Source organism: Actinomadura sp. NPDC048955, from assembly GCF_040649435.1.
In the GTDB taxonomy this organism is placed as follows: domain Bacteria; phylum Actinomycetota; class Actinomycetes; order Streptosporangiales; family Streptosporangiaceae; genus Spirillospora; species Spirillospora luteofluorescens.
On sequence record NZ_JBEZJI010000022.1, the window covers coordinates 1 to 115343 of the forward strand.

Sequence of the window (115343 nt, forward strand, 5' to 3'; positions counted from 1 at the left end):
CCCACGCCGGGGGCTCCTCCGGGGGGGTGGGCGTTTGTTTCTGCCCGCGCCCGCGCGGGGGGGCGGGGCACCCCCGCCCCCCCCGGCGGGCGGTTCTGCTGTGTGAACGATGAGGATCAGGCGGTCTCGATGCGCTGGGCGAGCCAGTTCTCCAGGACCTCCAGCGCGGGGCGTCCGCTGCCGTCCACGGGGGCGGAGCCGTACATCACGTGCCGCTGCGTGCCGTAGAACACCGCCGCGTCCACGCCCTCCTTGACCAGGTTGCTCGGGTTGAGCCGGGTCTTCAGCAGCCGGTTGAGCGTGCCCTTGGGCAGCGGCACGCCGGCGACGTCCAGACCGTGCTCGGTCAGGTCGGTGATCTGGGGGACCAGGGAGAGCAGGTCGACGCCGTAGAAGGCGTTGAGCGACTTGACCGGATTGGCCGGGTCGATGTTCGGAGGGTGCTTCGGGTCGAAATCGTCCAGCTTGCCCTGGATGGCGCGCAGGTCGCGGGTCAGCCGGACCCAGTCGACGCGGTCGAGGATCGCCAGGGCCTCACCGACGGCGCGCTCGGGGGAGCCGGGCGGCCACATCGCCAGCAGCGCGGCGAGCGGGGTGAGGTCGACCCGGTTGGCCGTCTCGGCCAGCGGCATCAGCCGGTCCTCGATCGCGACCAGGGAACGGTAGAGCCCCCGCGTGTCGCCCCGCTGGGCGTACACGGGGACGGCCCGCGCGGCGCGCTGGATGCCGCGGTAGTCGATCCGGCTGATCCCGCCGATGACGTTGCTCGCCTGGGCCAGCAAAGCGACCGGCTGCAGCCCCTGGACGACCTTGGTGACCTTGGCCACCTGGTCGGCGGGCAGTCCGGTCAGCGGCGCGGCCTTGGCGGCGGCGGCGAGGGCCGCCCGCGCCAGCGCGGCCGTGTCCCCCGCCTTCGCCGCGGCCTGCACCGCGTCGAGGTCGGTGGCGAGCCCCACCAGGTCGGTGTTGGACAGCGCCTGGAGCACCTGGCCCGCGATCTGGTTCTGCGAGCCGGGCGGGGAGTTCAGCAGCGTGTTCACCAGGACGGGGTTGGCGACCGCCCGGGTGAGCGCCTGCAGCGGGCCGACGAGCCTCGCCAGGTCGCCCGCGGTGCGGGCCGCCCCGGCGGTGTCCTTGCCGCGCGCCTGGCCGGTCAGCGTCTTCACACCGTTCGGGACGGCGGTGAGGTCGGCCGGCTTGCCGTTGACGGTGCCGAGGTCGGTGGACAGTTCGCGCTCCGCCGAGCCCTGCATGTTGGCGATGCCGACACGGCTCAGCACGGTGCCGAGGGTGGCGGTGAGCTCGTTCTCCTCCGGCAGGGCGCAGTAGAGGTCGCCCTTGAGGCACACGTTCGCGACCCGTCCGGACACGGCGCCGAAGCCCCCCGGCCGCGGCCCGGCGAGACCCCGGGTGCCGGGGAGCGGGTCACCCAGGTTCACCTCGCCCTTCGTCCCCCGGCCGGGGTCGGCCGCGGCTCCGCCCGCGAGGTAGGAGGCCGCCGGGATCGGTCCCTTCCCGGCCCCGATCTGGGCGGCGATGTCGCCGGCGACGTCCGCGCCCTGGCTGTAGCCGATCCCGACGAAGCGGGTGCCGGGGCAGTCCCGGGAGATCTCCGTCATCGCCTTGCGGGCGGCGTCGATCCCGGTCTGCTTGGAGTCGTTGTAGGTCTTGCCCTGGTCGAACGCGGTCGCGTTGTAGCCGACCCAGTACGAGGAGATCCGGTCACCGAAACGCCGTTCCAGCGGTTCGGTGACCCCGCGGAGCATGCCGACCGGCGTGTTGGGGTCGGCGGCCGACGTGGTCTCCCAGGTCCCGGGCACGACGATCAGCTTGATCGGGGTGCAGGACATGGCCTCGGACGTCCGCGCCGCGTTGACCGGCCCGCCCGTGTTCAGCAGCGGCACCGCGGCGGCGGCCGCGACCGCTCCGGCCACGGCGACCGCGATCGCCGGCCTGCGGTAGCGCCGCCACATCGGCTCTCTGGCGTGCAGTCCGGAGCTCATCACTTCCCCTTCAGCGCGCAGTAGGCGTCCTGGGCCGCCGTCATGACCGCGGCGTCGACCTTGGTGGGGATCATGTTGTAGCGGTTGGTGGCCACGACGACCTGGTCCTTGCCGTCCGGGCTCGTGTACCACTGGCTGAAGTAGCCGAGCACGGCGCCGTTGTGCATCCACGCGTTGCCGCACGGGGTCTTCGCCATGACCACGCCGAGGCCGTAGGGGCGCTCGGGGGACGCGGCCTGCTCCAGCTCACGCTGCTGCGCGGGAGGAAGCAGGCGGCCGGACGCGAGCGCGCGGGTGAAGTCGGCGAGGTTCCCCTGGGTGGACACGATGGCGCCCGCCGCGCCCAGCACCTGGACGTTGGAGAACGAGATGTCCCGGATGGTGAAGTAGCCGTGCAGCCACTTCCCGTACAGCTTGGGGTCGGACTCGGGGTAGGCGGTGTCGGTGAGGCCGAGCGGCTTGATGATCCGGTTGGTCACCTCGACGGCCGGGTGGTGCCCGGTCGCGGCCTGGATGATCAACCCGCCGAGGATGTAGTTGGTGTTGGCGTAGTGGTACTCGGCGCCGGGCGCCGACAGCGCCTTGTTGGACGTGGCCGTCTTCACCAGGTCGCGCGGGTCCCACTTCCTGTAGGGGTTGATGTCGGCGACGTAGGACCCCGAGATCCGCAGGTCGTTGATGTAGTCGGGGAGCCCGCTGGTGTGGTTGAGCAGCTGCCGGATCGTGATCTTGCGGCCGTCGTTGCCGTTCGCCGCGACCAGGCCGGGCAGCCACCGGTCCACCGTGTCGTTCAGGGACAGCTTGCCCTCGGCCTCCAGCTGGAGCAGGACCGTGGCCACGAACGCCTTGGAGTTGCTGGCGATGCGGAACTTCGCCTTGGGGTCGGCCGGCACGCGCATGAACATGTCGCCGTAACCGGAGGCGGCGTACTGGGTGTTGTTTCCGCTGCGGGCCATTCCGATCACGCCGGGCAGTTTCTGCTCCGCCCGGAGCTTGGCCACCCGGTCCTGGAGGACGGCGCCCGCCCGCACACCGTTGTCCGCCTCGGTCCTGGCGCCCGCCGAGGCGACCGTGGCCTTCTGGTCCTGAACGCCCAACGTCACCGCCGTCACGGTGGCGGCCGCCGCCACCACCGTCGCGCCGGCGCGGACGAGGAACTTCCGACTTCGCATTCGGTCTCCCAGACAATTCGACGATCTTGTCTGCGACGCTAGTGAGACCCGTTGAAATTACGATGACACGCGAATATCGGGAGCCGGTTCGCCCGGCCTGGCGCATGACATTTCATGGACATGCCGAAAACGCGCCGCACGGTTCTGGAGGCTGTTCGGCGCACACTCTCGGATAAATGTAAAGTGAACGGCGGCTAAAAACGTACGGGCGCGCTTGCGACGGCGACCAGGTTCGCCCTGCCCGGGGCCTGCGCCTCCTCTGCGGCGAGTTCTCGCGCGAACAGCGCGAGCAGTCCGTTCAACCGGTACTGGTGGACGGCCGGCTGCTGCACGAGGTTCGCGTCCACCAGGTTCTCCAGCGCCCGCTCGGCGCCCTGCGCGGCCCAGCCGAGGGCGGCCGCCAGCGCCCGATGACCGGATCGCCCGTCGGGTGCCGTCCCCAGCGCGCGGAACGCCCGCCGCTCGGCGGACGGAAGCCGGTCGTAGGAGAGCCGGAACGCCCCTTCCACGCTCCGGTCCTCCGCCGTGAGCTCGCCCAGGCGGCGCCGGGCATCGGTCATCCGGCGCACCAGATGCCCGATCGCCCAGGCCGGACGGCTCTGGATGCGGGCGCCCGCGATGCACAGCGCCAGGGGCAACCGGTCGCACATGGTCGCCAGCTCCCGCACGGCGACCGGCTCCGCCGCCGCGCGCTCGGCGCCCACGATCCGGGTCAGCAGCGCCTCCGACGCCTGCCGGGTGAGCGGCCCCAGCGAGACCCGGCGGTCCACGTCCAGGCCGACCAGCCGCCTGCGGCTGGTGATCAGCACCCGGCTGCCCGCCCCCGCGGGGAGCAGCGGGCGCACCTGGTCGGCGCCGGACGCGTCGTCGAGGACCAGCAGCAGGCGCAGCCCGGCGGTCGCGCTCCGCCAGGACGCCGCGAGCTCGTCCAGGTCGCCCGAACCGTCCCCGGCGCCGACGGCCCGCAGCAGCCGGCGCAGCGCGCGTTCCGGCGGCACCGCGCCCCGCCGTTCGCTGTGCCCGTGCAGCTCGACGAACAGGCAGCCGTCCGGGTGGTCGCCGCGCAGCGCCCGCGCGGCGCGCACCGCGAGCGCGGTCTTGCCGGCGCCCGCCACCCCGTCCACCGCCGCCACCGCGGGCCCGGGGCCGGTGAGCAGCGCCAGTTCGTCCCCACGCCCGACCAGTTCGCCTACCTCCGCGGGCAGTTCGTCGGGGACGCGCCGCGCGGACGGAACCCGCGCGCTCGCCCCGCGTCCCGCCTCGTCCCGCGAAACGAGGTCCAGCGCCGCGTCGTCGCCGCGCAGTACCGCCTGGTGCACGCGCCGCAGCCGCTCGCCCGGCTCCACACCGAGGTCCTCCACCAGCCGCCGGCGCAGGTGCGAGTACGCGGCCAGCGCGTCGGCCTGGCGGCCGCTCCCGTACAGGGCGCGCATCAGCAACGAGGTCAGCGACTCGCTGTGCGGATGCTTGGGTATCAGGGCGTGCAGCTCACCGACGGCGTCCTCGAACCTGCCGAGCTGGAACTGGCATTCCACCTTCTCCTGCAGAAGGGTGAGCCTGCGCTCCTCCAGCCGCAGGCGTTCCGCCTCCGCGAACGGCCCGGGAAGCCCGGCCAGCGGTTCGCCCTGGAACAGCCCGAGGGCGTCGAGGCAGGCGCTCGCCGCGGCCTCCAGGTCGCCGGACCTCCTGGCGGCGGCCGCCTCGTCCGCGGCCTCGTCGAGCCGCATCACGTCGACCGCCGTCCCCCGGCTGACGAAGCGGTAGCCGCCCCGCTCCCGGGCGATCACCGGCTCCTGCGCGCCCTCGCCGAGCGTGCCCAGGCAGCGGCGCAGCCGATGGACGTACACCGGCACGATCTTGCTTCCCGAGCCGGGCGGCTCGACGCCCCAGACGCCGTCGAGCAGCTCCCGCTGGCTCACGGTCATGTCCGGGCGCAGCAGCAGCGCGGCCAGGAGCGCCTGCTGCCGCAGGGGGCCGAGGTCGAGCCGGGTCCCGCCGCGCCACGCCCGGACCGGGCCGAGCACGGTGAAGTCGAGCAGGCGGGGGGCCGGGTCCGGCATCGTGGCCGAGGTCATCGCCATCGCCATCATCAGACCGATCTCTTCGAACTGCTGATCAAGGACGATCCGCGCGCGCAGGGGGAGCAGTGCGGACCATGGCATAACTTTGTGATGGGTAGATTATTACTATGTGATGGCGCGGTGCGGCGATTGGTTCAGACCATTCGCGTGGCGATCGTCACGTCACCGCGCGGGGCGTGGCCGGCGGCCCCGGCGGGGCGCAGGCTCCTTCGCGGGCGCGCCGGCCGCCTCGACGTTCAGCAGCGCCTGACCGGCGGAGCGCTCGGCGGCCGCGCGCTCGTCCCCGAGCCCGACCAGCAGGTTGATCACATGCGGGCCGAGGATGTGCGGCACGCCGCGCCCCTCCTGCCCGAACACCCCCGTGGACTCCAGCAGCACGTAGCCGTGGATCATGCACCAGATCTGCCCGGCGACCAGGACGGGATCGTCGCGGCGGATCCGCCCGGCGTTCATCGCGCGCCGCACCACCCGCGGCAGCAGCGCGAAGGCGTCGTTCATCTCGGCGGCGGTCGCCGGCGTGCCCTCGGCGGTGAGGTCGTGCCCGAACGACGGCAGCGCCCCCGGCGAGGCGATCCCGAACATCAGCCGGTAGCGCTGCGGGCTGGCCATGGCGAACTCCCGGTAGGCCAGCCCCAGGACCAGCAGGTCGGCGACCGGGTCGTCGGTGTCGGGCACCTGCCGCAGGTGCCGCTCGAACCGCGCGAACGCCTCCCGCCCGAGCGCCTCGTACATCCCGGTCATGCCGCCGAAGTGCGTGTAGACGGCCATGGTGGACGCCCCGATCCCGGCGGCGAGCGCCCGCGCGTTGAGCGCCTCCGGCCCCCGTTCCTCCAGCAGCCGCATCCCGGCCTCGATCAGCTTCTCGCGGGACCCCGCCGACGCCTTGGACATGACAATGTTATAGCGCGTCCGGCACGGTCGAACGGCACCTGAACAGCCATGTCTTTCTGGCGCGGAGCTCCTCGCGGGGTCAGGCGGTGCCGGAACCGCCGGTCCGCTCGGTGGGCATGGTCGGGACGACCCTGAGGAAGGCATTGGCGATCTCCTGGTACCCCGCCGCGGTCGCGTGGCCATCGTCGTCACTGCACTGGTACGTCCACGCGCAGATCCGGGCCACGGCCCGGGGGACGGCGCCGTACGGAGGGGCCTGCACCTCGGTGAGGTCGTGCCCGGCGAAGGCGCCGTTGACGTCCGCGACCCTGAACCCGGCGGCGAGGTAGACGCCGTGCTCGTAGGCGTTGAAGGTGTCGACGACCGGTATCGAGGCGAGGGCGGCGGCCTTGCCGCCCGACACCCAGGACGCCAGGCCGGGGTTGTAGTAGTTCATGGCGGCGTACACGGGCGCCCCGCCTCCCGCGAGGCGCAGCCGCGCGGTGATCTGCGGCAGGTTGGCGACCAGAGAGCCGACGCCCCGCAGCGCACAGGCCGCGTCGACGCCCCCGCCGGGCAGACAGCCGTTGGTGTCGTTGGCCCCGATGTCCAGGGTGACGTACCGGACGCGGCCGGCGTGCGCCTTGAGGAAGGCCTCGGCGGCCTCAATTTGGGAACCGGCCGCATAACGACAGATGCCGCCCTTGAGCATCGTCGTGGTGGTCTCCCCGGGACACCCGAGTTTCACCAGTTCGAGCTGAGGATTGCGTGCCTTCAGCGCGGTGTGGAGCCGGTCGGTGTAGCCCTGATCGGTCCTGCCCTGCCCGGCCTGGACGCCCACGGACAGCGAGTCGCCGAGTGCGATGTAGTACTCCGGACCGCTCGCCGAGGCGACCGGCCCCGCCAGGCTCATCCCGGCCACGGCGGCGACCACGACGGCGATCGATCTGACCAGCCTCATCCCCGCTCCAGCGACCCTTGGCACAAGCGCACCTCACCCGGCACGCGCGTCACGAGGGGCCACGCTAACAAACATTGCTGTCTATTTGAACCCCCGGACGGCCCGGTACGGCCGGATCCCGGACGGCGCGGCCCGATGGTTCCGGGTCTCGCCGGGTGCCGCCCACCACGCTCAGGCGCGGAGCGAGGCCGCGAGGCGTTTCGGGGCAGAGAGCCGCCAGGCTTCGGTGACCAGCTCGTTCAGTTCCTCGGGGTCGACGCCGGCCAGCTTGATCTGGACCCACGCGAAGCGCCCGCTGGCCCACGACGGGGCGAAGGTGCCGGGGTCTTCGGCGACGAGGGCGGCCTGCTCCTCCCGGGTGGCCTTGAGCAGGACGAAGCCCTCGTCCTCGTTCAGGTAGCAGAATCCCTTGTCGCGAACCCGGAAGCCGGTCAGGTTCGAGAACGCCTCGCGCTCAGTGACCTCCGGCAAACCGAGCACCATGGGCAGGAACTCCTCAGAACGCATACCGAACACCTACCAGCCAGGTCGGACGTTCCACGGCTCACGGGATCGGCTCGTAGAAAGAGTCGACGGCGGGCTGCCCGGTGTAGTTCGGTCCGGCCTGATCGTCGGCCCCCAGATAGCGGTACGGGAACCGCACCTGCCCGTGCCCACGGCGGGAGACGCGGCGGCGGGCGGAGTCGTAGTCGAAGCCCTGCGCACGCAACTGGGTGGTGAGGCGACGACCGCTGGGGGAGCCGTCCGCATGGCGGACCGAGCGGGCGTCGAAGTTGGCGACGAACAGCCCGTCGCCGGTGAGCCAGGACGCGATGCGGCTCAGGGTGCCGAGCTTGTCGCCCAGGTAGTGCAGCCCGTGCACGCACGTGATCAGGTCGAAGCGGCCGTCGGGGACCCATTCGGCCACAGAGCCGCTGACCAGCCGCACCATGGCGGGGACGGGACCCGGCGCGAAATGGTCCACGAGGTCGAGCCCGATGATCTCAGCCCGTCCACCGAGGCCGCGCTCGGCCAGCAGCGCGGCCGCCTCGGCCGGGGCCCGCCCGCTCCCGCAGCACAGGTCCAGCCACCGCACGGGCGACGACCCCCCGGCGCGAGCGCTCATCTCGGCCAGGACGTCGAGACCGAGCTCCCTGCCATAGCCGTTGGAGCCGCTGAGCGTCCGCTCACGATTCATCGTGCAGTTCGCCACGACCGACGATCTCGCCAGAGAGGCATCATCAAGCAACCGCGTCACACACGGCATTGTGGCCCAAGCTCATGAACGGCCCCTCCGGTGGTCAGGTTGCTTTGATGGTGAGGGTTCGGGCTACGGAGTGGTGGGCTGCGAGGCGGGCGGGGACGGCGGTGAGGGCGGCCGTCACGGGGAGGGCGGCGAGAGCGGCGGTGAGGAGCGACCACGTGGGGGGCCAGACCGTGTTCGCCTCGCTGAACGGCAGGCACAGGACGAGGCCCATCGGGATGCCGGCGAGGGCGCCGGGCAGGGTCGGCAGCAGTTGGGCGGTGGACAGCCCGGCGGTGATCTGGCCGGGCGTGGCGCCGAGGGTACGTGCGACGGCCATGGTGTGACGGGCTTCCTGCGCCGTGGTCCACGTGATGGTGACGGTGTTGATCGCGGCGAGGACGATCAGCGCGGCGGTGACGCCGACGATCACATGGTGCTCCTGGGCGTCCCGCAGGCGGTTCGCCATGGCGGACCCCGGATAGCCCTTCACCGGCTGGGCGTAGATCACCACCAGGCCCGTGACCGTGGCCAGGGTGACCGCGGTGTTGCAGGCGTGCAGGAAGGCGCGGCCGGGCCGGCGGGCGATCAGACGCAGCCCGAGGAGGAGCGGGGTCGGCAGCAGCGCGGACACTCTCGTCGTCAGGGCCCGGTGCGGGGGGCGGCGGGCGGTGTCGGCGAGTGCGGCGACGGTTTCGGTGCGCAGCGCCCGGACGGTCGGGCCGAGGGTGGTGAGGGTCGCCACGGCAAGGGCGACGACGGTCGTGAGGGCGATGGTGTCGCCGCTCGGCCCGGCGGCGGCGGTCAGCAGGCTGGCGCTGGGGTTGACGACCGCGGGCTCGATCAGCCGTGCGGTGACGAGCCCCAGAACGTCGGCGACGAGCGCCAGGATCAGGTACTCGGCGAACAGGACGGCGGCGATGAGGCCGGGTGTGGCGCCGGCGGCCTTGAGCAGTCCCACGCGGCGGGTCTGCTTGGCGGCGCGTCCCGCGGCCAGCGTCGCCACGCCGCCGATGGCCAGGAAGCCGAGCAGCCAGCTGCCGACGACCAGGATCGGCTGACTGCCCTTGAGCATGACCGAGTCCTGGCCGGCTATGCGCTGCCACGGCCTGATGTTCACCCAGGTGTCGGCGACGATCGGGGTGATGGCGGGGTTGTGCCTGTCGAACGTCCCGGCCTTTTCGGGATCTCGCAGTTTCAGGTTGACGAAGGAGGTCACCGGGACGTCGGGCGACTCCAGTGCCCGCGTGTCCCGTTCGGCCAGCCAGACCAGACCACCGCCGTCGTCCGGCCCGCCGCCCGGCCCGATCCCCGGCGCCCACGGGTAGACCGCGCGGGACGCGGTCACGGCGATCCCGACGACGGGGAGCCGGCGGCCGGCGACGGTGACGCCGTCGCCGACGCGGACGCCCAGGGCGGTGGCGAAGCCACGCTCGACCACGGCGCCTCCGGGACGGGCCCAACCGCCCGAGGTCAGCAGCGGACGGTCGACCGGACCCGGCGTCAGGTCGGCGACCTGCACCACCGCGGCTCCCGTGGAACCGTGCGCCGTGAGCTTTGTGTGGTACTGGCGGTACGGCCCGCTGTGCGCGACCACCCCGGGCGCGTTCTCCAACGACCTCAGGGCGCCGATGGTGCTCCGGCCGGTGCCCGGTGAATACGCGACCACGTCCGCTCCGGCCGTGGCGGCCCGCGTCCGCTCGTAGAGCGTTTCGGTCGCGCGGTGCAGCGATCCGCCCAGGCTCAGCATCGCGGTGGCGGCGGCGATCGAGACGAGGAGGATCGCGGCCTGGGCGGGATGCCGCCGTATGTCTGCCATGACCAGGCGGAAGACGAGAAGGACGCGCCCCACGGTGTTCAGTCCCCCAGCCCGATCAGGTCGTCGAGCCGCCCGGTGCCGCCCGCCAGCCGGGTGTCGTCGACGAACGTCCCGTCCCGCATCGAGACCAGCCGGTCCGCGGTGGCCGCGACCCGCTCGTCATGCGTGACGATCACCAGGGTCTGCCCGGCCGACCGCAGGTCCTCGAAGAGCCTCAGCACATCGAGTGTCGCCGCGGTGTCCAGGTTCCCTGTCGGCTCGTCCGCCAGCAGGACCAGCGGCTCGTTCGCCATCGCGCGGGCGATCGCCACCCGCTGGCGCTGTCCCCCCGACAGCTGCCAGGGCAGATGCCGGGCGCGCCCGCCGAGCCCCATCTGCTCCAGCAGGGCGGACGCGCGGCGCCTGGCCGCGCGCGGTGAGCGTCCGGCCAGGAGCGCGGGCAGTTCCACGTTCTCCGCCGCGGACAGCTCCTCCACCAGGTGGAAGGCCTGGAAGACGAACCCCACCGACCGGCGGCGCAGCCTTGCCAGCGCCCGTTCGCTCAACCTGTCGATCCGTTGCCCGGCCACCCACGCCTCCCCGCGCGTGGGCCGCTCCAGGCCGCCCAGCAGGTGAAGCAGTGTGGACTTTCCACAGCCACTGGGCCCCATCACCGCCAGCGACTGCCCCGCCGGGACGTCGAGGTCGACCTCATCGACCGCCCGCACCAGGCCCTGCCCCTCGCCGTGCTCCTTGCACAGGCCGCGGACCCGCAGCACGGCGCCGCACTCGTTCATGCGCCCTCGGTTTCGTTCTCGATCCTCGACCAGACGCGCTCGCAGGCCTCCAGCCAGCGCAGGTCCGCCTGCAGCCGCAACGCGACGCCCTCCAGCAGCAGGCCGGCGGTCGACCCGTCCGGCTCGGCCAGCGCCGCGCGCTGCACGTCCCCCAGGCGCCGCAGCAGCTCCCGGCGCTGGACGTCCACCAGCTCCACCGGGTCGGCGAGCCGCGCCGCCGCGGCGGCGGCGAGTTTGAGATGGAACTCCGCGAGGTTCGGTTTGGGCCAGGTCACCTCGCCCAGCCAGGCGGCCACCCGCTGCTGCCCGGCCGGCGTCAGCGCGTACACCTTGCGGTCCGGCCGGTCCGGCAGCCCGTCCGCCCGTTCGCAGGCGACCAGGCCCGCCTTCTCCAGCCGGGCCAGGGTCACGTAGATCTGGCCCGCGTTCATCGACTCGCCGAGCGGCCCGAGCGCCCGCCGCAGCCGCTCGCGCAGCCGGTACCCGTGCGAGGGCTCCTTCGCGAGCATCGCCAGCACCGCGTCCTGCATGCACCACCCCTAACGGCTAGCTAATAGATAGCGGTTAGCTGTGGCGAGCGTCAAACGGGACCTCGCGGGGACGGTCACCGCCGGGTTCTGGGGTCCTGGGTGGGGTCGGCGTACAGGGGCGGGCAACCACGATCGCTCGCGTTGGCGCGCAGTTCGTAGTGCCAGGATTCGTTCCTGTAGACCTGGCACAGGCCGTAAACGGCCCCATGTTCCGAGAGCCATTTCGCGGCATCCGGATGACCAATGTCGACGGCTTTCCCTTTCACATGAAGTGAGGTCGACGCGGTGGCCACCCAGCGAGCGGCTTCCTCCTCGGAGCCGTACTTGGAGACCGCCTCCCGAAGAAGTTGGTTCTGGTAGGCCGGGGAACGCCAGCCGCTGTTCACGTAGAACTTGATTCCGTCGTCTGCGGCGTCCGCCGCGGCTTGGCGAAGGGCCGCGAGGAGACGCTGATCGAGGCGGGCCACGGCCGGGAACGTGTCGTTGAAGACCGTCACACCATCGGGGACGACGCCGTCACCCTTGCCGACCGGACCACGCCGAGGAGCGTTCTTGCCTGGCCCGGCGCGCTGCTCACGGCCAGGAACATCCGGAGGTGACGCGGCGGAGGAGGACCAGGACGGGTACAAGGGAGGTGAAGAGTCCTGCGACCGGTAGCCGAGGGCCGAGCCGATCGCCGCCATGGCGACCAGCAGGCCGATACCGATAACCCAGTAAACTTTGCGGCGTGCTTTTCGTGGCGATGGCAGTATTGGTGACATGCCACTAGTCAAGGCAATGCGGCGTTGCCGGGGCGTATAGAATTTTCGATATGTCGACGATATGTGCCGACTCGTAGAACTGGCGTATGCCTGTGCCGAGCGCATCCACGACAGCGCGCCTCAGCCCCTGAACATATGGGCCGACGGCGTCCGCGCGTAGATGTTCTGGTCGGCGCCGACTGAAGACGCTCAGGCCGCGGTGCGCCACCAGCGGCGCGACGCAAGCGCGGCCAGTCCGGCGCCGGCGGCGTTGAGCAGGACGTCGTCCACGGAGGACACCCGGTCCAGCTGCAGGACGTACTGCGCGGACTCGACCACGACCGAGCAGGTCGCCGCGACCGCCAGGATCCGCGGTACCGACGCCAGCGCCGCGAACCGTACCGGGACGAGGAACCCCAGCGCCGCGAACACCAGCAGGTTGCCGACGATCTGGACCGTGTCCATCGTGAGCAGATCCCGCAGAGGCACCAGGCTCAGGCCCGCGCCGGACTCGTCACCCGGCAGCAGGATCATCCAGACCCACGGCACCGTCCCGTAGACGATGCCGACCTCGGCCAGCGACATCCGCCACGACGGAGTGACACCGGAGACACTCCGAAGACTTGCCAGAGCCCACGCCGCCAGTCCTGCCAACGGCAGCGCGGCCACCGTGACGAGCACCGTCCCGTTGATCGTGTCGAAGCACCCGTGCCACCGCCCGGCCGTGCACGACGGCACGGCCATCAAGAGCGGCCGCCGCACAACGAACACGGCGCTCACGATGCCGAGGATCGCCAGGACGACGAGCACGATCCCGCCTGCACGGCGGCCCGCCACCGACATCGAGGCGTCAGGTTCCATGCGGCCAGTGGAGCCGGAAGCCTGTTGCGGCGGCGTATGCGTTTTTCCATACGCCCGCGATACACGCCTCCAGAACGAGGCCACCGTCCCGCCCTCCCATCCGATCGCAGGTTTCGCGCGTGCCGCGATCTGAGCGCGTCGCGGGAGTCGAGCAGACGGTCATGGGTCGATCAGCGCATGTCGGCGACGGACTGGACGGCGGTACGCAGAGCCGCCCGAGTCAACAGCAGGACGGGCCCATCCGGGTCCTTACTGTCCCGCACCGCCACCACCCCGACCGCGCCAGCCAGCTCGACGCACTCACCGCCGTTGCTCAGGCTTTGTCTGGCTTTGCGCCACGCAAGATTCGCCAGTTCGACGCAGTCCCCGCCGTTCTCGCCGCTGAGGCTACTTTTGCGCCATGCAAGTCCCGCGAGTTCGACGCAGTTGCCGCCGTTCTCGCCGCTGCGGCTCGCCTTGCGCCAGGTGAGGTTCGTCAGGTCCATTTCTCCAGCGCCTCTTTCAGCTTGTCCCGTGACATGTCTTCGGGGAGCGCTCTCGCACGTAACTTCTGAGTGATTCGGAGAGTTTGGCCAGGTCGGAGGGGTTGCCGGTCGTGACGCCTCGAACCGTCGTCTCCATATAGGCGACCTCGTTCCGGTCTTCCATGGGTAGCCACGACGAATGCGCCTCCCGTGCCTGCCGGACGGGCGTGGGCGGTCAGCGGGTGGTGGGGGCGGAGTTAACGGCGGTGCGCAGCGCCTTGCGGGTCAGCAGGAGGACGGGCCCGTCCGGGTCCTTGCTGTCGCGCACCGCCACCGCCCCGACCGTTGCTCCCGCCACATCTGCCAGCTCGATGCACTCGCCGCCGTTGGGGCCGCTGTGTGTGCTCTTGCGCCACTTGGTGTAGGTCAGGTCCATCTCTCTTTGATGACCTTTCGGATCAGTTCACGCGACATCGCGTGCGTGAGCGCCTGGGAACGGAGCTCGACCAAGGTTCGCGCCAAACTGGACAGATCTGACGGGTTGTCCGTGGTGATGCCTCGAATCGCTGTCTCGATGTACGCGACCTCGCTTCGATCCTCCATTGTCGCGACCACGAAGGCGCCGAGGACGCCTTCATGCTCACCACTTGACAACACTACTTGAATCGTGACGTTGGGCAACAAGCTCATCTCCAGAAGGTGTTCGAGCTGTTCCCGCATCGTCTCTGGGGTCCCCACGGGGTTGTGAAGCACGTGTTCGTTGAGCAGAAGCACAACGGTTGGTGGAGAGGAGTCCTTACCCTCGGTGAGGATGGCCTGGCGACCGATACGAGCGTCTGCGGCTTCCTGATTGCCGCGAAGCAGCGCTAGGGCGTAGGCCGGCGTCTGGGCAAGGCCTGGAATCACCGAGTGCTGCCAGCAGATCAGCATGGCGGCGTCGGCTTCGACCTGCGGCCAGTCGAACCAGATCGGTACTGGGTGTCCGTCCTTGTTCAGGTCTTCCCACAAGCTGATGAGAGAGCCGCCTGCCTCTAAATGCTCATCCACAGCGACCACGAACGACCGTGTGGCGCGCTTCTTGCCGTTCTCGATGCGGCTGACCTGGGGACCGCTCACTTTGGTCAGATGAGCGATGGTCTCCTGCTTGACGTCTTTGGCCTCCCGCAGCCTTCGCATTTGACGCCCGAAGGCGACGAGGGCGGGGGCTTCTCGGGGGCGCTGGCGGCGTGGGGGCATGGCTCCTGCCTTTCGAAGGCATATGTCGAGTGGAGCATCTCGACTACCACTGGTTGCCGCTTTGCAGCGGTAGGCACACCATAGCCTGAAAGTAGCTCACTGTGTGCATAGGAACACACATAGTGAGGAGAAGGATCATGGGCGAGGCGGCGTGCAGCGCGAGCGAGATGGTGGTGAAGCAGGACCTCAGGGTCGTGGCGGAGGTGCGGCGGTTCGTGCGGCTGGTCACCGGCCAGTGGGACATGGACGACTTCGTTCCGTGCCTGGTGGCGAGCGAGCTGGTCACCAATGCTCTGCGCTACGCGTCCGAGAAGGACGGCGACGTGACCTTGCGGCTGGATCGCACCGAGGACGGCGCGCTCTGGATGGAGGTCCAGGACGCCACCTACGACCTGCCGCACATGCTGAAGACCGACGCGGGCAGTGAGACGGGCCGCGGCCTGTTCATCGTCGACCAGTACGCCCGCTGCTGGGGTATCCGCGCCCTTGCCGGCGACGTCGGCAAGGTCGTCTTCGCGGTCCTCGATGCGTGATGAAGGCCACCGCCTCGGCCGGCCGGAAAACCGGCGGACGGCAGGACGGCAGGTCGGTAGGGTCACGTGATGATGATCTTCGGCCCGACCGTCGACGTTCGTCCACTGTTCCCGCGCGAACGGCAGGCCATGCTCGACCTGCTCCGTGCCCTGAGCCCCGCCGAGTGGGCCATGCCCACGGTGTGCCCCGGCTGGGACGTGCACGCCGTCGTCGGTCATGTGCTCAATGACTACATGCGGCGCCTGTCGGGCAGCCGCGACGGGTACGGCGGCGCGATCTTCGCCGACGACGAGACGCTCCCCGCCTACCTGGCGCGCACGAACGAGGAGTTCGTCCGGGCGTCCCGCCAGCTCAGCCCGCAACTGATGATCGAACTGCTGGACCACCTGGGCCCGCGGCTCGACGCCTTGTGGGCGGCACGAGACCTCCAGTCCGCCGCCGACCTCAACGTCTCCTGGGCCGCGACCGACATCGACAGCCCCGCCTGGCTGGACATCGGTCGCGAATACACCGAGTTCTGGGTCCATCAGCAGCAGGTGCGCGACGCCGTCTCCATGCCGGGCGCCACCGAACCCGATCTCATGGCTCCGGTGCTGGACATCTTCGCGCGCGGCCTGCCGCACGCCTTGCGGATGCATGACCGCCCCGAGAACACCACGGCGCACCTGGAGGTACTCGGCGCGGCGGGCGGGCGGTGGGGAGTGGTCCGGCAGGACGGACGCTGGCAGATGACCGAACCTCTGGGGGAGGCTACTGCTCACGTCTCGATGGACCAGGACACCTTCTGGCGGCTGGCGACCAGAGGCATCACCGAGGACGAGGCCCGTCAGCGATCGACGATGACCGGCGACTCCGACCTCACGACGGCCATCACTGCCCTGCTCGCGGTAGTCGCCTAGCCCAGCTTACGACGGGGGTCGGAAAGACAGAACAGGGCCCGGCGGTGCACGCCGGACCCTGGGTTGCGCATATATCAGCAATCCACCTCAGAAGAACTTGAGGTCGACGTCGTTGTTCGTGTCAACGGGCGTTCCCGTTGCTGAATTTGAGGGCGGCCCGTCCGCGTTGAGAAGGGCTGCTGTTGGGGGAGGCGGCCTTTCCCGCCGAGGGGGCGGGACGGCCGATCAGGAGCGGCCCCGTCCGTGGCAGGTCGGGCACTGTCCCTGGCTGGTCCAGCCGGAGCCGGTGCAGGTCCCGCACGGCTCCCAGGACGTGATGAAGGCGATGATGAAGTCGAACATTTCTGACACAACCTTTGCTGTCTCTGGTCTTAGCCCGCTGTGAGGCAACCCGGGCCTGAATGCCCGGGTCTGCGCACGACCATACGACATCAAGATCAATTGACCAAATCCAGTGAAGTTGGTCACTAATGTCGTTGCGAAGCCTGGATGCGGCCTCAGCTCCGGTGTTCATGGGGTCGGGTGAGGACGTCGAAGTCTGGATCAGGGCCGTTCGACGGCGGCGACTGCAGACTGCCCGGCGGCGGCAGGTTGTTCGAGGTCTCCCTTCACGGCGTCCCCGGTGAGCCGGTCGTCCAGCACGGGCCCAACCCGACCTGCCTGCTCACGCGGAGCGAGATCGGCAACCGCTGGCGGACCCCGCGGGCCGTCACCGCGTTCAGCGGGGCGAACGCCGGGCCGGAGCCGTCGCGCTCAACGGGACGGTCACAACGTCAGGTCGGCCCCTGGCGGACGGCCCGGAGCGGCACCTCTCGCACGGGAAGGTGACCGTCAGCGCAGATCCTGCGAGGCGGGGCCTGTCTTAGGACGGGCCTGGACGGAGCCAGGGTGCGGTTCCCTGCAAGGCGATGGTCCAGCCCGCAGGCTGGACCATCGCTGGTGGGGGCGTGTCAGAGGCCGGCTGCGTCGAGCAGACGACGAGTGATCGCCGACGGGCCGTCCTCGGTGTCGCGCCTGACGATGATCTCTGCGCCTTCGTAGGCCACGGTCACCGGTTCCCCGGACGACCTGGCCTCTTCGAGCGCGTCGTGCATGACATCGTCGAGGTGCACGTGCGAGTCATTCGGCACGTCGATTCGTTTCGCCATGTGTCTTCCATCCTTCCGTCTGGTTTTCGTGGCGCCCGTTCCGATATGCCGGGCGCGCTACGGAGGCGACCGTCCGCGCAGGGCGGATGGGCGCAAGCAGCCCTGCTCGCGAGGCGGTTCCCCCGCCGGAGCGGCTGTTTCCGAGATGATCGGAGATCGCCCTGAGCGCTCGGGAAATGCATTCGCCTTGCCTGGACGGTCTGAGGCAGCATGGAAGCGCGGCGGCGTGGAGGGCGGGTGGCTGTGCTTTTAGTGCGAGGTGGCTCCGGGGGCGGCCAGTCGGTCCGGCAGCAGGCGGTTCTGCTGGCCCTGCGCTATTACTGCGGTGTGCTGCGCCGCCAGTGGCGTATCTCGCTTCCGGCGATGACTTTGCCCGCGGTCGGTAATATCTGCCTGTTCTACCTGACCCCGCTGATGGTGGCCGCCCTGGTAGGGCACCTGGCCGAGGGCGGAGAAAACGACCTTGCCGCCCTCCTGCCGTACGTTCTCGGATTCGCCGGTCTGATGCTGGCGGGCGAGGCGCTGTGGCGAGTGGGGATGCACTTCCTCAACCGGGCGAACGGCCGAGGCATCGAATGGCTCGCGATCAGCGGCATGGACGAGCTGCTCGCCAAGGACACCGCTTTTTTCCACGACAACTTCGCCGGTGCGCTGACCAAACGGATACTGAGCTTCTGCGGCGGCTTCGAAAATTTCGCCGACACCCTGACCTTCTCGGTCGTGGCGAACGTGATTCCGCTGTCCTTCGCCTCGGTGATCCTGTGGCGGTACCACCCGCTCCTGGTCGTCGTCCTCGTGGGGCTTATCGTCGTCACCGGCTTCCTCGTCATCCCGTTCATCCGCCGCAGGCAGGTGCTGGTGGACGAGCGTGAGGCGGCGAAGGTGCGGGTGTCGGGCCACGTCGCCGACGTGCTGACCAACATGGAGACGGTCCGCGCGTTCGCCGCCGAGGAGCGGGAGGCCGCCGAGTTCCGCGGCCGGGTCGTCGAGCAGCACCGCCTGGCGCTGCGGTCCTGGGATTACGCCAACCTGCGGGTCGACACGATCGTCGCTCCGATGTCCATCCTGACCAGCGCCCTGGGGCTGCTGGTCGCGGTGGCGCTGCGCGGCGGGCTCGGCGTGGAGGCGATCGTGGTGACGTTCTCCTACTACACCAACGCGACCCGGATCATGTTCGAGTTCAACCAGATCTACCGGCGGATGGAGAGCACGCTCACCGAGAGCGCGCAGTTCACCGAGCTGCTCATGACGCCGCCGACCGTCGTGGACCCGCCCGACCCGCAGCCGCTGCGTCCGGTCGACGCCTCGGTCCGCTTCGAGCGCGTGCTCTTCGCGCACGGCGACGGCCCGCCGCTGTTCGAGGGGCTGGACCTGGATATCCCCGGCGGCGCCAAGATCGGCCTGGTGGGCCGGTCCGGTGGCGGCAAGACCACGCTGTCCCGGCTGCTCCTGCGTCTCATGGACGTCGACGGCGGCCGGATCCTCGTCGGCGGCCAGGACATCGCGCGGCTTCGGCAGAGCGACCTGCGCAACCTGATCGCGTACGTCCCGCAGGAGCCCGCGATGTTCCACCGGTCGGTGCGCGACAACATCGCCTTCGCCCGGCCGGGTGCCACCGAGACCGAGATCCTCCGAGCCGCGCAGGCGGCGCACGTCACCGAGTTCGTCGAGAGCCTTCCGGACGGCTTCGACACGCTGGTCGGCGAGCGCGGCGTGAAGCTCTCCGGCGGTCAGCGGCAGCGTGTCGCCCTCGCCCGCGCCATCCTGCGAGACACTCCGATCCTTCTCCTGGACGAGGCGACCAGTGCCCTGGATTCCGAAAGCGAACTCCTCGTCCAAGAGGCTTTGTGGCACCTGATGCGCGACCGCACCGCGCTGGTCGTCGCGCACCGTCTGAGCACGGTCGTCCGGATGGACCGCCTGGTCGTCCTCGATCGCGGCCGCGTCCTTGAAGAGGGCTCCCACGCGGAACTCCTCCAGTCGCAGGGCCCGTATGCCCGACTCTGGCACCACCAGTCCGGTGGCTTCCTCACCGACGAGGCCACTCCGGACGCCGTGAACACCGCCCCGCACGACCGGGACTCCCAGACGGTGACCGGCTGACGCCGCCCCCTCCTGATCCCTGCTCCGAGCCGTCAGAGCAGGTCGGCCACCGCCGCATGCAGGTCGAGAAGGGCGGGGATCTGCTGGGGCGGACGTCGGCCCATGCCGCATTCGGTCGCGATGCCGAAACTCTTCAGGATCCCGCGCGCCGCGGCGATCCTCGCGCGGGCGCCGTCGAGTCCGTCCGTGACATGCACGAGCCCAAGGAACAGGGTGGTCTCCGCCGGTAGCGACAAGTCCGCCAGCGGGGCGAAGTACGCCTCGTCGGCGCGGTCGCGCGGCACGGGCATGTGCACCCAGTCCAGGCGCCGCCCGAGGCCGTCGACGAGGCCCGCGGTGACGTCCGCCAGTTTGGACGTGTCGGCGGGCTCAACGAAATGCCGGTGCTCGAAGTCGCCGTAGCAAAGGTGGTATCCGAGTTCGGCCTCGTCCGGTACGGCGGCTCCGAGCCGGACCAGCCGCGTCACCGTCTCGGTCAGGCGGGACGGATAGTCGGTGCCGAACCAGGCCGGATAGACCTCCTCGAAGACGGCGAACTCGACCGCGGTGTCCCACTGGACGGCCAGGTCCCCGGGCGGGATCACGGCCAGGATCTCGTCCAGCTCGGCCAGCAGCCGGGCCTCGTACGCGGCCTCCAGCTCCGCCTGGTGCGCGCCGATGAACGCGGCGACCACGGCGATCGGTGTCGGCAGGCTGACCTGGAACCGCACGTCCGGCGGGATGACGCCGTCCGCGCGCAGGCGGCCGAACACCCGCCACGAGTCGAGCGCGGCCGCCGAGTACCCCAGCGGCCCGAAGACCACCGACGCCGGGTCGACGCCGGGCCTCGGCCGGACCCGCAGCGTGGGCCCGTACTCCGGGCCGGCCGGCGGCACCGTCTCCAGGTCCGGGTGCGCCGAGAGTTTCGCCAACTGCCACACGACCCAGTTGTCCCGCTCGCCCGGCTCGCCGTCCGGGATCCGCCGCACGCGGCCGTTGAGCGTGGTCGCGACCGCGCGGAAGACGGACTCGGAATCGGCGAGCGGCACGCTGCCGCACAGGTGCACGGTCGATTGCACGGATGTGACTCCAGCTCTACGAGACGCCGCGAGGACGGGCGGAAACGGTCAGCGGCGGTCGGCGCCGAGGGTGATGGGGAGCGACAGCGGGCCTCTGGTGAAGAAGGACGGCGAGTAGGGGATGTCGTCCGGATCGATCGCGAGGGCGAGGTCCGGAAGCCGCCGGTACAGCGAGGCGAGCGCGAGCCTGCTCTCCAGGCGGGCCAGCGGGGCGCCGATGCAGTACCGGGGGCCATGGCCGAAGCCGATACCGTCGCTCTGCTCGCGGGTGATGTCGAACCGGTCCGCGCTCTCCCCGTACCGCTCCGGGTCGAGGCCGCTCGCCTGGTACACCACGCCGACCGCGTTGCCCTTGGGGATGGCCACGCCAGCGATCGTCACGTCCGTGAGCGTGAACCGGAAGCTGGTCATCATCACCGAATGGCGGTACCGCAGGGTCTCCTCGACCACGTCGCCCCAGCGGTCCTCGTCCTTCGCCAGCGCCAACTGGCCGGGGTGCGCCGACAGCGCGGCGATGGCGTGCCCCAGCAGGTGGACGGTGGTCTCGTGCCCGGCGACCAGCATCAGCCACAGCACGGCGACCAGTTCGTCGGTGGTGAGCCGGTCGTCCCGGTCACGGGCCTGCACCAAGCCGGAGGTGAGGTCGTCGCCGGGGTCCACCTTTTTACGTTCCGCCAGCTGGTACAGGTACGTCATGAGCGCCCGCTGGGTCTCGAACGCCTCGTCCGGCGGGGTGGTGTGCGCCAGCAGAGCGGCCGTCCACTTCCGCAGCCGGGCCCGCTCCGGTTCCGGGACGCCGAACAGTTCGCAGATCACCGCCATCGGCAGCGCCTCGGTGAAGGCGGGCACCAGGTCGACGCCGTCGCCGGCCGCCACCACGTCGTCCAGCAACCCGTCGATGAGCTCCTGGATCCGCGGCTCCATCCCCTGCACCCGCCCCGGTGTGAACGCCCTGCCGACCAGGCCCCGCAGCCGCCGGTGATCGTCCCCGTCCTTCGTGGACAGGTGGTCGCCCTGGACGATGGCGCGCAGCGGCCAGTCCTCGGGGATCGACCCGTCGTGCAGCGCCGGCCAGTGCCCCGGGTCGCGGGCGAAGGTCCTGTTGTCCCCGGCGAGGATCTCGCGGGCGGCCCTGTGGGTCAGCGCGAGGTACGCCGGTACGCCGCCGGGGAACTCCACCTCGACCACGGGCGCGATCTCCCGGAGCCGGAGGCAGGTGTCGAGCGGGCTCTCGTCGAGGGCCGGAAACGCGGGCAGGCTCATCGTCACGGATTCCCTTCGTCGCACCCCCGCCGGGCGGCTCTTCTGGCGGCGGACGGGCCCGAGTATCGCCGCGCGCCGACCCACCGGCCATGCCCGCGGGCGGATCCTGCCCCGAACCAGAAATCGGACGACACGAAAACAGACGACCGGCGGGCCCGCCGGAGGGCTTGACAGCGACCGCGTGGGGACGTTGGGTTACCGGGCGAGTGCGGGCTCACAGCGGAGGTAGCCCATGCAGTACCACTCCTGGACCACCGACCACACCGACGCCTGGCGCGATCTCAGCAACAGCATCCTGCCGATGGACCACCGCTTCCGGAACCCGGGACGCTGGCGCGCGGAACTCACCGTCCAGGAAAGCAGCGGCTACCGGCTGATGCGCTGGGATCAGCGCGGCGACCGGATCGCCGCCCGGACACCGTCGCACGTCCGCAGGGTCCCCGGCGACGAGCACTACTGGATCGTGATGCCGCGACAGGGCGTCTACACCGTCAGGCACGGCGAGGACGAAACACGCACCCCGCCGGGGTACGCCTCCGCGATGGGGATGGACGAGTCATGCTGGCTCTCCGTCCCTGAGTCGGAGGCCTACGCGTTCCAGGTCCCGCGCTCCGAACTCGACAACCACGTGGACTCGCCCGCACCACTGCGTCTCGTCCTCGACCTGAACACCGGTCTCGGCCGCATCCTCAGCGCCCTGATCGAAAGCACCCACGTCGAACGGGACAACCTGTCCGACCACGAGTTCCACGCGGTGTGCGATCGGATGACCGAACTGTTCTGCATGATCGTTCTCAAGGACGCGCGGCCGCCGGAAGCCCACCTCACCGACGTCGCCCGACTCGTCCGCGAATACGTGCGGAACCATCTCGGGACCGGCAAGCTCCCGCTCGCCGCCGCGGCCCACGCGCTCGGCTGGTCGCCACGCCACCTGCGCAACGCCCTCCACCAGACCGGCACCACCTACCGCGACCTGCGCATCGAGGAAACGCTGCGAGACGCCCGGGACGTCCTCCAGGACCCGGCGCACAGCGACCTCAGCATCAGCGACATCGCCTCCCGCGCCGGCCTCACTCCCACCTGGTTCTCCTCGGCCTTCAAAAGCCGCTACGGCGAGACCCCACGAGACTTCCGCCGCCGCAGACTCGCCGAAATCCCCGCTCAGGGCGAGCCCGGTGGCATCAGGGACGTGGAGGGCGACGACCGCCGGCCGCGGGAGGCGCCGCGCCCGCCGCAGCCCCGCCTCATAGGTCCGGATCGCCGCGCCTGAAGGCGGTCACGGAGGCCGAACAGACGCGATCGGCCCCGGCTCCGCCGACGGCGTGCGGCGCCGATCTGGCGGATTCTCCGGGCATTGCGCACGACTTTTGGGCGATCTGGGATAAATGGTCGTCTCGTCGGTTGACCTTGGTCCTGACGCGCATCAAGGTGAGCGGTGATGAACGGGTCAATGCCAGATCATGACAGAAGCACCGGCACCGGCTTGCAGATGCAGCATGTGGGGATCGTCGTCGCGGTCGGCGCTGTGCTGCTCGGGCTGCTCGTCGCGGTGGCGATCGCCGTCACCCCGGATGACGACGGCGGCGGGCCGGACAAGCGCGGAGCGGCCGCGCCACCGAGGTCGACCAAGGCGGCGCCTTCCGCGCCCGCCGGCTCGGCCGCACCGAAACCGTCCCCGACCATCACGGCGCCGGTCGTGCGCTGGCGGGGGATGGTGCTGCTGGCCGGGCCGCGGTCGCGGCGAGATCTGGACGCCAAACCGCCGCGTCTCTCGGAGCGGGACGGGGAGCCAGACATCCGAGGCGCCTGGCTCAGACCTGCGGTGGAGGCCGATTCGGATGCGCAGGTCGTCCTGATGCGTCCACGGAGCGAGCCGTCGGCGGTCCAGTGCCGGGATGCCGCGGCGGCGGAGGGATCCGACGAGGTCGAGGTGGACGAGGATGACGTGGTCTGCGTATCGACCGGCGCGGGCCGGGTGGCGCGACTGACGATCGTGGACGCGCACTCGACCACCACGTCACCGATCGTCAGGGCACGCGTGGTGATCTGGGACATGCCGGCGATCGGAGAGTGACGACCGGCAGCCCCGGCGGTTCATTCGAGCGCCGGGGCCGCCGATCCCCGCGACACTCCGGCTGTGGAGCCTTGCGCCCGCCCTCGGGACGGCCAGGGAGCCGTCAACGGGCCGCCGCACCGGCCCGACCGAACGCCTCCTGTGGGCCGCCTCTACCGCCGCACCAGCCGAGTGAGGGATCTCCCGGAGCCTCCAAGCCCGACGTGGGCGCGGTCGTCCTGGGCACCTCGGCGGCGTCGGCGTCGACCGTGGGTGGACGCGCGGGCCTAGCCGGGCTCCTTGATGCCGAGCGCCCGCACGATTCCGCCTGCCAGCGACGTGATGATCCCGGGATAGTAGAAGACGATCGCGATCACGATGCTGAGCACGATGAACTGAATGAACCGCGTGATCTCCCGGGTGAACAGGAAGAACAGGGCCACGATCCCGATGATCACCAGGAACAGCGGCCCGAAGATGTTGCGCAGCCAGTCGGCCAAATTCTGGGTGTTCGGGTCTTCCTTCGTCGGCTCGGCCAGCACCATGGCCACCTTCAAGCCCTGCAACATGTCGTCTCTGCTCCCTGCCCGGCTCCTGTGATCGCTACCATCTCACGCGGCCAGGGGTCCCACCGCGCAACCGAGTCCGCGCCGCCCGTCAGGGCCCGCCGGAGCCTTGCCGCGCGGCCGCCGTCCCGGCACCGTCGCGCCATTGTCCGATCCTCTCTCGCGTGTTCCGGGCCCAAGGTGCGCCGTTGGCCGTTTCCGGCAAAGCGCATCAGGCCCGGCATCGGCGGCCGGTCGTACGCCATGAACCGGATGAGGTACGCCCATCAATCGGTAACACTAACCCCGATCGCAGTGGATTCGCTCGGTCAAGTCCGACACGGGGCACCGCCATCGCCGGCACGCTGCGGCAACGCCCCGCACATCACCGAAACGAACCCGGTCTCCCCGGGCGGGCGGAGGATCGGAATGATCACGACGCCCCCAGGTAGCGCAGGACGGCCAGGACGCGGCGGTGGTCCGTGCCCGTGGGCGCGAGGCCGAGCTTGGTGAAGATGTTCGCGATGTGCTTCTCCACGGCCCGCTCGGTGACGACGAGGGACGCGGCGATCGCCGCGTTCGTCCGGCCCTCCGCCATCAGGCCGAGGACCTCCCGCTCGCGCGGGGTGAGGGACGCGAGCCCGTCGTCGCGCCGGGCGGCGCCGAGCAGGTGCGCCACGACCTCCGGGTCGAGCGCGGTGCCCCCGGCGGCGACGCGGTTCAGCGCGTCCACGAAGTCGTCGAGGTCGGACACCCGCTCCTTCAGCAGGTAGCCGACGCCCGCGGGCGAGCCCGCCAGCAGCTCGGCCGCGTACCGCGTCTCCACGTACTGCGAGAACAGCAGGATGCCCAGGCCGGGACGGACGCGGCGCAGCTCGATCGCGGCGTGCAGCCCCTCGTCGGTGTGCGTCGGCGGCATCCGGATGTCGACCACGGCGACGTCCGGCCCGTGCTCGGCCACGGCCGCGTGCAGCGCGGGCGCGTCGCCGACCGCCGCGACCACCGAATGGCCGCGCAGCCCCAGCAGGTGGGCGAGGCCGTCCCGCAGGATCGCCGCGTCCTCGGCGATCACCACGCGCAGACCGGTCATGAGGTGGTGAGGGGGAGCGTGACGGTCACGGTGGTCGGTCCTCCCGGCGGGCTCAGCACGGACAGCTCGCCGTCCACCGTACGCACCCGCTCGGCCAGCCCGGCGAGCCCGCCGCCGGGACGGGTCCGCGCGCCGCCCTTCCCGTCGTCGGTGACCGTCAGCCGCAGCGTGCCGTCCCCCGGCTGGACGGCGGACACGGTCACCCGGCGGGCCGCAGCGTGCCGTCCCGCGTTGGCCAGCAGCTCAGCGGTGCAGAAGTAGGCGATCGACTCGATCGCCGCGGACGGCCGGACCGGCAGATCCGTCTCCAGCTCCGCCGGGACGGGGCTGCGCGCGGCGACCGACGCCAGCGCCGCGTCCAGCCCCTGGTCCAGGACGGGCGGATGGATGCCGCGGACCAGTTCGCGCAGCTCGGCGATCGCCTCCCGCGCGCCGGTGCGCGCGGCGGCGACCAGCTCACGGGTGGGCTCGGGGGTGCCGTCCGGAAGGGTCTCCTGCAGCGCGGCCAGCGTCATGGTCAGCGAGACGAGCCGCACCTGGGCACCGTCGTGCAGGTCCCGCTCGATCCGGCGGAGCGTCGCCGCCGCGTCCTCGACGGCGTACGACCGGCTCCGCTCCAGGTCGCGGATGCGGGCGTCGTCCGGCCGCGGGCCGAGCAGCGACCGCAGCACCGCCAGGTCGAGACGGACGGCCAGCCGCACGGCCCGCGGCGCCACCGCCAGCAGGACGGCACCGGCCAGCGCCACCAGCAGGCTGCGCTGCCAGGTGTCGAAGTAGAACCCGCCGACGACCAGGCCGTGCCGGACCCTGCCTTCCGGGTCGCGCGAGGTGATCTCGTTGAGGTGCAGGGGGAGCTGGATCGGATAGGTGAGCAGAAGGAACCCGTACACCCACGTCACGAGCACCACGGCGACGCCGAGAACGGCCAGCGGGAACCGGACGAGCAGGTGCAGGAACGCGCGGTAGCCGGCCGCGCCGTGCGCGTCCCGCACCCAGGCCCGCAGCCCAGCCCGCGACTGCGGCCTGCCCGGCGCCGGCACCCGCTCGTCCAGCAGGACGGCCGCGAGCCGGCAGTGCAGCTCCCCGAACCGGCAGGCGCCCCGCAGCACCGCCGCCGTCGCGGCCGATCCCAGCCGGGTGACCGACATGACGACCCCGAACGCGCCCGAGAACACCGCGTAGTACAGCCCGGCCAGGGCGACGGGGGTGCCGGCGAGCAGGTAGAGCGCCTCCGTCCACGCCCGGCGGACGGCCGTGGCCCTCAGTACCTTTGTCACCGTCCCATTGTCCCGTCCGCCCTGCCGAGGACGCGGAGCATCAAGCGGGCCTGGAGCGTGGTGATGCCCTGCATCAGGGCGGGCATCAGCAGCAGCATCACCAGCCCGCCCGCCGCGTGGACGGCCCAGGCTCCGGCGAGCGTCGGGCCGCCCCAGGAGTCCTCCAGCGAACCGCCCATCCCGATGAGCCAGCGGGCCGGGTAGAGCAGGTTGAGCACGACGATCGCCCACCCGTACGCGGCCGCCAGGAGCGACAGGACGCCGAGCGGCAGCGAGAGGAGGGCATGCAGGATCGTCCGGACCCGTCCAGGACGGGTGGGCGGCACGTTCAGCAGGCGGTGCGCGAGTGCCGGCTGCACCCGCACCCCCGTGAGCGAGGCCAGTCCCGCGGGCAGGGCCGCGAACGCGTAGGCGGAGCGCCGCCAGAGCGGTGAGCCGAAGCGGGACCGGTGCGTGGCACGGGAGAGGAGGATCGCCATGGGACACCTTCCGAGCTGTGTGAACGGGTGTCTCCAGGCTCGTCTCCGGGACTTCCTCGGGTCGATCGTGGAAGCAGGCGGATCGGGGTTCGGTTAACCTCATCCTCCCCGCGGACGCAGGGCGTGGGGAGCGAGACCGGCGGGGGCTCAGAGTCTCGCGGGAGTCCAGCATCTGCTCGCGGTCGAGCGGTCGAACAGGTGCGGCCTACGGTGCTTCTGCGGTTCCGCAGAAGCACCGTAGGCCTTCATCGATTCACCTTTCGCTTGTGGCGTCAGGCGCGGCTCCAGAGCTGGTTGCTGCCGTTCCAGCAGGAGTAGAGCTGGATCTGGGCGCCGTTGCCGGTGCCGGCGGCGTCCAGGCAGAGGCCGGACTGGACGCCGACGATGGACCCGTCGGAGTTGAGGCGCCATTTCTGGTTGTCGCCGCCCCAGCAGCTGTAGATCTGAACTCTGGCGCCGTTACCGGTGCCGGCGGCGTCCAGGCACTTGTCGCCGTAGACCCTGAGCTCGCCCGCGGAGGTGGCGGTCCACTGCTGGTTGGTGCCGCCGTGGCAGTCCCACAGCTGGATCTGGGTTCCGTCAGCGGTGCCGGCGTTGGGCACGTCCAGGCAGCGGCCTGAACCGACGCCCTTGATCGTCTCCCCGGATCCGGTAGGGGGCGACGAGGTGCCGTTCAGAGCGTTGAGGACCGAGGTGTAGGCGGCCTTCTTGCTGCCGTTGCCGTCGAACAGCAGGGGCGTCTGCTCCGAGCGCCACGAGTCGGTGTCGCGCACGCCCCAGACGGTGATGCCGAGGCAGCGCGAGACGGCCAGGCAGTCGTTGGTGACGTTGGCGTAGGTCGAGGCCGTGGCGCCCTGGATGTCCAGTTCGGTGATGGCCACGTCGACGCCGAGGGCGGCGAAGCTCTGCAGGGTGGTGCGGAAGTTGCCGTTGTAGGGGCTGCCGCTGTTGAAGTGGGACTGGAAGCCGACGCAGTCGATGGGCACACCGCGCTGCTTGAAGTCGCGGACCATGGCGTACACGCCCTGGGTCTTGGCCCAGCTCCAGTTCTCGATGTTGTAGTCGTTGTAGCAGAGCTTGGCGGACGGGTCGGCGGCGCGCGCGGTGCGGAAGGCGACCTCGATCCAGTCGTTGCCGGTGCGCTGCAGGTTGGAGTCGCGACGGCCTCCCGAGTTGCCGTCGGCGAAGGCCTCGTTCACCACGTCCCACTGGGCGATCTTGCCCTTGTAGTGGGCCATGACGCCGTTGATGTGGTCGATCATCGCCTGCCGCAGGCTGCCGCCACTGAGGCTCTGCATCCAGCCGGGCTGCTGGGAGTGCCAGGCCAGGGTGTGTCCGCGCACCCGCTTGCCGTTCTGGACCGCCCAGTTGTAGACGCGGTCGCCGGAGCTGAAGTTGAACTGGCCCCGCTGGGGTTCGGTGGCGTCGATCTTCATCTCGTTCTCGGCGGTCACCATGTTGAACTCGCGGCTCGCGATCGTGGTGTAGGCCGAGTCGTTGAGCCTGCCGGAGGCGATGGCGGTGCCGAAGTAGCGGCCGCTCTGCGCCGCGGCGGCGCCCAGCGTGTTCTCCGCGGCGGTCGCCGGAGACGGAGCCACCAGGGCGGCCGCCGCGGTGAGCGCCCCGAGGGCGCCCGCGAGAAGGGCCCGCTTGCGGACCCCGAACCTGTTCATGGCGTTCGTACGCACGTCTGTTCCTCCATGAATGAACGAGGGATGGAAGCACGGAACACAGCCGTGAAAAGGACGCCGCGCTCCCTCGCGGGAACGCACACACCACCAGGGCGTCGCGGGCTCAGTGTGCGAGCCCCCGCAGAACTCGTCAATAGTTTTCACATTTTTCATCGCAAATGCCCGATCACCGGTTCGCGATCAGGTCGCCGCCCCGCCCTCGAAAGTTTTCGAAGGTCCGGGACCCTTGACGGTGCCTTTCCGCCTGTTATTTACTCCGGCCACCGCCACCCCCCCGACCGCCGATGGAGAGAAGGTCCCCCTCCGAACAAATTGTTAGCGCTAACATCCACTCCAAATGGAAGGAAGAAGGTCATGTTGAGGACCGGTGCGGTGCTGGCATCGCTCCTGCTTTCGGTGCTCATGTCCGTGCTGAACCCGCAGCCCGCCCAAGCCGCGACAGTGGATGTGAACAAGTGGTACGTCCTGGTCAACCGCAACAGCGGCAAGGCCCTCGACGTCTACAACCTCGCCACCGGCGACGGCGCCCGCATCACCCAGTGGACGAGAAACGATCAGAACCAGCAGCAGTGGCAGTTCGTCGACTCCGGCGACGGTTACTACCGCATCAGGTCCCGCCACTCCGGCAAGGTGCTGGACGTCTACGACTTCTCCACCGCCAACGGCGGCTCGATCGTCCAGTGGACCGACCTGAACGGCGCCAACCAGCAGTGGCGGCTGGCCGACAGCTCGGACGGCCACGTGCGACTGGTCTCACGCCACAGCAACAAGGCCCTCGAAGTGCAGGGCGGCTCCACCGCCGACAACGCGAACATCGTCCAGTACGACGACTGGGGCGGCGCCAACCAGCAGTGGCAACTCGTCCCGGTCGGCGGCGGCACCACTCCTTCGTGTGACCTTCCGTCGAGCTACCGCTGGACATCGACGGGCCCACTGGCGCAGCCCAAGTCGGGATGGGTGTCGCTCAAGGACTTCACCGTCGCCCCCTACAACGGCAGGAATCTCGTCTACGCGACGACGCACGACACGGGGACGAGATGGGGGTCGATGAACTTCGGCCTGTTCACCAACTGGTCGGAGATGGCTTCGGCCGGCCAGAACACGATGTCGAATCCCACCGTCGCGCCCACGCTCTTCTACTTCGCGCCGAAGAACATCTGGGTGCTCGCCTACCAGTGGGGTGGGACGGCCTTCTCCTACCGGACGTCCAGTGACCCCACCAACCCGAATGGCTGGTCGTCGCAACAGGTGCTCTTCTCCGGAAGCATCTCCGGCTCCGGAACGGGACCGATCGACCAGACACTCATCGGCGACGGCACGAACATGTACCTTTTCTTCGCCGGTGACAATGGCAAGATCTATCGGGCCGGAATGCCGATCGGGAACTTCCCGGGAAGCTTCGGCACGACCTCGACAGTGGTCATGAGCGATTCGACCAACAACCTGTTCGAGGCCGTCCAGGTCTACAGGCTCCAGGGCCAGAGCCGCTACCTCATGATCGTCGAGGCGATCGGCTCGCAGGGCCGCTACTTCCGCTCGTTCACGGCCACCAGCCTGAACGGTTCGTGGACCCCGCAGGCCGCGACGGAGGGCAACCCCTTCGCCGGCAAGGCCAACAGCGGCGCCACCTGGACCAACGACATCAGCCACGGTGAACTGATCCGCACCAGCGCCGACCAGACCTTCACCGTCGACCCCTGCAATCTGCAACTGCTCTACCAGGGCCGCAGCCCCAACTCCGGCGGCGACTACGGCCTCCTTCCCTACCGTCCGGGCCTCCTGACGCTGCAGCGCTGACGGCACGACACGGGCGTGGCGGGCTCGGCCACAGGCCGGGCCCGCCCAGCCACCGCCGCCTGCTGACCAGGGGGCGAACCCTGAATACTGTGGACCCGTGGCCTTCGAGGAACGGTTGGAAGCGCACCGGGTCGACCTGACCGGCTACTGCTACCGCATGCTGGCCTGCGCCGCCGAGGCCGAGGACGCCGTCCAGGAGACTCTGTTGCGCGCCTGGAAGAACGCCGATCGTTTCGATGAGCGCAAAGCCGGTCTGCGGACCTGGCTGTACAGGATCGCCACCAACGTCTGCCTGGACATGACCCGTAGCGTCCAGCGGCGCGCGCTGGCGATGGATCTCGGCCCGTCCTCACCCGCCGGCGCATACCTCGGCGCGCCGTTGGGAGCCGCTGCCTTCGTGCAGCCGATCCCCGACCGGCTCGTCCTGCCCGTGGACGGTGATCCGGCTGAGCTGGCCGCCGGCCGGGAGACGATCCGGTTGGCGTTCGTCGCCGCCCTGCAAGCCCTCCCACCGCGCCAGCGGGCAGTCCTCATCCTGCGTGAGGTGCTCTGCTGGACGACGGAAGAGGTCGCCGGGCTACTCGACAGCACCCCGGCCGCGGTCAACAGCGCTTTGCAACGAGCACGTGCCACCTTGTCCGGTCGCACGCGCGGCAGCGGCGAGGTCGACGAAGACCTGCTTGAGCGGTACGTCAAGGCGTTCACCACCTACGACGTCGACGGTCTGGTGGCGCTGCTCCACGCGGACGCCACCATGTCGATGCCGCCGTTCGCCTGGTGGCTCAGCGGCCGGGAGGCGATCCGCGCCGCCCTGGTGGGTGCGGGGGGTGCCTGTGCCGATGACCGGCTGGTCCGCACAGCGGCCAACGGATCGCCGGCGTTCGCGCAGTACCGGGACGGCAGGGCGTTCGGCCTGGTCGTCATCGATCTCCGCGACGGACTGATCACGAACATGACGACCTACCTCGAACCGTCCCTGTTCCCGTTGTTCGGATTGCCGATGACTCCGGGGCCGCCGTCCCGTATGTAGTGCATGACCGACATCGTTCACATGTGGCATGACGAGCGCGGCAGCGGCGACCCGGTGGTGCTCCTGCACGGCGGGCTGACCGACGGCCGCTGCTTCACCGGCAACCTCGACGGGCTCGCCGGCACGTTCACGACCTACCTGCCCGACCGCCGCGGCCACGGCCGCACGCCCGACGCCCCCGGCCCGATCACCATGGAGCTCATGGCGCAGGACACGATCGCGTTCCTGGAGCAGGTGGTCGGCGGCCCGGCCCGGCTGGTGGGCTACAGCGCCGGCGGGACGGTGGCGCTGCGGGTCGCGACGCGCCGCCCTGACCTGGTCGAGCGTCTCGTCCTGATCAGCACGGCCTACGACCTGGACGGACTGATCTTCAAGCCGTCGGCGGACGGCGAGATGCCCGCGGAGCTCGTCGACGCCTACGCCGAGGTGTCGCCCGACGGCCGCGACCACTTCGCGGTCGTCATCGGCAAGATCGCGCACGCGGCCGCGACCGAGCCGAGCCCGGACCCGGCCGAGCTGCGCGCGGTGACGCCCCGGACCCTCGTCCTGGCCGGCGACGACGACCTGGTCACGCTCGACCACACGGTGGCCCTCTACCGGGCGCTGCCCACCGCCGAACTGGCCGTGCTCCCCAACGCCAGCCACCTACTGCTCATGGAACACGCCGAAGCCGTACGCGCCCTGGTCCTGACATTCCTGACCACCGCCCCAACCCCGACCTACATGCCCATCGCACGCGCCCCCGAAGCGAAGTAGCCCCAGAAGGGTGCGGCATCAGAGCCGGTTCGGCGGTCACCGGGACAGAAGCACTCCGATCACCATCACGAGCGCCAGCGCCATGAGGGGAACGAGAGCGAAGATCGCGAGTTGGAGCACGCAGCCTCGCTGCTTCACCGTGCCGGGAGCTCCGATGGCGCCCGAGAGATACAGGGCGGCGGGCCCGCGGTACTCCAGCTCAGACGGCTGCTCGGGGGTGAGAACCGTGGCGGCGACGCCGATCTGGCCGCCTCCCTGCGACACGGCAACGTGCACCGGCTTGTCCGCCGGGATCTCGAACGCCGCCCTCCCCCAGCGCTGGTGGTAGTGGGCACCGTCGATACCGACGGTGACGCCGGCCTTGGCAATCACCCCGCGGCGCGTGTGGAGCTGCAGGATCCGCGTGGGCCCGTTGCGACCGCCGGCGTATGGAATAGGCGTCTCGCTCATGCTCGCCATGGTTACCACGGCGCCCCACCGCCGAACCACCCCGAACGCGCCACCATCAACGCGCTGGACAAAGGCGGCCCGATCTTTCGACGAGAGAGGCGATGGCATACCCGCAACACCTTCTGGCCTGCACCGGTCTCTGCCTCAGAGGCAGATCATTCGGTCAGAGACCGCAGGTAGGCCATGAGGGCCTCGCCACGCGGGGAGAGCCGGTAACCGGTCTCCAGGCTTTCGGTGAGGCCGAGGGCTTTGAGCCGGCGGACGTCGGCCTTGAAGGGGAGCTTGTCGCGGCCCAGACGTTCGGCCAGGTCCAGAGCGCGCAGGCCGGGGTGTTCCTCGATGAGGCGGAGGACTTCGCGGGTCCAGGGGCCGCGGCGGCTGCGGGTGTCGACGGCGTCCAGGGCGGTTTTGAGATCGGCCAGTTCCTGGTCGGTCAGGTCGGCGTTCGCGGCCAGCTCCGCTCGGGGGTCGGGGCCCAGATGGAGCATGACGCGGTGGTAGCCGCCCTCCTTGGTGCTCTTGGACAGGGCGGTGAGCAACGCCGCGCGGTCGTCGAAGCCCGAACGCAGGGCGTCCTCCTCGGTGATCTCCTCCGGGGAGACGGCCGTGACCGAGTCGATGACAATGATCCCCGCCCAGGTGCGCTGAGTGCTCCCCGCGCGAACCGGGGGCTTCCCCCAAACCCGGAAGACCCGGTCGATCCGCCCACCCGCGATCCCCTCAAGGACCTCCCGCCTGAACAGCATCGTCCCCTCCCGGGTGCTACGCCTCTCCTGCAATCTTCCTCGGAAACACTGCAGAAAGGCCACAAGGCGCCCCGCCGATCTCCCCTCCCGCAGGACCGCAACGCGTCCGGCCCCAAGTGATCGTTCCGGGGCCGCCACGGTCGCGACCAGCCCGCGCTCACGCACTGTCACCACCTACGCGATATCGGCGTCCGGCTCGTGAGACCGCCCCGCCGGACGCGGCACGGGAACGAATGAGCGGGCGCCGACCGCTCCGTCACCGCCGGCCGGGGCCGCGCCAGTACTGTTGCTCGCCCTTGTCTCGTACGACGATGCCGTTCCGTGCCAGCTCGCGGCGCAGTTCCTTGACGGAGTCGCCGGAAGGCGAGGATTTCAGGGCCTCCGCGCGGGCCGCGAGCAGTGCGTTCGCCAGTTCAGGCAGTTCCGGAGTCTTGGGGACCCAGATCCGGAACTCGTCCTCGTACGGATCACCGGCAACCCACGCGTAACCGTGTTCGGTGAAGACTGCGGCCAGGCGCCGGGCGCTGAAGTCGCACTTCTCCCGGGCGATCTCCTCGCCCTTGGGGCCGAGCAGCACGAGCCGGTCCTTCTCCCGGAAGACGTGGCCGACCTGTTCGCGGGCGATCTCCTGGACGTGGCCCGTCCGCTTCAAAATCACCCGCTCGCCGGACACGGTGACGGAGATCTGCTCCAGGGAATCGAACAAGATCAAGGCCGCCCCTGCGAGCGCCCCCAGGGCGACCAGACCGACGCCGAGCCACGGCTCGGGGATGGAGACCAGCAACTCTGCAGGGGCCCGCATCGGTGCCCGATCTAGCCCCACCAGCCAGTTCGCCAGCGGATCGAGCAGCCAGGCGACGCCGCCCAGCAGCACCGCCGCCGCCGCGCACAGCGCCCCCTGGGCCCAGACCGAGCGGGCCAGCGTGGTGGAAGCAGGCATGGTCAGGACCTCCATGACGGCGCGACGGTCCCCTCGAACCGGCGCAGGTGATGGTCGATGCGGGTCAGGAGGAGCAGCACGCCCAGCAGGAGGACGCTGTTGACGGCGTACTTGACCGGGTACGACGTCTCACCGAGCGGCTCGACCACGAAGGCCAGCGCCGCGTTGACCACGAGCGCGGCTCCACCGACCGCCAGGACGTGCCGGTGGCTCCAGCCGCGGCGACCGGAGTACCGAATCAGGCATCCGGCCGCGACAGCGAGGGCGAGCGCCGCCAGCGCCACCCCCGTCCAGGACGCCGGCGCCAACTGTCCGGTGCCCCACAGCAACACGGCGCCGCATCCCACCAGCCACGGCGGGGGAACCCAGCCCGACACGGGCGCGGACGGGCGAGGAAGAACGAACGCCGCGATGCCCAGCAGCACGGCGATCGCCGCGGTGACACCCAGTTGCGCCGGGCTCGCCAAGAAGTCCCTGGTGTGCTCCCTGAAAATGATCGCCGCACCCAGCCCGTACAACACGAGCATCGTCGTGATACCGGTCCGTCCGAGCCATGGACGTCCCGCATGGCGCGGCGCGCACGCCTCGACGACCGCGATGGGGGCGCCGAAACTCCAGATCACGTGGCCCGCGACGAAGCCCAGCAGGTACTTGGCGCTGAGGCCCAGTTCCGCGATGTGAGTCGGCAGCCGGTCACGGTCCCAGGACGGCTCGTCCACGAAGTCGGGATTGAACAGGCTCTGGTCGATCAGCCCCGCCTGGACGAGCCCGAACGCCGCACTCAGCAGCACGATCGTCGCCCAGCCCCGTCCGGTGCGGCGCGCGGCCTCGCGAATGAGCACCGCGACGGTTCCATAGAGCGGCGCGAGGATGAGCAGCCCGGCGAGCAGTTCCAGCGGACGCCCGATGATCTGGTCGTAGCCGATGAGGTATTCGGCGCAGATCGGGGACAGCAGCACCAGCGCCACCACCAGCGCCATCCGGCGCGGCAGCGAAGGCGGGCCGGGGACTTCCACATCCATGATCTTGAACCTAGAAGCCCCCCTCCCCGCGGACAGCCGTCCAAAGGCGATCGCCGACCGCTCAAAGGTCGATAGGTATCCAGCCTTTGGTAGCCCGAACGCCCCCAAGGCCACCAGCCAGCCTCGGGCGCAAGCAACGAGCCCAACCGAGCGCAGTCATCCAGCGCCCCAACAACATCGTCCGCGACCTGCAACGGAACCAAGCGCCACGCCGATCCAGCGGCGCCGGTGCACAGACTCATCCCGGACGCCAGAGAGGCGGCAGAACCAGGATGATCCGCCCGCCCACGAGCACACCAGCCCGCAGTTCGCCCACCCGAAACGCGACAGGGACTTCGCTCAAGATCGCAATCTTGGACGAAGTCCCTGGTCAGAGTGGCGGAGGATCGGGGATTTGAACCCCGGATGGGCTTGCACCCAAACCGCATTAGCAGTTCCATATTTGGCGTGTTATGGGGTGATTCACGGTCCTCGTAAGTCCACACTTCCGCAGGTCAGCGGATTGCACCGTACCGCCTCATCCCCCGTGATCCATTACAGTTCGTGCGCACCCTGTGCGCACCACCGCTGTAAACGCAAGTCCAGACCGCATACGCAGGGTGATCGGAAATTGTCCGCGGCATTGGAACCCTCATAGGGGTGATGAGGGTCGGGTGAGGAGATCACCAAGATGATGTGCCCCACATGTTGCGAATCCTCGTAGGGATGATGAGGACCTGAGTCCACGGCCCGCCGTGTCCTCCGCGAGCGGCTCGCGTTGCGAACCCTCGTAGGGGCGATGAGGACCGGAACCGCAACACGATGATCTTCACGCTGCCCGGCAGGTTGCGAACCCTCGTAAGGGCGATGAGGACAAGCGATCGCGATCCGCATGACCGAGCACGTCATGTTGCGAACCCTTGTAGGGGCGATGAGGACCGGTGCCGGGCGGTCCGGACGGCGGCGCGACGTCGCGTTGCGAACCCTCGTAGGGGCGATGAGGACTTGGTGAACGCGGCCCGGCCGCTCGCGGAGTGGCTGTTGCGAACCTTCGTAGGGGCGATGAGGACCCGCAACATCCAAGGGTGTATCACCCTTGCACCGAAGATGTTGCGAACCCTCGTAGGGGCGATGAGGACGAGGACGCCGCCGTGCGGACCGCCCTGGAGCTGACCACGTTGCGAACCCTCGTAGGGGCGATGAGGACCACCCCCACATCCAGGTCATCAGCGGAGACCTGCGGTTGCGAACCCTCGTAGGGGCGATGAGAACGCGGCCGAGGCCGAGGCCCTACGGCGCCAGGACGAGGTTGCGAACCCTCGTAGGGGCGATGAGAACGTGGAAGAAGTGGGCGGAGCAGGCCAAGGCCGCGCTCGCGTTGCGAACCCTCGTAGGGGCGATGAGAACTTCCAGATCTGATCGCGTCCCTACAAGGTGCCCTCACGTTGCGAACCCTCGTAGGGGCGATGAGAACGCGACCGTGACCGGTACGCCTGCGGGCGACGCGCCCGGTTGCGAACCCTCGTAGGGGCGATGAGAACGGCCGCGCCGCCATCCCGACCTTCACCGGCTGGACGTTGCGAACCCTCGTAGGGGCGATGAGAACGGGAAGGCGGCTGCCAAGCGCCAGCCGATCCCCACGTTGCGAACCCTCGTAGGGGCGATGAGAACCGGTGGCCGTCCAGCCCCGTGCTCGCCGCCGGAGGGCTGTTGCGAACCCTCGTAGGGGCGATGAGAACGCGATCATCCGGTACCTGACCAAGGGCGTCAGCCTCATGTTGCGAACCCTCGTAGGGGCGATGAGAACGAACCCCCATGGCGATCCAGACCCCCAACACCGGCACGTTGCGAACCCTCGTAGGGGCGATGAGAACCCCACGGTAAAGCTGCAGGTCCGCCAGGGGAAGAGGAGGCGGCTGGAGCCGAAATCTTCAGCGATCCGCCGGTTGTGTTGTTGACCCCGGCGTGTCGCTGAAAACTGCTTGATCCTAAGCCTGGATGGTTGGTCGTGGGGCAGCCGATCGACGATGACCTCCGCCTGGTTTTCACCGTGGACCCAGAAGGCCACAGCATAGGGTGATGGCTCCGCGCGGGAGGAGGTGGCTGATGCTGTTGATGCTTCCGGCGAATCCGGCGCGGCATCGGGACGGGGTGAGCGCGTTGGTGACCGCGAGGGTCGCTTGGCTGCGTGGGCGTGGGCTGAGCGCACCGAATGGAATCGCGGAGACGCTGGCTGGTCAGGTGGGCGAACCGGATTGGCCGGTGTGGGTACTGGAGGCCGATGGGTCGGTCGTGGGATGCACCACCGTGCTGAGTGAGTGTCCGGCTTGGGCGTTCACTGATCAGGAGCGGGAGCAGCCATCGGTGTTCCTCGCGTCGACCTGGACCCTTCCGTCAGCGAACCGGTTTGGGCATTCGATCGCACGGTGGGCGTTGGACCACGCGGCCCGGACGGGCCGGTTGTACGTGCGGCGCGGTGCGTTCCATCCCGCGCTGGCCGACTACTACTGCCGCGTGCAGGGGTGGACGTTGCTGCGGGAGGTGGAGCGGCGAGGCCATACCGGCTACATCATGTCCCGGCCCGCTGAGCGGCAGCCGGATCTGCCGGTGCGGACCGCGACCGTGCCGACCGCGACCGTGCCGACCGCGACCGGGGCGGGTGGCTGAGCGACCGCAGGCCCGCCTCCAGGATCAGCGGTCGGTACACCTCGAATGTGCGCTGACCGGTGGCGGCGAAGCACCTGCAGGCACGGCGCAACTCGGCCTCGTCCAGGTACCCGTCCGCGACGAGCCGCGACCCGTCGTCGAGTAGGGATTCGAGCATCGTTACGCCGTGGCGGCGCATCGCCAGGTCCAGGATGTGCTGGAAGTTCTCCGGCAGCGGCGGATGGACGACCTCTTGCGAGAAGCCGAGACGTGTGAGGCGCTCGCGGAACAGCCGCTTCTTCGTGCGCCAGCACGCGGGCAGGCTCTCGGCGAGACGGACGATCTGCGGGGCGGCCAAGGGGTTGATCGGCCACAGCCCGCGCCGCATGTAATGCGGGTACAGGGCGGCGTAGGCGTCCAGGATGGACCACAGGGTGGGGCCGACCGGTGCGGCGTTGTCGTAGCGGGCCTCAAGCAGACGGCGGCCCTGGTCCCCGAGGTAGACGGGCTCGTTGTGGTCGCCGATGCGAAGCGGCGGCTCCGGTCGGCGCCCACCGGAACGAGTGATCTCGTTGGTGCGGAGCTTCATCACTTCGTCGCCGCCCAGGCCGGTGAAAACGACACGGGCGCCGGCGGCGACGTAGCGGTCCAGAAGCAGGTTGCGGGCTTCGGCGTACGGGCCTTCTTGGGGGTGGAACCGGTGCCCGCATGCGCGGGGGCCGTCGGGTGCGAAGGGCAGATGGTCGACCATCTGCAGTTGGTGGTCGCCGGCAAACCCGGCGCGTCGCAGCTGGGCGCGGCGGCGGGTCTGTTGCTGGCCATAGGGGCCGGTGAGGAGCATCGCGCCGGTGGTGACACGGCCGGGGTGGAGTTGCGCGAGGGAGAGCGCGACATTAGTGGAGTCCATGCCGCCTGACAGGTCGGCGACGGCGGTCTCCGGGGTGAACTCCCACTGCTCGATCACGTGGGCGAGCAGGTCCTCGAACGCGGCGACAGGATTGGCGTCCTGGCGCAGGCGGCGTGGCAGTGCGTGCAAGCCGGGCCCGGGGTAGTCGATGCGTAGGCGCCCGGTGCCGCCGGGCCGGCGAGTGAAGGTGGCGGTGGCGCGTTCGGTGACGGTCTGCACGTCGGCGAGCAGGGTGTGGCATGAATAGATGGGGGTGTAGGTCAGGAACCGCACCACCTCGACAGGGTCGAGGCGGTTGGTGGTGGCGTCGAGGAGATCCAGTAGGTCCCAGGAGCCGTGGAGCGCCCCGTCCGGGTTGGTGGTGAGGTGGACCGGTGCCAGGCCCCAGGCGCTGGCAATGATCCGGACCGCTGCGGGATCGAGGTCGATCAGGACGAAGCCCAGGGGCCAGGCGGTCGCCTGAGCGCGCAGTCGCGCATAGGCGGTGTCGTCGCGGGCGCGGTGAACCCGGCTGACCTTAGCGGTTCCGCGTCGTCGTTCGCGGTTGATGATGAAGCCGTGGCCGCCGGGCCCGAGGACCAGCTGATGTTCGAGCGCCGGGTGGGTAAACGGCTCGATCCAGCCCAGGCCTTGACCGGGCTCGGAGTCATGTCGCCAACTCCCGTCGGCTGGATGCCAGCGCAGCGCTGCCGGATCGAAGGGGCGGTGGAGGCTGAGGCGAAACATGGACGGTGCCCTCCTACTACGGCGCGGGGACGGGCCGCAAGGTCCGTCCCCGCTGGTTGATCAGATCTCGTCGTACTTGTTGGGCTGGTCGGAGTCACCGTCCTTCTTGGTGTACTCCTTGGCCTGCACGGTGGTGAGGGTCTCGGGGTCGGTGAACAGCCCCGCGAACGCGTCGGGGGCCGCGGTCCCCGGGGTGGGCGAAGTGGTTGCCATGGCGTTGCTCCTTTCTCGGGATGACAGGTGAGGCGAGGCGCCTCGCTGCAATGGCACCCCGCCGAGTCGGGGAACGGTGGTTCGTGTGCAGGACAGGCACGCATTTGCAGAATCTGCACGCGGCTCTGGGCAACTTGCCGTTGAGCTCGTAGCGTGTAGGGGTCTGGACTCTCTGTGCTCCCCAGGAGCGGCGATGCAGACGGACCCGTTCTGGCGGTCGGCTGTGGTGACGGCGCTGGTCGATGCCGGGGAACTGGGGCAGGTCATCCGGCTGGCGCGCCAACATCGCGGGTGGCGCCAGGTCGACCTCGGCAGAGCCACCAGCTACTCGCCGGCCACCATCTCCCGCCTGGAGCAAGGGCGCAGCGCCGGGCTCGACGTGATGAAGGCCAAGAAGGTCGCGGACGTCTTAGGGATGCCCGCTCAGACTCTGGCCGCGTTACTGGGGGTCGTCGGCCCGCCTGGGGCTACGGTGGTCACCAGAGTGGCTCCCGTGGTCCAGGAGGATCCGATGCGCCGTCGCAACCTGCTCGCCGCGGGGCTGGCCGCTGTCCCGGTGGCGGCCCTGACACGGCTGGATGACGCCCTTGCGCTCACACCCGCGCCAGCGTCCCCGGCGACACGCGCGCAGGTCGCCGCACAACTTCGGCGGGCGTGGCAGCTGTTTGACGACGGGCACCTGACCCAACTGGTGGACCGGCTGCCCGCGCTCTTGGCCAACGCCCACCAGACCGCCGCCGAGGGCGCTGACGAGCCGGCAACGTGGATGCTGGTCGCCGCCGTCTACGACATGGCGGCCGAGGCACTCAATAAGGTCGGCGCCGTCCCGCAGTCGCGGCTCACCGCAGACAGAGCGGTGACGTACGCCGTGCGGTCGGAAGACCCGGTCGCACAGGCTGCCGCTGCGCGCTCGCTCGGGATCGTCCTGCGGCATGAAGGCCGCCAAGCGGTGGCGCAGCGCCTCACCATGCAAGCCGTCGCGAGGCTGGACCGCGCCGGGCTCACAACCCCCGCGCAGACCGCGGCCTACGCCCAGACGTTGTGCACGACCGCCTACAACGCCGCGCTGGCCGACGACCGAGACGGTGCGCTGGACATGGTCACCGAGGCCCGACGCGCCGCGCGCGGACTGCCCGACCGAATGCCGGCCCGCCCGACCACCGCACACCGCTTCAAAATCACCCTGCCGCAGCTCGCGCTCTACGAGGTCGGTGTGCGCTGGGGCCTCGGTGACGCAGGCGCGGCGCTGGCCGCAGGCAAGAACCTCCGGCCGGAACAGTTCGCCACCCCCGAGCGGCAAGCCCGCCTCCACACCGACATGGCCCGGGCCTATGTCCAGCGCGGCCGACCCGAACCAGCGATCGCCCGCCTCCTGGAGGCCCACGAGCAGGCACCCAGCGAAGTGCGCGACCGCCCCTCCATCCGGCGGATGGCCGATGGACTCGTCGAGCGACATCGACGGGTGTCGGGAGCACGAGAACTCGCCGCAATCCTCTGATCATCTACGAGCCGACACGGGTTTCCTTAACGGGGTGCGAACCCTCCTGAGCTAGGGGCGATGAGGACTGCGGCGAGGAGGGCCTCGGGCGGCCGACGTGCCGGGCGTTGCGAACCCTGTAGGGGCTATGAGGATCAGTACCGACCGCGAGGGGTGACGCCTAGTGGCCCTGTTGCGAACCCTCGTAGGGGCGATGAGGACACGGCAACACCGGGACGCAGGACGTGTCGTGGATGAAGTTGCGAACCCTCGCAGGGGCGATGAGGACATCAACCCCATGACCATGATGACCGACGCGCCCGCAACGTTGCGAACCTTCGTGGGGGCGATGAGGACGCCACGGAAGCCACAGCGGCCCGCACAGCCCTCCGGTTGCGAACCCTCGTAGGGGCTATGAGGACCACGGGCGTGGCCGACCTCCGCGACCAGATCAAACAGTTGCGAAGCCTCGTAGGGGCGATGAGGACCCGCGATCGGGCCGCGCGCCGCGGTGGACCTGGTGGTGTTGCGAACCCTCGTAGGGGCGATGAGGACGAGGAATTTGTCCGACCGATCGGTTACTCCTGGGAGTTGCGAACCCTCGTAGGGGCGATGAGGACAGCCGTCCGCCCCGTCGCTGAAGCCACCGCCATCCCGCCGTTGCGAACCCTCGTAGGGGCGATGAGGACGCTCTCTGCTCATGCGCTGCCTCGGAGAGACCGCGTTGCGAACCCTCGTAGGGGCGATGAGGACACGAGTGCCGCCGGATTCAAGGCCCTCGGGCTCAATGCGTTGCGAACCCTCGTAGGGGCGATGAGGACGTTCGTCCAGATCATGGACCGCGCCGAGCTCTGGGACTGGTTGCGAACCCTCGTAGGGGCGATGAGGACCATCGACCGGGATCCGCACCCGGCCGCGTGGCCGAGTTGCGAACCCTCGTAGGGGCGATGAGGACGCGGGCCTTCTCACCGAAGACGAATACGACGTCATCGTTGCGAACCCTCGTAGGGGCGATGAGGACGTCGGCATCAGCTCGACCTGGCGCAGGCGTACGCGTTGCGAACCCTCGTAGGGGCGATGAGGACTCAAGGCCCTGAAGGGCTACAAGCCCGCCCAGCTGTTGCGAACCCTCGTAGGGGCGATGAGGACGCAGACGTACCGCGCGCGCACGCGAGACAGCGTACAGTTGCGAACCCTCGTAGGGGCGATGAGGACCCCAGAGTAAAGCCGCAGGTGGGCCGAGGGAAGAGGGGCTCGCTAGAGGCGGAAATTTCAGCGATCCGTCGGTTGTGCTGTTGACCCTGGCGTGTCGCTGAAAGCGCATTGATCAACTTTCCTGGGTGTCGGATGGTGCAAGAGGCCACAAGACGATGGCCGGAGGCTTGGCCACGGTCTCCTACCCTCGCCGCTCGGGCGGCGTTCGGGGGAGGGAGCGGCTGACTTCTGGGGGGAGGCCGTTGATCGACCTGTTGAGTCGCTGGACCGTCGGGTTGCTGATCGGGGCTGGACCCCTCCTCTTTCCGGACACGCCGCTGCAGAGGCAGTCGCCGGTCCGCCGTCGACCTCGAACGCAACTCGACCGCTTCGTCCGAAAGTGCGGTCTCGACTGCGATACCAGTGGTTCGGGAGCATGGGACGAGGTCCTGTGATTTCGGAATGGTCGGGCGGCACTCGTCCATCGGTTGGGGGCATGGGCGTACCTGTTGGGAGACGGAGGGCATGGCTGGTCGAGCGGATAAACGTCGATCAAGTACGGAGGGCAGCAGAGGCGTGGCGGCGAGCGGTGGCCGGGCCCGGGGTCGATGGACCATGGCCCCGATGTTTGGCTGTGCGTTCGTGGTCGGGCTGACGGCTCTGGTGGCGTTTGGCGAAGTTCCTCTACGCGCCCGATGAGCGGTCCCGAGTCGTACGCACAGCGCATCCGCGCTCGCCCCTACGGTCCGCGCGAGTTGGCGTTGCACGGCGTCGCCGCCTGGTTCCACGGACCGTTCGCCGTGCTGACATTGACCGACGGCGAAACGGCCCTGACCGTCCGCGCCGATCTCGGCGCCGCCTCTCTCGGCCTCGACCTCCTTCAATTCTTCACCTCTGCTGGAAACGCGACAGCCGCCCGCCTTCCACGGCCCGAACGGTTGGTCGGGGAACAGTTGATCGGCGATGACGTCCCCGTGCTCGTCCACCGGTTCGCGGTACGGCCATCGGCGGAGGGCGTGTCGCTCTCTCTGAGGACCTCCCGCCTGGTGGTGGACGTGAAGCTCAGCACGTCCGATGCTGGACTGCTTGCCGGAGAGATCCGCCGATGGACGAGTCCGCCATGATCACGGTGTGCGGAGCAGCTCATCGAGTGCCCGCCGCAGGCGCCGCCTCCAGCAATTGATCCGTCCAATCCACGCCTGCAGCGGCCACCTGGACCGCGAGATGGCGAACCATCGGAGCAGCTTGCTCCGGAGCGACGCCAAGTGTGCGGACTGCTGCAGCGACCGGGTCCGCGCGCTGGCCGGCACTGAGCGCGCAAAGGGCGGCGATGACATCCCGGCACGATGTCCGGCGCGCAGTACCTGGCATGGGCTCATCTGCGCGGACCATAAGCAGGCGAGACAACGCCGCACGAGCCTGGGCCCGTTCGGTGGCCATCACGATGCTCTCGTACGGGTCCACTGGCGGCTCGACGCCGTGGCCGGTCACCGGCTCACCGATGTTGGCGGCGAAGAAGCCGGGATTGGCCGCACGCAGCGCCTTCAAAGCCGTTCCCATCCGCCGGGACGCCTCCGCACGCGCCAAACCGTGACGCTCCCGCACGTCGTCCGGAACCTGAAACGGATCGGAGACCCTGCGACGCATTCGGTGCACCAGCACAATGAGCATTTCCAGCCCTGCGGGGTCGTCCCGCAGTGGAGCCGCCCAAGCCGCCTGCCGCAGGTCTCGGTCCGGACGCGCTGACGCACCCCGCCGAACGGCGTCCGCGCGCCTTGTCCGCTCCTCCAGATGCAGCAACGGGTAATGGACGAGCTGTGCCCAGGCGGCCCGCAACCACGGCTCAGCATCGCTCTCCGCACGGCCCAGTTTCCCCGCCCAGGCCGCGGCGTCCTCGTCTCGTGCATCTGCTGACACCAGGTGCTCACACACCACGACCATCTCGCGGACGAGCTGCCCTGACCGGGTCTTGGGCATTGCCCCACTCAACGCGGATCGCAGCCTGGCGAAGCTTGCCAGGAGAAGATCGTCGACCGTCGACTCGCACTCGGCGCACCACCTCTGGCCGGTTGGCGCGCCGCAAGCTCGGCCAGCGTGCCTGGCGCGGTGCAGCGGCCCGCGCGCGACGGCGCGCAATGCCGGAGAGACAAAGGTGTGGAACGCCGCGTACGCGATCGCGTCGTTACGGTCGGCCATATGAGAGATGGGCCGCACTGAGCCTCCTGAGGCAAACTCGAACGGACCGTCCATCCCACGGGCATGAAACCCGGGGATGCGGTCTTCCTCAGGAGGCGCAAGGCCTCAAACGCTCTTCGGCCGTAGCCGTCGAACGCCCACCAGTATCGTGAGCCCCTCAACTCACGTCAAGCGGTTGCCCGATTACAGCCCGGCGTCCGGGCGACGACGCCGGATCAGGCCTCATCGGTGTCGCGGCCTTATCCCGAAAGGTTCAGCGACAGGCTTGGGTAGGTCGCCCTCCAGTCTCTGGTCAAGCACTGATCCAGTGCGGCGACAGCGGTCGGGGGCGAGAACTGGAATGCCTGTTCATCGGGCATCCTCTCCCAACTCTTCGAGTTGTTCACAGAGGCGCTTGTAGCGGGTGACGAGTATCCGATCGGGCTCCCTCTGACGATCACGCTCAGGACGGAGCTGCTGGAAGGCATCGACGCAGCCGCGCAGTTCTCCGAGCACGACCTGCCGCGTAGGCGGCCTCTTCGACGGTGGTCGCTTCCCCATATGGGCCACCTGCTCGGCTCGCTCTTCGCGGAGTCTGTCGAGCAGGTGGGCATAGGGGGTTTCGTTGCGGTAGGCGTTCAGTCTTCGGAGCGGCGCGAAACGTTTCCTGAGCGCTTTCCACATGCCCCAGTCGAAGAGGCCAGGGCGGAGCACCTCAACGGCTGTGTAGCAAGCCGGCCATGGTTCGTCTGCCAAGACGTGCGCGATCAACTCGAGGCGTCGGCAGGCCACCTCGCAGCGGGCGTTCATGCTCGCGGTCGGTTGCGCATGGCTGTATAGGTCGTGATGAAGGCGGGCGGCGGCCTCGCGGGCGTCGGCGAGGGCCGGTGAGCCGTTGGCGAGCAGTTGCCAGGCGGTGCGGGTGTCGAGGCGCCGGACGGCCGACGACGCGAGCCGGGCCAAGCGGGCGTCCAGACCGAGACGGCACAGCGTCAAACCGGCCTCGTTGACCACGGAGCGCAGCGCCCGGTCACGGCCGAGTTCGGCGACGCGCAGAGGGCAGGCGGCATTCAGTGACCACTGGACGCCTGCAGCGACCATGCCGTTCACCGTGACCGGCTTTCCAGAGTTGATGACGAGCAGGACTTCGTCCACGTCGCGGAGGCTGGTCGAGCCGTACATGCCGGTCGGCTCGGCTTTGGCGAGTTCGGCTAGAAGCGCGGTGTTGATGTCGGCAGCGTCACCCGGTTCGGTGGAGAAAGGACCGAGGACGGCAGCGTCGAGGCTGCCTGCGGGGGCGGTCGACCGGGCGAGGGTGACCCAGGATCGGGCACGCTCCATCGTCTCGTCGCTGGCTAGGAGGCGCAGTCTGATCCTGCCGGGACGGGCAAGGGCGCCGCGGCGCCGGGACGCCCAGTCGATCACCTGCCGAACGGCCGCCTGACCCCCTTTGTCGTTCGGGTCGTTCATCGGAACCATTCCGACGCACATAAGGACAAGGGCGTCACCGGTCCCCAGGACGGGCCAAGCCGTCATGCCGCACTGGTCCACCAGGCTGGGCACCAGGTCGCCCTTCTCCCACTGGTCGGCGTTCGCGAGCAGCGAGCCGGGCAGGCGGCGGGCTCCAGGCGGAGCGAGGTGCGCCTCGTGCGAGGCGCTCCTCTCGAAGAAGTCGATGAATTCCGCGTCGCCCACCAGCGCCGCATGTCGGGCCTGCGGGACGGGCCAGAGACGGCGGCGGGCCTCCTTGATCAGGGCGGCGCCGCCGCGCTTCTCGGGGTCGCTGAGATCTCTCGCGAGGTCTTCCAGTGCTCGTTGCGCCGAGACGGGGACCGTGGCTGCCTCTTTCCTGGACGGCTTGCTGATCCGTTGCGTGAACCAGGCGCGCAGTAGCGAGTGGTCGATGGCCTCGCCCCGCGCGAGGCGCTCGTAGAAGGCGGCTTGGACGGTCGGCCAGAGCTCGGTGAGCTTGGTGAGTCTCCCCTGGTTGAGCCCGGCGAAGGGGGTGGTGGTCTCGGCGAGGCTGATGTCGGCGCGCTGGCGGGCGGCGAGCAGCCGCCAGAGGGCGGCGTTCGGCGTGTCGACGGCGGCGAGTTCGTCCCAGAAGCGGTGCCGCAGCAGCCAGTTGCGGAGCGTGTCGTGCGGATCGATTAAGTCGCGCAGGCGGTAGGCGGCGGACGGTTCGTCGACCGGAAGCAGGGTGATCGGCACGCCGGTCTCGATCCCGGCGAGTACGACTCCGGCGCCGAGAGCATAGGAGCCCGCCCCGGACGTCAGCAGGCATTCGCCGGGCATGAGTGCCGCGAGCACGGGCTTCAGGTCTTTGAGACTGTGGCGGGCCGTCGGTTCGTCGACCTGGACGATGTGGACCTGGTCCTCCAAGAACGTCCGGCCACAGAGGCCTTTCGCGGAGCACAACAGTTCCTTCATCACCTGCGCGTGCTCGACGAAAGGCTGCTGCGACGGTGCGTGGATGTTCGTCGTCGCGACGATGAGCAGGCCGCTGATGTCGGCGCCGGTTTCGGCGATGCCGTCGAAGATCTTGCGCAGGGGTCTGCGGTCATCGGGGGTGCCGTGGAAGTCGATCGGCGCCGGGGAGGTCGCCATCGGGGGGAAACCGAGGTCGCCGCCACCGATCGGGTGGATCAGCAGCGGCGCCACGTCGGCTTTTTCAGTTCTCTTCGTCGTAGAAGTCAAGGTCATGGTCTTGGTCTTGGGAGGCGCCGGCGGACGGGAGGGAGCGGCCCCGGCCCGGCGCGATGGTCCTTTTCTCGATCTTCTCGTTGGCGGTGAACCAGGCGAACGACTCCCCAGCTGGGTTCGGAGGGGTCCGCCGCGCCTGCATCTGCTTGGGCCTGGCGCGAGGGTAGTGGACGGGGAGGTCGTCGCTGCCGTGGGCCGCCGCAAGGAATGCGTGCTTGATCTCTGCGAATCCGGGCTGCTGCTCGGCTGCTGTGGTGAAGGCTCGAACGCAGGTGCGCACCACGGTTTCGGTGGGCGAGTCGGGGAGCTCTCCGGTGAGGTCGCGGTAGTACTCCGACCACTGAGCGCCGGTGTGGAGCCGCGTGCGCTCCGGTTCCAGCGCGATGTGGACGCTGCCGAAGCCGAGCGGCTTGCCGAGCCCGAGGCGGTGGTAGTGATCGCCATCGAGCGTCAGCAGCCAGAGCAGGGCTCCGAGCTCGACTTCCGGAACGTCGCGGACACCGATGGTGAAGGTGAACTCGGTGTCCTTGGTGATCCAGCCGAGTGCGGAGCGGTTCTGCTTGTCGCGCTGCGGCTCGCCGGTCGTCGCGAACGACGTCTTGTCGCGGGTGAGCGGGTTGTTTTCGTCGGGTGCGTTCGGCCGCAGGTACTCCCGGTACAGCAGGCCGTCGATGAGCTGCTGCGTGGGATCGCCCGCGGACGTCGGCGGTACTTTCCAGTAGAAGGCGTCCGCGGCCGCTCGCCGGTGATGCCAGTAGACCTTGCGGCCCCGCAGAGCCCGGTCAGGGTTGCGATGCACGTCGTTCTTGGACGTGCCGTTTGCGATTGGACGGTGTGGTTCGGCGGCGCTCTCAGACAGATAGAACCGGCCCTGGGTCGGTTTCGGCTGGGCGAGGATTGACAGCGGCAGGCCGTCAGGGAACTCCTTGACGGCCTGGCTGGTCGGGGTAACGCAGGTGACGTCGCTGATGCGGAGACGCCCCCGGTATGCGGCCGGACGGGTGCCGGACCCGTCTTGGGCGACCCAGCCGAACACACGGTCGGCAGGGGACAGTTCGCGGTAGCGGGCGGCGGGTTCGACCTTCGGCGGCGCCATCTCGGCCGGGCTCGCGATGGCGAGCTCGCGCGGGATCATGACCGGATACAGCGCCTCGATGCGCCCGTTCTTCTCGTACGCCCAGCAGAACGTCCCCGGTGCGAGCTTGCGCCGCTCTTCGCTGTTCCGGTGAGGGCTGATCTCGTAGTCGCCGTCGGTCTCGATGTCCTGCTCGTACTTGCGGTGATGCTCCATGAGAGCGTCCCAGCGCTCGCGTAGATCACTGGTCAGCTTTGCCGTCATGGGACTGCGCTGCTGGACAAAGACCCGTTCGTCGCGCTTGGTCTCCACGTTCTGACCGGTGATGAAGACGTATCCCTCCTTCCAGTCGGAGGAGGGGCGGCCTTTGGAGTACGGCTTGATGCCGGCGACCTCCTCGGCGTTCTTGCCGCGCTTCGTTCTCACCCAGACGCGGTCGCCGTGCTTCGGGCGTGGGTTCGGCGAGTAGCGGGAACTGGCCTTATCCCGGTACAAGGAGAGCTTGACGGCCTCCCAGAACTCCAGCGTCTTGCTGTCCTTCCCGACGCGGACCGGCTTCATGTCGCGGGCGTCATCGGCGACGCGGCGCCAGCCGAGCCGCTCGTCATGACCGTTGAACACCCCGAACCGGCTGTTGGTGATCGCCTCATAGGAGGCGCGCAGCATGCCCTTGAGCGCGGTCGCCGGCAGATGGGGGCGGCCATCGCGCAGCAGTACCGGGTAGGTGAGGTGTCCTTCCTCAGCGTCCAGTGCGTTGTAGGCGCGGGCGGTGTCGAGCAGTAGCAGAGGCGTCCGGGCCGTGAGCCTGACCGCGATCGTGCCCGTCCAGTTGTCCTCGTGAAGCCGGTCGGCGCCCGGAGGGGCAGCGTCGGCGAACGCACCCGTCATTCCCTCGCGCGGGAAGGCGGGGACGAAGGTGTAGGGGTTGAGGAAAGGCTCCTTACGTCCGTTCCCGGCGTTCCGCCCGTTCCCCTCTCGTGGTTGTTTCTGCTTGGCGGCTCGGCTGGGCGGAGCGGAGGGCCTCCTCGCCTCCTGCTGGGATTTGGCGGGCTTGAACTTGTTCGGGACTCTGATCGTGCCGGGATTCGGCTTCTTCTCGTTCATGCCTTCTCCCTGCGCAGCAGTTCGGAGAGTTCGAAGGACAGCAGGCGTTCTTCCGCGATGTAAGCGTTACCGTGTTCCGTGTCGCGCGCGATGTACTCACAGGTCGTCAGTGCCACGTGGCTGCCGGCGCCGAATTCTCCTGGAATACGCAGGCTGCCCATGCGCTCGGTGGAAAGTGTCGTCCAACCGTCCGACGCCTGGACGGCCTTCCCCCACAGCAGGTAGCCGCCCTTCACCGTTGCGCTGGCCTCCAGCGGCTCAGGCTTCGCGAAGGATTCCGGTAGAACCGCCGGGTCCTCGCTGAGCAGGACGGTCCGTCCGCTGTCGGCGTCGTTGAGCCAGCGCAATTCGGTGTGCTCGTTGAACACGCGGGCCTCGAAGACCCCGTCGGGTGTGGAGCGGCGCGCATCGGCGGTGGTGACGATTTCGTAGCGCCATGGCGTGGTGAGCAACGCGAAGCCGTCCGGCGCGCTTTCCATGGCTTCAGCGAAGGTGAGGCCCTTGCGGGTCGCGACGTGCAAGGTCGTGCCAGTCATCGTGTTCCCCCTGCGTATTCGCGCCACGCTTTCGCTAGATCCCCGTGCCGGAGGGCGTCCGCGAGCGTCGTCTCCGCCGTCCAGCCGTTGCCGGAGAACTCGATCGCCTCGATCGTGACGTCGCCGAATCCCCGGTTGACCATGCCGCCGAGCGGGAGTCGGCGCTGCTCCAGATCGCGCAGGACGAGCAGGAGCAGCGCGAGCGCCACGTCCCGATGGTCGCCGAGCCGGGTCAGGTCAACGGTCAGCCGGATCGGTTCCCAGTCGACGCCGTGCGGTTCGAGCACGCTGAACAGCAGTTGGTCGGCGACACCTCCCGTCCACCGGTCGATTGCGACGTGGTCGGCCTGGTCGAGTCCGCGGCTGGCCAGCGCGTCGCGTACCGACGCCGGCAGCCCCGGACGGTCCTTGCCGTCGCCGTTGTCCGGCACGCCGTTCACCACGATGTCCCACACGTCCGTAGGGATGGCTGTCTCGCTCACGCATTCGTGGACGGTCAGCGCGCCCGCGCCCCACGCATAGGCGGACGAGGCGTCGTCGGGTTTGCGGCGGGCGGCGCCAAAGAGCATGCGCACGGCCTCCAGGCCATCGAGCTGCTTGAGGAAAGCTTCGGCATGCCGGCGTGCGGTCGCGCGGTCTTCGGTGTCGTCCTCCGTGTCCTGCATCGGAGGCACTGGGGCATCCAGGCCGCGGGCGGTGCGTTCGATGAGTTCGGCATGGCTGCGGAGGGCTCCCTTGAGGGAGCTGCCGCTCAGCGTGAGTCTTAGCGTGTCGGGCCCGATCTCTGTGGTGAGCGGCAGCGTCTTGATCGCCGCCCCCTCACCCGCGGCGCGGACCATGACGGGGGCGTCGGGCTTCCAACGCAGGTGGACGGTAAGCCGCTCACGGCGGGCGGGAAGGTCAGCCGCGCTGGCGTCCACCCCCGCCTCGTCGAAGTGCTCGGGCTCGCCGCTGAGGAAGGCGAGCAGCCCCTCGCGGCTGGTGAAGTCGTGTTCGTGGACGTCGAGCGGCGACGGCATCAGCGTCACGACACCAAGGCCCTTGCCGTTGGCGGCGCCCACCGTGATCTCTTCCGACCTCAGGGCGGTCAGTAGTGCGTGCAGGCGCGCGCGGTCACGGTCAAGGCGGGCGCTGGTCGTCTCGACGTCGATCTCGAACGACAGGTAGTGGCCTGGGGGGACGATGGTGCGGGCGTACAGGAAGGCTGATGCGGCGGTGCCGGTGGCACGGTCGATGCCAACGCCGTGGAGGACCGGCAGGGCTCGCGATCTGAGCGGCTCGTTCGGGATTCCGTCGCTGTCGGTTCCGGTCGTGGTGGTGACGACAGCATCCCGAACCACGATCCGGCTGGCCTGGCCGGATTCTGAGTTCCCGTCCTCGAACCCCCACATGTCGTTCAACTGGCCGATGTCGGGGTCGGCGCCGCGCATCCAGGTGCGCAGCACCCCGGCGAGGCTTGTCCCCGGTACGTAGACGCGGTCCTGCCCGTCCACCGCGACCGGCAGTGCCTCGGCCGGATCCAGTGCGACACCACCCACGTGCAGCGGCGTCTGGGTACGCAGCCAACCGCGCACTCGGAGTCGCCTGTCCATCGGCCGTCCCCTTCTGCGAGTCATCCGCGCGCCTCCTCAGAATGGGCTTCGTTGCGGGTGCGGGTGCGGGTGCGGGTGTGGGCGGCCAGGCATGCGGTGAGTAGCGACCGCAACGCCTCTGCCCGCAACTCGCCGGGGAGGACGTCCGGCCCGTCGATGGTCAGGCACAGCCCGTCCCGATCGTTGAACTTGAGCGTTTCCCACACGTCGTTCTCCGCCAGCAGGGTGCAGATCGAAGCAGTGGTCTTCGGCGCCTTCCAGCGCTTCGTGAGTCTGGTGATGCGCGCCTTGAGCTGCTCGCTCTCCTCATCGAGGTGTCCGAACAGGCGGCGTAGCGCGTTCAACCGGGTCGCCGAGAGTTCGATGAGCGGGCCGAGTACCTCGTCCGGCTGAGCCGCTCGCTCCTCGGCGAGCCGCCAGATCTCCGCACGCCATGCTGCCGTCTCGATCAGACGTGCACCGGCGTAGCCGGGGTCGACCGCGGACAGCCGATGCACGGTCGGACGTGACGGCGTATCCGCCGGCTCGTCCCTCCGCTCGCTGGTGCCGGTAGGCACCTTGTTCATGAGGACTGGGTCGTTGATGCGGATCTGGCCGAAGCCCTCGCCGCGCCGTTCCCCGATGCCCGATCGCTCGACCTCCGCCAGCACGTCTGCGCCGACGTGGCCCGCCTTCACCTCGAAGGTCAGGCAGCCGCCGGCCGCGAATCCGAGAAGGACGGGACGCGGCAGCCGCCATCCCCGGTGCCATGAATCAGTTCGGGCGATCTCATAGCTAGTCGGCCTCCGGTCACGCTCCTGCAGGACCGGGGCGAGTTCCACACCCTCCGCTCCCGCACTGGCGAACGCCCTCTGCAGGAGACGGGCGAAGTCGGCTGGGTCGTCACTCGGGGCGAGCCGGTCATCCCGAACAAGGACGTCTGACAGCAGCCAGACGCGCAGCCGGTCGCCGCTCATAACCGGTGCCGGCTCGGGCGCGGAGTCAATTGGCTCAGCAGTGACGGACACCAGGCCGTAGTCGTCTTTGCGGGACCGTCCCAACCGCCACCGGCCGTCCAGGCTCTTCCACCAGCCGGGGTCGAGGATGCCGCGCCGGACCCTGACCTCGGCCACGAGCACGGTTCCGGGCGCGAGCGCCTGGTACACGTAGACGCCGCCAAGTGCCTCGGTCGGACGCTGGAGCTCGTCCTCGATGGTGTTGTGCATTCTCAGCACGAAGCCGGGCGTCTCGACCGTCACGTTCGCCGAGCCGGAGACGTATCCCTTCCGGACCCGCTTGAACGCCTTGCCGTTCGGAGTCCCCTCCACCATGCGATTGAGGTAGACGTTCTTGCCGTCCTTTTCTCGTTCGAAGGCGCGTGGGATCGGACGCCCCTGTGCCCCGTCCACCTGCGGGGTCGCGGGCGTCACCACCAAGTCCCCGCAGCGTGCAGCCGCAGCGGCGGCCGACGAGTCCAGGCGCCGCAGCACCGGCCCCAGAAGCATCCAGCCTGGCGTGTGGTCACGGCCTTGAACGAGATTCCCGACGGTGCGTTCAAAGGCGAGCAACGGCGTTTCGAGCGTCATCCGCAGGAGGACGCGCTCCCAGCCGTCGCCCGCAGCCCGCCTCTCGGCGGAATCGGGTGCAGGAGGCTGCTCTGGGATCGGCGGTGGAACCGGGCTCGCCGTCCAACGCGCCAAGTCGTCACCGCTCGGAGGCAGCCCTGAACCGCCGAGATCGAGCCGGCATCGCCCCGACCCCCGGCGCCGCTTCCCACCGATGCCCTCCACCAACCGCGCGCCCGCCCACAGCAGCGCACGAGCACAACCGAGCTGTTCCTCCGACAGCTCGTCGGGGAGCTCCGCTGTGCCTTCCAACGTCATGCCACCGCGAGCCATCTCGTCGAAGCGCAGCATGTCCTCCCTGGCCGCGCCGGTCACCGGATCGTGCGCGACACCCGGTTTCACGAACGTCACCGCATCGCGGAGCCGCGGGTTCCCTGCGATGGCCTGGCCGAGATCACCGGGAAAGCGAAGCGGGCCGAGGTAGCACAGGGCGGCCGGACGCGGATGCCGCGCCGGCGCCGCCGGTGTCTCGCGCGGCTCGGCGCTCGGGGACGTCGGTTGATAGCCGAACAGGTATTCAACCCAGGCATGCCAGATCTGGGAGCCGCCGGGATCGGCGTCGGCGTCGAGGGCACGTGCGGCGATCTCGCAGCCGTCCCGCCAAACGCCGTTGAGGGACTTCGCCGACACGTAGGGGAGCTGGTGTTCCTCGTCCCGCAGCACCTGTCGGTTGATGCGGCCGTGCTGCCCGGTACCCGCGCCGATGTGCCAATCACTCAGCATGCGCAAGGTCAGCGAAATGGTGTGGCTCATGACCTGCCCTTCAAGGAAAGGAAGGGAGCGGCGTTCAACGCATCCAGAAGGCCGGTGCGGTGGACGTGTCCGTCGTGCCAGAAAAGCGAGTCGTCCGAGGCGAGCCCTTGAACCGCGTCCTCGCCCAGCCAGGTAGAGACCATCTTGAACCGGGATTCCGCAGCCTCACGACCGCGGAACAGGGCGGACCGGAGCTCGTGCGCCTGGCCTCCCGAGATGACGGGAGACCCATCGTCTCGGGCGGTTAGAGCAGCGACTTGCCTCTCCAGGTCGGACCAGTGTCGATGCCGCGCCCACTCCGCGTCGCCCGAGGTGCCGACAACGTAGGGCTGCCCGGTCAAGCACGTGTCCTCATCGGCGAGAGTCTGCTGCTTGCGCAGACGTTGCAGATCGGCGAACGCGCTCTCGTAGAGAACATGGAATGACAGAGCACTCTTGTCCTGACCGAGCTCCTCCTTCACCACCTTGGCCTCGCCGGTCAACTCTTCGGCCAGGTGGACGGCGCTGTGGAACGGATATTGGCGCTTGACGATGGCGACACCCGCACAAGCCCCCAGCCCGCGCAGGTCCTCCACCTTCTTGAGCACGCCCCCGACCGCGGGATGCTCGTTGGCCCGCCGGGTGAACTCCTCCAGATATCCGCGTGCGAACGGCAGAGCCAGTTCACCGTCACAGACCACGGTCAGGTCGTCGCCCCCAAGGATGAGCGGGAGAACCGGCGGCTCGTCCGTGCCCGCGGTCCACCCGCTGCCGCGCAACTTCGCGAACACCGACTGGAAGGCCTCCCGAGCGCACTGGTCCACCCCTTCGGACAGTCCGCGTAGCCCCTCGGTGTACCCGTCTGCGGGCCTGCTGTCGCCGCCCATGATGGACGCGAAATGCTGAAACACCTTCCCCAAGCCGTTGCCGTCGGCGTGGACGACCGCGACCCACTCCGCCTTGTGGTTCAGATGGTCGACGATCTGGGCGAGCGCGGCGCGGGACACCGCCTTCTGGTTCTCGTCGTCCCCGGGGCAGAGCCCCATCTGGACGGCCAGTTGCAGCAAGGCCGCATCGAAGGCGTTCAACTTCGCCAGACTGGGTGCCGAACGAGCCTCGGGCAACCGCCCCTCTTGGAGCGCAACGACACGATGAGCCGGTAGGCCACTGGAGCCGCAGCGCGCCGCGATCGGCACCCCTGGGAACCGCAACCTCGGCCCGCGCCTCTTGGCCCGCGCGACCGCGAGGAGCTCTCGGGCATTCGCGATGCCATCGGCGACTTCCTTTGCGTTCCCCCACTCGATGGCATCGCCGACCGCGCCGCACACGTCCAAACCGGGCGCCTCGCGCAAGGCGGCCTCGGTGATGCTCCCGACGATCTGCTTGCCCACCTTCGGGTCGCTGACGAGCAGCGTCACACCGCCCGCGTTCGCGGTCACCACCTCGAGGCCGTCCGGTTCGACGCGCAGCCGGCGGCCGTCCCCGCCGGCCGCTCCCGCCTCCGCCAAAGCCCTGTCGAGCCATTCGCCCTCGACACGGGTGATCAGATGCGATGCGCCGACGTTCTCCCGCCGCTTGTTCGATCCGAAAATGTAGTTCTGGTTGCCTGCCGTGCTCAGCACGACCGCATGCACCTTCACCCCGGCCCCCTCCTCGCTCACAGCGCCGCCGCGAGGTACTGATGGACGAACCCCCGCAGCCGCCCAGAGCGGCATGCTAGGGGCGCGGACCGGTCGCACCCCGACCAAACGCCGCATAACCCGGTGACCGACTCCGGCCCTGCCATCCCGGCCTCAACGCCCCTCGCATAAAGGCGACGTCTGACCACAAACCGCCTGGCGGCAGGCAGCGTCCATCAGTACGTTCTGCCCACGACGACGAAGCGAGGCCCGAGATGACCGAGACCCCGAACGCGCCAACGATGACGGTCATCGGCGGCCCGTCCGCGACCCCATCGAAGGCCCGGCGCGTGATCACCGACGGTGCGGCCTGGAGCGGGATCGGCGGCGTTGTCGCGGGCGGGTTCGGAATCGAAGCAGTGAAATCGGTGATGACGCACTCTCCGGCCGGACGCTGGTGGTTCGTCCTCGGCTGTCTCGTCGGACTCGGCCTCATGGGGGGCGGCGCCGTGCTGCGCGTCCGCGCCTCGGTCAAGACCCGGATCGGGCTAGTCGTCACCGCGTCCGACAGCGGACGCGGTGCCTCACGAGCTGAACTGCTGGAATCCAAGGCAGTCGAGTACAGCCAGAAGACCTGCGCGGTCACGGTGCAGACCCACCTCACGCTCCCCGACACCCATCCGTGGCCGAAGGAGAGCATCGACGCCCTCGCGGACGAGACCATCGCAGCTGCCGGAATCGCGGAACGTCTGGTCAGCGATGCCGCCCGCATCAACGTGATCCCGACCATGCCTCTGCCGGTCGGCTTCCGGTTCGGCGCCAGGATCGGGCACTCCCACCCCCGCGAGATCACCGTTCACGCGGTCCGCCAGCGCGACGGCAGTCCGTCCCACTTCCCGGCCACGAGCCTCCGAGAAAGCCCGCTCACCGCCGCACTCCTCACCGTGGAACAGGTCGAGCCCATCGAAGGCGGAGACCCGACACGAGCGGCGCTCGCCATCGATCTGCAGAACCTTCGCGCCGACTTCGTCCAACCCGTCCGCGCCGCCTGCCGCGCGCACGGAATCGGCAACCTCCTCATCCTCAGCCGGAAGACCGCTGGCCCGCTGGATGAGGACGCGGGGACCTACACCGCGATCGTGGAGCAGATCTGCCGCGCCTGGCGCGACGCGCCCTTCCCCGCCAATGCCCGCACCGGACGCCATGCGGCCTTTCTCACCGGCCCGGTCGCCATCTCCATTGCCCTTGGCGCCCGCCTGGCCCACATCCAGCCCGACCGCTGGACAGCCTTCACCTACGACAACGCCTCCAGTACGTACGAGCCTTTCCCCGCCGAGCCCCCCTGAGGCCCCTCTCCTGGCGGGACCAAGAACGGCTCTTCGGCGATGAAGACGGCGTGCCGGGTTTCGGTCGTCCGAACGCTGCTCCTTGCGAACCCCTGTAGGGCTATGGGAATGCCCATCGCCCGGCGCACCTTCGGCCAGGTCCTGACGTTGCGAACCCTCGCAGGGGCGATGAGGACGATCTGGCCGGGCATGGTCATGACCAAGGGCGTCGGGTTGCGAACCCTCATAGGGGCGATGAGGACGGGTCGACTCCTCCACGAATGCAGCGCGCGCTACACCAGGTTGCGAACCCTCGTAGGGGCGATGAGGACCTACGAGCCTCATCGAGAGATCGAGGTCTACTACGCGTTGCGAACCCTCGTAGGGGCGACCAGGACGAGGTCCTGGTCCGGTATCGGGAGATGTACGCCGAGTTGCGAACCCTCGTAGGGGCGATGAGGACATCTACCCGGGCCAGACGCCCGGAGGCTCCGCCCTGTTGCGAACCCTCGTAGGGGGCGATGAGGACCTGTCCGCCTACCGGGATGGCGTGCTGCCTGTCGTGTTGCGAACCCTCGTAGGGGCGATGAGGACCGGCGGTGTACCTCGGGACGATCGCCGGCGCCCTGATCGGTTGCGAACCCTCGTAGGGGCGATGAGGACGCCGGATCGAGGGCGAGCCCCAGATCCGCATCGACCTGTTGCGAACCCTCGTAGGGGCGATGAGGACTTGTTTCCGCAGGTCAAATACCCTGCGAGACGCCTTGTTGCGAACCCTCGTAGGGGCGATGAGGACGCGAGACCCGCCCCCCGGCCCCCGCCCCGATCGCCATGTTGCGAACCCTCGTAGGGGCGATGAGGACCTCTGCTCGGTGGCGCGTCCGCGCTGGTCATCGGAGTTGCGAACCCTCGTAGGGGCGATGAGGACCGACGGCCGCCTGGTCCAGAACGCCGCGAAGATGTTGCGAACCCTCGTAGGGGCGATGAGGACCCCAGGGTAAAGCGCCAGGTGGGCAGAGGGAAGAACGGTCCGGCGGGGGCGGATTCTGCAGCGATCCTCCGGTCGTGCTGTCAACCCCGGCGTGTCGCTGAAACCAACTTGATCAACTTCGCTCATGGGCCCTGATGGTTGAAGACGTTATAAGACCGCGGGTAGGACCCGTCCACAGTCCCGCAATGCTTAGCGCTCCTTCGCCGTTCTTGCAGGGCTCTCGCTGATCCTGCCGTGGCGGCGGACTCATCTGGGCCACGCCACGGCGGTTCTTCCTCCGGAACTGCTCGCTGCCGCGGCGAGGTTCAGGCCCACCGCACCTCAAGCTCTACTGGGCCGGCAACGACACCGGAGGGCTCCCGACGTGACGCGCTACTCAGACACCGCATGCGCCCCTCCACTTGGTGAAGCGCTTCTGAAGAAGGCTGCTGACGCCGGAGCGTTGATCATCTCGACGCGACCCCTCGTAGGGGCGATGAGGGCGAGTCTGTGGACGTTTCCAGCAACAAACTCGATCAGTTGCGACCCCGGGGGCTTTGACTGAAAGGGGCGATCTCTCAGACCAGGATAGCCGCGCCGACGCTCAAGGCCACATTCGGACAGGCGATGTCGTGATCGAGTTTATTGAAAGCTCTCCTCGCGGAGCGCGGTGTGCGTAATGTCCCCGGACACGGGCGAGGAGCCGAGTGGGCTCACGCTCTCAGGCGGGTCTGACAGGAGCCGTCCATCTGTACTTGCCGATGGCCTATGGCGTTGTCCGGCACCGCTGGACGAGGGAGGACGGGGATCATGCGTTTGCGATTGACCTTCCACACGGGGGCTCGCGAGTTGGCCTGGGACGACGTCGTGGCTCCCGGGCGGGCCCTGCTGTACGCGCTGCTGGAGCGGGGGGCGCCCGAGCTGGGACAGGCGATTCACAAGGACGGCTGGGGGCCTCACGGCTTGGTTCCGTTCGGTTATGGCGCGCCGGTCTTTCCGGCGGCGCGTCGGCGCAAGGGCGTCTACGCCACCGACGGTCCCGGTGTTGTGGAGTTCGGGAGTCCGCTGATCGCGGTGGTCGAGGGGTGGGCGGCTGCGCTGAAGTCCATCCCTGTGCTGGCGTGGGGGGCGACTGCCTTCATCGTCGACCAGGTCGAGCCGGTGGAGGCCCCGAGGTTCGAGACCGGCAAGGCCGTCTTCCGGACGGAGACACCGGTGGTGATGAAGAGCTCGGGGCGTGATGAGTCCGGCGCGCGTGTGCGTCGCCAGGCGTGGTGTCTCCCAGGTGAGCCCGAGTGGGACGTCTACGTGCAGAACAACCTGCGGCGCAAGGCGGAGACCCTGGGATTGGACCCGGAGGTCACCTTGGAGCACGTCGGGTGGATCGGCCGCAAGCGCTCGTTCGCGGTCGGGAGCGGCGGGGGCGGGAAGAAGCCTGGGGCCTGCGTCGAAGTCATGGTGTCTGGTGCGCCCGAGACGCTCTCGGCGCTGCACTCCTGGGGGCTGGGCCAGGCCAACAGCACGGGGATGGGCTGGATCAGTGCCTGACCCCGTAGCGGGCCTCTCACCATCCGGGAGCCGGATGGATCCGACTGGAGGCTCGGCTCATCCGCAATCCCTGGTGCTGACCGCGAGTCCGTTGCAGCGGGCGGGGGCGTTTGTCCTGGCCGCCCTGGCTAAGGTCGATCACCCCTGCGACGTGTCGGACGAGGCCCTGGCCATGGTCGTCGACCAGATGACGAGCCACCTCGTGAAGACGGTCGATACGGCGAAAGCCGCGGATCCCGGCGGGTTCTGGCTCGGGGCCAGCTACTTGCTCTGGCCGAACTCGAAGATCAACCCCACCGCACGCGGCAAGCAATCCCCTGCTCAACGGGAAGCGCTGATCCGTGAGTGGCGTGCGCGGCCGGAGCTGGCGGATTGGCCGGCGGCGCCGTGTGCGTACTGCGGACGTGCGGCCTGCGGCTGGTATGGCAAGGTCGACATCCCGCTGGGCGCGAGCGTCGCGCACCGCAACACCACCGCGCCGGGCCATGAGGGAACGCCACTGTGCTACCCCTGCGTCGCCAGCCTCTGGGCTTTTCCATACGGGGCGTCACTGTCGGGCGGCAGGGCCGCGCTGATGCATTCCTGGGACGACGACTTCCTGGCGAAGATGACCGCAGCGACGGTGGATCAGACTCTGCGGCAAGCCTCCGCCGGGGCGTCGAAGGGGGCCAAGCCCGGCCCATACGCGCGGGAGCTGTGGGTCCTGCGTGCGGTGCGCGCCTACAGCCGGCGGATCACCTCCGGTGTGGAGTTGATCGTGCTGTCCAACTCCAACAAGGAGCAACTGTTCGCCGCGCAGGAGCTGAGCCAGCCCCTCGCTGAATGGATCCGGACGACCAACAAGGACACCAAACGCCGCGCCGGATATCCGGCGCTGGTCGCGACTCAAGGGACCAAGAAGGTTCCGGGAGAGGCGTTCTTGGCCAAGCGGGCGTTCACCCGACCGTCGCAGGTCCTGGACTTCGCAGTCGGCCATGTCCTGAGCCAGATCTCCGCGGCCGTGCCCATCCCCGCCGAAACTACGGTGCTGGCCCCGCTCTTGTACTCCTACTGCCGTGAGGTGCTGACCATGGACGACAAGGACGTCGAACGGATCAAGGAACTGGCGCGGCGGCTGGCCGCGCTGCTGGGGCAGGACAGCCGTCCCGGACCGTTCCGCGACTTCATCCGCGCCAACAGCAAGGGAGGAAACCTCTACGGCTGGTTCCGCTCCAAGGGCGTGGACTGGCTGCTGTTCCCGCGCCCCAAGGACACCTCGCCGGTGCTTCTGCCGGTGCAGGAGTACCGGCTGCTGTTCGAGGACGAGCGGTCCTGGTCGTGGCGGCGGCTGCTGGTCTTCGCCGTCCTGGAGGCACTGGCCGAGGCGGGTTGGGAGCCGAAGGGCTCGCAGGAGGAACTCCAAGAGATCAAGGACCTGGCCGACGCCGCCGGCGGCGACCAAGAGGAAGGGACGGAACAGTGACGTTCCTGGTGGGACAGCAGATCCTGCAGATCAAGGCAGGGGCCCCCAACAACGGGCGGGGCGAGGACAACCGCGGCATGGTCAAGCAGTTCACGGTGGGCCGGGGGGACAAGTACCCGTACGTGTCCGCGCAGGCGGGCCGCCGTTGGCTGCGTGACAGTCTGCCGGCCGGCGAGCCGACCTCGCCGGTGATCCGAAGCGGGGAGGGCAAGAAGCAGCAGGCCTACACCCGGGGCCGCCCCGACCTGTACCTGGACGACGACCTGTTCGGCTACATGATCGCGGTCAAGGCGGACGAGACGGGAGCGAAGAAGGGCGAGTCGAAGACGTTCATGCGCGACACGGTGCTGGCGACCGGCACCCTGGTCTCGGTCGTGCCCAGCAAACCCGTCATGGACTTCGGCACGATGAGCCGCGACTTCGAGCCGGGGACTCACCCGGTCATCCACGAGCACGAGATGTACACCGCGGACCTGGCCGGTGACCTGCTGCTCGACCTGCCGCGCGTCGGAACCTTCGAGACCGGAGGCAGGACCACCAAGGCCGCGCTCCCCGGCAGCCTGGCCGAAGAGGTGGTTGAGAAGGGTGGCACCGAGTTCGTCCTGCGCGACGTGCAATGCGTGCGACTGCCGATCGAGGAGCGGCGCCGCCGGGTCGCGGTCCTGCTGCGGACGATGGCGATGGTCAAGGGCGGTGCCAAGCAGTCGGCCCACTACGGTGACCGCACGCCCGGCCTCGTCATCCTCGCGCCGATCAAGGGCGGGACGAACCCGTTCACCAGGGTCGTCCGGGAGCGCGAGAAGGCGACGTACTTCGACGTTGACGTCCTCCGCGAGGAGATCGAGGCGTGGGCCGACGAGTTGGACGGGCCGGTCCGGATCGGATGGGCGCCCGGGTTCCTCGGCAGCCAGCGCGACCGGGCCGGCAGCGACCTCGCCGACCTGATCAAGGAGGAGAGGCTCGTACTCGGACATCCCCGGACCGTGCTGAACACCCTGGCCGCCGAGATCGACTCCGGCGACCACGACTCCTGGTTCGACGACCCGCAGTAGCGCACCTCGTCGCTCATCGCCCCTTTGAGGGGAGCATTCCGCCGTTTGCGTCGCCCGCAAGGAGCATCGCCATGCCCGAAGCCCTGGAACTGACGGTCACCGCCCCGATCGTCAGCTTCCGCAATCCCCTCTACGACGGGTTGCAGGTGGGGCTGCCCTGCCCGCCGCCGTCCACCGTCGGCGGACTGCTCACCGCCGCTGCCGGAGGATGGGACCAGGTGCCCCCCGACACCCGCTTCGGCATGACCTTCCGTGCCGCAGGCTCGGGCATTGATCTGGAGACCTACCACCCGCTCGGTGTTCCGGGCACCCAGGCCAACGCGACCATTAAGGACCGCGATTTCCTGGCCCTGGTCACGCTGACGGTATGGCTCACCGAGAACATCGACCTGTGGGCCCGTGCTCTTCGCCGTCCGGTCTGGCCAATGCGGCTGGGGCGCAGCCAGGACTTGGTCACCACCGTCACCCGCCGCGTTGAGTTGAGCGCATCCAGCGGCCGGCAAGGCCACGCCGTCGTCCCTTTCCACATACCAAGAGCAGTCGGCACGGCGATGCGGCTGACGACCGTCATATCCGACGACCGTGCCCGCTTCACCTGGGACAGCTACCGGTACGCCGCGGCCGGTGCCCGCGCCGAGATCGACACCGGGTTCGCCACCAGGGACGGGCAGGCCGTCGCGATGCTCCCGCCCGTCCATCCGAATCAACTGACCCCTGCCCCCTGAACTTGCGGAGCGTGGTCGTGAAGGACCTGCGCGCGAAAAGCTCCACCACGCCTGGAGTGCCCGGCGAGCTGCTGACCGACCATCTGCTCAACACCCTGGAAGCCGTGGGGGCGATTCGAGCCCGGATCGGCGACATCCCGGGCATGCCCGCCGAGTTTTGGACGTGGGCGGCGATCGCCGCGCTGCTCCATGACACCGGGAAGTTGCCAGACGGCTTCCAGCGGATGATCGGCAACGTCCCTCGGCAGGAGCCGACCATCTGGGGTGAACGGCACGAAGTGCTATCTCTCGGCTTCGTCCAGCTTCTGCTCGCGGACCTGCCGGTCGAACAGCGAGAGTGGGTCGCGGCAGTGGTGGCCGGGCACCATCGCCCGTTCACATCCGGCCTCGACGGCTCATCCAAGCTGCCGCTGCTCACCCAGTACGGCGACGACCACCCCGAAGACTTCGCCGCCAAGTTCACGCCCGCGGCCCCGGACCGCCTTGCCGACCTCCTGGAGTGGTTGCAAGCCACAGGCCAGCGGTACGGGTTGCCTTTCACCGCAACCGCACCACGGACGGACGTCCGGCAACTGACAGACGCTGCCCATCGGCTCTTCCAAAATGTCATGGACCAGTGGCAATGGAAGCTGCCGGTCGGCGACCGCCGCGGTACCACGGCTGTCCTGTTGCTGGGCGCCGTGACCATGGCCGATCACCTGTCCTCAGCACATGCACCCCTGGAAACCAGGCATCCACTGGACGAGACCTATCCGACCCAGCTGGTAGAACGACTCTCCTCCCGAGGTCATGCGCTCCGTCCACAACAAGGAGAAGCCTCCAGAACCATCGGCAACCTCCTCCTCCGTTCCTGGACGGGGAGCGGCAAGACCGAGGCCGTCCTTCTGTGGGCCACCGCCCAGATCGGCGACCTGGCTGCCCGCACGAAGGGCAACCCTCGCGTCTTCTACTTGCTGCCCTACCTGGCCAGCATCAACGCCATGACCGGCCGGCTCAGCAAAGACCTGGACTCATCCGACGGTATCGGCGTCGCCCACTCGAAGGCCGCTTCGTACCATCTCGCCCAGTCCCTTGCCGACGGTTGCGCCGGTGACGATGCCGACCTGGCCGATGCGGCGAGCAAAGCCCATTCCCGCGCGGAGGCAACGAAGAACTTCCGCGAGCTCCTGCGCGTCGGCACCCCGTATCAAGTGCTGAGAGGCGCCCTGGCCGGCCCCGTGCACTCCAGCATCCTGGCCGACAGCGCCAACTCCATTTTCATCCTTGACGAGCTGCACGCCTATGACGCCCGCCGTCTCGGCATGATCCTCGCGATCATGAGCTTCTGGCACCGGCTCGGCGGACGCATCGCCGTGCTCTCCGCGACCATGCCGACCGCGCTGGCCGACCTGGTGACCCGAGCCCTCAACGGACAAACGGCACTGGTCGAACCCCCGCAAGAGAGCCGTGCACCAGTCCGCCACCGGCTCCACATCCGCCAGGCCCACCTGGCCGACGAGTCATCCCTCGACGAGATGCGCGAGCGACTCGCCGACGGCCATTCCGTCCTCGTCGTCGCCAACAACGTCCGCGACGCAATCACTCTTTTCGAGTCCCTCGGGCCCTACTGCATAGAACTCCACGGCAAGGATTCCGCCCACCTGCTGCACTCGCGCTACCGGCGGATGGACCGGACCGCCATCGAAACAGCGATCCAGGAGCGCTTCGCCAGCGGGAAGCCTCGCCAACCCGGCTTGCTAGTCGGAACCCAGGCTCTAGAGGTGTCCCTTGACCTGGACCTCGACGCCTGCCATACCTCGGCCGCGGACCTCGAAGCCCTTGTCCAGCGCTTCGGTAGAGCCAACAGGCTGGGTGCGCTCGCCCCCGCACCGGTCATCGTCCACCAACCCGTCTACGCCACCCGTCGCGGCGGGGGACACGAAGTCTGGGCCGACGGCGTCTACGAGGCCGAACCCACCCAGCTCGGCTGGGACATCCTCGCCCGCCATGACGGCCAAACCATCGACGAGCAAGTCATCACCGGATGGCTCGACGAGATCTACACCAGCCCGTGGGGTCAGAAATGGGCCCAAAGAGTCGATGAGCACCGCTCCGACTTCGAAGACGCCTTCCTAAAGTTCTCACAACCCTTCGATGACCGCTCTGAGCTCACCGAAGCGTTCGACCGGCAGTTCGAGGGAATCGAAGCGATAATCGCAGAGGACTACGACAGCTACAAATCCGCATTGGGCCTGGCGAACAGTCCTAGTGCTGGCCGTCTGCATGCCGACCAATATCTCATGCCGCTGCCCGCATGGTGCATGGGTCTCGGTGCATACGACAAACGTCTCAAAGTCCTTGTCATTGAAGCCGAGTACGACCCACGCCTGGGCCTGCGTGCCGTACACCGCGATGCCCAGCAGAAATATGAACCCGGTGAAATTCTATGATCCAGGCTGACGACGTCGGCGGCGTCCACATCAAGTACCTCTATCACTGCCCGCGCCAACTCTGGCTCTACCTGCGCGGGGTTCGGCCTGAACACCTGAGTGGCGCCGTTCAACTCGGTGAAGCCGTCCACGAAACCTCGTATGCCCGCCGCAGCCCCGTAGATCTTGGCGCCGCCAAACTCGACTTCATCGACGGTCAGCATTGGGTTCATGAGGTCAAGTCATCAGCTCGGCCCACACCCGCCGACCAGGCCCAAGGACGGCACTACTGCTATCGGCTCGTACAGATCGGCATCGACGCCAAGGGGGCCATCCTGCACTACCCCAAGACCCGCCGCACACAGCGTTACCCCTACACGCCAGAAGCCGCAGCCCAAGCTCAGGCCGACATCGCCGAAGTCCTCGGCGTCGGTGCCGCAGCCACGTCGCCCGACCGCCTGGCGCGTTCAGCCTGCCGTGGATGCAGCTTCGCCGACTACTGCTGGACGGAATGACATGCCCGCCGCCGCACGCACCTACTGGCTCACCAGCCCCTGCCGGATCCGCCGCAAAGACGAATCACTCGTCATCGAACGCGAATCCGCCGGCAAGGTTCATATCCCAGTCACCGATGTCCGAGACATCGTTGCCTGCGCCGAAACCGACATCAACACCGGCGTCGTCGCACTCCTCAACCGACACCGGATCAACGTCCATCTCCTCAGCCACTACGGGGACTACGCCGGGTCACTTCTCACCTCCGACATCAGCACCTCCGGCGAGACGGTTCTCGCGCAAGCTCGACTTGCAGAAGACCCCGAAGCCGCACTCGAGGTCGCTCGCAGCATCGTCGACTCCGCCGCGTTCAACGTCCGCCGCGTGATCGACCGCAAACTCCTCGCACGCCCGTACACCGTTCTGCAGAAGAGTATCGAAGCCGCTGAAACCTCTGCCCATCTGATGGGCATTGAAGGAACCTTCCGTCGGTCGGCATGGGAGGTCCTGGACACAAAACTCCCTGAGTGGCTCCAACTCGGCGGACGCAGCCGTCGCCCACCAAAGAACGCTGGCAACGCATTCATCAGTTACGTGAACGGCATCATCTATGCCCGAACCCTCACGGCGCTCCGTCTTACACCTCTGCACACCGGCATCGCTTTCCTGCACAGCAGCATGGAACGCCAGCGCCACTCCCTAGTTCTCGATATCTCGGAGATGTTCAAACCGCTGTTCGCCGAACGCCTGCTTCTGCGGATGTCCGCCCGCAACCAAATTAAGGAGCATCACTTCGACAGCGAAGCCAACCAGGCTATGCTCAGTGAAAGTGGCCGAAAACTGGTAGTCCAGTCCGTCCGCGACGAATTCGCCGTCACCGTCGCCCATCGCTCCCTCGGCCGGCCTGTCGCCTACGACGAACTCCTCTACCTCGATGCACTAGCGCTGACCCGGCGATGCCTCGAAGGCACCCCGTACAGACCCTTCAGGATCTGGTGGTGACAGGAGCGTCGTGCACGTCATCGTTGTCTACGACACCGCAGCCGAACGGAACCCGCGCATCCTCCGGACATGTCGCAAATACCTGCACCACGTCCAGCGAAGCGTCTTCGAAGGGCAGGTCAGCGAAGCCCAACTGCGCCGATTCCAGGCGGAGGTCGAAAGCCTCCTGGATCTCAGCTATGACAACGTCATCGTCTACACGTTTCCTCCTGGGACGACGCCCATCCGCCTCACCTGGGGCGCTGCCGAGCCGGCTCCTACTGACATCTTGTAGCCTCCTCAGCCGTCCACCGACCCAAGTTGATCAGGTGGATTTCAGCGACACGCCGGGGTTGACAGCACGACCGGAGGATCGCTGCAAAATCCGCCCCCGCCGACCGTTCTTCCCTCTGCCCACCTGGCGCTTTACCCTGGGGTCCTCATCGCCCCTACGAGGGTTCGCAACCAGGACGGGTCCGCTCGCAAGGCCCATGTAGTCCTGTCCTCATCGCCCCTACGAGGGTTCGCAACTCACCCGGGTCGAGTGGAACCGGCGCCTGGACGCGACCTGTCCTCATCGCCCCTACGAGGGTTCGCAACGGTCCTCCAGGGTGCCCATGTGGCCCCGGGCCAGGCCGTCCTCATCGCCCCTACGAGGGTTCGCAACTGGCGCCGGTCCTGGCCGCGCTCGGTCTGTCGGCCAGTCCTCATCGCCCCTACGAGGGTTCGCAACCGATCGTCGGCCATCTCCTGCCGCAGCCGCGCCAGCGAGTCCTCATCGCCCCTACGAGGGTTCGCAACTGGTGGGTGTTCCTGACGTGCGGCGTCGACCTCCGCAAGGTCCTCATCGCCCCTACGAGGGTTCGCAACGCTTGTCTTCGGGGCCCTTGAGGTACGACATGATCAAGTCCTCATCGCCCCTACGAGGGTTCGCAACGGGAGCGCCCCGCGGGTGGTGTTCATCAGGCTCGTGGTCCTCATCGCCCCTACGAGGGTTCGCAACTCCCGGAGCCTCACCATCAGCTACCAGGGCCGCCCGTGGGTCCTCATCGCCCCTACGAGGGTTCGCAACGCGGGCGCGGCGGTCCCCACGGGGGCCAGATAGAGGTCCTCATCGCCCCTACGAGGGTTCGCAACAGGCCGACGTGGCTCGGGTTGGGGACGTTCAGGCGGAGTCCTCATCGCCCCTACGAGGGTTCGCAACATGTACTCCTGCAGGAACGAGGCGAGTTGCAGGGGTCCTCATCGCCCCTACGAGGGTTCGCAACCGGACGGAGCGGATGAGGGACAGGACCTCGCTGGCCGAGTCCTCATCGCCCCTACGAGGGTTCGCAACTACTTGTACTGGTTGTAGTCGATGTCGAAGTGTCCTGATCGTCCCTGCGAGGGTTCGCATACCTCCGCTGACGTCCACATACGTTTGGCCACCCAAAGCCCCCGTTCATCGGCGACGGGGGAGCATCGCATCCGCCAGGCGGTGGTCGGTCACAGCGGGCGGTCGTCCCATCGACGGCGCTCTACTCGTTCAGAGCGCTTGTGGGCCTAGAGCAAGGCGGACCCGCGAGGGAGGAGACCTGGATACGCTGCTTGTCCTGGACGTGGCTGGCGCTGTTTGAGAACGCGGGGTGAGTATTGATCAGTCCGTACGTGCGTCGGCTGCGGCTTGCGGCGGAGTTGCGTGAGCTGCGGGAACGGGCTGGGGTTTCGGCGCAGGAGCTGGCCAAGCGGTCGGGCGTGTATCGGCAGATGATCAGCAAGCTGGAGAACGCGCACGTTGCGCCGGGTCAGGAGGATGTTCAGCGGCTGCTGGACGTCTTGGGTGTCGAGGGTGACAAGTGGACGCAGCTCGTGCAGATCACCGCGGAGGCGGCGTCGCACGGCTGGTGGGAGTCCTCGGGGATCGGTGAGCGCCAGGGCCGGTTCGCCAACCTGGAGGCCGGTGCGAGCGTGATCCGTGAGTATCAGCAGAACCTGATCCCGGGACTGCTGCAGACTGAGGAGTTCATCGCCACGCGCTTGGCCACCACCGAGCTGCCCTTGCCGCCTGATGCCGAGGTCGCCGGTGTGCTGAAGGGACGGGTCGGGCGGCAGCGGATGCTGCATCGTCCGGCGGGGCCGTCTTATGAGGTGATTCTGGACGAGGTGGTACTCCGCCGTCGTTCTGTCCCGGCGGATGTGTTCCGACGCCAGCTTGCCCACATCGTCGATCTGTCTCGGCAGGACGAGCGGTTGACGGTGCGGGTCCTGCCAGTGGATGCCGAAATCCCCGGGTACAACATCCCTGAATGCTCGTTCTCGATGTACACCTATCCGGACAAGGGTGACCCTGCTGTGGTGGCGTTGGAGGCGGTGACGACCGACCTCGTGCTCACCGATCCGGAGCAGACCGCGCAGTTCGAGCTGGTGTATGGAGGCCTCCTTTATGCGGCCCGGTCGGTCGAGCAGTCACGCGAGATGCTGGTGGATGTCGCAGAATCCCTCCCGTCGCACCAGGAAGATCATCATGACCAGTCGTGAACGCCATGCCGGGTGGCGCAAGTCCTCGTACAGCGGAACGGGCAACAACTGTGTCGAGGCCGGACGAGTCGGCGAACGTCGAGTCGGTGTTCGGGACACCGCCTCCGGAGGTGCTGGGCCAGTGCTGGAGATTGAGGTGACGGCGTGGTCAGCATTTCTAGTGGAGGTCCGGGAGGGAAGGCACCGCCTGCCTTAGCCGGTCCAGCTGAGGATCAGGGGTCGAAGTGGCGCACTTCGACCCCTTTGTCATGTCTGGGTGATGAAAAGAGTGCGGACTGTTACCGATTCTCTTGCGGGCACCTTGTGACAATCACATACTCGTGACAGTCACGAGACGAGGACAGACAGTCTTTCGGTGTGGCCTAGCGGTCACCAGGGACCGTGTCCAACGGATACGCGTGAGTCGGCTGTCGTCCACCCGCAGGCATACAGTCAGGAGCGAGAACATGTCTGTGCCACCGATCCCGCTCACGCAGTGCGACTCGTCCACTCCCGGCACACGGCCCCCTCAGTGCAACAGCGGCGACTCCATTGAACTCGTGGGGCTTGCCGCGCTGCCAACCGCGATCCCACTGGTGCGTTCCTTCGCACGGGCGAAGCTGTCGGCTTGGGGGCTGGAGGCGGACCATGGTTGGGAGTGCCGGCAGGTGCTCTCCGAACTCGTCACCAACGCGTTCGATGTCACGGGCGAGCCGCTTCACAGGGACCTGCTCGCCCTTGATGAACTGGCGGTGATCCTCATCCAACTCCGAATATCGGCCAAGAAGCTCATCGTGGAGGTCCGAGACTCCGCGAGCGGCCGTCCGCAGATCCCCGACACCGGGCTCAACGACGAGGGCGGGCGCGGCCTCCGGTTGGCGACGATGCTGGCTGGCGAATGGGGCTGGTACCCCGTCACGACGCCAACGCCGGGGAAAGTCGTTTGGGCCTCCTGGGCTCTGGACCGGAAAGTCGCCTCGTGAGACCGCGTCCGGTGCTTCGACGACTCGCACGGCGCCGTCCAGCCGTCCCGCCGCCCTTGGCGCTCATCGTCCCCGACGAGATGACCGGGCCCGACCTCGCGCATGGGATCGGCCTTGCATTCGCTCGATCGCGCGATGCACTGGCCGAGGAAGCGAAGCAGACGCGGAACCGAGCGTCCACGGAGAAAGATCGAGTGCGCCGCGCCTACCTGATCGGTCGAGCGGAGGCTCTGAGCGAGGCCGTTGCGCGCACCGATACCGCCATGGTGCGACTACTCGCCAGGTAGGGCATGGGCATTAGCTGCAGGCGGCTGCCCCGGCTCCAAGGAGAGTGCCGCCTGCCGCTGCTGTCACCACCCGGGCCCGGAGGCTCGATGGACCCCAGGTGAGTGCTTGCCGCCCGAGAGGCCCGTCGGTGGATTGACGGGACGAGTGAACAGCCATGGACGGGAGGCTGCAAGGTCCTCCGGCAGGCCCTCTGGCGGGGAGCCTCCGACCTGCGCTCTAATGCTTTTGAGAGATAAGGCGCCACACCGATGCTCAAAGTAGCTGACTCGCATGCGATGAGAGAAGCTGAGCGCAGACGGTCGAACTTTGCCGTTGTCGCGCTGGCGAGCCTGGCAGAGAGGAGCCCCGCATGATCCCGACTTCCGTTGAACCAGGAGAACACCTCGCATGGACGGACTGGACCCTCACAACGACAGAGCTGCTGAGCGGCTCACACTCCACCTAAACGATCAACTCTGTATGAGCCCGTGGCTGAGAGCTCAGAGACAACGTGGCACCGCCCCGACGGATGCCAACGCGTGGCGTCGGCGTAGGCGACCGACCAGGCGGCTCAGGACGGAGATCTCGGAGGGCGTGAGTGGCTGTCCGCCCATGGCGGAGGCGGCGATCCGGCACGAGTGGGGCGGCCCCCTTGGTGATGCGCGACGCCCTTCCGTCATTCCGTTGCACTCAAGCTCAAGGCGAAGGCTGCAAGGCTCTTCCGAGCGGAACGGCCATGCAGAGGAGCGGTCCGCAAGGGGCGCCGCCTGCGCGGGGCAAGAAATGGAAAACGCAAGCGTTATCGGCTGCGGACCGGGCGCGGTCCGCAGCGGGAGAGGGATCGAGCGCGATCCCGGGTCAGCACGCTGATGGTCGAAGACGGCAGAGACAAGGCTGCGTCGAGCGTGGTCAGGCGACGCAACCGCCGAGCTCATGGCGAGTCGAAGCGGAGGCGGGTGTTGTACATCCTGCTGTCGGAGGACGAACACGCGGCGGTGTCGAGAGCCGCCGAGCGTGAGCGGCTGGCGACCGCGGCCTGGGCGGCGCTGACGTTGTTGGCTGCGGCGAGCGGAACGCCGCGAGCAGAGCACAACGAGATGCGCGAGGTACTGCAGGCCGTCATGCAGGCGCGTGGTCAAGCGCAGCGGATCGGCGTCAATCTCAATCAGGCTGTCGCCGCGCTGAATTCAGGGGAGGTGTCGTCGACGATCCAGTGGTATGCCCGCGCCGCCGCGCAGACGGTCCGCAAGCTGGACGACCTGGCCGAGGAGTTGAGAAGGCGGCTGCCGTGATCGCGAAGGCATTGGTCCCGAACGTTGCGCCGTGATCGGGAAGGTCTTGCGGGGCGTCCGGGTCCAGGGGCTGCTGCGGTACCTCTACGGCCCGGGCACCAACGGCGAACATCACAACCCGCACATCGTGGCGGGTTTCGAGGACGCGGTCGGACTAGAGCCGGGGGTAGGGCCTGATGGTCGCCGTGACTTTCGTCATTTGGAGGGTCTGCTGACACAGCCGCTGGCGTTGCTCGGTGAACGGAACTACCGCAAGCCCGTCTGGCATTGCGCCGTGCGGGCCGCGCCTGAGGACCCGGTTCTTACCGATGGGCAGTGGGCGCAGATCACGGCCGAGATCATGAGCCGGACCGGCTTGGCGCCGACGGGGGACGTGGACTCCGTTCGCTGGATCGCCGTCCGCCACGCCGACGATCACGTCCACATCGTGGCCACGCTGGCGCGGCCGGACGGCGTCCGTCCAGAGGTGTGGAACGACGGGTACCGGGTCCGCGACGCCTGCCGTGCGGTGGAGGAGCGGTTCGGTCTGCGTTCCACGGCGCCGGCGGACCGGACTGCCGCCCGCCGTCCCAAACGCGGCGAGACCGAGAAGGCCGTCCGCCGTCGTCAGGCGGTGCCGTCCCGTACCGTCCTGCGTCGAAAGGTCCAGACGGCGGCCGCCGGCGCCTGCAGCGAGAGCGAGTTCTTCGAACGCCTCCAGGCCGATGGTGTCCTGGTGAAGCGGCGGTTCAGCCAGCGGACGGTCGGCGAACTGACTGGATACGCGGTGGCTGCGCCCGGCGATGTGAACGCGGACGGGCAGCCGGTCTGGTACGGGGGCGGCAAGCTCGCCTCCGACCTCACGCTGCCCAAACTTCGCCACCGCTGGGCAGGTGCGGACGGCTCGGTCCACGGTTCGTCCGCCGTCCGTCCACTGGACGGACGGCACCTCTCCGCGCGGACGAAGCGGGCCGTGCTGCGGACGACCGTCCGCCGCACCGCGGACGAAGCCCGGACGACCACCGAGTTCCTTGACCGCCTCCAGGATTACGGCCTCCTGGTCAAGGCGCGCTACAGCCAGTACTTGCCTGCCCAGATCACCGGCTACGCCGTCGCGTTCCCCACAGGTGACGGTGACGAAGAACCGACCTGGCACGCGGGAAGCCGCCTTGGGGATGACCTCTCACTGACGCGCCTCCAGCAACGCTGGACCTCGCCCGCCACCGGCCCCGCGCCACCGATTCACGACGACCTCACTGTCGAGGAACGGCAGGCCTTCTACGACGACGCCGCCCGTGCCGCTGCCCACGCCACTGCTCATCTCCGGCGCGACCTGGCTACCAATCCACACGCAGCCCAGGACGCCTGCTGGGCTGCCTCCGATGCCCTTCACGCGGCTGCCCAGGCAACCGGGAACCACCACCTCCGTCGCGCAGCCGACACTTACGACCGCGCCGCTCGCGCACCCTACGGGCGTCTTCCTCGCCCCACTCCTGCTGGCAACGCCTTGCGCACCACAGCCCGGCTCCTCGCGCTAACCGGGGCCATGGACCGGACGGCGGTGTCGGCGATGCTGCTGATCTCCAACCTCATCAACCTGCTCGACACCATCGCCGAACTCCGCCGACTCCAGCACCGCCAAGCCCAAGCCGACGCCGCCCGAAAAGCCACCGCCCAGGTCCGCGCAGCAAAACCGGCCGACCCCGACAACGCGCCACGTCAATCCGCACAGGCAGCCATGCCCTCACAAGCACGTCTCGCCATGGCCGCGTTTCCCAACCCGTGGGCTCCGCTGCCACCCACGGCCCCCAGTCGCCCCGCGCCGACCGGCCCCACGGCACCAACTCACCCAAGCCGCAAGCGCCGCTAACAAGTTCGCCATGGCGAAGCATCACCCCACCTCCACACACCAAGACACGGAGGCATCCGAATGCAGACCATGCACCACAAAGACCTCGACACTCTCCCCACGGTCGTCAGCATCATGACCGCCGCTCGCGCACTTGGACTCTCCCGTACGTACGCCTACGAGCTGGCGAAGCGTGGCGACTTCCCCTGCCGCATCATCCGAGTCGGCACCACCTACCGCGTGCCGACCGCGGAACTCCGCAAACTGCTCGGCGTCACGTAGTCCCTCAGGAGCTGGCTTGCTCGCCGATTCCGGATGAACCACGGGCGGTTGACATGTCGGAGAGAGACGTCCGGCACCGGGATGGCAACGAAGCTCGGCATGCCGGTGCCGGGCGTCTGACCTCGGTGTTCAACCTTCAAAGCTCTACTTGAAAAGATCTACCTGGCTGTAGTTGACTCACCGTGAGTGAGCGGCAGCAGAACGCCACACCTCGATTCTGCGCCCTGGGACCTCCCGCCGCCCTCTGCCCGTGAGGCGATCGAGGGCCTCGCTGTCCGGCACGAAGAGTTCTGTGAGGCCCTGACGTCGGCCTGACGCTCACTGAGATCGACGAGGGGCTCGACCCAAATCGAGTGGTGTTCGGCTGGGAAACGGCCTCACGAGTAGAGCAACTCCCGCAGAGCCGTCTCGCAACCCCCGACACCACGAAAGGAATCGTTCCCGGAGGAGGAAAAATGCGAGGCACGACCTACAAGCGCTGCGGTTGCCGCAATCCTGAGACCGGCGAGAAGTACCCCGCGGGCAAGTGCCCGAAGCTGGTCAACCGCGACCACGGAGCATGGTGGGCGCGCTACGACGCACCCGTAGGAAGCAGCGGCCGACGAAGACAGCCGACCGTCGGGCCGTTCAAGACCAAGAAGGCCGCGCAGCAAGCACTCACGGAGGAACTCGCCAAGTTCGAGATCCATGGACGAGAGCTTGATCGGAGCCTGAAGACGGGCGCATACCTGGAGACGATCTGGCTCCCGGCCAAGACAGAGAGCCTGTCCAGCTCGACGTTCGCGGACTATACGGAGATCGTCCAGCTCTACCTGGTGCCCGGCCTTGGACACCTCAAGCTGGTCGACCTCAGGGATAAGCACGTGATCGCCCTGTATGAGGCGATTCTGCAGATCAACCGTCCCCTCCCCGAGGGGGCGAAGCCGAGCGAGGTGCTCCGGCGTCTGCTTGAAGTCCGCGCCTATTCAACGCGACAGCTCAAGGTCGGAGAGGCTCCCCGCCGCAAACAGACCAAACCCATCTCCCCGACGCGGGTGAGGAAGATCCATGCGGTTCTACTCTCCGCTCTCAACTGGGCGGTGAAGTCCAAGCGCCTGAGGGAGAACCCGATCGCGCACGTCGAAACACCTCGAATCAGGGGGAGGCGGGCGAAGCCGCTCGTCTGGACGACCGAACGCGTCCAGCGGTGGCAGGAGACCGGAAAGGTCCCTGGACCGGTGATGGTCTGGACGCCCGCCCAGACGGGCGCCTTCCTCGACTTCATCGCGGACGAGCGGTTGTACGCCCTCTTCCACCTGGTCGCCTTCCGCGGGCTGCGTCGAGCCGAGGTCGCGGGACTGGCCTGGGCGGACACCGACCTCCAGGGCACGGGCACGTTGACCGTCCGTGAGACTCGCCCCGCCTCCGAGAGCCAGGCCGACGAGTACGACGACACCAAATCCGAGGCCGGCGAGCGCACCGTGGCGCTGGACGAGGCGACCATCTCGGTACTGCTGGACTGGCGGGCCGTTCAGGAACGTGAAAGGTCCGCCGCTGGCCCCGAGGTGTGGGTGGACTCCGGACGGGTCTTCACCCGTGAGGACGGGGCACGCCTGCGTCCGCAGTGGATCTCCACGCGGTTCGAGGACCTGATCAAGAAGTACGGACTCGTCCAGGGCAAGCACTCCGTCGAGGGCTGGTCCATCGACAGGATCGCTCGTCACCACCGGATCTCCGTTCGCACCGTCCAGGTGGCGACGGGAGGCGAGCCGCTGCCGCCGATCCGCTTCCACGACCTCAGGCACGGAGCCGCGACGCTCGCCCTGCTCGGCAACGTCAACATGAAAGTGATCAGCGAGACGCTCGGCCACGCCCGCCACTCGTTCACGGCTGACACCTACACCTCGGTACTTCCCGAGGTGTCCCGGGCAGCCGCCGAGGCGGTGGCCGCGGTCGTCCCTCGCCGACCCCAGCCGAGACCATCCGACGCCGCCAACGTGATCTCGTTCGCGGACCACCGCAACCGGCGCGGCCAACACGCAGGGTAATCAAAGTCGAGACGGCCAGCACCCGCATCGTCCGGCGACGGAAGCACTCCGCCGACATCCCGTGCACACCATGTGCACACCAGGCCAGGAGAAACGGACATCTGGAATGCGACAGGGACTTCGCTCAAGATCGCAATCTTGGACGAAGTCCCTGGTCAGAGTGGCGGAGGATCGGGGATTTGAACCCCGGATGGGCTTGCACCCAAACCGCATTAGCAGTGCGGCGCCATAGACCGGACTAGGCGAATCCTCCAGGAGCCGTCAGGCCCAGGACAGGTTACCGGTTCGGCGAGCCAACCGGCAAAGTCTGACCCGCAGCTCCGACAGCATAGTTGGAAACACGTCCGGGCGCCGCGCTCCCGGGGCCGCGGGAGCGGATCGCGCCGGTCGTCAGCCTCCGAGCCGGAACCCGGTGAATCCGCAGGCCTCGGCGAGGTCGTTGCCGTGCTGCCGCATGCCCGCGAGGTCGGGCTGGCGCGGGGTCGTGCTGCCGGACTGCACCTGCCGCAGCATCGACGCGGTCTCGTCGAGGTCGCCCGCGAACGCGGTCGCGGCGGACTCGACGTCCCCGCCGGCGCTCTGTCCCTCGGACCGCACCTTGGAGGCCGTGTCCGAGAACTTCTGAGCGGTGGCCGAGGCGCCGCTGGGCGACGACATCGACATGCCGCTGGTGGAGAAGCTCCGCAGCTCCGTCTCGATGTTCTTGCAGGCGGTCTTCTTCTTCCCGCCGGCGATGGCGTCGACCGCGCCACAGCCCGTGGAACCGAGCATCAGTCCACCGACGGCGAGGACGCCGACCAGCTTGGTGGCGGACATGCGCATGGGGATTCTCCTTCAGGGGGTTGGGCTTTCGGACGGGCTACACCCTCCCAGGTCACACCCGCCTTAATCCTCCCTTTGGCGTACCTACCCCACCAAGGGTTCCGTGACTCAAGTCACACTGCGGGCCAGTCACATCCGTCAACCGATTCGCGGTCAGGTCCCCGGAGCCGGTACAGTACTTCCGGCAGGCACCCGTAGCTCAACGGATAGAGCATCTGACTACGGATCAGAAGGTTAGGGGTTCGAATCCCTTCGGGTGCACCAGCTCAGAGGCCCCTTCCGTATCGGGAGGGGCCTCTTGCGTATGCCATGGGGGCCACGGCCTTGAGAGGGTTGACGGCATCAAGGGGCGGGAGGTCGGCGTCCGGTGCGTTGTGAGCGCTTTCGGTCTGCGATGGCGGCTGCCAGGAAGAGTGCCACGGTGAGTCCGGCGGCTGCTTGGCCTGGGTGCTTCACCTGGTCTCTGGCTTCACCGCATCGGAGCTCGCGCTGAAGGTCGAACTCGCCGGTCGGATCGCTGCCTATCGGATGGTCATGGCTCGGAGAGCGGGAGAACCACACCGACCCGCAGCTCTGTTTGGCGGTACCCACGTAGATATGCGTTGGCCATAGGCCGAGGACCGCCACGGCGAGCAGCGAGCAGCATCCCAAGACTACGAGGAGGCGAGGCACAGACATCCGCCCATGATGGATCAAGAGGCAGCTTCCGCGGCACCGGTTGCGGTTGCCCGGGGCCCGGCGGTCGGCCGATTGCGATCGACGATCTGCTGCGGTGACTACGGGCCCGGGCTGCGGTCGCAGGCGTCCTCGTGCTCGTTGCGGGGACACCCGCCCTGGTGAGGATGAGAACGAGCGGCTTTGCCGAACCCGGTGATGAGTTCTCGCGCCCGCACCCGTCACAACTATGACTGGACACGACGGAAGGGTGACGTGATGGGTGCGGAGACGCGGCTGGTAGGGGACGAGGTCGACGAGCCGGTGTTCTCGGGGATGGCGGAGCGGCATCGGCGGGAGCTGCACGTGCACTGCTACCGGATGCTCGGCTCGTTCGAGGACGCCGAGGACACCGTGCAGGAGACGTTCCTGCGGGCCTGGCGGCGGAGGGAGACCTTCGAGGGGCGGTCGACGTTCCGGGCCTGGCTGTACCGGATCGCCACCAACGCCTGCCTGGACCTGCTCGCCAAGCGCCGTCCGGAGCCCGCGACCGGTGGTGAAGTGCTGTGGTTGCAGCCCTACCCTGACCGGCTGCTGGACGAGTTGCCCGCGGGTGAGGCGGATGAGCCGGAAGCGGTCGCCGTCGCGCGGGAGACGATCGAGCTGGCGTACCTGGTCGCGGTCCAGCATCTCGCGCCGCGGACGCGGGCCGTGTTGATCCTGCGGGACGTGCTCGGCTGGCCGGCGAAGGACGTCGCGGCGCTCCTCGGGGACTCCGTGAACTCCGTGAACAGCGCGCTGCAGCGGGCCCGGGCCGGCATGCGGGAGCACCTGCCCGCCGAGCGGCAGGACTGGACCGGCGGCGAGGAGGACGCCGGGACGCGCGAGCTGGTGCGCCGTTTCACCGACGCCAGCGTGGCCACGGACATCGACGGGCTCGCCGCGCTGCTGCGGGACGACGTCCGCTGCTCGATGCCGCCGACGCCGGGCCTGCGAGTCGGACGCGACGCGGTGGTGAACGACTGGGTCTCGGACGGCTTCGAGCGTCTGGAGGGGCTGCGCGCCGTCCAGACCTCGGTGAACCGGCAGCCCGCCGTCGCGTTCTATCTCTGGCGGGAGCGGGAGGGCGCGTACCTGCCGCTGACGATCGACGTCCTGCGCGTCACCGGTGGGGCGATCACCGAGATCGTCGTCTTCCATGACGACCAGTTTCCGCGGCTCGGGCTGCCGGAGCGCCTGCCCGCGGACGGCACGGAGTAGTCCCGGTGCGGACGCTCGCGCTGCGCGGCGGCGGGCGAGTCGCGGTGGTCGCGGCGGAGTGGCGCGACGTGTTCCTCGTCGTCACGCGCGGGCGGGTGCAACTGGAACTGCGTGACGGCGAGCCTGGGCCGGTCCTTGGACGGGACGCCGGGTTCTGGCTCCGCGGTACAGGCGTCCGCGCCCTGCGCAATCCCGGCCGTCGCACGGCGAGGGTGCGCGTCGTCGCCCCGAGGTCAGCGCGGTCGCATGCCGGTCAACACATCCCGAACGTCCTGTGGAGGAACGCCATGAACAGCATGAACGACGCCGGGGCAGTCACTAGTCCGGCATCGGGCCGGACCAGCCGCACCGGCAGGCTCGCCCTCTCCGGCTTCGTCGCCACGCTCGCGGCGATGGCGGCCACCACCCTCGCCGCTGCGCTCGCCCAGGCCGTCGGGGTCGACTTCGAGCTCCCGGAGGGTGGCGAGTCGATCCCGTTGCCCGGGTTCGCCGTGGTGACCGGGTTCTTCTCAGTCGTGGGCTGCGTCATCGCCGTCGCTCTTCTTCGTTGGAGCGCACGCCCCGCTGAGCGGTTCGTGTGGACGACGGTGACGCTGACCGCGATCTCGTTGGTCCCGCCGTTCCTCTCCGGGGCGAACTCCGCCACCGTCGTCGCCCTCCTCGGGCTGCATCTCGTCCCTGCGGCGGTGATGATCCCCACCTTGGCGAGGAGCCTTCGCGCCCCGGCCGATCGTGGCCGGTAGCCGGGAGTCGGACGGGGTGCCGGGATCAGGTGGCGCAGAACGCTCTGACACGCATCCAGGAGTTGTCGTCGATGACGTTCTTGACGTGGACGGTCCAGGTCCTGCCGTCCGAGCTCGGAAAGGTGTCGGTGATCATGTTGCTGCCGCGCGGGGTGTTCTCGCCCCCGCCGCTCAGCACCTTCGTCCCCGCCGGGCAGGTGAGGGAGGCGTGCGCGCGGCCGCCCTTGCTGAGGCTGACCCCCTCGCCCACCTCGAGGGACCTGGTGATGCCGGTGCCGCAGACGTTGAAGAGCGTGGTGTGGAGATCCGAGTTGAGGGCGGTGTTGAAGACCGTGGTCACCCAGTCGTTGCTTGCCCCCGGGTAGGTGTCGAGCAGCCTCAGCCCCTGGGTGCCGTCGCTGCCGCCCGCCAGCGTCACCGTTCCCGCGGGACAGGTGTAGTTGAACTCCCTGCGGACCCGGCCGCGCGGGATGAGCTGGTCCTGCAGGTAGCTGAACCTGTATCCGGGGATTCCGCCGGCGCAGATCGCTTGCGTGCGGACGGTGGCGTTGAGCAGCGTCGAGGTGTTGACGAAGCTGGTCCTCCACCCGTTGTCGTAGATATCCGGATTGGACGAGACGAGTTCGATTCCGGTCGGCAGGAGCACGGTGTTCGACTCGCCGCCGCCGAGGACCACGGTCCCCGCCGGGCACTTCGCGAACGCCCCCTGGCCTTTACCCGGCCCCACGGTGACCGGATCGCCGGTGACGACCTGATACGTCGCGAGGGTTCGTAACCGCGTGGCGGTAGCGGCGTTGCCGGGTGATCCGCCGGCGGGGAGCAGCGAGACCGCCGCGGCGGTCAGTGCCCCGACCGCGCCGGCCCGGATTAGCCGGTGGGAAGACGCATAGCGAGCCGGCATCAGCGACCTACCTTCCATGAGGGTGACCGGCCGGGCCTGCCTCGCCTGGACGGTCTCGACCACGCTGCCTCCACCTTCTCGGTGGGAGCCCCCTCCTGTCGCTCTACCTGCGGGAACGTCCCAGATGACGTCTGGCGGTACTTGCCTTACCGGCACGCCGAGGTGCGCCGCGTGCCGTAACGGTCGGCGGCGCCGGGCCGGGCTCGGGACGGAGAACTCGGTCCCGGACAACTTCGTTGGAGCTTCGACGGCGGGGACACTGTCAGAAGCTGTGATCGAGTGCGCCTGAGCCGGGCGCGACACTGCGCTGGGAGCGATTCGTGAAGCTGCGGGACGAGATCGAGACGATCCTGCGAGGGTGGCACGCCTACGAGACGGACCGAGGGGCGGGAGAGGTCATCGACTTCGATTGCGCGCCGGGGAGCGCGTCCATCGAGCCGATGACCAGCCGTCTTGCGGTCTACGAGCGTCTCGCCGATCTGCGTGCCCGCGCCGTCGAGGCCGGTGCCGATCGTCTCACCACCCGTCTGACCGCCGATCTCGCCTACCTCGGCGCCCTCATGGGCGAGCACGCGCCGCTGGACGACTACGTCCGGGCCACTCAAGGGTGCGCGGCGGCCGGTTGGCGGGACGACTACGTCACTTACCGCGGTGACCAGGCCCGCCGGGCGTTCGACGCCCTCGGGGTCGGGTGGGGTTCCGAAACCCTGCGGGAGTTGAGGGCGGTCGAGGGGCCGATCGAGGCGGGCGAGGCACCCGATGCGATCCGGCAGGCCGCCGCGGACCACGAGACCGCCGTCCGTCAGGCGACCGGCAGCCAGGCCCCGTTCCACCTCACCATCGAGACCGCCGAGGTGGACGCCTACTGGGCGTACTGGCTGGACGGTTCCGGGGACGATGTCCGGCTACGTCTCAACCTTCGCCGCGCGAACTTCACCGAGGTCGCCGCGCGCCAGTTCGCCCTTCATGAGGTCCTCGGCCACGGCCTCCAGAGCGCGAGTTGGACGGCGCGAGCGGCCGCCCAGGAGGTCCCTTGGGTGCGTCTGATGTCGGTGCACGCGCCGCAGCAGGTCCTGCTCGAAGGGCTCGCGCAAGCGCTCCCCCTGTTCGTGGCCTTCGATGACGAACTACTGGTCGCTCGCACCAAGTTCGACCACTACAACCAACTCGTACGCGCCGAGCTGCACTTGGCCCTCAACCAGGGGGCCGGCATCACCGAACTGGCCGAGCACGCCCGATCCCGCATGCCCTGGACGACGGAGGCCGCAATCGCCGACCTCCTCACCGACAGGGGCGCCAATCCGCAACTCCGCTCATACCTGTGGGCCTACCCCGCCGGAATCGACTGGTTCGCCAATCTCGCCGACGCAGACAAGGCCACCAGGAAGGCCGTCCTGCAAGCCGCCTACCGAGACCCGCTGACACCCGCGGATTTGGCGGCGCTCTGGCCGGCAGGTCCCGCCATAGGCGGCCAGGACGCCTGACCGTGCGGGAGGTCAGGTTCGGGGCTGGGGACGTCACACTGGCCGGCTCGCTCGGGGTTCCGGCCAGGGGGGCGGCGGCGGGCGCGGTCCTGATCGGGGGTTCGGGGCCGTCGGACCGGGACAACGACGGCTACTTCCGCTCGATCCGCCGATATCTGCTGGAGGCCGGGATCGCGGTCCTCAGCTACGACAAGCGCGGTGTGGGGCGGTCGTCGGGCCAGTGGCGCGCGGCGACGATGGACGATCTCGCGTCGGACGCGCTGGCCGCCCTGGCCTTCCTGCGTGCGCAACCGGCGGTGCCGGACGGGAGGGTCGGCCTGTTCGGGCACAGCGAGGGCGGCTGGGTGGCCCTGCGTGCGGCTGCCCGCGATACGCCGTCCTGGGTCATCACCAACAGTTGTCCTGGTGTGACCCCGGCAGAACAGGAACGCTACGCGGTGGCCAACGCCGTCAGAGCGTCCGACTCGCTTCACGACGTCGTGGCCCTTTACGACCGGCTGGTGGAGGCGGGGCGGCGTGATGCCGACTTCGCCGAGGCGAACCGGCTCGTTGCCAGTGCTGGGTACCCGTCAGGCCTGGCCGCCTTCTGGGCTGACGTCGACGCCGACGTTTGGGAGTTCCTCAAGCGCAAGCAGGATCACGATCCTCTGCCCGATGCGCTTCGGTTGCTGTGCCCGCACCTGGCGGTATTCGGCGGTGCTGACGCGCTCGTTCCCGTCGCCGACAGCATCCGGCTTTTCAGTGCCGTCGCCTGTGACGGGGACCGCGACCACCGGGCGACGCTGACCGTGGAGGTGTTCCCCGGAGCCGACCACCGGGTGCAACGCGAGGGTGCGCTCGCCCCCGGCTACCTTCGAACCCTCGTGGAGTGGATCAACGCAGCGCGCTAGCGGTCTCCCCAGGTCAGGTGGGGCGCCGTACCGAGGTCGTGTCGCTCGTCAGGGGCGAGCCGTCCGCCGACGTGGGCAGGAGGACGGGGACGCGGGCGCCGTCGTCGTCGACCAGGACGGAGTGCGGCTCGCCCTCCTCGAAGGCGTGGCGCTCCCCCCACTGCCGCAGCGTGACGATCACGGGGAAGAGGTCCTTGCCCGCCTCGGTGAGCGCGTAGAGGCGGCGCCTGCCCGAGGGGGCGTCGACCTGGGTGAGCAGGCCGTGGGCGGTGAGCTTGCGGAGCCGTTCGCTGAGGATGTTGCGGGCGATTCCGGTGCGCTGCTGGAAGTCGGTGAACGAGCGGGCGCCGTCCATCGCGTCGCGGATGATGAGCAGGCTCCATCGGTCGCCGACCAGGTCGGCGGTGCGGGCGACCGGGCAGCCCGGGTCCGTCCACGCGGGGCTCCGCCCGTCGCTCTCGTCGCCTGCCATCACCCCTCCAGTGAGTTGCGTATTGAAACCATTCTGACCTACGCTCCGTTCAGTTTCAAAATGAAACCAAACGGAGGTGGGGCTGTGCACGGGAGGACGAGGCTGCTGCTGGCGGCGGTGTGCGGGGTCGCGGTGGCGAGCGTCTACGCCGGGCAGCCGGTGCTGGGCGTGATGGGACGCGACCTGGACGTACCGGTCGACTCGCTCGGCTGGTTCGTGGCCGCCGGCCAGCTCGGCTATCTGGCGGGACTGGTACTGCTGGTGCCGCTGGGCGACATGCTGGACCGCGGACGCCTGATCGCCGCGCACCTCGGCCTCGTGGCCGCCGGAGCGCTGATCACCGCGGTCGCCCCGGCCGCCTGGGCGGCGTTCGCGGGACTGGCGGTGGCGGGGCTGTTCGCGGTGGTGGTGCAGACGGCCGTCGCGTACACGGCGTCGGCCTCCCCGCCCGCCGAGCGCGGGCGCAACCTCGGCATCGTGACCTCGGGGGTGGTGATCGGCATCCTCGGCTCGCGGGTCGCCGCGGGAATCCTCGCGGACCTGTGGGGATGGCGGAGCATCTACCTCGCGTTGACGGCCCTCGCCGGAGTGCTGGCGCTGCTCGTCCTCGCCGTGCTGCCCGCCGATGCCCGCCCGCGGACGGTCCGGTACGGGCAGGTCCTTCGGTCCCTCGGCGGGCTGTTCGTCCAGCCGGTGTTCCTCGGCCGCGGGCTGATCGCGTTCTTCCTGTTCGCGTCGTTCGGCACCCTGTGGAGCGGCATGGCCCTGCCGCTGGCGGGGGCGCCGTGGCACCTCAGCGAAGCGCAGATCGGGCTTTTCGGCGTCGCCGGGCTTGCCGGAGCGCTGGGCGCCGCCCGGTCCGGGCGCTGGGGCGATGCCGGGCACGCGCGCCGGGTCACCGGCATCGCACTCGCGCTCCTTTTCGCCTCCTGGGCCGCGATCGGGCAGCTCTCGTGGTCGCTGCCGCTGCTGGTCCTCGGCGTGGTCCTGCTCGACTTCGCCGTCCAGGCCGTGCATGTGAGCAACCAGCACACGCTCACGACCGCCTACCCCGACCGCACCAGCACCGTCATCGGCGCCTACATGGTCTTCTACTCGCTCGGTTCGGCCCTGGGAGCGGCCGCGACCACGGCCCTGTACGACGCCGCCGGCTGGACGGGCCCCACCGTCCTCGGGGCGACGCTCACGCTCTGCGCCCTCGTCACCTGGGCCGTCACCCCTCGCACGACGGGACGGGACGTCACTCGTCCACAGCTCGAACGGGCGGAGAAGGTGTGACGGTCGTCAGCGCGGCGGTGGTCGCCGGCGCGGCCGTGTCAGCGGCGGGCGTGGTTGATCTTCAGGCGGCCGAAGCCCATGGTGCCGGTGATGCGGATCTTGGGACCGCCGGGACGGGCGGGACGGCGCGGGGTGTAGCGCGCGTCCTTGAGCCCGGTGTGCAGGCCGTCGAGCTCGACGATCGCGTCCCGCGGGACGGTGATCTTGGCCCGGCCGGTGCCGACCTGCAGTTCGATGTCGACCACGGGGTGCTCGATGATCGCCTTGGACAGGTCCAGGCGCACCTTGCCGAAGGCGGACTCGACCTTGAGGGAGCGCGGCACGCGCCAGGCGCCGCGGCGCTTGATCCGTCCGGTGGCCGCGCCGATCGTGGACGTGGTGCCCGCGTCCTCGTCCGGGAGCGAGGCCAGGGGCGCCGCGAGGTCGCCGTGGGTTCTGGCGGTGAGCACCTGGTCGAGGCGCTCCTCCATCTCCTCATGCGTGAGGTGCCCGGTCGCGTACGCGTCCCGCAGGCGCTGCGCCGCGGTGTCACGGTCGTCGTCGCCGACGAGGCGCGCCAGGTCTTCCGAACGGGGGGCCACGACGCCACTCTAGCGCCGTTCCGCGGTCCGGCCCGAGAAGGAGGACCCCGCCGCCCGGGTCAGTGGGTTTCGGTTCCGGAGACCAGGCGGTGCCTGAGCGGCTTGCCGACGCCGAGCAGGGTGCGGCCCGTCATGCCGTTGATGATCCCGGCGGCGGAGGCGTACCAGGCGCAGACGGCGGTGAGGACGCCGAGATAGCCGCCGATCTTGACCGTGGTCTCGCTGGTGGCGAAGTTCCCGATGAACAGGATGATCTCCGTGGCCTCCAGGGCGACGAACACCGCCAGGACCGCCTGGTTGACCTGGGTCGCCCAGAGCATCATGTAGGTGTTGAAGATCGCGAAGGCGAGGAGGATCCAGCCGAGGTCGTTGGCCTCCTGGGCGGGGGTCGCCTCACCGGCGATCAGGACGACGTACAGGCCGAGGCCGAGCCAGAAGCCGCCGTAGGACGAGAAGGCCGTCGCGCCGAACACGTTGCGATTGCGGAACTCCCACATGCCGGCCAGGATCTGGACGACGCCGCCGTAGGCGAGGGCGTAGCCCAGCCAGGCGTCGGTGCCGTCGGTCCACGCGGCGTTCTTGACGGACAGCAGGAACGTGGTCAGGGCGAAGGCCGCAAGGCCCAGGGGCGCCGGGTCGGCGATCGCGGACGGAGCGTGCGGGGCGGGCTCTTGCTCGACGTGGGTCATGGTGCCTCCTCGCTGGAGTCCCATCGCCTTGTCTCGCACGGTCTCGGCCGGACAGGGATGGACGAAGGAATGCGGACAACGGACGTCCGGACGTCCCGGATGGGACCGTTATCTCCTCGGCCCTGTTGTGGATCATAACTCCGCGTGCGCGTCAGGTCAGGTGCCCTTTCACGGTGCATTTCCGGCGTATCTCCAGTAATCGCAGCGACCGCGATGACCAGGGCGTCAGGCAGTCCCGCGACGTGGAGAGACGTTTGCATCGCGCAGGAGATGTGCGGGACGAATAAAAGGATCCTGCTGAATTGCGGATCGGTAGAACGGGAAAGCCTTGGGGAAGGCGTTGCCGACTACTTGACGACGGCGGGGCTGAAGGTGGGCGGGTCGCCGAGGTGCCCGCGGTGCGAGCGGGGACTGCTGCCGTCGACGTCCACCACGCCCAGTTCGGCGCCGAGCTCGGCCCCGATGTGGACCTGCCCGCTCCACCGCATGAACTCCGGGTGCCGGGCGAGCGCGTCGATCACCCGTCCGCTGAACTCGGCGGACTCGGCCCCCGCGGCGAACGACCTGTACCGGTCGGGGACGCCCTCGAAAAGCGCCTTGTTCCGTTCGGTCTTCAGCAGACCCATCCACAGCGAGATGACGGCGATGTTGTAGGGCTCGAAATCGACCGCCATGTCGTGCGCCATCTTGTCGACGGCGGCCTTTCCCGCGCCGTAGGCGGGACCGTGCATGTAGCAGCGCCCGCCGAAGGACGAGGTGTTGACGACGAGGCCCGCATTGTTACTGACCAGCAGCCGAGCGGCGTGGTAACTGGCGACGTAGGTGGAGCGCATCCCCACGTCGAACATGCTCTGGAGCGCCAGCGGCTTCTCCCAGAACGGCCCTTCGCGGGTGAGGCCGTCCGGGATCGTGAAGGCGTTGTTGACGAGGACGTCCAGCCTGCCGTGCTCGCGCTCCACCCGCGAGAACAGGTCCGCGACCTGCGCGTCGTCGGAGTGGTCGCAGATCACGGGCACGCCGTGGCCGCCGCGTGCGCCGATCTCCTCGGCCGTGGCGAAGACCGTGCCGGGGAGGTCGGCGTCGCCCTCGGCGCGGGTCCGGCCCGTCACGTAGACGGTCGCGCCGGTCGCGCCGAGGGCCAGCGCGATGCCCTTCCCGGCGCCGCGGCTGGCGCCGGTGACCACGACGACCCGGTCTTCGGTCAGGCTCACCTGTCGCTCCCCGTGAGGAATCCGAGCATCGCCGCCGTGGTCTCGGCGGGCCTCTCCATCTGCGTCATGTGGCCGGCCTGCTTGATCATTCGGACGCCGCGGACATCGGCGTGATGATCGCCGAGCTTGTTCACGGGGTCGTCGCCGTGCCAGCCCTCGAGATCGGCGTCCTGCTCGCTGCCGATGAAGTAGTACGGGACGGGGTTCTTCCGGTCGCCGTAGGACTTGCGGTACTCCCAGGAGAGGTCCATCGCCCGGTACCAGTTGAGCCCGCCGGTGAAGCCGCTGCGGCTGTAGGCGTCGACGTAGAACTCCAGTTCCGGTTCCGTCAGCCACGTCCACGGGAGCGGCGGCGTCTCGGGGAGGGCGTCGATATACGACGTTCCCGGAGGTTGCCGCCAGACGTCGAGGTAGTGGTAGTCGCTGGACAGCGCGTAGAAGACCTTGCGCAGGAACTCACGGGGCGCGGCGGCGAGGTCGCGGTCGGCGACGCCCGGCTCGGCGAAGTAGTGGATGTGGTTGAAGTGCCGCCTGGCCTGGCGGGCGGCGAGCGTCAGGGGCGACTCGTCGCTCGGCGTGAAGAACGGGTTCTCCAGGCCGATGATCGCGGCGACGCGGTCGGGGTGGTGGTAGGCGAGGTCGTAGGCGGCGAACAGGCCGAAGTCCAGGCCGCTGAAGACGGCCCTCTCCTCGCCGAGGTGGTCGAGGAGGCCGGTCAGATCGCCCACGATCCGGTCGACGTCGTACTCGCGGTGGTCCCGGGGACCGCCGGTGTGTCCCATACCGCGCATGTCGGGCGCGGCGACGCGGAATCCGGCGTCGGCGATCGGCCCGATCTGGTGGCGCCAGCTGAACCAGATGTGCGGGAAGCCGTGCAGGAGGACGACGAGCGGCCCCTCGCCCTGCTCCACATAGTGGACGTCCAGGCCGTTGATTCGCGCGTACCGATGACTCCAGCCCGCCATGCCGCGGTTCCTTCGGTTCGGGAAGCCGACCTTCGGACTGTGCAGGACGGCGCCCTCGGGCGGTACCGGGATGTCCCGCTCAGTGGGAACCCAGCGTGATGCGGACGATCGTCCCCCTGGAGGGTTCGGAGAGCAGTTCGGCGCGTCCGCCATGGGCGGCGACGATGGCGGCGACGATGGGAAGGCCCAGGCCGGTGCCGCCCTGCGTACCCCTGTGGAAGCGCTCGAACGCGCGGGCGGCGTCTTCCGGGGACATGCCGGGCCCCTCGTCCGCCACCTCGATCAGGCCGGGCGCAAGGCGGACGGTCGCGGGCGTCCCGGGCGGGGTGTGGGCCCGCACGTTGGCCAGGAGGTTGGCGAAGACCTGGCGGATGCGGGCCTCGTCGACGGTCGCCGTCAAAGTGTCGGGGGCGTCCAGCACGATGGGACGGTCGGGGGCGGCCGCGGTCGCGTCGGCCACGGCGTCCCGGGCGAGGGCGACGAGGTCGGTGCGGACGGGGTGCAGGGACGCCTCACGGTCGAGACGCGCGAGTTCGAGGAGGTCGGTGACGAGACTGTTCATCCGGCGGGCCTCCTCTTCGATGCGGCGCATCGCGTCGGGCAGCTCGTCCGGCCCGAGCGCGCCGTGCCGGTACAACTCCGCGTAGCCCTGGATGGCCGTGAGCGGCGTGCGCAGCTCGTGGGACGCGTCCGCCGCGAACTCGCGGACGCGCGCCTCGGAGCGGCTGCGCGCCCAGAACGCCTGCTCGATCCGCTCCAGCATCACGTTGACGGCGGACGCGAGGCGGGCCACCTCGGTGCGCTGCCCGGGGCCGGGCATGCGGGCGCGCAGGTCGCCGCCCGCCGTGATGGCGTGCGCGGTGGCGGCCATCCGGCTCAGCGGCAGCAGGCCGCGGCGGATGAGCGACCGGCCGAGCACGAGCAGGACGGCGAGCAGCAGGGCGGCCGTCGCGATCTCGGACAGCACGAGGTTGCGCACCGCCGCGTGGATCTCGGTGAGGGGAGACGCCACGACGACGACGCCGCCCCGCCAGGGACGCGCCACCGCGCGCAGTCCGGGGAGGGAGAACGGTTCGAGGCCGCGGGCGCGGGCGGCCAGCTCGTCCCTGCCCAGCCGCTGCACCTCGCGGACGGCCCGCTCGGGCGCGGGCGCGTCGCCGCTGAGGACGCGGACCCGCCCCGCCGGGCCGACGGCCAGCACCACGAACTGCGCGGGTGCGACGCCCTGCTCGGGCAGGCCGGGACGCAGCAGGCGCGTCACGGCGCGGTCGCGGGTGGCCTGGAGCTGGCCGTCCACGCGGTGCATCAGGTACCCGTTCAGGACGAGCGCGCTGACCAGGCCCATGATCGCCAGCCCGGCGGTGGTGATCGCGAGCAGGCCGGTGAGCAGCCGGGCGTTGAGCGTCATGGCCGCAGCGCGTAACCCACCCCGCGCTGGGTGTGGATGAGCGGGGTGCCGAGCGGGTCCAGCTTGCGGCGCAGATAGCTGATGTAGGTCTCCACGACCTGCGGGTTGCCGTGGTCCCAGCCCCACACCCCGTCGAGGAGCTGGGCGCGGGAGAGCACCATGCCCGCGTTGCGCATCAGGTAGGCGAGCAGCCGGAACTCGGTCGGGGACAGTTCGACGGGCACGCCGCCGCGCCGCACCGTCCAGTGCGCCTCGTCGAGTTCCAGGTCGGCGACGCGCAGCACGGGCCCCGCGGAGGGCTCCGGCGGGGCCGTCCGGCGCAGGACGGCCCGCACCCGGGCGATCAGCGCCTCGATCGAGAACGGCTTGGTGACATAGTCGTCACCGCCGAGCGTGAGGCCCGTGACGGTGTCGGACGGCGTGTCCCGCGCGGTCAGGAAGATCACCGGGACCTGGTCGCCGTCCGCCCGCAGCCGCCGGCACACCTCGAAGCCGTCCAGGTCGGGCAGCATGACGTCCAGCAGGACGAGGTCGGGCCGGGCCTCGCGGACGGCCCCGAGCGCCTCCTCGCCCGTGCCGGCGGTGGCGGTCGCGAAACCGTGGAAGCGCAGCGCGACCTCGATGAGGTCACGGATGTTGGCCTCGTCGTCCACGACGAGGACCCGCCGGGTCTCGCTCATCGGCTCCGCAACTCGCTCCCTCGCAGGCTCCGCGCCCGCACATCGGGCCTACCGCCCGAAACTACCCGGCGTGGGGGCGCCGGTGGACTAGCGGTGCTTGGGAACGCGGATCAGCCGCGCGGTCCGCGTGCCGCCGGAGCGCTCCCCGGCGACGAGCACCTGGTCGCCGCCGGCCAGTCCCTTGAGTGACGACTTCTCGCCGTTCTTGCGGACGCGGGTCTTGCCGTCGGACGTCCACGTCCAGGAGACGCCGTCGTCGCTGCGAACGGTCACCCCGGTCGCCGAGACAGCGGTGATCTTGCCGCGCTGCCAGGTGGCGAGGTGGAACCCGTCCTTGCGCTTCACGGTGGCCTCACCGTGGACGCCGCGCAGCGCGCGCGCCCGGCGGAACGGGTGCCCCTTGCCGGGGTGGCCGTGGCCCGCATGCGCCGTGGGCGAGGGGGAGGGGGCGGGGTCGTCGGCGAAGGCGGGGACGGAGAAGTAGAGGCCGAGCCCGAGCAGCCCGGCGGCACCGGCCCCGGCCGCGATCGTCTTCCGGTTGTTTCGCATGCCGCACATGTAAGCGGCCGCGCCTGGCAGAAGCCCACACGGAACCCTGGGAGAACCCTGAGAGTTCCCCGAACCCCACCCACCCCCCGACCGGCAAGCCCCCGACACGCAAGACCCCTTACGGGCGCGGGCCTCTGGCGGGCACGGGTTCCTGGCCGGCGCGAGTCCCCGAACGGCACCGGCCTCTGACCGGCCCGAGCCCAGAGCGGTACGGGCTCCTGAACGCTCTAGATGTGCAGATAGGAGCCGTGGTCAGTCGGCCTGGCTGAATATGGCTGGGCAGGAGTTTTCTGGCCCCTCTTGTGGTCTTGCTCTGGGCCTTCGTCGGGTGCTTCGAGCCGCCACCATCAGGGACGCGTCTCGCCATCCCCGGGACGCCGCACGTTCGGGCGGCGCCGGGGGCGGGTCAGATGGTGTCGGGAGCGGTCCAACTTGTGCTGGCGCAGGTCCAGCTCGTCCCGGGCCGGGTCCGGTGGGTGTTCGGGGCGGTCAGGTTGGTTGCGGCGCGGGTCCAGCTCGTGCCGGGAGCGGTCCAACCCGGGCTGGAGCTGGCGGCGATCTTGCTCTTTCGTATCATATACAGATGGTAATCAAACAACAACGCAGAGTAAAGAGCAGGTGGTGGGCCCGATGGCGACACACCGGTGTGACCAGGGGTGCCGTCTGCTTGCCGGTGATTCGGGGGACGGCCACAGGCTTCTACTCGGAGGTCAGGGTTTCCAGGACCTGGTCGCCGTACTTGGCGAGTTTGTTCTCGCCGACGCCGTTGACGCGGCCCAGTTCCGCCAGGGAGGTGGGGAGGGCGGTGGCGATCTCGCGCAGGGTCGCGTCGTGGAAGATGACGTAGGCGGGGACGCCCTGCTCCTTGGCCGTCGCGGCACGCCAGGCGCGGAGCCGCTCGAAGATCGGCATCGACTCGACGGGGAGCTCGACCTGGGGCTTGGCCGCCTTGGCGGTCTTCGCCGCCTTCGCGGCGGGGCGTTCGGCCTCGCGGCGCATCATCACCTTGCGCTCGCCGCGCAGCACGGCGCCGCTCTCGTCGGTCAGGACGAGCGTGCCGTGGTTGCTCTCCACCGCGATCAGGCCCTGCGCGAGGAGCTGGCGGACGACGCCGCGCCACTCGACGTCGCGCAGTTCGGTGCCGATGCCGAAGACCTTCAGCGAGTCGTGGTCGAACTGGATGACCTTCGCGTTCTTCCTGCCGAGGAGGATGTCGACGATGTGGCCGGCGCCGAACTTCTGGCGCCGTTCGCGGTCGAGGCGGACCACGGTCGACAGGACCTTCTGGGCGGGGACGGTCGCGTCCCACGTCTCGGGCGGTGTGAGGCAGGTGTCGCAGTTGCCGCAGGGCTCGCCGGACTGGCCGAAGTAGTTCAGCAGCTGGACGCGGCGGCACTCGACCGTCTCGCAGAGGGCGAGCATGGAGTCGAGGTGCATGCCCTGGCGGCGGCGGTGCGCGGCGTCGCCCTCGCCGCCGTCGATCATCTTGCGCAGGTTGACGACGTCCTGCAGGCCGTAGGCGAGCCAGGCGGTGGACGGGAGGCCGTCGCGTCCGGCGCGGCCCGTCTCCTGGTAGTAGCCCTCGACGGACTTGGGCAGGTCGAGGTGGGCGACGAAGCGGACGTCGGGCTTGTCGATGCCCATGCCGAACGCGATGGTCGCGACCATGACGAGGCCCTCTTCGCGCAGGAAGCGCGCCTGGTTCGCGGCGCGGATCCCGGCGTCGAGGCCCGCGTGGTAGGGGAGGGCCTCGATGCCGTTCTCGGTCAGGAACGCGGCGTGCTTCTCGACCGAGTTGCGGGACAGGCAGTAGACGATGCCCGCGTCGCCCTTGTGCTCGCTCTGGAGCAGGCGCAGCAGCTGGCGCTTGGCGTCGGTCTTCGGCTCGATCCGGTACTGGATGTTGGGACGGTCGAAGCTCGCCACGAAGTGGCGGGCCTGCTCCAGCTGGAGGCGGGACGCGATCTCGCCGCGGGTGGCCTCGGTGGCGGTCGCGGTGAGCGCGATGCGGGGGACGTCGGGCCAGCGTTCGTGCAGGCCGGACAGCGTCAGGTAGTCGGGGCGGAAGTCGTGCCCCCACTGCGACACGCAGTGCGCCTCGTCGATCGCGAACAGGGAGACGTCGCCCCGGTCGAGCAGCTCGACGGTCGCGGCGAGCTTCAACCGCTCCGGCGCCAGGTACAGCAGGTCGAGCTCGCCCGTCGTGAACTGGGCCTCGACCACGCGGCGCTCGTCGAAGTCCTGGGTGGAGTTGAGGAAGCCCGCGCGGACGCCGAGGGCGCGCAGGGCGTCCACCTGGTCCTGCATGAGGGCGATGAGGGGCGAGACGACGACGCCGGTGCCCTTCCGGACGAGCGCCGGGATCTGGTAGCACAGCGACTTGCCGCCGCCGGTCGGCATCAGGACGAGGGCGTCCCCGCCGGCGACCACATGCTCGATGATCTCCCGCTGGCCGTCCCGGAACGCGTCGTAGCCGAACACGCGCCGCAGGGTCTCGAGGGTCTCCGGGGTCTCAGGGGAAGTCACCGGGCCATACTACGAACCGCCGCGGACACCCGTCCCCGGAACCTTCACCTGTGGACGACCGCCTCCGCGAGCTCGGGGGTCAGCTCGTCGAGGCCGTTCGCGACGTGCGCGGCCAGCGCCAGCGCGTCGGCCGCCGGCGGGTGCGCCGGGCGCGGGATCGCGATCACCGCCATGCCCGCCGCGTGCGCCGACCGCAGCCCGTTGCTGGAGTCCTCGATCGCGACACAGGCCCGCGCCGGCACCTCCAGCCGCGCCGCGACGGTGAGGTAGCCGTCCGGAGCGGGCTTGCCGTTCTCGACCTCCTCGGTCGACACGGTCGCGTGGAACAGGCCGTCCACCCCGAGATGCCCGAGCACGAGGTCGATCAGGGCGCGGGGGGACGAGCTGGCCAGCCCGAGCGGGCGGTATCCGGCCATCCGGCGGACGGCGTCCTCGGCGCCCGGCAGCAGGGGCGGCCCGTCCACGTACCGCTGCGACATCCGGTCGACCACCTCGTAGGCGACCTCCTCGGCCGTGACGCCGTCGACCAGGTCGGTGGCGATGTAGTCCGCCCACTCCTCGGTGCTCATGCCCATGAGCCGGTCCTGGGTGTCGGACAGCCAGCGCCCGCCGCGCTCGGCGACGTAGCCGCGCCGCACCTCCTCCCACACCGGCTCGGAGTCGATCAGGACGCCGTCCAGGTCGAACACGATGGCCTGCACGGACATGGGGCCTCCACGGGTCTCGGGCGACGTCCCGTCACTACCCGCCGCGATCACTTCGGAACCCGGTGCGGTCACTTCGGACGAACGCCATCTGACCAGCATTTATCCGACGAATACGACATGATCGAGTTGCGGTCTGGCATGGTGGGGTCCCTCCGTTCCCCCTCCGGAGTCTCTCGCGAAGGAGATGTGCCCATGGTGTTCCTCGGTTTCCTCCTGGTCGCGGCCGCCATCGCCGTCGGCGCCGGCGTCGTCATGGACAACACCGGCCCGGCGGACCTCGTCGTCTTCGGCCAGGCCGTCCCGGGCCTGGAGAGCGAATGGCAGGTGTTCCTCTCCGGCGCGGCCGTGTCCCTCGTCTTCCTCGTCGGCATGACGCTCGCCTACACGGGCGCCGCCCGCCGCATCCGCAACCGCCGCGACCTGCGCGACCTCCGCGAGGAGCACGAGGAGTCCCTGACCACGCTGGAGATGGAGAAGCGCCGCCTGGAGCGCGAACTCGCCCGCGTCCGGCAGAACTCGTCCCCGCGGAACGTCGCGCCGCGCGAGCCCGCCGTGCAGGGCGCCCGCGTGGCGGGCCGGGGGTCCGGCGCCCGCTCGCAGCCCGCCGCCACCTCCCCGTTCTTCGACCGCACCGAGTAGGACGCCCGCGCCGGGCGGGTCATTCGCGGTGATGACGGGAGTCTCCGCCCGGATCGTTTCTCAGTGGGATGACATGGCCGGTTCCCGGCCAGCATGATGCATGGCGTGCGCATTCTTCTCAAGGTCGTCGCCACCGCGGTCGCCCTGTGGGTCGCCACGGTCCTGATCGACGGCATCACGCTCGGCGACCAGACCACCGGTCGGCGGATCCTCACGCTGGTCGCGGTCGCCGCCATCTTCGGGCTGGTCAACGCCGTCCTCAAGCCGATCATCAAGACCCTCGGCTGCGCCTTCTACGTCATCACGCTCGGCCTCATCGGGCTCGTCGTGAACGCGCTGCTGCTCTGGCTGACGAGCGAGCTGGCGGAGGGGCTCGACCTGCCGTTCCACGTGACCGGGTTCTGGCCCGCCTTCTGGGGCGCGATCGTCGTCGGTGTCGTCGGCTGGCTCCTTCACCTGTTCCTCCCCGACGACGACAAGGACCGGGACTAGGGCCTGTCTCGAAGTCGCCTCAGCCACGCGCGCGAACGCGTGACCTGGCCGGTGGAGCGAGGCCGGAGGCGAGCGGAGCCGGGCGGATCGCGAAGCGATGCCGCGTTCGCCCAGGCCAGGTCACGTAGCGAGCCGCAGGCGAGCTACGTGGGCCGGGACTGTTGAAACACCGCCGCCAGGCGAGCGAAGTGGGCCGGGACTGTGAAACACGGACTAGTCCACCAGGCCGGGCGCGGCCGTCGAGGCGCGCTCGAACGGGCTCAGCTCCAGCCGCCCGGACGGCGAGCCCTCGTACTCCCGGTAGCCCGGCGGGCGCGTCCCGGCCGTCCCCACGAGGATCCAGCGGCGCGCCCGGACGGCCCCGATCAGGAACTCGCCGTCGGTCACCGTGCCCGCGTCCGCGACGATCAGAGCGTCGAACTCCTCGTCGCGGACGGTCAGCCCGGCGCCCGCCGGCGTCCCGACGACGAGGTCGGCGGTGCGGAGCAGGACCTCGCCGCCCGCCGCCCGGCCGCCCTCCAGGTAGCCGGTGAGCTCCTCGATCCGGGCCATCGCGCGGCGCTGGTGCGCGGGGACGGCCTCCGGGTCGTCGGCGGGGTCGGCGCCGCAGATCTCCAGGACGTTCTCCCGCGACCGCCCCTCGGCCGCCGCCACCGTCTCCAGCTCGGCCTCCAGCTCGGCGATCTCCGCCGCGGCCTCCTCCGTGCGGCGCGCCAGCTCGGCCCCGGTCTCCGCCGCGCGCGCCGCCGCGGCCTCCGCGTCCGACCGGGCCTGCGCCGCCGCCGCCAGCGCCGCCTCGCGGGACGTCCGCGCGGCGGTCGCCCGCTCCTCGATCGCCTGCGCGACCTGGTGCGCCGCGCGGGCCCGCAGGCCCGCCTCGGTGGCCCGCTCGACCGCCTCCGACGCCTGCCGCGCCTGCTCCTGGTGCTCGGCGCCGACCTTCTCCCGCTCCGCCGCGAGCCAGGTCAGCTCCGTCCCGAGCCGCTCCTGGGCCTCCTGCGCCGCCTTCAGCCGCGCCCCGCCCTCGGACACGAACGACGCCAGCCCGCGCCGCACCCGCTCCGCGTGCTCCGCCGCCTCCTTGGCCTCCCGCGCCCGCGTCGCCGCCTCGTCCGCCTCCCGCGTCCGGGCCTTGGCCTCTTCGCGCAGGCCGCGCAGCTCCGACGGCGGCGACGCCACGTGCAGGCGCTGCCCGAGCGTCATCTTGCGGCGCAGCGCAGACAGCGCCGACTCCGCCGACACCAGCCGGTAGTACGCGGCGTGCCCCTCCGCCGCGGCGTCGGCGTCGGCCGCCGTCAGCCGGTGCGCCTCCTCGGCCGCGCCGGGCAGCGCCTCCCGCGCCCGCGCGAGCTCGTCGGTGAGGGACGCCTCCGCCTGCCGCGCGCCCTGCAACTCCGCCTGCGCCGTCTTGGCCCGCTCATCGATCTGGACGCACCGCGCGTAGGCGGCGTCGGCGGTCCGGGTCTGCGCCGCCGCCTCGGCGCCCGCCTCGTCCGCGGCCCTCTGCAGCCGCTCCGCCTCGGCCCGCGGCCCCTCCAGCTCCGCCTCGGCCTCCTCCTGGACGCCGGACAGCCGCTCCGCCTCGGCGTCGGCGTCGGCCGCCGCCTCCTGCGCGCCCGCCGCGGCGGCCCGCGCCTCCTCGATCGCTTCGGCCAGGCCCGCCTTCTCCGCCTCGAGCTGCTCGGCCCGCCGCAGGTTCTCCGCCCGGACGGACTGGAGCGCCGCCGCGTCCCGCGGCCACTGCTCCAGCGACATCAGCCCGCGCTGCAGCAGCCGCGCCTCCGTCTGCCACGACAGCCGCCACGCCTCCCCGACCGGACGGAGCGCCGCCGACCGCACCCGCGTCTCCGGCGCCGACGGCCCCTCCTCGGGCTCCACCGGCTCCACGGGCGGCAGCGAGGGCAGCGGCTCGGCCCTGGTCACCGCGGCCTCCGGCTCCGGCAGCGCGCCGGTCAGGGGCTTGAACTCGACCGTCCCGTTGGACCCCGGATCCCGCAGCGGCGGCTCCTGCTCGGCGGGCGGCTCCTCGACGGGCGGCAGCGCCTGCGTCCGCACCGACCGCGCCTCCGCCGTCTCCGGCCGCGTCTCGATCAGCAGCGAGAAGACGTCGGGGTCGCCCTCCACACCGCGCAGCAGCTCGGCGGCCCTCTCGGGGGTGGGGGCGATCAGCAGGGCCCGCCCGTCCGCCTCCGTGAGCTCCCTGACCGCGTCCCGGACGACCCGGGCGTCGTCGCCCTCGTCCACCTGGACGAGCCGCGGCGCCTCCGCGCCTTCCAGCGTCCCGGGCGCCACCAGGAACCGGGCGAGCACGTCCCAGTCCCCCGCGACCTGACCGTCCCGCAGTGCCCGGACCGCCCCGATGTGCGGCGCCCACCCCACCGGCGGCACGTCCTCGGGCACCTCCCGCAGCCGCGCGTCGAGCCCCTCGTAGAACTCGGTCAGCGGCCCGTAGACGCTCTCGACCAGCTCACGCCAGCCCTCCTCGCCCGTCTCCGTCCCCAACGGAGGCGTCGGCTCGGCGACATCGATCGGCACCGTCCCCAGAGCCGCCCGAGGATCAAGCCCTTCCTCCTCGACACCCTGTTCCGGGACGACCACGCCGTCCGCAGCATCCACGCCCTCTCCGTCACCAGACGGCTCAACCACGGACAACTCGTGAACGCGTGTGGACTCGCTACCGGCGGAGCCCCCACCGGCCAGGTCGGCAGGCGCCGGCTCCTGACCGGCCACACCGTCGCCCTGCCCGCCGACAGGCACCTCACCAAGGAGTGGCTCCTGAACGCGCGTGAACTCGCTAGCCGCGGGGTCCCCAGCGGCCAGGTCCGCAGGCGCCGGTTCCTGATCGCTCTCGCCGTCGCCCTGTCCGCCCCCGGGTGGCGCAGTCGCGGGCAGGTCATGGGCGCGTGTGGATTCGTTGCCGACGAGGTCCCCAGCGGGCGGGGTGGCGGGTGGTGGTTGCTGGGTGGCTACGCCTTCGGCTTGGCCGCCCGCGGGTGGCGCGGTCGCGGGCAGTTCGTGAGCGCGTGTGGCTTCGCTGGCGGCGGGGTCTCCAGCGGTGGGGTTGGCGGGTGGCTCCGGGGAGCTGGACTGCTTCGACTGCGCGTCCGCTGCGGTGAGGTCTGGTAGGTCGATGGCCGTTGTGTCTGCGGCGGGTGCTGGAGCCGGGGGTGGGGTGTTCGTGGGCTCGGCTGGCGCGGTCGGGGCTTCGTTGGCCGGTGGTGTGGCGCCGGACGGTGGCTCGCCGGTTTCGGGCGGGGTGACGGCTGGGAGGGCCTGGGTGGCCTCGGCGGGTGGTTCCTGCTCGTCCACGGTGGGGAGGGGGACGGTGACCGTGGGGAGGTCGGAGTCCGGGACGTAGGGGGGTCCGGTGTTCTCGTCGGGTCCGTTGGTTTCCGAAGGCTGGTTCACGACGCCATCCCGTCCCAGATCGATCGTCCGGGGCCAGTATGTTCCCCTTCTGCTCCGGACTAACGTCTCACAGGTCGCGAGCTCAGCGATGTCCCGCCAGAGCGGCGTGATGATCTTCACCGGGGCGGGGTTCGGGGTCGGGGTGGACGACGGCTCCGGCCAGGCGGGGGAGGGCGTGCAGGAGGCTGTGCTCGGCGTCCACGGCGATCCGGTGGGCGTGGACGACGGTGGCGGCCGGGTCGACGATTACGTCGCATTCGGCGCGCAGACTGTGGCCGATCCAGCGAAGTCGGACGTCGCCCACGGCCCGGACGCCGGGCGTGGCGGAGAGGGCGGCTTCGGCCCGGTCGACCAGGGCGGGGTCGACGGCGTCCATCAGGCGGCGCCACACCTCACGGGCCGTCTGCCACAGGACGGTCAGGATCGCCACCGTGATGAGCAGGCCGACGACCGGGTCGGCCCAGGGGGCGCCCAGGGCGACACCGGCGGCGCCCAACAGGACGGCCAGTGACGCGAAGCCGTCCGTGCGGGCGTGAAGACCGTCGGCGACCAGCGCGGCGGACCCGATGCGGCGGCCTGTGCGGATGCGGTAGCGGGCCACCAGTTCGTTGCCCAGGAAGCCGACCAGTGCGGCGCCCGCCACGGCGGCCACGTGTTCCACAGGCTGTGGATGGGCCAGGCGCTGGACGGCGGTGTACCCGGCGACGGCGCAGGACGCGGCGATGGCCAGGACGATGACGACGCCCGCCAGGTCCTCGGCGCGGCCGTACCCGTAGGTGTACCGGCGGGACGGCGGGCGGCGGCCGAGCAGGAACGCGATGCCCAGCGGGACGGCCGTCAGCGCGTCGGCGGCGTTGTGGAGCGTGTCGCCCAGCAGCGCGACCGAACCGGTGAACGCGACCACGGCGGCTTGCAGTGCCGTGGTCGCGCCCAGGGCCACCAGGGAGATCCACAGGGCGCGCATGCCCTGGGCGCTCGCCTCCATGGCGGAGTCCACCTTGTCGGCCGCCTCGTGCGAGTGCGGGCGCATCAGGTGGGTGAGGCGCCCTTTGCGCGAGTGCCCGTGGCCGTGACCGTGTCCGCTCATCCTCCGATGATGAACCGGAAAACCCGTTGCAGCACCTCGACACCTGCGGTGTTGTCGCAGGTACGCGGGCTGTGTCAGTGCGGGTTGGTGGCCAGAAGCTCCGCCAGGAGGTCGTCCAGGGTGACGATGCCGGTGAACTCGTCGTGGTCGTCGTTGACCACGGCGAGCTGGGCGCGGCCGCGGCGCATGCGGCTGACCGCGTCCAGCACGGTCGTCTTCGCCGTGAGGACGGGGGCCGGGTGCGCCAGCTCGCCCGCCCGGCGTTCGTCGCCCGGCTCGATGATGGCGGCCCGGACGTGGACGATCCCCGTCATCGCGCCGTCCAGGTCGCGGACCAGCAGGCGGCTGTGGCCGCTGGCCGTGGCGGTGCGGCGGATCTGCGCGGCGGTCGCGTCCGCGTCGATCGTGGTGACGGAGGTGGCGGGCACGACGAGGCGGCCGACCGTGGCCTCCCGCGCCGAGATCGCCCGGTGCAGCAGCTCGTGGTCGCGGCGCCCGATGAGGCCGAGGCGGCGGGACTCGCCGACGAGGTGGCTGAGCCGCGCCGGGTCGGTGTGGCTGTCCAGCTCGTCCTTCGGCGTGACGCGGATGAGCCGCAGCAGGGCGTTGGTCACGGCGTTCAGCGCCGACAGGATCGGGCGGGACACCTTCGCGAACGCGCGGAACGGCAGGGCGAGGATCATCGCCGACCGCTCCGGGTGCGCGATCGCCCACGACTTCGGCGCCATCTCGCCGATGACCATGTGCAGGAACGTCACGACGGCGAGCGCGCAGCCGAGCGCGATGGCCTTGGAGCCCGCCTCAGGGACGCCGAGCGCGTGCAGCGGCGGTTCGAGGAAGTGCTCGAACGCGGGCTCGGTGACGATGGCGAGGCCGAGCGAGCACATCGTGATGCCGAACTGCGCGCCGGCGAGCATGAGCGACAGCTCGCGGACGCCCGCGACGGCGGCCACGGCGGGGCGGCTGCCCTTGGCCGCGGCGCGTTCGAGCTGCGGGCGGTTGGCCGCGACCAGCGCGAACTCGGCGGCGACGAAGAAGCCGTTGCCGAGCAGCAGCGCGGCGGTGATCAGCAGCGAGGTCAGCGGGTCCACGCGACCTCCTCCTCGCCGGACGGGACGTCCGCGGGCGCGGCCGCGCGGATCAGGATCTTCTCGGCGACCCGGCGGGCCACGCTCACGACCTCCAGTTCGACGGCGCCGCCGTCCAGTGCGACGGTGAGGCGGTCGCCGGGGCTCGGCAGCCGCCGCAGCTCCGCCATGACGAGGCCGCCCAGGGTGTCGTAGGCGTCGCCCTCGGGCAGGTCGAGGCCGGTGAGGCGGCCGACCTCGTCGATGCGCATGCCGGCGTCGACCAGCCAGGACCCGTCGGGCCCGGACTCCGGGGCGTCCTCGGGGCCGTCGGTCTCGTCGGCGATCTCCCCGACGAGCTCCTCGGCGACGTCCTCGAAGGTGAGGATGCCGGCGAGCCCGCCGTACTCGTCCACGACGCAGGCGAACTCCTCGCCGGAGTCGCGCATGTGCTCGATGACGCCGTACAGCGGCTGGCTGCCGGGCACCAGCAGCGCGGGCCGGGCGACGGACCCGACCGGGGTGGACGGGTCGAGCGCGTCGTCGGCGACCTCGCGGACGCCCGCGACGCCGACGACGTCGTCGACCTCCGTCCCGTAGACGGGGTAGGCGCTGTGCCCGGTCTCGCGGATCAGCGCGACCAGGTCGGCGAGCGGCGCGGTCGCCGGCAGCGCGCGGACGTGCGGGCGCGGCACCATGACCTCGTCGGCCGTGAGGTCGCCGAACGACAGGGCGCGGTCGAGCAGGCCGGACAGGTCGGCGGGCAGGTGCCCGGCGCTGTGCGACTTGCCGATGATGTCGCCGAGCTCCTCGAGCGTGGCGCCGCTGTGCAGTTCCTCGACGGGCTCGACGCCCACGGCGCGCAGCAGCCGCTCCGCCGCGCGGTCGAACAGCCTGATCAGCGGCCCCGCGACCGTCAGGTAGACGAGCGTTGACGCGGCCAGTACGCGCGCGAGCTGCTCGGCGCGGGCCAGGGCGAGGTTCTTCGGGAACAGCTCGCCGAGGAGCATCTGGATGAGCGTCGCCAGGACGAAGCCAGTCGCGAGGGCGATGGCGCCCGTCGCCCCTTCGGGGATGCCCACCAGGCCCAGCAGCGGCTGGATCAGCTCGGCGAGGGCGGGTTTGGCGATGAAGCCGACGACCAGGGTCGTCATCGTGATGCCGAGCTGCGCGCCCGACAGCATGAAGGAGACCCTGCCGATGACCTTGAGGGCTCTGCGGGCGGAGGTGTCGCCGCGTTCGGCGGCCTGCTCCAGGGTCGCGCGGTCGGCGGCGACGTAGGCGAACTCCTGGGCGACGAAGTATCCGGTGGCGGCGGTGAGGACGATCACCGCGAGGACTCCCAGTGCCGCGCTCAGCATGGGGCACCGGGTCTATGACTGGGGTCCGACACCGCGGACTCACCACTCCTCTCGTTAAATGACGTATCTGTCGTAACGTCACCAGGGACAACGAGGTTCCCCCTGCACAGGGTACGGGCACGTGAGGATCAGCGGAGAGCGGCGGTCCCGCGACGCGGACCTGTCGAGACGGAAAGCACCTTGTCTCGGTTAGTGTCACGGATCACACTTGTATGAGAGCGTACGTCCGATACTGGACCGGTCCGTGCTCCCAGACCGGCTCTGCGGGCATGCTCAGGGGGGACCGAGAAGACGATCGCGGGGCAGACGTTGGACCAGAGCGGGGCAGGGGCCGCCGCGCCCATGAGCCGTGAAGGCGTCGACCATGCCCTGCGCACGCTCCGGGACGAGCGCGACCGCATCGCCGCGAACCTCCTCGAACTGGAACGCCACGACGGCGGCCGCCTGCTCAAGGGCGCCCGGCTCACCGGCGAGACGTGGCGGCGCTGGGACGTGGCGCAGGCCCGGCTGGCGACGCTGTGGCGCCTGTTCGACGCCTACCAGCGCGTCCTGGACGCGGCGGGCGAGCTGCGCGAGCGGTCGCCCCGGCTGGACCCGGCCGCGCTGATGGAGCTGTCCGGCCTGCTGTCGGGCCAGTCGGTGGAGCTGCCCGACGGGCAGATCCCGCTGGAGCACCGGACGCTGCTCGGCCCGCAGGAGCGCCGCATCACGCTGGACGAGGCCGTCGCGATGATGTCGGACGCCTACGAGTTCGTCGCGGGCGAGATCACCGCCGCCGACGCCGCCTGGTCGGCGCTGCTCCAGCCGCTGGAGGACGCCGAGGAGAGCTGGCGCAGGACGGCGCGGCTGGCGCACTCGCTGGACGGCACCCGGCATCCGGAGCTGGACCGGGTCGGCCGCGAGCTGACCGCGCTCGGCCGGCTCGTCCGCACCGACCCGCTGTCGCTGGTCAAGGACGGCCACGCCGACACCGCCCGCCTCGACCGCGTCTGCGCCATACTGACCTCGCTCGGCGACGAACTCGCCGGCGTCGCCCGGATGCGCGAGGACTACGAGGAGCTCGTGGCTCGGGTCGCGGCCTCCGTCGAGGAGGTCGAGGAGACGGAGCGGCGGGCCCACGACGCCCACGCGACGGCCCTCGACAAGATCCACTCCCCGAACCTCCCGGAGCCCTCGCGGGGCCTCGGCGCAGCGCTGCGCGACCGGCTCGCCGCCCTCGAGCGGCTGCGCGAGGCCGGCCGCTGGGTGGAGATGGCGGGACGCTTCGCCGAGCTGGAGCACGCCGTCGAGGAGGCGCTGGAACGGGCGCGCGGTGACCTGCGTCTCAGTGCCGGGCTGCTCGACCGGCGGGGTGAGCTGCGGGGGCGCCTGGAGGCGTACCGGGCGAAGGCCGCGCGGCTCGGCCTGGCCGAGGACGAGCGGCTCACCGTGCTGTACGGGGAGGCGCGCGAGGTGCTGTGGACGGCGCCCTGCGATCTGCGCAGGGCGACCACGGTGCTGGCGGAGTACCAGCGAGCGATCAGGGCGTGCGAGAGCGAGACGGGGACCCGGCGATGAACCGATGCACCCAGCCCGGCTGCACGGGCGAGGTGGAGGCGGACGGCTTCTGCGACGTCTGCGGCATGGCTCCCGCCGTGGCACCGCCACCGAACTCGTCTTCGCAGCGGGCGCCCCAGCAGGCGCCTCCCGCGGCTCGGCCGGCGCCTCAGCCCGCGTCCGCGTCCCAGCCGGCGCCGTCCCATCCCGCCGTGCCGATCAATCCGTCGCACACCGGTCCGGCGCCCATCGGCCCGTCACCGGGCGGTCCGGCGCAGCCCGCCCGGACGGCGGCGCCCGTGCGTCCGGCCGCGCCCGCGATGCCCGGCTACCCGGGCGCGTACGGGCGGCCTCCGGGCTCGGCCCCGGGCGCCGCCGGGCAGGCGCCGGTGACCACTCCGGCGGCTCCCGCGCCTCCCGCGGGCATGCCGCCGGGCTCGTCCGGCCAGAGCGGGCGCAGCGGGCAGGGGTCCTCGTACGGCAGCGCGCCGACGAGCGGGTCGGGCAGCGTCGGGTCCGGGCGGACGGCCTCGCGCGGCGGCACCCGCGGGACGGGCTCCAGCGGCTCGGCCAGGCGCGGGATGCTCGGCGCGGGGCTCGTCGAGGTGCCGCCGGTGCCGGCCCGCGACCCCGCCTCGGCGATCATGGAGAATCCGGAGGTGCCGGAGAACCGGCGCTTCTGCAGCAAGTGCGACGAGAAGGTCGGGCGCAGCCGGGGCGGCCGCCCGGGACGCACCGAGGGCTTCTGCCGCAACTGCGGCCACCCGTTCTCCTTCACCCCGAAGCTGCGGCCGGGCGAGATGATCGGCGGCCAGTACGAGGTGCTCGGCTGCCTCGCCCACGGCGGGCTCGGCTGGGTGTACCTGGCGCGCGACCACAACGTGAGCGAGCGGTGGGTCGTCCTCAAGGGCCTGCTCGACACCGGCGACGCCGACTCGCTCGCCGCCGCGACCGCCGAGCGCGCGTTCCTCGCCGAGGTCGAGCACCCGAACATCGTCAAGATCTACAACTTCGTGCGGCACGGCGAGTCCGGCTACATCGTCATGGAGTACGTCGGCGGCCGCTCGCTGAAGGACATCCTGCTCAGCGCCCGCCAGGCGCAGGGCGACCAGGCGTCGCTGCCGCTCGGCCAGGTCATCGCCTACGGCCTGGAGGTGCTGAGCGCCCTCGGCTACCTGCACGGCGTCGGGCTGCTGTACTGCGACTTCAAGCCCGACAACGCGATCCAGTCCGAGGAGCAGCTCAAGCTGATCGACCTCGGCGGCGTCCGGCGGGCCTTCGACGCGGACAGCCCGATCTTCGGCACGCCCGGCTACCAGGCCCCCGAGATCGGCTCGCAGGGCCCCTCGGTCAGCTCCGACCTCTACACCGTCGGCCGCACGCTGGCGGTGCTGAGCTTCCCGTTCCGCGGCTACACCGGGCGGCACCTGCGCAGCCTGCCGCCGCGCGAGGAGGTGCCGCTGTTCCAGCGGCACGAGTCCTACCACCGGCTGCTGCGCCGGGCCACGCACCCCGACCCGGCCCGCCGGTTCCAGAGCGCCGCCGAGATGGCCGAGCAGCTCACCGGCGTGCTGCGGGAGGTCCTGTCGGCGGAGGACGGGCGCCCGCGCCCCGCGCCGTCCCCGCTGTTCGGGCCGGAGCAGCAGACGGCCGGAACCGAGATCGTCGGCGGTCTGGACGGCGCCCGGGGGAGCGGCGGGGCACCGCCGATCCTGGCCCCGGTGGAGCCGGCCGCCGCCGCGGCGGCGCTGCCCGTCCCGCTGGTGTACGCCTCCGACCCGGCGGCCGCGTTCCTCGCCGGGCTCACCGCCCGCGACCCCGCCGACCTGGCCGCGGCGCTGGCCTCCGCGCCGGTCGCGTCCCGCGAGGTGCGGCTCGCGCTGGTGCGCGTCCGGATCGAGCTGGGCGACCTCGACGGCGCCGCGCACCTCCTGGAGGACATCGCCGCCGAAGCCCCGGACGACTGGCGCGTCGACTGGTACCGGGGCGCGCGGGCCCTCGCCGGCGGGCGCGGCACCGAGGCCGTCGCGGTGTTCAACGACCTGTACGACCTCGCGCCCGGCGAGCAGGCGCCCAAGCTCGCGCTGGCGTTCTGCCACGAGACCCTGGGCGAGACGGCCGCCGCCGGCTACTACTACGAGACGGTCTGGCGGACCGATCCCACCCACGTCAGCGCGGCGTTCGGGCTGGCCCGAACCCGGCTCGCGGCGGGCGACCGGGCGTCCGCCGAACGCGTCCTCGACTCGGTCCCGCGGATCTCCAGCCACTACCTCGCCGCGCAGCTCGCCGCCGTCGCCACCGCCGTGCGGGGGCGCGGGGACGCCGAGCTGAACGCGCCCGCGCTCGTCGAGGCGGGACGGCGGCTGTCGTCCCTGCGCCTGGACACCGAGCGGTCGGCCGCGTTCGCCGCCGAGGTGCTGGAGGCGGCGCTGACCTGGGTCCGCGCCGGCCGCGGGACGACCCCGCCCGGCGTCCGGCAGCAGATCCTCGGCACCGACCTGGACGAGCAGGCCCTCCGCAAGAAGCTGGAGGACGTCTACCGCGTGCTCGCCAAGCTCGCCGACGGCGCCGAGCACCGCCACGCGATGGTCAAACGGGCCAACGCCGTCCGCCCGAGGACGCTCTTCTGAACATGAACGCGGACCAGCACACCCCCGTCGCGCTCTGCCGCACCTGCGGCGAGCCCGTCAACGAACGCGACCGCTTCTGCGAGGAGTGCGGGCGCCCCGACCCCACCACGCCCAGGACCCCGCCGCTCGGCACGGCCCTTCCGCACGCCTCGCCGACCCCGGCTTCCCGCGCGGCCCCGTTCGCGCCCAACCCGGTCCCCCGCCAGCGTGAGCAGCCGCCCAGCGCACCCCAGGCCGACCCGGGCACCGCGGCCGGGGGCGCCTGCGTGGACTGCGGCGTCGGCGCCGTCGGCGCGGACGGGTACTGCGAGCAGTGCGGGCTGCGGCAGCCGAGCGGGCGGGAGCACGTCGAGGCCGAGGCCGGGCGGTCCGGGGCGGCGGTGAGCGACCTCGGGCTGCGGCGCAGCCGGAACGAGGACGCGTTCGCGCTGGCGGAGCTGCCCGCGGGCGTGTGCGCCGTGGTGTGCGACGGGGTCGCGACGGCGCCCGGGTCGGAGGAGGCGTCGCGGCTGGCCGCCGAAGCGGCGCTGGCGGTGCTGACCGGCCGGGTCCCGGCCGGCGCCGACCCGCGGGGCGCGATGCGCGACGCGGCGGCGCGGGCGGGCGAGGTCGTGGCGGGGCTGCCCGGCGATCCCGACTCCTCGCCGGCGTGCACGTTCGTGTCGGCCGTCGTGGACGCGGGCGGCATCACCGTCGGCTGGGTCGGCGACAGCCGCGCCTACTGGCTCTCGCCGGCGGGCTCGTGCCGGCTCACCACGGACGACTCGTGGGCCTCGTCCATGATCGAGCAGGGTGCGATGAGCGCCGAGGAGGCGTGGGCCGACCGGCGGGCGCATGTGCTGACCGCCTGGCTGGGGGCCGACGCGGGCCCGCTCGACCCGCACGTGGCGGCGTTCCGGCCGACGGGACCGGGGCTGGTGGTGCTGTGCAGCGACGGGCTGTGGAACGACCTGCCGGAGCCGTCCGACCTCGCGGCCGTGGCGCTCACCGGCCGGGACGGCCCGCTGGACGCGGCGCGGCGGCTGGTGCGGGCGGCGCTGGACGCGGGAGGGCACGACAACGTGACGGTGGCGGTCCTTCGCTACCCGCCGCCAGGACCGAGCAGGGAGCGGGGCAGATGAGCGATTTTCCGGAGTTCGCCGTACGGGTGGACCAGAACCCCTACCTCCCGGCCGGCGGACGGGAGATGCACGCGATCGTCTCGGTGGAGGCGCGCGCGTCCGGCGGTCCGGGCCCGGCGGCGGACGGCGGGCGCGCCCCCGCCGCGGAGATCATCATGATCGACACGTCCGGGTCGATGTCGTACCGGGGCAAGATGGCGGCGGCGAAGCGGGCGGCGCGGGCGGCGGTGAACGTGCTGCGCGACGGCGTGCACTTCGCGGTGGTCGCGGGCGCGAACCGGCCGCGGATGGTCTTCCCGCAGGGGGAGCGGCTCGTCCGGGCGGACGCGGCGTCCCGGCGCGGCGCGGTGGACGCGGTGGGGCGGCTGGAGGCGGCCGGCGGGACGGCGATCGGGTCGTGGCTGCGGCTCGCCGACCGGCTGTTCACCGGGCACGACGCCGTCGCGGCGGGCGCCGTCAAGCACGCGATCCTGCTCACCGACGGCAAGAACCAGCACGAGTCCGACGAGGAGCTGGACGCCGCGCTGCGCCAGTGCACCGGCCGCTTCCTGTGCGACGCGCGCGGCGTCGGCACCGACTGGAACGTCGCGGAGCTCCGCAAGATCACCTCGGTGCTGCTGGGCGGGTTCCTGGACGTCCCCGACCCGGCCGACCTGGAGGCCGACTTCCTGGCGATGACGCGGGCCGCGATGAGCAAGCAGGTCGCGGACGTGACGCTGCGCGTGTGGACGCCGCAGCAGGCGCGGCTGCGGTTCGTCAAGCAGATGGTCCCCGCCGTGGAGGACCTCACCGCCCGCCGGGGCGAGTCGGGCCCGCAGACCGGCGACTACCCGCTCGGCGCGTGGGGCGACGAGAACCGCGAATACCACCTGTGCGTGGAGGTGCAGCCCGGCGACGTGGGCCGGCAGATGCGGGCCGCGTGGGTGAAGCTCGTCGCGGGCGACCAGGTCCTCGCGTCCGGCAACGTCATCGCCGAGTGGACCGACGACGAGGCCAGGTCGACGCGCATCAACGGCCGCGTCGCGCACCACACCGGGCAGTCCGAGCTCGCCGAGGCGATCCAGCAGGGCCTGGAGGCGCGGCGGGAGGGCGACGAGGACACCGCGACCGCCCGCCTCGGACGCGCCGTGGTGCTGGCGCGGGAGGTCGGCAACGAGCAGATCTCCGGCCTGCTCGACAAGGTCGTGGACGTGGTCGACCCGGCCCGCGGCACCGTGCGGCTGAAACGGGACGTGGCGAAGGCCGACGAGATGTCGCTCGACACCCGCTCCGTCCGGACCGTGCGGACCCGGCACGGCGACGCGGCAGGGGGCTGAGGCCCATGCCGGTCTGCCCGAGCGGGCACACGTCGCAGTCCACCGACTACTGCGACGTGTGCGGCGACCTCATGGACGGCGCGCGGCGCGCCGAGTTCGCCGAGCCCGAGCCCGCGTCCCCGCCCGTGCCCGCGCCGCCCGCCGAGTCCGCGGCGGCGGAGGACCCCGCCTGCCCGCACTGCGGGACGCCGCGCTCCGGCCGCTTCTGCGAGGAGGACGGGTACGACTTCGAGACCGGCACCGTCTACACCGTCGAGTTCACCCCGGCGGGCACCGCGCACGCGGTGCCGCTGGTGCCGCAGCAGCGGGAGGGCAGCGCTCCCGTCGCCCCGCACCCGGCGCCGGTGCCGGCGCCCGGCCCGCACGCGCTGGTCATGGCCGACCGCGCCTACTTCGACTCGGTGGTCGCGGAGATGGGACCGGACGGCGGCGGGCTAGCGTTCCCGCCGTACTGCCCGGAGCGCCGCGTCCCGCTGCTCGGCGGCCAGGTCCGGATCGGGCGGCGCAGCGCCTCCCGCGCGCTGCTGCCCGAGATCGACCTCGGCGCGCCGCCGGAGGACCCGGGCGTCTCGCATCTGCACGCCGTCCTGCTCGCGCGGCCGGACGGCGCCTGGAACCTGATCGACCCCGGTTCGACCAACGGCACCACGGTGAACGGCGGAACGGAGCCGATCCCGGTGAACGTGCCGGTTCCGGTCGGTGACGGCGACCGCATCCACGTGGGCGCCTGGACGACCATCACGCTGTCCCTGCAGGAGGGCACGTCATGACGATGAGTCCCGCACCGCCGGCGGCTCCCGCTCCGCGCCCGCCCGCGCCGCCCCCGGACAGGGCGCCCGCCGACCCGGGGCGCGGCGGCCGGCTGAGGACGTTCGTGCGCGGACGGTGGCTCAAGACGATCCCGGGCCGCATCCGCGCGCATGTCGTGCTCTGCGTGGCCGCGCTGGTGGCGCTGCTGGCCGTCCTCACCGTGGCCGTCGGCAACGCGCGCGACTCCGTCGAGACGATCGGGCACGACGCCGGTCCGCAGGTCGTCGCGACCGGCACACTGTACTTCGCGCTCAGCGACATGGACGCGCAGGTCTCCAGCATCCTGCTGATCGGCCGCGAGCACGGCCTCGGCATCGGCTACGACGAGACCCTGCGCGTGTACGAGAAGCGCCGCGGGGAGGCCGACGCGGCGGCGGTGCAGGCCGCGCAGCTCGCCGGGCGCGACCCGGCGCTGCGGCGGACCGTCCAGGAGGTGCTGGACGGCCTCGGCAAGTACGAGCGGCTCGTCGGCCAGGCCATGCAGCTCGACGCGCAGTCGAACCACGCGCCCGGCGAGACGCCGGCGCAGGTCCTGGACGCCTACCGGCAGGCCACCGACCTGATGAAGCTGCAACTGCTGCCGAAGGCGTACAACATCACGCTCGACACCGGCGCGAACGTCCGGCAGTCGTACGAGACGAAGCGGTCCGCGGTGCTGACCGGGCGCACCTGGGTCGCCCTCACCGGGCTGGTCGCGCTGCTGCTCCTGGTCGCGACGCAGCTGTACCTGGTGCGGACGTTCCGGCGGGTGCTGAACCCGGCGCTGGTGCTGGCGACGCTCGGGACGGTCGTCCTCACCGCAGTTGGGGCGGGCCTGCTCACCGCCCATGCGGGGCACATCAGGACCGCCAAGGAGGACGGCTTCGACTCGATCCTGCAGCTGTCGCGGGCCCGCGCGATCAGCCACAGCGCGTTCGGGGACGAGAGCCGCTACCTCCTCGACCCCGGCCGTGCCGACACCTACGAGCAGACCTACCTCGACAAGTCGCTGTCGGTGATCTACCCCGACCTCGGCGACCGGCCGGTGAACCTGGAGAACTACTACGCGGGCCTGGAGGAGAAGGCCGGCGCGTACCGGCCCGGCCAGGCGTCGCCGTTCCTCGGCTTCTTCGGGGACGAGGCGCGGACGGTGGACAAGGGCCGGGAGGGCGACGCGCTGGCCAGGACGCTCGCGGCGTACCGGACCGTCCAGCGCAACGACGCGCGGATGCGGCAGCTGGCGTCGGCGGGGAACCGGGCGGGCGCGGTCGACCTGCGGATGGGCCGCACGTCGAACGCGATCCGCGACTTCGACGCCTACGACGCGGCGCTGAGCTCGCTGACCGCCGTCCACCAGGACGCCTTCGACAGGGCGATCAGGGACGCCGACGGCGGGCTGCGCGGCTGGAACGCGGTGCCGCCGGTGGCCGCCGCCGTCATCGCCGCACTGATCATCGCGGGGGTCCGTCCCCGGCTGGCCGAGTTCCGCTGACCTGTTCCGCTGACGAGGAGATCAAGCCATGCGCGCGACCCGTGCCATCGCCGCCCCGGGGGCCGTCCTCGCCGCGGCGGGGCTGCTGTCGGCCTGCGGCCTCGGCGCCGAGGAGGAGCAGTCCATCGCCGACAGGGGCTCCCTCGTCATCGGCGTGAAGGAGGACCAGCCGGCCCTCGGCGTGAAGCGCCCGGACGGGACCTACGAGGGCTTCGACGTCGACGTCGCGACCTACATCGCGGGCAGGCTGGGCGTGCCGAAGAGCCGCCTGACGTTCAGGACGACGAACTCCTCCGTCCGCGAGGACGCGCTCGCCAAGGGCGACGTCGACATGATCGTCGCGACCTACTCGATCACGGCGAAGCGCAAGTCGAAGGTCACCTTCGCGGGCCCGTACTACGTCGCCCACCAGGACACCTTCGTCCGCGCCGACGCCGCCGCGATCCAAGACGTGCGGGACCTCAAGGGCAAGCGGATCTGCGAGGTGAAGGGCTCCAACTCCTGGCGCCGCGTGATCGAGGAGCGCAAGGTGGCCGCGAAGCCGGTCACGGTGGACACCTACGGCGCCTGCATGGACGCGCTCGCCGGCGGGCGGCTCGACGCGGTGTCGACCGACGACCTGATCCTCGCCGGGTTCGCCACCGGCCGCCCCGGACGGATGATCAACGCGCCGTTCACCGACGAGAAGTACGGCGTCGGCCTGAAGAAGGGGGACCTGAAGGGCTGCGAGGAGGTCAACCGTGCGATCACGGACATGTACCAGGACGGCACCGCGCAGCGGCTGCTGAACACGTGGTTCGGCAAGTCGGGGCTCAAGCTGACGACCAGCGTGCCCCAGTTCGAGGGCTGCACCTGACCCCGCCGGGGCCGGCCCCCGGGCGCTACGGGGTGGTGGACGGGAAGGCGACGATGGCCTCCCGCAGCGTCTCGTGGATCGGGATGAACTTGTCGATCCCGGTGATGCGGAAGACCCGCTGGACGCGCGGCGGCAGCGCCACCAGCGCGAGGTGCGTGCCGTGCTCGCCGGCGCGCCGGTTGGCGGCGACGATCGCGTTCAGGCCGGTGGAGTCGCAGAACGTGACCTCGCGCATGTCGACGACCATCGGCTCGCCCGACTCGACGACCTCGAAGAGCGCGTCCTCGAAGCGCGCGCGGGACACCACGTCGATGTCGCCCTTCACGCGGACGAGCGTGCAGCGGTCGTCGCGCATCAGGCTGATGTCGAAGTCCATCGTCACCTCACGCCCCACTCCGGCGGTACCCGGCCATCTCAGGTGACTCCTCAGGATTGCGCACCCGTGCCCGCATTCCAAGCAGTTCCCGGGAAAAGGACCAGGTCGCCCGCCCGTGACCCGGACCGTAACGCGGGCCCGGACGCCCGTCTGATCCCCGGTCCCGACTGTACCTGACGATGCGCCCGGGGCATCCGGGTGCCTCCCGGGAGATCCGTTAAACGGGGCAATAACTTACCGAACAGAAACTTACTTGGCGGTAAGAAATGGCCGCGAATCCCGTCCACCCGGCCTTTGACCAGGTCTTGGACCATTCATGGCCCTCTCTGGGGCGGCAAAGGAGGATGCTGACCGGGGCCCGGATCGGTGCAGAGGTTACAGTGGCGGTGGCGAAATTCGGGAGGCTGGGTGTTCTACACGTTCATGACGCGCGTGGTGCGTCCGATCCTCTGGCTGCTTTTCCGTCCGCGGGTGGTGGGCGGCGAGAACGTGCCGAGCTACGGGCCGCTCATCGTGGCGAGCAACCACCTGTCGTTCATCGACAGCTTCATCATCCCCCTGGCGGTCCCGCGCCCCGTCACCTACATCGCCAAGGCGGCCTACTTCGAGGGGGGCGGGCTGAAGAACCGCTTCGTCCGCTGGTTCCTCACCAACCTCGGCCACGTCCCGGTGCGGCGCGGCGCCCGGCGGGCCGCCATGGGCGCCCTGGAGCAGGCCGCCGAGGTCCTCGAGAACGCCGGCGCGTTCGCGATCTACCCCGAGGGCACCCGCTCCCCTGACGGCCGCCTCTACCGCGGCCGGACGGGCATCGGCTGGCTCGCCCTGGAGTCCGGCGCCCGCGTCCTGCCGGTGGCGCTGGAGGGCACCGAGAAGATCCAGCCGATCGGCGCGGCGTTCCCGCGCGTGTTCGGCCCGCGCCCCACCGTGCGGATCGGCCCGCCGATGGACTTCTCCCACTACCGGGACCTGCCGCCCGCCAAGGCCCGCCGCGCCATCACCGACGAGATCGTCGAGACGATCCAGAAGATGTCCGGCCAGGAGTACGCCGCGGAGTACAACGAACGGGCCGAAACGGGCTGACCCGCGTGTCGCCGGGGGTGGTGCGCCCCTTCCGCGCCGTAGTGTCGCCGCCATGGCGCACAGGCTCCTCCCGGTCACGCTCCTGCTGTCGACGGCCGTCGCGGCCACCGCGTGCGGCGGCGACGCCGAGCGCGCCCGCCAGGTGCGCGGCACCGCCCGCGCCGAGGTGGCGGGCATCGGCTACACCTCCGCCCAGCTGGCGCAGGCGCTGCTCCAGCAGCCGTCCGGCTACCGGCGCGCGGGAGAGCCCGACTGGGGCGAGTACGGCTCGCTGAAGGCCATCCAGAACGCCTCCAGGCTCCAGCGCGAGGCCGTCCTGGACAAGCCCAGCTGCGGGAAGGCCCGCCCGGGCGGCGACGTGGCCGGCGACGTCCCCGCCGCGCTCGTCTCGTTCACCGGCGGGCGCGGCCTGACCGCGACCGAGACCCTCATGAGCATGCCCGCCGCGGACGCCGAGAAGCAGGTCAACGCCCGCGTCCCTCCCGGCTGCCTGAGGTTCCGCACCCGGGTCGGCACCGCCTGGGCCGCGCACCGGGTGGCGGAGGCGCCCAAGGGCGAGATCGGCGAGGGCTCGCGCACCGTCGGGGTCGCCACCACCGGCGACGGCGCGCGCACCCGGACCTGGTACGTCGTGTTCCGGGGCCGCCGCTACCTCGCCACGATCACGGTCTACGGGCCCGGCGCCACCCGCGCCGACGCCGAGCGCCTGGCCGGCGAGGCGCTGGCCCAGGCGGGTCGCGTCCTGTCCTGAGCCCCGCGGCTCGCCGTCCCCGCGGCGCAGCGGATAGCGTTCGCCGTACACGGCGCGGAGAGCGGCTCCGGGCGGACCGGGCCAGGGGGTGTCCTTGATCGGCAAAGAGGGCCGGGTGACCGGCCGGATCGGGCCCGGGCTGGTCGGCGAGGTCATGATCGCGGTTCGCGGCGGGGCGGAGGCGTTCTACGCCCATCCCGTCGACCCGCGCGACGAGATCGGCGTCGGCTCGATCGTCGTCGTGGTCGAGTACCACCCGCCCCGCACGGTGTACGTGGCAGCCGCGCTGGCCCGCTGATCGTCCCGCGCGGACGTGGCCTGATGCGGACGTGAACATCCGGTTCGGAGACCGAACCGGATCCGCCTCCGCCGCGTCTGATGGGAAACGCGGACGGGTCTGACACTTCGGGCCGGCCGCCCGACCCCGGAGGAGGAGGCCCGTATGCCCGTGATCGCCGTGGCGATCGGCGTCGTCGTCGCCATCATCGTGCTGATCGTTCTGTTCAAGATGGTGTGGCGGGTCGCCGAGCCGAACGAGGCCCTGATCATCTCCGGGCTCGGCGCGAAGTCCAAGCCGATCGACGGGGTGGACAGCCTCGGATTCAAGATCATCACCGGCAAGGGGACGTCCGTCCTGCCCGGCTTCCAGACGGCGCGCCGGCTGCGGCTCGACAGCCGCGCCGCGAACCTGGAGGTCAACTGCGTGACGCAGCAGGGCATCCCGGTCAAGGTCCGCGGCGTGGTCATCTACAAGGTCGGCGACGACTTCGTGTCGATCGCCAACGCCGCGCGCCGCTTCCTGGAGCAGCAGAACTCGATGGACGGCGCGATCCACGAGCTGTTCACCGGCCACCTGCGCTCGATCATCGGCAACCTCACCGTCGAGGACCTGATCCTCAACCGCGAGCGGCTCACCTCCGAGACCCGCGGCTCGGCCGCCGACGAGATGAGCAAGCTCGGCCTGGTCGTCGACTCCCTGCAGATCCAGGAGATCGACGACGAGACCGGCTACATCACCAACCTCGGCCGCCCGCACGCCGCCAGGGTCGCCGCCGCCGCCCGCATCGCCGAGGCCGAGCGCAACCAGGAGGCCACCGAGCGCGAGCAGGAGACCGAGCGGCAGAACGCGGCTGTCATCCGGGACACCGAGATGAAGAAGGCCGAGTACCAAGGCCAGGTGCAGCAGGCCGCTCAGCAGGCCCGCCAGGAGGTCATCCTCAAGGAGACCCGCAACGCCGAGCTGGAGGCCGAGCGCACCGAGAAGCGGCTGGAGAGCGAGATCCGCAAGCCCGCCGACGCCCGCGCCTACGAGCAGGTCAAGCTGGCCGAGGCCGAGCGCGAGGAGCGCATCTCCTACGCCCAGGCCGCCGCGACCGAGGTCCAGCTCAAGGCGCAGCGCGAGTCCGAGGCCATCCGGCTGATCGGTGAGGCCGAGGCCGACGCGACCCGGCGCCGCGGCCTGGCCGAGGCCGAGGCGATCAAG

The 115343-nt window shown here is 70.0% G+C and carries 99 protein-coding genes, 2 tRNA genes and 4 CRISPR repeat arrays (1 of these 105 running past the window's edge); of the genes, 46 read left to right on the top strand and 55 right to left on the bottom strand.

What is annotated here, in order from left to right; translation table 11 throughout:
• Positions 1-116: 116 nt before the first annotated feature.
• The 15 genes from AB0C84_RS21470 to AB0C84_RS21540 form a co-directional block, all read right to left on the bottom strand.
• Positions 117-2003, bottom strand: a complete 1887-nt coding sequence (locus AB0C84_RS21470; protein WP_258940151.1) for a cutinase family protein — start codon at positions 2001-2003, stop codon at positions 117-119.
• A complete protein-coding gene (locus AB0C84_RS21475; protein WP_361068933.1) occupies positions 2003-3175 on the bottom strand; it encodes a serine hydrolase domain-containing protein in 1173 nt (390 codons plus the stop codon). The genes AB0C84_RS21470 and AB0C84_RS21475 overlap by 1 nt, the downstream gene beginning before the upstream one ends.
• A 194-nt stretch (positions 3176-3369) precedes the next feature.
• On the bottom strand, positions 3370-5337 hold the full coding sequence (locus tag AB0C84_RS21480; RefSeq protein WP_361068936.1) for a BTAD domain-containing putative transcriptional regulator: 1968 nt from the start codon (positions 5335-5337) through the stop codon (positions 3370-3372).
• Between the two features lie 81 nt (positions 5338-5418).
• On the bottom strand, positions 5419-6147 hold the full coding sequence (locus AB0C84_RS21485) for a TetR/AcrR family transcriptional regulator (RefSeq protein ID WP_361068939.1): 729 nt from the start codon (positions 6145-6147) through the stop codon (positions 5419-5421).
• Positions 6148-6226: 79 nt separating this feature from the next.
• Positions 6227-7087, bottom strand: a complete 861-nt coding sequence (locus AB0C84_RS21490) for an SGNH/GDSL hydrolase family protein (RefSeq protein WP_361068942.1) — start codon at positions 7085-7087, stop codon at positions 6227-6229.
• A gap of 171 nt (positions 7088-7258) precedes the next feature.
• Complete coding sequence (locus AB0C84_RS21495) at positions 7259-7594, bottom strand: MmcQ/YjbR family DNA-binding protein (RefSeq protein WP_258940146.1); 336 nt, start codon at positions 7592-7594, stop codon at positions 7259-7261.
• A gap of 37 nt (positions 7595-7631) precedes the next feature.
• Complete coding sequence (locus AB0C84_RS21500; protein WP_361068946.1) at positions 7632-8264, bottom strand: methyltransferase domain-containing protein; 633 nt, start codon at positions 8262-8264, stop codon at positions 7632-7634.
• A gap of 103 nt (positions 8265-8367) precedes the next feature.
• Positions 8368-10128, bottom strand: coding sequence for an FtsX-like permease family protein (locus AB0C84_RS21505; RefSeq protein ID WP_361068949.1), 1761 nt, complete (start codon positions 10126-10128; stop codon positions 8368-8370).
• A gap of 38 nt (positions 10129-10166) precedes the next feature.
• Positions 10167-10904 (bottom strand): ABC transporter ATP-binding protein, encoded by a 738-nt coding sequence (locus tag AB0C84_RS21510; protein WP_361068952.1) that lies wholly within the window; start codon positions 10902-10904, stop codon positions 10167-10169.
• Positions 10901-11434, bottom strand: coding sequence for a PadR family transcriptional regulator (locus AB0C84_RS21515; RefSeq protein WP_361068955.1), 534 nt, complete (start codon positions 11432-11434; stop codon positions 10901-10903). Before AB0C84_RS21515 ends, AB0C84_RS21510 begins: the two co-directional genes overlap by 4 nt.
• 74 nt (positions 11435-11508) lie before the next feature.
• Positions 11509-12195, bottom strand: a complete 687-nt coding sequence (locus tag AB0C84_RS21520; RefSeq protein WP_361068958.1) for a M15 family metallopeptidase — start codon at positions 12193-12195, stop codon at positions 11509-11511.
• A 189-nt stretch (positions 12196-12384) separates the two neighbouring features.
• Complete coding sequence (locus AB0C84_RS21525; protein ID WP_361068961.1) at positions 12385-13035, bottom strand: VanZ family protein; 651 nt, start codon at positions 13033-13035, stop codon at positions 12385-12387.
• Between the two features lie 170 nt (positions 13036-13205).
• Entirely contained in the window at positions 13206-13520 is a 315-nt protein-coding gene (locus AB0C84_RS21530; protein ID WP_361068965.1) for a DUF397 domain-containing protein, read from the bottom strand.
• 214 nt (positions 13521-13734) lie between these two features.
• Positions 13735-13935: a DUF397 domain-containing protein gene (locus tag AB0C84_RS21535; RefSeq protein ID WP_361068968.1), complete on the bottom strand. Its 201-nt coding sequence runs from the start codon at positions 13933-13935 to the stop codon at positions 13735-13737.
• Complete coding sequence (locus AB0C84_RS21540) at positions 13926-14735, bottom strand: helix-turn-helix transcriptional regulator (RefSeq protein WP_361068971.1); 810 nt, start codon at positions 14733-14735, stop codon at positions 13926-13928. Before AB0C84_RS21540 ends, AB0C84_RS21535 begins: the two co-directional genes overlap by 10 nt.
• A 137-nt stretch (positions 14736-14872) precedes the next feature.
• On the opposite strand from AB0C84_RS21540, the gene AB0C84_RS21545 reads away from it, so the two are divergent.
• Positions 14873-15268 carry an ATP-binding protein gene (locus tag AB0C84_RS21545; protein WP_361068974.1) on the top strand — a complete coding sequence of 132 codons (396 nt, stop codon included), beginning with the start codon at positions 14873-14875 and terminating at the stop codon, positions 15266-15268.
• A 69-nt stretch (positions 15269-15337) separates the two neighbouring features.
• On the top strand, positions 15338-16168 hold the full coding sequence (locus tag AB0C84_RS21550) for a maleylpyruvate isomerase family mycothiol-dependent enzyme (RefSeq protein ID WP_361068977.1): 831 nt from the start codon (positions 15338-15340) through the stop codon (positions 16166-16168).
• A 950-nt stretch (positions 16169-17118) separates the two neighbouring features.
• On the opposite strand, the gene AB0C84_RS21555 is transcribed toward AB0C84_RS21550, so the two are convergent.
• Entirely contained in the window at positions 17119-17316 is a 198-nt protein-coding gene (locus tag AB0C84_RS21555; protein ID WP_361068980.1) for a hypothetical protein, read from the bottom strand.
• 237 nt (positions 17317-17553) lie between these two features.
• On the opposite strand from AB0C84_RS21555, the gene AB0C84_RS21560 reads away from it, so the two are divergent.
• Positions 17554-19419: an ABC transporter ATP-binding protein gene (locus AB0C84_RS21560; RefSeq protein WP_361068983.1), complete on the top strand. Its 1866-nt coding sequence runs from the start codon at positions 17554-17556 to the stop codon at positions 19417-19419.
• A 32-nt stretch (positions 19420-19451) separates the two neighbouring features.
• Here AB0C84_RS21560 and AB0C84_RS21565 read toward each other — a convergent pair whose 3' ends face one another.
• Both AB0C84_RS21565 and AB0C84_RS21570 read right to left on the bottom strand, forming a co-directional pair.
• Entirely contained in the window at positions 19452-20477 is a 1026-nt protein-coding gene (locus AB0C84_RS21565) for a hypothetical protein (RefSeq protein ID WP_361068986.1), read from the bottom strand.
• Positions 20478-20525: 48 nt separating this feature from the next.
• Complete coding sequence (locus tag AB0C84_RS21570) at positions 20526-21740, bottom strand: cytochrome P450 (RefSeq protein ID WP_361068989.1); 1215 nt, start codon at positions 21738-21740, stop codon at positions 20526-20528.
• Positions 21741-21972: 232 nt separating this feature from the next.
• Here AB0C84_RS21570 and AB0C84_RS21575 point away from each other — a divergent pair, with 232 nt between their 5' ends.
• The gene (locus tag AB0C84_RS21575) at positions 21973-23010 is read left to right on the top strand and encodes a helix-turn-helix transcriptional regulator (protein WP_361068992.1); all 1038 of its coding nucleotides are present in this window, start codon (positions 21973-21975) and stop codon (positions 23008-23010) included.
• A gap of 219 nt (positions 23011-23229) precedes the next feature.
• Positions 23230-23814, top strand: a complete 585-nt coding sequence (locus AB0C84_RS21580; protein ID WP_361068995.1) for a hypothetical protein — start codon at positions 23230-23232, stop codon at positions 23812-23814.
• A gap of 266 nt (positions 23815-24080) precedes the next feature.
• On the opposite strand, the gene AB0C84_RS21585 is transcribed toward AB0C84_RS21580, so the two are convergent.
• The 5 genes from AB0C84_RS21585 to AB0C84_RS21605 all read right to left on the bottom strand — a co-directional run bounded on the left by AB0C84_RS21585 (position 24081) and on the right by AB0C84_RS21605 (position 28872).
• Entirely contained in the window at positions 24081-24362 is a 282-nt protein-coding gene (locus AB0C84_RS21585) for a hypothetical protein (protein ID WP_361068998.1), read from the bottom strand.
• Positions 24363-24771: 409 nt separating this feature from the next.
• Entirely contained in the window at positions 24772-25419 is a 648-nt protein-coding gene (locus tag AB0C84_RS21590) for a response regulator transcription factor (protein ID WP_258940348.1), read from the bottom strand.
• Positions 25420-25424: 5 nt separating this feature from the next.
• Positions 25425-26705, bottom strand: a complete 1281-nt coding sequence (locus tag AB0C84_RS21595; RefSeq protein ID WP_361069001.1) for a sensor domain-containing protein — start codon at positions 26703-26705, stop codon at positions 25425-25427.
• Complete coding sequence (locus AB0C84_RS21600; RefSeq protein WP_361069005.1) at positions 26702-27184, bottom strand: hypothetical protein; 483 nt, start codon at positions 27182-27184, stop codon at positions 26702-26704. Before AB0C84_RS21600 ends, AB0C84_RS21595 begins: the two co-directional genes overlap by 4 nt.
• Before the next feature lie 272 nt (positions 27185-27456).
• Positions 27457-28872 carry an endo-1,4-beta-xylanase gene (locus tag AB0C84_RS21605; RefSeq protein ID WP_361069008.1) on the bottom strand — a complete coding sequence of 472 codons (1416 nt, stop codon included), beginning with the start codon at positions 28870-28872 and terminating at the stop codon, positions 27457-27459.
• A gap of 405 nt (positions 28873-29277) precedes the next feature.
• Here AB0C84_RS21605 and AB0C84_RS21610 point away from each other — a divergent pair, with 405 nt between their 5' ends.
• From AB0C84_RS21610 to AB0C84_RS21620, 3 genes are all read left to right on the top strand, one after another.
• Complete coding sequence (locus AB0C84_RS21610) at positions 29278-30672, top strand: non-reducing end alpha-L-arabinofuranosidase family hydrolase (RefSeq protein WP_361069227.1); 1395 nt, start codon at positions 29278-29280, stop codon at positions 30670-30672.
• Positions 30673-30769: 97 nt separating this feature from the next.
• Positions 30770-31702 carry a sigma-70 family RNA polymerase sigma factor gene (locus AB0C84_RS21615; RefSeq protein ID WP_361069011.1) on the top strand — a complete coding sequence of 311 codons (933 nt, stop codon included), beginning with the start codon at positions 30770-30772 and terminating at the stop codon, positions 31700-31702.
• 3 nt (positions 31703-31705) lie between these two features.
• A complete protein-coding gene (locus AB0C84_RS21620; protein WP_361069014.1) occupies positions 31706-32458 on the top strand; it encodes an alpha/beta hydrolase in 753 nt (250 codons plus the stop codon).
• A gap of 36 nt (positions 32459-32494) precedes the next feature.
• On the opposite strand, the gene AB0C84_RS21625 is transcribed toward AB0C84_RS21620, so the two are convergent.
• From AB0C84_RS21625 to AB0C84_RS21640, 4 genes are all read right to left on the bottom strand, one after another.
• The gene (locus tag AB0C84_RS21625; protein WP_361069017.1) at positions 32495-32908 is read right to left on the bottom strand and encodes a hypothetical protein; all 414 of its coding nucleotides are present in this window, start codon (positions 32906-32908) and stop codon (positions 32495-32497) included.
• A 155-nt stretch (positions 32909-33063) separates the two neighbouring features.
• A complete protein-coding gene (locus tag AB0C84_RS21630) occupies positions 33064-33654 on the bottom strand; it encodes a hypothetical protein (protein WP_339156050.1) in 591 nt (196 codons plus the stop codon).
• Positions 33655-33910: 256 nt separating this feature from the next.
• Positions 33911-34609: a hypothetical protein gene (locus AB0C84_RS21635; RefSeq protein WP_361069020.1), complete on the bottom strand. Its 699-nt coding sequence runs from the start codon at positions 34607-34609 to the stop codon at positions 33911-33913.
• Positions 34597-35616: a hypothetical protein gene (locus AB0C84_RS21640; protein WP_361069023.1), complete on the bottom strand. Its 1020-nt coding sequence runs from the start codon at positions 35614-35616 to the stop codon at positions 34597-34599. The genes AB0C84_RS21635 and AB0C84_RS21640 overlap by 13 nt, the downstream gene beginning before the upstream one ends.
• A gap of 620 nt (positions 35617-36236) precedes the next feature.
• A CRISPR array of direct repeats spans positions 36237-37469; the repeat unit is 27 nt; unit sequence GTTGCGAACCCTCGTAGGGGCGATGAG.
• Between the two features lie 232 nt (positions 37470-37701).
• On the opposite strand from AB0C84_RS21640, the gene AB0C84_RS21645 reads away from it, so the two are divergent.
• Positions 37702-38262 carry a hypothetical protein gene (locus tag AB0C84_RS21645; protein ID WP_361069026.1) on the top strand — a complete coding sequence of 187 codons (561 nt, stop codon included), beginning with the start codon at positions 37702-37704 and terminating at the stop codon, positions 38260-38262.
• On the opposite strand, the gene AB0C84_RS21650 is transcribed toward AB0C84_RS21645, so the two are convergent.
• Positions 38165-39874 carry an asparagine synthase-related protein gene (locus AB0C84_RS21650; RefSeq protein WP_361069029.1) on the bottom strand — a complete coding sequence of 570 codons (1710 nt, stop codon included), beginning with the start codon at positions 39872-39874 and terminating at the stop codon, positions 38165-38167. The two genes, AB0C84_RS21645 and AB0C84_RS21650, sit on opposite strands and share 98 nt — an antisense overlap.
• A gap of 60 nt (positions 39875-39934) precedes the next feature.
• The gene (locus AB0C84_RS21655) at positions 39935-40087 is read right to left on the bottom strand and encodes a hypothetical protein (RefSeq protein WP_361069032.1); all 153 of its coding nucleotides are present in this window, start codon (positions 40085-40087) and stop codon (positions 39935-39937) included.
• 193 nt (positions 40088-40280) lie between these two features.
• Here AB0C84_RS21655 and AB0C84_RS21660 point away from each other — a divergent pair, with 193 nt between their 5' ends.
• Together AB0C84_RS21660 and AB0C84_RS21665 are read left to right on the top strand one after the other, a co-directional pair.
• On the top strand, positions 40281-41585 hold the full coding sequence (locus tag AB0C84_RS21660; RefSeq protein WP_361069035.1) for a helix-turn-helix transcriptional regulator: 1305 nt from the start codon (positions 40281-40283) through the stop codon (positions 41583-41585).
• Between the two features lie 105 nt (positions 41586-41690).
• A CRISPR array of direct repeats spans positions 41691-42779; the repeat unit is 30 nt; unit sequence GTTGCGAACCCTCGTAGGGGCGATGAGGAC.
• Positions 42780-43453: 674 nt separating this feature from the next.
• Positions 43454-43882, top strand: coding sequence for a hypothetical protein (locus AB0C84_RS21665; RefSeq protein WP_361069038.1), 429 nt, complete (start codon positions 43454-43456; stop codon positions 43880-43882).
• Between the two features lie 19 nt (positions 43883-43901).
• Here AB0C84_RS21665 and AB0C84_RS21670 read toward each other — a convergent pair whose 3' ends face one another.
• The 7 genes from AB0C84_RS21670 to AB0C84_RS21700 form a co-directional block, all read right to left on the bottom strand.
• Positions 43902-44954, bottom strand: coding sequence for a hypothetical protein (locus AB0C84_RS21670; RefSeq protein ID WP_361069041.1), 1053 nt, complete (start codon positions 44952-44954; stop codon positions 43902-43904).
• A gap of 348 nt (positions 44955-45302) precedes the next feature.
• Entirely contained in the window at positions 45303-47594 is a 2292-nt protein-coding gene (locus AB0C84_RS21675; protein WP_361069044.1) for a hypothetical protein, read from the bottom strand.
• 10 nt (positions 47595-47604) lie between these two features.
• Positions 47605-49815 carry a TIGR03986 family CRISPR-associated RAMP protein gene (locus AB0C84_RS21680; RefSeq protein WP_361069047.1) on the bottom strand — a complete coding sequence of 737 codons (2211 nt, stop codon included), beginning with the start codon at positions 49813-49815 and terminating at the stop codon, positions 47605-47607.
• A complete protein-coding gene (csx19, locus tag AB0C84_RS21685; RefSeq protein ID WP_361069050.1) occupies positions 49812-50351 on the bottom strand; it encodes a CRISPR-associated protein Csx19 in 540 nt (179 codons plus the stop codon). The genes AB0C84_RS21680 and csx19 overlap by 4 nt, the downstream gene beginning before the upstream one ends.
• Positions 50348-51943 carry an RAMP superfamily CRISPR-associated protein gene (locus tag AB0C84_RS21690; protein WP_361069054.1) on the bottom strand — a complete coding sequence of 532 codons (1596 nt, stop codon included), beginning with the start codon at positions 51941-51943 and terminating at the stop codon, positions 50348-50350. Before AB0C84_RS21690 ends, csx19 begins: the two co-directional genes overlap by 4 nt.
• 20 nt (positions 51944-51963) lie before the next feature.
• Entirely contained in the window at positions 51964-54300 is a 2337-nt protein-coding gene (locus tag AB0C84_RS21695) for an RAMP superfamily CRISPR-associated protein (RefSeq protein WP_361069057.1), read from the bottom strand.
• Entirely contained in the window at positions 54297-55940 is a 1644-nt protein-coding gene (locus tag AB0C84_RS21700; protein ID WP_361069060.1) for a hypothetical protein, read from the bottom strand. Before AB0C84_RS21700 ends, AB0C84_RS21695 begins: the two co-directional genes overlap by 4 nt.
• A gap of 233 nt (positions 55941-56173) precedes the next feature.
• On the opposite strand from AB0C84_RS21700, the gene AB0C84_RS21705 reads away from it, so the two are divergent.
• From AB0C84_RS21705 to AB0C84_RS21780, 16 genes are all read left to right on the top strand, one after another.
• Positions 56174-57244: an SAVED domain-containing protein gene (locus tag AB0C84_RS21705; RefSeq protein ID WP_361069063.1), complete on the top strand. Its 1071-nt coding sequence runs from the start codon at positions 56174-56176 to the stop codon at positions 57242-57244.
• A gap of 81 nt (positions 57245-57325) precedes the next feature.
• A CRISPR array of direct repeats spans positions 57326-58214; the repeat unit is 30 nt; unit sequence GTTGCGAACCCTCGTAGGGGCGATGAGGAC.
• Between the two features lie 789 nt (positions 58215-59003).
• Positions 59004-59741 carry a CRISPR-associated endoribonuclease Cas6 gene (locus AB0C84_RS21710; RefSeq protein WP_329088242.1) on the top strand — a complete coding sequence of 246 codons (738 nt, stop codon included), beginning with the start codon at positions 59004-59006 and terminating at the stop codon, positions 59739-59741.
• 34 nt (positions 59742-59775) lie between these two features.
• Positions 59776-61203 (top strand): hypothetical protein, encoded by a 1428-nt coding sequence (locus AB0C84_RS21715; RefSeq protein ID WP_361069068.1) that lies wholly within the window; start codon positions 59776-59778, stop codon positions 61201-61203.
• Positions 61200-62255 (top strand): type I-B CRISPR-associated protein Cas7/Cst2/DevR, encoded by a 1056-nt coding sequence (cas7i, locus tag AB0C84_RS21720; protein ID WP_361069071.1) that lies wholly within the window; start codon positions 61200-61202, stop codon positions 62253-62255. Before AB0C84_RS21715 ends, cas7i begins: the two co-directional genes overlap by 4 nt.
• Positions 62256-62326: 71 nt before the next feature.
• Positions 62327-62980 (top strand): CRISPR-associated protein Cas5, encoded by a 654-nt coding sequence (locus tag AB0C84_RS21725; RefSeq protein ID WP_361069074.1) that lies wholly within the window; start codon positions 62327-62329, stop codon positions 62978-62980.
• Positions 62981-62997: 17 nt separating this feature from the next.
• Positions 62998-65409, top strand: coding sequence for a CRISPR-associated helicase Cas3' (gene cas3, locus AB0C84_RS21730; protein WP_361069078.1), 2412 nt, complete (start codon positions 62998-63000; stop codon positions 65407-65409).
• Entirely contained in the window at positions 65406-65903 is a 498-nt protein-coding gene (locus AB0C84_RS21735) for a CRISPR-associated protein Cas4 (RefSeq protein WP_361069081.1), read from the top strand. The genes cas3 and AB0C84_RS21735 overlap by 4 nt, the downstream gene beginning before the upstream one ends.
• Before the next feature lies 1 nt (position 65904).
• The gene (gene cas1, locus AB0C84_RS21740) at positions 65905-66885 is read left to right on the top strand and encodes a CRISPR-associated endonuclease Cas1 (protein ID WP_361069084.1); all 981 of its coding nucleotides are present in this window, start codon (positions 65905-65907) and stop codon (positions 66883-66885) included.
• Positions 66886-66895: 10 nt separating this feature from the next.
• A complete protein-coding gene (gene cas2, locus AB0C84_RS21745) occupies positions 66896-67159 on the top strand; it encodes a CRISPR-associated endonuclease Cas2 (RefSeq protein ID WP_329088257.1) in 264 nt (87 codons plus the stop codon).
• 141 nt (positions 67160-67300) lie between these two features.
• Positions 67301-68261: direct repeats of the CRISPR family, unit length 30 nt; unit sequence GTCCTCATCGCCCCTACGAGGGTTCGCAAC.
• 235 nt (positions 68262-68496) lie between these two features.
• Positions 68497-69381, top strand: a complete 885-nt coding sequence (locus AB0C84_RS21750; RefSeq protein ID WP_361069088.1) for a helix-turn-helix transcriptional regulator — start codon at positions 68497-68499, stop codon at positions 69379-69381.
• A complete protein-coding gene (locus AB0C84_RS21755; protein ID WP_361069091.1) occupies positions 69368-69577 on the top strand; it encodes a DUF397 domain-containing protein in 210 nt (69 codons plus the stop codon). Before AB0C84_RS21750 ends, AB0C84_RS21755 begins: the two co-directional genes overlap by 14 nt.
• Before the next feature lie 250 nt (positions 69578-69827).
• Complete coding sequence (locus AB0C84_RS21760; RefSeq protein ID WP_361069095.1) at positions 69828-70343, top strand: ATP-binding protein; 516 nt, start codon at positions 69828-69830, stop codon at positions 70341-70343.
• A 1226-nt stretch (positions 70344-71569) separates the two neighbouring features.
• Positions 71570-71902 carry a hypothetical protein gene (locus tag AB0C84_RS21765; RefSeq protein WP_361069099.1) on the top strand — a complete coding sequence of 111 codons (333 nt, stop codon included), beginning with the start codon at positions 71570-71572 and terminating at the stop codon, positions 71900-71902.
• A gap of 31 nt (positions 71903-71933) precedes the next feature.
• Complete coding sequence (locus AB0C84_RS21770; protein WP_361069102.1) at positions 71934-73751, top strand: hypothetical protein; 1818 nt, start codon at positions 71934-71936, stop codon at positions 73749-73751.
• Positions 73752-73820: 69 nt separating this feature from the next.
• On the top strand, positions 73821-74012 hold the full coding sequence (locus AB0C84_RS21775; protein WP_067641242.1) for a helix-turn-helix domain-containing protein: 192 nt from the start codon (positions 73821-73823) through the stop codon (positions 74010-74012).
• 353 nt (positions 74013-74365) lie between these two features.
• Positions 74366-76039: a tyrosine-type recombinase/integrase gene (locus tag AB0C84_RS21780; protein ID WP_361069106.1), complete on the top strand. Its 1674-nt coding sequence runs from the start codon at positions 74366-74368 to the stop codon at positions 76037-76039.
• 161 nt (positions 76040-76200) lie between these two features.
• Here AB0C84_RS21780 and AB0C84_RS21785 read toward each other — a convergent pair.
• Positions 76201-76292: transfer RNA gene (locus AB0C84_RS21785), tRNA-Ser, on the bottom strand.
• Between the two features lie 137 nt (positions 76293-76429).
• Complete coding sequence (locus AB0C84_RS21790; RefSeq protein ID WP_258940115.1) at positions 76430-76861, bottom strand: hypothetical protein; 432 nt, start codon at positions 76859-76861, stop codon at positions 76430-76432.
• A gap of 188 nt (positions 76862-77049) precedes the next feature.
• On the opposite strand from AB0C84_RS21790, the gene AB0C84_RS21795 reads away from it, so the two are divergent.
• The 3 genes from AB0C84_RS21795 to AB0C84_RS21805 all read left to right on the top strand — a co-directional run bounded on the left by AB0C84_RS21795 (position 77050) and on the right by AB0C84_RS21805 (position 79518).
• A tRNA-Arg gene (locus AB0C84_RS21795) sits at positions 77050-77125 on the top strand.
• 669 nt (positions 77126-77794) lie between these two features.
• Positions 77795-78775: an RNA polymerase subunit sigma-70 gene (locus tag AB0C84_RS21800; protein ID WP_361069111.1), complete on the top strand. Its 981-nt coding sequence runs from the start codon at positions 77795-77797 to the stop codon at positions 78773-78775.
• Between the two features lie 5 nt (positions 78776-78780).
• Complete coding sequence (locus AB0C84_RS21805) at positions 78781-79518, top strand: DUF6069 family protein (protein ID WP_361069114.1); 738 nt, start codon at positions 78781-78783, stop codon at positions 79516-79518.
• Between the two features lie 25 nt (positions 79519-79543).
• Here AB0C84_RS21805 and AB0C84_RS21810 read toward each other — a convergent pair whose 3' ends face one another.
• The gene (locus tag AB0C84_RS21810; protein WP_361069117.1) at positions 79544-80482 is read right to left on the bottom strand and encodes a hypothetical protein; all 939 of its coding nucleotides are present in this window, start codon (positions 80480-80482) and stop codon (positions 79544-79546) included.
• A 257-nt stretch (positions 80483-80739) separates the two neighbouring features.
• Between AB0C84_RS21810 and AB0C84_RS21815 the strand changes: the two genes are divergently transcribed.
• On the top strand, positions 80740-81903 hold the full coding sequence (locus AB0C84_RS21815) for a hypothetical protein (RefSeq protein ID WP_361069120.1): 1164 nt from the start codon (positions 80740-80742) through the stop codon (positions 81901-81903).
• Between the two features lie 2 nt (positions 81904-81905).
• Positions 81906-82793: an alpha/beta hydrolase gene (locus AB0C84_RS21820; protein WP_361069123.1), complete on the top strand. Its 888-nt coding sequence runs from the start codon at positions 81906-81908 to the stop codon at positions 82791-82793.
• Positions 82794-82806: 13 nt separating this feature from the next.
• Here AB0C84_RS21820 and AB0C84_RS21825 read toward each other — a convergent pair whose 3' ends face one another.
• On the bottom strand, positions 82807-83265 hold the full coding sequence (locus AB0C84_RS21825) for a helix-turn-helix domain-containing protein (protein ID WP_361069126.1): 459 nt from the start codon (positions 83263-83265) through the stop codon (positions 82807-82809).
• A gap of 84 nt (positions 83266-83349) precedes the next feature.
• Here AB0C84_RS21825 and AB0C84_RS21830 point away from each other — a divergent pair, with 84 nt between their 5' ends.
• Positions 83350-84543 carry an MFS transporter gene (locus AB0C84_RS21830; protein WP_361069129.1) on the top strand — a complete coding sequence of 398 codons (1194 nt, stop codon included), beginning with the start codon at positions 83350-83352 and terminating at the stop codon, positions 84541-84543.
• Between the two features lie 38 nt (positions 84544-84581).
• On the opposite strand, the gene AB0C84_RS21835 is transcribed toward AB0C84_RS21830, so the two are convergent.
• The 9 genes from AB0C84_RS21835 to AB0C84_RS21875 all read right to left on the bottom strand — a co-directional run bounded on the left by AB0C84_RS21835 (position 84582) and on the right by AB0C84_RS21875 (position 93859).
• Positions 84582-85124 (bottom strand): DUF1707 domain-containing protein, encoded by a 543-nt coding sequence (locus AB0C84_RS21835; RefSeq protein ID WP_361069132.1) that lies wholly within the window; start codon positions 85122-85124, stop codon positions 84582-84584.
• A gap of 59 nt (positions 85125-85183) precedes the next feature.
• Positions 85184-85813: an acetate uptake transporter gene (locus AB0C84_RS21840; protein ID WP_361069135.1), complete on the bottom strand. Its 630-nt coding sequence runs from the start codon at positions 85811-85813 to the stop codon at positions 85184-85186.
• Between the two features lie 347 nt (positions 85814-86160).
• A complete protein-coding gene (locus AB0C84_RS21845) occupies positions 86161-87024 on the bottom strand; it encodes an SDR family NAD(P)-dependent oxidoreductase (protein ID WP_361069139.1) in 864 nt (287 codons plus the stop codon).
• On the bottom strand, positions 87021-87989 hold the full coding sequence (locus tag AB0C84_RS21850) for an alpha/beta hydrolase (RefSeq protein ID WP_361069142.1): 969 nt from the start codon (positions 87987-87989) through the stop codon (positions 87021-87023). Before AB0C84_RS21850 ends, AB0C84_RS21845 begins: the two co-directional genes overlap by 4 nt.
• Before the next feature lie 79 nt (positions 87990-88068).
• Entirely contained in the window at positions 88069-89397 is a 1329-nt protein-coding gene (locus tag AB0C84_RS21855; RefSeq protein WP_361069145.1) for a HAMP domain-containing sensor histidine kinase, read from the bottom strand.
• The gene (locus tag AB0C84_RS21860; RefSeq protein ID WP_179844986.1) at positions 89394-90077 is read right to left on the bottom strand and encodes a response regulator transcription factor; all 684 of its coding nucleotides are present in this window, start codon (positions 90075-90077) and stop codon (positions 89394-89396) included. The genes AB0C84_RS21855 and AB0C84_RS21860 overlap by 4 nt, the downstream gene beginning before the upstream one ends.
• An 87-nt stretch (positions 90078-90164) precedes the next feature.
• A complete protein-coding gene (locus tag AB0C84_RS21865; protein ID WP_361069150.1) occupies positions 90165-90626 on the bottom strand; it encodes a DUF5666 domain-containing protein in 462 nt (153 codons plus the stop codon).
• A 699-nt stretch (positions 90627-91325) separates the two neighbouring features.
• A complete protein-coding gene (recQ, locus tag AB0C84_RS21870) occupies positions 91326-93152 on the bottom strand; it encodes a DNA helicase RecQ (protein ID WP_361069153.1) in 1827 nt (608 codons plus the stop codon).
• Positions 93153-93196: 44 nt separating this feature from the next.
• The gene (locus AB0C84_RS21875) at positions 93197-93859 is read right to left on the bottom strand and encodes an HAD family phosphatase (protein WP_361069156.1); all 663 of its coding nucleotides are present in this window, start codon (positions 93857-93859) and stop codon (positions 93197-93199) included.
• Between the two features lie 192 nt (positions 93860-94051).
• Here AB0C84_RS21875 and AB0C84_RS21880 point away from each other — a divergent pair, with 192 nt between their 5' ends.
• Both AB0C84_RS21880 and AB0C84_RS21885 read left to right on the top strand, forming a co-directional pair.
• Positions 94052-94498, top strand: a complete 447-nt coding sequence (locus tag AB0C84_RS21880) for a hypothetical protein (protein WP_361069160.1) — start codon at positions 94052-94054, stop codon at positions 94496-94498.
• Positions 94499-94603: 105 nt separating this feature from the next.
• Positions 94604-94990 carry a phage holin family protein gene (locus AB0C84_RS21885; protein ID WP_361069164.1) on the top strand — a complete coding sequence of 129 codons (387 nt, stop codon included), beginning with the start codon at positions 94604-94606 and terminating at the stop codon, positions 94988-94990.
• 213 nt (positions 94991-95203) lie between these two features.
• On the opposite strand, the gene AB0C84_RS21890 is transcribed toward AB0C84_RS21885, so the two are convergent.
• The 4 genes from AB0C84_RS21890 to AB0C84_RS21905 form a co-directional block, all read right to left on the bottom strand.
• Positions 95204-97606: a hypothetical protein gene (locus AB0C84_RS21890; RefSeq protein WP_361069167.1), complete on the bottom strand. Its 2403-nt coding sequence runs from the start codon at positions 97604-97606 to the stop codon at positions 95204-95206.
• A gap of 874 nt (positions 97607-98480) precedes the next feature.
• Positions 98481-99485, bottom strand: a complete 1005-nt coding sequence (locus tag AB0C84_RS21895; RefSeq protein WP_361069170.1) for a cation diffusion facilitator family transporter — start codon at positions 99483-99485, stop codon at positions 98481-98483.
• 74 nt (positions 99486-99559) lie between these two features.
• On the bottom strand, positions 99560-100576 hold the full coding sequence (locus tag AB0C84_RS21900; protein ID WP_361069173.1) for a hemolysin family protein: 1017 nt from the start codon (positions 100574-100576) through the stop codon (positions 99560-99562).
• Positions 100564-101913 carry a hemolysin family protein gene (locus AB0C84_RS21905; protein ID WP_258940094.1) on the bottom strand — a complete coding sequence of 450 codons (1350 nt, stop codon included), beginning with the start codon at positions 101911-101913 and terminating at the stop codon, positions 100564-100566. Before AB0C84_RS21905 ends, AB0C84_RS21900 begins: the two co-directional genes overlap by 13 nt.
• A gap of 342 nt (positions 101914-102255) precedes the next feature.
• Between AB0C84_RS21905 and AB0C84_RS21910 the strand changes: the two genes are divergently transcribed.
• On the top strand, positions 102256-103470 hold the full coding sequence (locus AB0C84_RS21910; RefSeq protein ID WP_361069178.1) for a hypothetical protein: 1215 nt from the start codon (positions 102256-102258) through the stop codon (positions 103468-103470).
• A gap of 307 nt (positions 103471-103777) precedes the next feature.
• On the opposite strand, the gene AB0C84_RS21915 is transcribed toward AB0C84_RS21910, so the two are convergent.
• The gene (locus AB0C84_RS21915; protein WP_361069236.1) at positions 103778-104095 is read right to left on the bottom strand and encodes a hypothetical protein; all 318 of its coding nucleotides are present in this window, start codon (positions 104093-104095) and stop codon (positions 103778-103780) included.
• On the opposite strand from AB0C84_RS21915, the gene AB0C84_RS21920 reads away from it, so the two are divergent.
• The 6 genes from AB0C84_RS21920 to AB0C84_RS21945 are packed head-to-tail and all read left to right on the top strand — an operon-like array spanning position 104031 to position 111653.
• On the top strand, positions 104031-106079 hold the full coding sequence (locus AB0C84_RS21920) for a tetratricopeptide repeat protein (RefSeq protein WP_361069230.1): 2049 nt from the start codon (positions 104031-104033) through the stop codon (positions 106077-106079). The two genes, AB0C84_RS21915 and AB0C84_RS21920, sit on opposite strands and share 65 nt — an antisense overlap.
• 2 nt (positions 106080-106081) lie before the next feature.
• Complete coding sequence (locus AB0C84_RS21925) at positions 106082-107200, top strand: PP2C family serine/threonine-protein phosphatase (protein ID WP_258940092.1); 1119 nt, start codon at positions 106082-106084, stop codon at positions 107198-107200.
• Positions 107197-108516 (top strand): VWA domain-containing protein, encoded by a 1320-nt coding sequence (locus AB0C84_RS21930; protein ID WP_361069182.1) that lies wholly within the window; start codon positions 107197-107199, stop codon positions 108514-108516. Before AB0C84_RS21925 ends, AB0C84_RS21930 begins: the two co-directional genes overlap by 4 nt.
• Before the next feature lie 5 nt (positions 108517-108521).
• The gene (locus tag AB0C84_RS21935; protein WP_258940090.1) at positions 108522-109286 is read left to right on the top strand and encodes an FHA domain-containing protein; all 765 of its coding nucleotides are present in this window, start codon (positions 108522-108524) and stop codon (positions 109284-109286) included.
• Positions 109283-110797, top strand: coding sequence for a hypothetical protein (locus AB0C84_RS21940; protein ID WP_361069187.1), 1515 nt, complete (start codon positions 109283-109285; stop codon positions 110795-110797). Before AB0C84_RS21935 ends, AB0C84_RS21940 begins: the two co-directional genes overlap by 4 nt.
• Before the next feature lie 28 nt (positions 110798-110825).
• Complete coding sequence (locus tag AB0C84_RS21945) at positions 110826-111653, top strand: glutamate ABC transporter substrate-binding protein (RefSeq protein WP_361069190.1); 828 nt, start codon at positions 110826-110828, stop codon at positions 111651-111653.
• Positions 111654-111678: 25 nt separating this feature from the next.
• Here AB0C84_RS21945 and AB0C84_RS21950 read toward each other — a convergent pair whose 3' ends face one another.
• The gene (locus AB0C84_RS21950; RefSeq protein WP_339156096.1) at positions 111679-112029 is read right to left on the bottom strand and encodes an STAS domain-containing protein; all 351 of its coding nucleotides are present in this window, start codon (positions 112027-112029) and stop codon (positions 111679-111681) included.
• Between the two features lie 408 nt (positions 112030-112437).
• Here AB0C84_RS21950 and AB0C84_RS21955 point away from each other — a divergent pair, with 408 nt between their 5' ends.
• From AB0C84_RS21955 to AB0C84_RS21970, 4 genes are all read left to right on the top strand, one after another.
• Positions 112438-113109: a lysophospholipid acyltransferase family protein gene (locus tag AB0C84_RS21955; protein WP_179844969.1), complete on the top strand. Its 672-nt coding sequence runs from the start codon at positions 112438-112440 to the stop codon at positions 113107-113109.
• Between the two features lie 52 nt (positions 113110-113161).
• On the top strand, positions 113162-113860 hold the full coding sequence (locus AB0C84_RS21960; RefSeq protein WP_339156097.1) for a hypothetical protein: 699 nt from the start codon (positions 113162-113164) through the stop codon (positions 113858-113860).
• 94 nt (positions 113861-113954) lie between these two features.
• A complete protein-coding gene (locus AB0C84_RS21965; protein ID WP_361069195.1) occupies positions 113955-114158 on the top strand; it encodes a hypothetical protein in 204 nt (67 codons plus the stop codon).
• A gap of 144 nt (positions 114159-114302) precedes the next feature.
• On the top strand, positions 114303-115343 hold the 5' portion of the coding sequence (locus AB0C84_RS21970) for an SPFH domain-containing protein (protein ID WP_361069198.1). 306 nt of this gene lie beyond the right edge of the window; the window shows 1041 of its 1347 coding nt (coding positions 1-1041); the start codon lies at positions 114303-114305; the stop codon falls past the right edge of the window.

Bases quoted from the DNA above. Each gene is read 5' to 3' on its own strand.
- AB0C84_RS21470 (WP_258940151.1), bottom strand. From the start codon at position 2,003: ATGAGCTCCGGACTGCACGCCAGAGAGCCGATGTGGCGGCGCTACCGC.
- AB0C84_RS21475 (WP_361068933.1), bottom strand. From the start codon at position 3,175: ATGCGAAGTCGGAAGTTCCTCGTCCGCGCCGGCGCGACGGTGGTGGCG.
- AB0C84_RS21480 (WP_361068936.1), bottom strand. From the start codon at position 5,337: ATGCCATGGTCCGCACTGCTCCCCCTGCGCGCGCGGATCGTCCTTGAT.
- AB0C84_RS21485 (WP_361068939.1), bottom strand. From the start codon at position 6,147: ATGTCCAAGGCGTCGGCGGGGTCCCGCGAGAAGCTGATCGAGGCCGGG.
- AB0C84_RS21490 (WP_361068942.1), bottom strand. From the start codon at position 7,087: ATGAGGCTGGTCAGATCGATCGCCGTCGTGGTCGCCGCCGTGGCCGGG.
- AB0C84_RS21495 (WP_258940146.1), bottom strand. From the start codon at position 7,594: ATGCGTTCTGAGGAGTTCCTGCCCATGGTGCTCGGTTTGCCGGAGGTC.
- AB0C84_RS21500 (WP_361068946.1), bottom strand. From the start codon at position 8,264: ATGAATCGTGAGCGGACGCTCAGCGGCTCCAACGGCTATGGCAGGGAG.
- AB0C84_RS21505 (WP_361068949.1), bottom strand. From the start codon at position 10,128: ATGGCAGACATACGGCGGCATCCCGCCCAGGCCGCGATCCTCCTCGTC.
- AB0C84_RS21510 (WP_361068952.1), bottom strand. From the start codon at position 10,904: ATGAACGAGTGCGGCGCCGTGCTGCGGGTCCGCGGCCTGTGCAAGGAG.
- AB0C84_RS21515 (WP_361068955.1), bottom strand. From the start codon at position 11,434: ATGCAGGACGCGGTGCTGGCGATGCTCGCGAAGGAGCCCTCGCACGGG.
- AB0C84_RS21520 (WP_361068958.1), bottom strand. From the start codon at position 12,195: ATGTCACCAATACTGCCATCGCCACGAAAAGCACGCCGCAAAGTTTAC.
- AB0C84_RS21525 (WP_361068961.1), bottom strand. From the start codon at position 13,035: ATGGAACCTGACGCCTCGATGTCGGTGGCGGGCCGCCGTGCAGGCGGG.
- AB0C84_RS21530 (WP_361068965.1), bottom strand. From the start codon at position 13,520: ATGGACCTGACGAACCTCACCTGGCGCAAGGCGAGCCGCAGCGGCGAG.
- AB0C84_RS21535 (WP_361068968.1), bottom strand. From the start codon at position 13,935: ATGGACCTGACCTACACCAAGTGGCGCAAGAGCACACACAGCGGCCCC.
- AB0C84_RS21540 (WP_361068971.1), bottom strand. From the start codon at position 14,735: ATGCCCCCACGCCGCCAGCGCCCCCGAGAAGCCCCCGCCCTCGTCGCC.
- AB0C84_RS21545 (WP_361068974.1), top strand. From the start codon at position 14,873: ATGGGCGAGGCGGCGTGCAGCGCGAGCGAGATGGTGGTGAAGCAGGAC.
- AB0C84_RS21550 (WP_361068977.1), top strand. From the start codon at position 15,338: ATGATGATCTTCGGCCCGACCGTCGACGTTCGTCCACTGTTCCCGCGC.
- AB0C84_RS21555 (WP_361068980.1), bottom strand. From the start codon at position 17,316: ATGGCGAAACGAATCGACGTGCCGAATGACTCGCACGTGCACCTCGAC.
- AB0C84_RS21570 (WP_361068989.1), bottom strand. From the start codon at position 21,740: ATGAGCCTGCCCGCGTTTCCGGCCCTCGACGAGAGCCCGCTCGACACC.
- AB0C84_RS21575 (WP_361068992.1), top strand. From the start codon at position 21,973: ATGCAGTACCACTCCTGGACCACCGACCACACCGACGCCTGGCGCGAT.
- AB0C84_RS21580 (WP_361068995.1), top strand. From the start codon at position 23,230: ATGCAGCATGTGGGGATCGTCGTCGCGGTCGGCGCTGTGCTGCTCGGG.
- AB0C84_RS21585 (WP_361068998.1), bottom strand. From the start codon at position 24,362: ATGTTGCAGGGCTTGAAGGTGGCCATGGTGCTGGCCGAGCCGACGAAG.
- AB0C84_RS21600 (WP_361069005.1), bottom strand. From the start codon at position 27,184: ATGGCGATCCTCCTCTCCCGTGCCACGCACCGGTCCCGCTTCGGCTCA.
- AB0C84_RS21610 (WP_361069227.1), top strand. From the start codon at position 29,278: ATGTCCGTGCTGAACCCGCAGCCCGCCCAAGCCGCGACAGTGGATGTG.
- AB0C84_RS21620 (WP_361069014.1), top strand. From the start codon at position 31,706: ATGACCGACATCGTTCACATGTGGCATGACGAGCGCGGCAGCGGCGAC.
- AB0C84_RS21625 (WP_361069017.1), bottom strand. From the start codon at position 32,908: ATGAGCGAGACGCCTATTCCATACGCCGGCGGTCGCAACGGGCCCACG.
- AB0C84_RS21630 (WP_339156050.1), bottom strand. From the start codon at position 33,654: ATGCTGTTCAGGCGGGAGGTCCTTGAGGGGATCGCGGGTGGGCGGATC.
- AB0C84_RS21635 (WP_361069020.1), bottom strand. From the start codon at position 34,609: ATGGAGGTCCTGACCATGCCTGCTTCCACCACGCTGGCCCGCTCGGTC.
- AB0C84_RS21640 (WP_361069023.1), bottom strand. From the start codon at position 35,616: ATGGATGTGGAAGTCCCCGGCCCGCCTTCGCTGCCGCGCCGGATGGCG.
- AB0C84_RS21645 (WP_361069026.1), top strand. From the start codon at position 37,702: ATGCTGTTGATGCTTCCGGCGAATCCGGCGCGGCATCGGGACGGGGTG.
- AB0C84_RS21650 (WP_361069029.1), bottom strand. From the start codon at position 39,874: ATGTTTCGCCTCAGCCTCCACCGCCCCTTCGATCCGGCAGCGCTGCGC.
- AB0C84_RS21655 (WP_361069032.1), bottom strand. From the start codon at position 40,087: ATGGCAACCACTTCGCCCACCCCGGGGACCGCGGCCCCCGACGCGTTC.
- AB0C84_RS21660 (WP_361069035.1), top strand. From the start codon at position 40,281: ATGCAGACGGACCCGTTCTGGCGGTCGGCTGTGGTGACGGCGCTGGTC.
- AB0C84_RS21665 (WP_361069038.1), top strand. From the start codon at position 43,454: ATGAGCGGTCCCGAGTCGTACGCACAGCGCATCCGCGCTCGCCCCTAC.
- AB0C84_RS21670 (WP_361069041.1), bottom strand. From the start codon at position 44,954: ATGGCCGACCGTAACGACGCGATCGCGTACGCGGCGTTCCACACCTTT.
- AB0C84_RS21680 (WP_361069047.1), bottom strand. From the start codon at position 49,815: ATGAACGAGAAGAAGCCGAATCCCGGCACGATCAGAGTCCCGAACAAG.
- csx19 (WP_361069050.1), bottom strand. From the start codon at position 50,351: ATGACTGGCACGACCTTGCACGTCGCGACCCGCAAGGGCCTCACCTTC.
- AB0C84_RS21690 (WP_361069054.1), bottom strand. From the start codon at position 51,943: ATGGACAGGCGACTCCGAGTGCGCGGTTGGCTGCGTACCCAGACGCCG.
- AB0C84_RS21695 (WP_361069057.1), bottom strand. From the start codon at position 54,300: ATGAGCCACACCATTTCGCTGACCTTGCGCATGCTGAGTGATTGGCAC.
- AB0C84_RS21705 (WP_361069063.1), top strand. From the start codon at position 56,174: ATGACCGAGACCCCGAACGCGCCAACGATGACGGTCATCGGCGGCCCG.
- AB0C84_RS21710 (WP_329088242.1), top strand. From the start codon at position 59,004: ATGCGTTTGCGATTGACCTTCCACACGGGGGCTCGCGAGTTGGCCTGG.
- AB0C84_RS21715 (WP_361069068.1), top strand. From the start codon at position 59,776: ATGGATCCGACTGGAGGCTCGGCTCATCCGCAATCCCTGGTGCTGACC.
- AB0C84_RS21725 (WP_361069074.1), top strand. From the start codon at position 62,327: ATGCCCGAAGCCCTGGAACTGACGGTCACCGCCCCGATCGTCAGCTTC.
- AB0C84_RS21735 (WP_361069081.1), top strand. From the start codon at position 65,406: ATGATCCAGGCTGACGACGTCGGCGGCGTCCACATCAAGTACCTCTAT.
- cas1 (WP_361069084.1), top strand. From the start codon at position 65,905: ATGCCCGCCGCCGCACGCACCTACTGGCTCACCAGCCCCTGCCGGATC.
- AB0C84_RS21755 (WP_361069091.1), top strand. From the start codon at position 69,368: ATGACCAGTCGTGAACGCCATGCCGGGTGGCGCAAGTCCTCGTACAGC.
- AB0C84_RS21760 (WP_361069095.1), top strand. From the start codon at position 69,828: ATGTCTGTGCCACCGATCCCGCTCACGCAGTGCGACTCGTCCACTCCC.
- AB0C84_RS21775 (WP_067641242.1), top strand. From the start codon at position 73,821: ATGCACCACAAAGACCTCGACACTCTCCCCACGGTCGTCAGCATCATG.
- AB0C84_RS21790 (WP_258940115.1), bottom strand. From the start codon at position 76,861: ATGCGCATGTCCGCCACCAAGCTGGTCGGCGTCCTCGCCGTCGGTGGA.
- AB0C84_RS21800 (WP_361069111.1), top strand. From the start codon at position 77,795: ATGGGTGCGGAGACGCGGCTGGTAGGGGACGAGGTCGACGAGCCGGTG.
- AB0C84_RS21825 (WP_361069126.1), bottom strand. From the start codon at position 83,265: ATGGCAGGCGACGAGAGCGACGGGCGGAGCCCCGCGTGGACGGACCCG.
- AB0C84_RS21840 (WP_361069135.1), bottom strand. From the start codon at position 85,813: ATGACCCACGTCGAGCAAGAGCCCGCCCCGCACGCTCCGTCCGCGATC.
- AB0C84_RS21850 (WP_361069142.1), bottom strand. From the start codon at position 87,989: ATGGCGGGCTGGAGTCATCGGTACGCGCGAATCAACGGCCTGGACGTC.
- AB0C84_RS21855 (WP_361069145.1), bottom strand. From the start codon at position 89,397: ATGACGCTCAACGCCCGGCTGCTCACCGGCCTGCTCGCGATCACCACC.
- AB0C84_RS21860 (WP_179844986.1), bottom strand. From the start codon at position 90,077: ATGAGCGAGACCCGGCGGGTCCTCGTCGTGGACGACGAGGCCAACATC.
- AB0C84_RS21865 (WP_361069150.1), bottom strand. From the start codon at position 90,626: ATGCGAAACAACCGGAAGACGATCGCGGCCGGGGCCGGTGCCGCCGGG.
- AB0C84_RS21875 (WP_361069156.1), bottom strand. From the start codon at position 93,859: ATGTCCGTGCAGGCCATCGTGTTCGACCTGGACGGCGTCCTGATCGAC.
- AB0C84_RS21880 (WP_361069160.1), top strand. From the start codon at position 94,052: ATGGTGTTCCTCGGTTTCCTCCTGGTCGCGGCCGCCATCGCCGTCGGC.
- AB0C84_RS21895 (WP_361069170.1), bottom strand. From the start codon at position 99,485: ATGAGCGGACACGGTCACGGCCACGGGCACTCGCGCAAAGGGCGCCTC.
- AB0C84_RS21905 (WP_258940094.1), bottom strand. From the start codon at position 101,913: ATGCTGAGCGCGGCACTGGGAGTCCTCGCGGTGATCGTCCTCACCGCC.
- AB0C84_RS21910 (WP_361069178.1), top strand. From the start codon at position 102,256: ATGAGCCGTGAAGGCGTCGACCATGCCCTGCGCACGCTCCGGGACGAG.
- AB0C84_RS21920 (WP_361069230.1), top strand. From the start codon at position 104,031: ATGCTCGGCGCGGGGCTCGTCGAGGTGCCGCCGGTGCCGGCCCGCGAC.
- AB0C84_RS21915 (WP_361069236.1), bottom strand. From the start codon at position 104,095: ATGATCGCCGAGGCGGGGTCGCGGGCCGGCACCGGCGGCACCTCGACG.
- AB0C84_RS21925 (WP_258940092.1), top strand. From the start codon at position 106,082: ATGAACGCGGACCAGCACACCCCCGTCGCGCTCTGCCGCACCTGCGGC.
- AB0C84_RS21930 (WP_361069182.1), top strand. From the start codon at position 107,197: ATGAGCGATTTTCCGGAGTTCGCCGTACGGGTGGACCAGAACCCCTAC.
- AB0C84_RS21935 (WP_258940090.1), top strand. From the start codon at position 108,522: ATGCCGGTCTGCCCGAGCGGGCACACGTCGCAGTCCACCGACTACTGC.
- AB0C84_RS21940 (WP_361069187.1), top strand. From the start codon at position 109,283: ATGACGATGAGTCCCGCACCGCCGGCGGCTCCCGCTCCGCGCCCGCCC.
- AB0C84_RS21945 (WP_361069190.1), top strand. From the start codon at position 110,826: ATGCGCGCGACCCGTGCCATCGCCGCCCCGGGGGCCGTCCTCGCCGCG.
- AB0C84_RS21950 (WP_339156096.1), bottom strand. From the start codon at position 112,029: ATGGACTTCGACATCAGCCTGATGCGCGACGACCGCTGCACGCTCGTC.
- AB0C84_RS21960 (WP_339156097.1), top strand. From the start codon at position 113,162: ATGGCGCACAGGCTCCTCCCGGTCACGCTCCTGCTGTCGACGGCCGTC.